Source organism: Paraburkholderia unamae (assembly GCF_003268775.1).
GTDB classification, from domain to species: Bacteria; Pseudomonadota; Gammaproteobacteria; order Burkholderiales; family Burkholderiaceae; genus Paraburkholderia; species Paraburkholderia unamae.
Window position 1 is genome coordinate 172,344 of record NZ_QLSU01000009.1, and the last position, 112,354, is coordinate 284,697.

Consider the following 112,354-nt stretch of genomic DNA (forward strand, 5'->3'; position numbering starts at 1 on the left):
CGCGCGACATCAGCGGTACCGTCGGTCGAGTTGTTGTCGAACGCAATGATTTCAGCGGCAGGCAAATTTGCCCTAAAATCCCGAACCACGGTGGCGATCGTCGCCGCTTCGTTGTAGCACGGCACGACAACGGCAATTCTGACAGGTGCGCAAAGATCGGGCATGGACTCTACAGGTCGCTAGAGGGGTGAGCGAGCGCTTGTCGCTCGATTAGCCGCGTATTGTAATACGGCAAAGCCCGGTTTCAGATGTCGCTTGCCTGCAACACCGCATCAACAAGCACGGGGGGCATGCTCCAGCGCAGGAGCCCTGCGCCGGGGCATGGGGCGGCATGTACAATGCACGCGGCACGCGCCACGCCGCAAAGCAACGTTGGGGGGGCACGAGGCAGGTCCGCCTGGGTGCGATCTTCACTGCCACTTGTAGTCGTCGTGAGCACAAACAACATTAATAAAGGCCTCCACTGGATATGTCGACACTGGGTCGTATAGCACGGTTCTTCGAAGTGAAGCGCTGGTGGTTGCTATATCTTTGCTATGCGTTGCCGATGGGGCTTTATCTTTGCGTGGCCACTCCGCCATTCCAGACCCCGGACGCCGTCAATCATTTTTACCGCGCGCTACAGGTCGCCGATGGTCACGCCATTGGCGATCGCGTGGGTGTCGCATCCGGCGGTGCCATCGACCCTGGCGTGGTAGAACTCGCGCGTATCGTCGATCCGTTGAGGTTCCATGCAGAGGTGAAATACGACGAAGCGATGCGCGCTTCGAGCGAGACGCTTCGCTGGACTGGCCGACAGGAAATGGCAGCATTTCCCAATACGGCTATTTATCCGGCGTACGCCTATTTGCCTCAGGCGCTCGCGATACGGCTGGGTAAAGGCATCGGTGTCAGTCTGGTGAGCACCTATCGTCTCGCATGCGTGCTCGATTTGTTCATCGGCATTGGGTTGATCTGCTGGGCACTCGTTCTTTGCCGTCGACTTGCGCCACTGATCTTCACGGTCGCGCTACTGCCGATGTCGATGGTGCTTCTGTCGTCTGTGAGCCAGGAAGCGTCGATGCTGCCCGCGTGTTTGATCGTAATCGCCTGGCTGGATCGCCGGCGTCACGATGGGCACTCCATTGGCTTACGCGAAGGCGCCGCAATTGCTGCCGCCCTGGTGTTCAGCATCTCGTGCAGGCCGCCCTATGCGGCACTGCTGCTGATTTTCTTTTTCGCCTCGTTGCGCTTTGCTTCGAGCCGGGAGCGTTATGGCGTCGTTTCGCGGATCGTGTGGTGCTTCGTGACGGCGGCAGTAGCGATAGGTGTTGTGGAACTATTCGCTCACACGACGTGGATGCCAGTGACGCCGCCACGCTCTGTGAGCGGGCAACTTGAGTATCTTCTGCGTAGTCCCATTGACGTGGTGCATATCGGCATCAATACGATGCGGCAGAACGGGGCCTTTTATTACTACAGCCTTGTGGGCGTTCTCGGCTGGCTCGACACCTGGCTGGGCCACGGGTACTACGTTGTGGCTGGTGTCGCAATTGGCCTCGCGTTCGTCTGCGTCGCCTCCCAGGACACACAACCGGCACCGCGTCAGGCAACCGATGCCGCACTCGCTTGCCTTATCCTGTTGTTGAGCGGGGCGATGATCTTCGGTTCGCTTTATCTGAGCTGGACGCCGGTGGGACAGGGTGTGGTCGATGGCGTTCAGGGTCGCTACTTCCTTGGATTGCTCCCACTGGCTGGCTTGCTTGTTCCGGCGATCCGACGGCAATCGGGAAGGGGTTCCGAAGTTCGGGCACGGTCGGTGCAGATTGCTCACCTATTTGTTGCGGTCTTTCCGATATACTCAATTCTCGAAATCGTAAGAGTCATCAGTTTCCGCTTTTACGGATGAATTACAAGACGCATCCACAGATGTCAAATTTTCAAAAAGATCGGGGGTGTGGAATATTTCAGGCTGGATTTTGGCATTGTTACCGATCGAACGATGCGTCTTGAGGTAATGTCGCATTTTTTGCCGATGCCGAGTCCTGCTTTGCGAACGATTCGAATCTCTTCGATGCCCTGAGCCGGACGTTCGTTTGGTCTGCGGTCCGCTTTGATGCAAGTTGCGTAACAAAGCGTAAACGCGGTTGTCCGCTGGTCGGTCCTTGAGCAAACTCGTACTCCTGCAAATAGCTCCGAGGGAGGCGGTTTGCCAACGCGTCAAAACTTTGTCAGATGATTGCATCAAACACTCAGCAGCCAGGAGTGGCCCTTTCGGTGTCCGTCGTCGCCTATCGACCGGACGTGCACCAACTCCTCAATACGCTTCAAAGCTTGCGTATTGCCGTCCTGGCGGGAAGGCAATCGCGGCAAGTCGACGCCTCGCTGTATCTCGTCGACAACGGGGCCTTGCCAGATCTGACTTCGATCCTGCATGAGCTGGAGGGTGACGGCGTTACGTGCGTCACGATCTCGGGACATGGAAACGTGGGTTATGGCAGAGGGCACAATCTGGCCATTGGGCGTACGACCGCGGACTACCATCTGGTGCTGAATCCCGACATCGACCTCGCCCCTGATTCGTTGGCGCAAGCGTTGGAGTTTCTTGATAAGCACCCCAATGCGGGATTGCTTTCGCCGCAGATCGGCGACGATCAGCAGGACCTGCAATTCCTGTGTCGCCGGTATCCGACTGTGCTCGACCTCTTTCTTCGCGGGTTTGTGCCTGCCGGTTTCCAACGTCCGTTTTCCGAGCGGCTCGATCGCTACGAGATGCGCGACGTGATCAACAAATCCGAAGTCGTATGGGACCCCCCTTTGGTGAGCGGTTGCTTTATGCTGTTTCGCACAGAAGTCCTCAAGCGCATCGGGGGATTTGACCCGCGTTATTTTCTGTACTTTGAGGACTACGATCTCAGCATTCGTACGCGCGATGTTGCGCGCATTGCCTACATGCCCGCTGTGCGAGTCTTGCATCACGGCGGGGGAGCCGCGCGCAAGGGCTGGCCGCACATTCGGATGTTTGTGACTTCCGCCGTCAAGTTCTTCAACCGTTTCGGCTGGAAATGGCTATGACCCATTTTCTCGTGACGGGCGCAAATGGTTTTGTTGGCAAGGCATTGTGTCGCTTGCTTCTCGAGCATGGGCACCAGGTGACGGGGCTCGTGCGACGGCCGGGCATGTGTGCCGAGGGTGTACATGAATGGGTTCACGATGCACCGGATTTTGATGGGCTGGCTTCAGTCTGGCCGGACACATTGCGGCCTGCCGTGGTGATTCACCTTGCGGCGCGTGTCCACGTCATGCGGGATACGGCTGTGGATCGCGATGCTGCATTTCGTGCGACGAATGTTGACGGCACGATGCGCGTGGCGCAAGCCGCTCGTCAGCGCGGTGTGAGTTCGTTCGTTTATTTGAGCAGCATCAAGGCGGTTGCTGAATCCGATGGGGGAAAGCCCTTGTCTGAAGAAACGCCACCAATGCCTGAAGATCCTTATGGCCGATCGAAACTTGAAGCTGAACGAGCGCTTGCGACTTTGCGCGATGCCGGAGCGTTCGACGTTGTAGTCGTACGGCCGCCGCTCGTGTACGGGCCGGGCGTCGGCGCAAATTTTCTGAGCCTCATCAACGTGGTCTGGCGGGGCGTCCCGCTTCCACTGGGTTCCGTTGCCGGTCGCCGTAGCCTTATCTATGTGGTGAATCTCGCGGATGCGTTGATGCAAGCAGGACTCGACAAGCGCGCGGCCAATCAGTGCTTCCACGTCGCGGACGCGGAGGATTTGACCGTGCCTGAATTGCTGGTGCGTGTTGGAGAGCAGTTGGGGCGTTCGACGCGCCTGTTCAGCTTGCCAGACTGGCTGTTGCGTTTCGCGGCCAGAATTACCGGGCGTTCGGAGCAGATCCGAAGGCTGACAGATGATTTGCGCGTCGATAGCACTTGCTTCCGGACGGTGCTCGGCTGGCGCCCTCCCTACTCGGTCGATGACGGACTGGCTGCCACCGCACGCTGGTATCTCACGACACATTCCTGACGCTGGATTGCTGAATTGAACAACATGCAGGGCCTTACATTGAGTTCGTTGGGTATCGCGCTCGTCGTTGCGTTGGCGGCCGGGGTTGCCTGCGCCGTAATCCTCGGCACGCTGCTCAAAAGCGGGCTCGCCGTGCGCCTTGCAATCGACATCCCCAATCATCGCTCATTGCACGCGCATCCGATCCCACGCGTCGGCGGTTGGGGCATCGTGCCCGTCGCGGTCGTCGCTCTGCTATTGCTGACGCCGCACCTTTGGATGGTTGCTGCTGCGGCCGCGTTCCTCGCGCTGGTGTCACAGATCGATGATCGTCGCGGACTGCCCGCGCGCGTGCGGTTTGTTGCGCATATTGCCGCAGTCTCGTTTGTCCTCGCGCTTGTGCCGGGGGATTCGTCGTGGTGGTTGCTCGCTGGTCTGGGGTTCCTGATGCTCTGGTTCGTCAACCTGTACAACTTCATGGACGGCGCAGATGGCCTGGCGGGTGGCATGGCGGTGTTCGGCTTCGGCGGCTATGCAATTGCTGCGCTTGTTTCACCGGTGCCCGCAGTTGGGCTCGCGTGCACGTCGGCCGCCATCGCCGGTGCGGCGGGCGGCTTCCTGTTTTTCAATTTTCATCCGGCCCGGATATTTCTCGGCGATGCTGGATCGATTTCGCTTGGGTTTCTGGCGGCGGCGATCGGGTATTGGGGGTGGCAAGCGAATATCTGGCCGATCTGGTTTCCTGCTATCGTATTCGCACCGTTTATCGGGGATGCATCCGTCACGTTGATCCGTCGACTGCTGCGAGGGGAGAAGTTCTGGCAGGCTCATCGGGAACACTACTACCAGCGTATGGTGCAATCGGACTTCGGCCACATTGGCACGGCTCTGGTCTGGTACGTCTTAATGGCGGCTGGCGCAGGAATTGCTGTGACAATTCTTGGCCGGTCGGCAGTTGTGCAGTTTTCAGTCATCGGAATGTGGGTGCTTGCTTTGCTGTCGGTCGGGATCTGCATAGATTTGCGCTGGCGTCGTTTTCAGGCCAATAAAACTTTCCAGACCAACCGAGGTTGATGCAAATGCTTAAGAACAGGGCCTCGTTGTTATCCTTTGGCGCGTTTATGTTCGACGCGTGCGCGGTTGTCTCCGCGTGGATCGTCGCGTATCTGATCCGTTTCAACGCTGGCGTCCCGACCGAGTTCTGGAACGGCGCGTTCCGTGCGCTTGTCTGGGTTTTGCCTGTCTATGCGGTCATGTTCCGCATCTTCGGCCTCTACCGCGGGATGTGGGTGTTCGCGAGCCTGCCCGACCTGATGCGTATCTCGAAGGCGGTCGCTTCCGGCGCGCTGGTGATCATGGTGTTCTCCGTGATGCTCCAACCTTCTCCGATCATCCCCCGTTCTGTGCTCGTAGTGTCACCCCTTTTGCTTTTCCTGGCGATGGGGGGCTCGCGAGCGCTCTATCGTGCAAGCAAGGAGTTCTACCTGTACGGCGGTCTGGTTGCTCAAGGCAAGCCCGTGATCGTGCTGGGGGCGGGTTCCGCCGGTGCGAGTCTCGCGCGCGAACTGTCGAAGTCGAGTGAATGGCGCCTCGTCGGCTTGCTCGATGACGATCCGGGCAAAGTCGGACGTGAAATCTATGGCTACAAGGTGTTTGGGCCGATTGCCGACCTGCCGCAGTGGGCCGACAGGCTGAAGACGGAGTACGCAATCATCGCGATTCCGTCGGCTTCCGTGGATGTGCAGCGGCGCGTTGCGACGCAGTGCGTGCGGGCCGGAGTCAAGGCGCTGGTCCTGCCCGCGCTACAGGCCCTGAGTTCCGGTCAGGCGTTCCTTTCGCAGGTCAGGCATATCGATCTCGAGGATCTGCTGGGTCGGGAGCCGGTGAGGATCGACATGCCGCACGTCGAAGCGCTCCTGCACGGGCGCGTGGTCATGGTGACAGGGGCGGGCGGGTCGATTGGATCCGAACTCTGCCGGCAAATCATGCGGTTTTCTCCGGCGCAGGTCGTGACGCTCGACTTGTCCGAGTACGCGATGTATCGGCTGACCGAAGAATTTCGCGAACGCTATCCTGATACACCCGTTATCTCTATTGTCGGGGATGTGAAGGACTCGCTGCTGATCGAGCAAATCATGTCACGTTATACGCCACACGTCGTGTTTCACGCCGCTGCGTACAAACACGTGCCGCTCATGGAAGAGCTGAACTCGTGGCAGGCGGTGCGCAACAACGTGCTCGGCACGTATCGCGTAGCGCGCGCCGCGATGCGTCATGACGTCCGGCGTTTCGTGCTCATTTCGACCGATAAGGCCGTCAACCCGACGAACGTAATGGGCGCAAGCAAGCGCCTTGCGGAAATGGCCTGCCAGGCGTTGCAGCAATCGAGTCCACGCACCAAGTTCGAGACGGTGCGGTTTGGTAACGTGCTCGGCAGTGCAGGGAGTGTGATTCCGAAATTCCAGCAGCAGATTGCCAAGGGTGGTCCGGTTACCGTAACACACCCTGAAATCACCCGCTTCTTCATGACGATTCCCGAAGCCTCTCAGCTCGTATTGCAGGCTTCGAGCATGGGTGAAGGAGGTGAGATCTTCATTCTTGACATGGGTGAGCCCGTCAAGATCGTTGATCTCGCACGCGATCTCATCCGTCTCTACGGTTTTACCGAAGATCAGATTCGCATTGTGTTCACGGGCTTACGCATGGGCGAAAAACTCTACGAAGAGTTGTTGGCCGATGACGAAACGACGACGCGCACGCCACACCCGAAGCTGCGCGTCGCTCGTGCGCGCGAAGTGCCGGAGAATATGCTTGAGGAGTTGTTGCCGTGGCTCATGCAAAATCGGGTGCCCGGCGACGATGAAGTCCGCCGTGATTTGCGCCGCTGGGTTCCAGAGTACGAACCGGTCACGCTGCCGGCGATACAAAGCGTGCCGGTTGCGCGAATCGGCTGATATGAGGATTTGCCTCTCGCGTCCAGGCGAAAGGCGCGCACCACGGCATGCGAAGTTATCAGGTGCGCGGCGGGAGAAGGGCTGTCGCGGCGCGCCGCAACGGCGCCACGATTCGGCGCAGGCGCCCGACGCCTCTGATACGTGGGCGCGTGACCGCTTCCGACGCCGGCTTCTCCAGAAGTGCGGCATGCAATGTGTCCATCGCTCTTCGCGTTTTCGCCAGCAGCGGCGAGTTTTCAGCCTGTTCGTCCATGATGCGCTGTAGCAACGCCGTTCTCATGCTGAAATAGGCTTCTTGTGTGAAATGTGGCTGCCAGTCTTTGCCCATGTAACGCAGGCGCACAAAAAATTCGCAGCCTAGCGGTCCTGCAATCTCGTCGACTTCGAACTGAAGAAGGCGCAGCCAGGCAAGGTCGCGCAAGATGAGTTCAATGACCGCCGGCGTGAGGGTCCAGCAATGAGCATCGATATAGTCTCGATGGCTCGCGACAAGTTGCGCTTGCCAGTTGTCGTAGCCCATCATCAGATGGTGCGTCGGTTGTAGCTCCGATGAGTCGGTGCCGAGGCTGAGCACACCCGAGCCGTTATGCAGGCACCCCAAGCTTGCTGACTCGAACACCTGTCGCAAAGTCGGTTTGCTGCGCCGCTCAAAAAAAGCCTCCAGCCAGTCGCCGAGGGTTGTATAGGGGCGGAAATGGTCGAAGCAGGTACGCTTGTCCGGGACCGCCATGGACACGATGCCGTGTGGCTTGAGGGCCTCCTGGCAGCCCTGCAAGAAACGGATCGGGTCGGGAATGTGCTCCAGATTATGCGAGGAAACAATGTAGTCGACTTTACCGGCATACCCCGCTTCGCAGACAAGACGTCCAAGGTCGACGGACGAGCCGACGAGATCGACGTCCTCAATGTCCGAGATTTTTTCGCGCGGGATATTCGGGTCGGCCTCGGCGCGCGAGCGTAACACCGAGGCATCGAAGACATCGAGCGAAAGGCAGCGATAGCCTTTGCTCTTGGGCGCAATTGGGTTGAACCATGGACCGACTTCGATGCCAAGCTGTGCTTGGGTGCAGTGCTGCAAGATCCTGTCGCGTCTGTCCATGCTGTCTCCGAGGCGCCGGCGTGCTGCCGGCTGCATTCATGTCATGGTCGATCGTTCCCCGCACAATCGTGAGTGTGCGGGGAACGGTGTCACAGCAACTTCAGTAGCAAGCAAGCGACTTTGAGTCGCCGTCAGCCTTCATGTAATGCTTCGCGGCGCACGGCGGAGCCGTGCAGTCCTGTCGAGTCGTAATAAGCGATAGCACCATCGGCGAACGAATGAATGACGATCGAACGTCGCTCCAACGTATGATCCTTACGCACGGACCCAGCGTGCAACAAATTTTCGTGCCAGATCAAAACAGTGCCCTTCTTCGGGCGATAGATGAACGGCTCATAGTGCGTCAGCATGTCGGCCCATTCCGCGCAGACGCTGCGACCAAATTGCGCCCAGTCGCCGTTTGCGACCTTCGGGCAGTCCGTCTCGGCAAGACGTACGCGACGTTCCCGGTGGCTTCCTGGGTACACGACCAGTTCACCGCTATCAGGTGAGACATCCTGTAGCGCGATCCATGTCCCGCACATGTAGCCCGCGGGAAACGGAGTCAGGTGGATCGTGTCCTGGTGCGCGTCCTGTTGGCTCCCGAACACATAGGTGAGAGTTTGGCATGGCCGGGCATCGGCGCCGAAAATGAGGTCTGCGTAACGGCGGTGGCGCTTGTCGAGCCACAGTTTCCGGATAGCAGGGTAGTGCATATGCAGATGCTCGATGCGCTGGCTGGAGCCGAACTGATAGCCTTGATAGCCGTTTGCGATGGCATCGTCGATTTCGCCGCAGACCCCGTCAACTAACGCGTCGTCGATTAAACCTTCAACCATCAGGAAGCCGCTATTCACGAATTCGCGGAGGTGATGCGCTTCTTCTTCGTTGATTTGTCCCTGTTCCAAAAGGCGGTCGATGTGCTGTGACGCGTCAGGGCGATCGAACCAGGCGGTGTGCGCGCTGTAGGGATACATCTGCGAGTCGCACGGTCCGGTAAAGAACACGGGCGTTCCATGCGACTTCAGGAGGTCTGTGGTCATGGCCGCCAGGCCGCCGACATTTGCAACATTCAACTTCGCGTCAGCAACGGAAACCGAACCATCGGACTCCTCCAGCGTGAAGCGAAGCGTTTGTTCACCGTTTGACAGCAAATGGAAATGAACGCCGACAGAAATTATCTGGCCCGGACCGGCTTTACCAAGGTCAGCTGCCGATTCAGGGCACGATGAGGCGACGGCTTTGAGGCTCGCGTTGGGAACTGCATCCTGTGAAATGCTCACATCCACGCGAACGATGCCGCCAAAGTCTGCGGGATCGCCCACCGAAATCACAGCCAAGTGCCCTGCATCCACGAACTTCTCGCGGCGATTGCGTTGCCAAAACATGTTCACTCCTCCAGGGCGTCAACGTTTATTTGTAAGGGTGCCATAGCATGGATTGGCACCTGGTCCAATGTCAACATCCAGATTCAACGTCGGTGTGCTCCGGGCGATTACGGTTTACATGGGTGGGGGGCTCGGGAGCCGAGGGTAGCAATACGTGACAAACCTGAAGTCGCCCCTCAAGGAACCTCGCGCCGCGGTATATCAGAATCGCGAAAGGGGCAGGCTACGGGTTAGAATAGCCCGCGCCGTATTCATGGATCGGCAATCGCTAAGCGCTGCGTCAGCAATCTCCCGGGTGTCGTGGCACACCTGTATTCGAATTGGGTGGCTGCTGCTGCCGAACGCCCCATTCTACAAAGGCCTCCATATCGATGAGTGGACGAAAATTAAAGCTCGGACTTTATTTTCTTTGCGCAATTTGCGCTATTTCTGCATTTGCGCTGCACGCCCCGGGGCAACTGAGTTTCGACACGACGGTGCAACTGTTCGAGGCGTCCACGCACCATTCGGTCAGTTGGCAACCCCCTTTGCTGTCTGCGCTTTTCGCGTGGCTTGGAGGCGGTCTTCTTGCAACCGGTATCTTCGTCGCTGTTAACTGCTTCCTGACCTACGCCGCGTTTGCCGCGTTCGTGCGACAGGGCGGTGATTTCGGTTGGGCGCGCGCGCTCATCTGTGCAGCGCTGATCCTCAACCCCGTGGTTTTCTCGTACGTTGGCATCGTCTGGAAAGATGTCCTCTTTGCGACGTGGATGGTCGGTACACTGGCGCTATGCCTTGCTGCTGAACGTGCTTCTGATCAGCGGGTGAAACGGTTTACCCTGGTATTGATCTGCATCATTCTTGGAGCAGGATCGCTGATTCGCCAACAAGGTGTGCTGCTTGGTCCTCTCCTCATGCTCGCGCCGCTTGGCATAATTGTGCGTTCGTCGAGCGGCACGCTTCGAGTGGCACAATGTGCGCTCGCGATCGTGCTTTACGTCGTCTGCGCGTTCCTCACCAGCCTTGCTGCTAATGCGACGATTGCCGGTAATGGCGGCCGGGATCTCTCAGTCGCTCCAGGGGTGATCGAGAGCTACGACATTGCGGGAATTGTCGCTCGCCTGCCGACCGATGTTGCCCTTCGGACCATTCCAGGGCTTACCCCGCAGGACGACGCGAATATCCGCAGCGAATATACGTCGGCGCGCGCCGACTTTCTGAATCCCGCAGGGTTGCAAGGCCGTCTGCCTCAGCAGTCCGGCATGTCGCTCCAGCAGATCTGGGTGCATGCCGTGTCGCAATATCCGTTGCTCTATCTGAGACACCGCGCCGCGCTGATGGCATACGTGCTCAGCGCGCGTGATGTGACGCAGTGTTTGCCAACGCATGTCGGGATTCAAGGTGGCGCGGAATATCTCAAAGCGGACGGACTCAAGGAAGAAACCAATGCGCGGGCGAGTTTCCTCTACAAGGGCGAACGGTTTTTCATTCAATCACCGCTCTGGCGGCATTGGATTTACTTGATCGTACTCGCCGTATGTACCTTGGTTGCGTTGTTCGCCAGGTCAACGCGGGGCCGTCCGACGCTGCTGGTTTTTGCGTTCACGCTCTGGGTCTTCGTTGCCGGGTTCATTCCTACAGCTATCGCGTGCGATTTCCGTTACTTGTACCCGATTATTCCGCCGATTCTAGGCATGGCGATTGTTTTGCTGACCGGACGTGCCGCGCCGTCAGCACGGCCGTGATGAGCGTAGCGGAAGATGCCGTTGCGTCGATGTTCAAATGTGTGAGCCCGTAGGAGTGGCCCAGAAAGTGGAGTCAGGAAAGATGCGCGAAGGCGAACTTGAACCGGTTTCTCTTGCAGATGCGCTGACGGAGGGGTGGTCCTACCGGACGCGCGAGAACCATGCAAAGCGCATGATCATGACGGCTGTGTCACCGGCCGTGCGTGGCGCAGGCTGGGGCAAGATTCTCAACGATGAACCGCTGTCGCGGAGCGCTTTGCTGGCCGCGTTGGTTGGCGTGGCCCGTAACTCCGCGCAGGGACTTGTGCTGTCGTTCAGTCACGATGACTACTTGAACGTGGGCGGTGGTGTTCAAAACTGTGTTGGCGACGAGCAAGCAGCGCTCGCTCGTCAGGGCTGGAGTTATCTCCACTTGTGTCCGAACGAGCCAAAGCCTTTGCTTGGCAGGTACACGGAGGCATCGGAGGTCACGTGCATCGCGAATCTCGATGGCGCTCGACTAGGCGTGGTAGTGCTCGCTGACCTGATTGAGGCGCTTGGGCAGGTTCGAAGCGAGGGCGTGCTGCTGCGTAGCGTCGTCCACCATATGCTTGGCTTCGCGCCGGAGCATATTCTGGCCGTGATTGAGCAGTGCGACGCTGCGTACCCCCCTCTAGTGTGGATTCACGATCTATTCACGTTGTGCCCGACGGCCACGATGCTCCGTAATCAGGTGACGTTCTGCAATGCGCCACCGGTATCGTCCGCCGTTTGCGGAGTCTGCCATGCAGGCCGGGATCGCTTCGAGCATGTCAAGCGCATGAGGCGGTTTTTTGCGCGTACGCGTCCAGTCGTGTTGGCGCCGTCGGCAACGATACTTAACTTTTGGCTCGAGCACGCGGGCTACGAGCATGCACAAACGCATGTACTGCCGCCTTGCGAAATCTCATTCGAGCGCGATGCGCCCGCATACATGAGGGATGAGCCACTGAAGGTGGGTTTTCTCGGTGCGCCACATTTTCACAAAGGCTGGTTCGCCTTCGAGAGTCTGGCGAGATGGCACGCGCGCGACCCGCGCTACGAGTTCGTTCATCTGGGCTGGGAAACGCTGGACGTGCCGAATGTCAAGTTCATCCGCACGGCCGTAACGTATCAGGACCGATCGGCGATGGTCCGCACGGCGGTCGAGCAGGGTATTCATGTCGCGATCAACTGGTCGATGTGCTTCGAAAGCTTTTCTTTCACAATGTACGAAGCATTGGCAGCAGGCGCATATGTGCTTGCGCGGCGCGGTGCTGGCAATGTGTCCCGGGCGATGATGTCGACCTTTGCGGGCCGGGGATCGACAGTGGGCTCGGAGATCGAACTGAGTGCGCTTTTTGAAGAGGGTGGGATTCGCGAGATGGTCGAACAGTCGCGGCGTCAATACGGAACGTTAAGCTACAGCAATCAGACGGGCGGCGTACTGGTGGATGGAGGCACAGGTGCGTAACGTTCATTGCTACACGAGCATCACCTACAGCTACCTCGATCGGGCGCGCGTGCTGGCGGAATCGATCAAGCGTTTTCATCCAGACTGGACAATCTGGCTGCTGATGTCCGACGAAGCGCCGGCCGACCTGGAGTTCGACCTCGAGAATGAGAACTTCGACCACATGATCACCGTGGCCGAGCTTGGCATTCCCGAGTGGCGGCGCTGGATGTTCAGTCACGACATCGTCGAGTTGTGCACGGCGGTGAAAGGTCCAATGATGGCGCGCCTACTCGAAAATGGCGCCGATTCGGTGGTTTATCTGGACCCGGACACGGCGCTTTTCGCTCCTCTCGATGACGTGCTCGCGATGCTCGAGAAGCACTCGGTCGTGCTCACGCCACACATCGCGACGCCCGAAACATCGATCGAGGGCATCATGGATAACGAGATCGGCTCGCTAAAACACGGGGTTTACAATCTCGGTTTCGTCGCAGTCCAAAACGTCCCCGAGGGCGTGCGATTCGGTCAATGGTGGCGCGATCGGCTGCTGCAATTCTGTCGTGACGATGTGCCTAACGGGCTCTTCACAGATCAGCGCTGGTGCGATCTCGTTCCCGCGCTGTTCGACGGCGTGGGCGTATTGCGCAATTCCGGGTACAACGTCGCAAGCTGGAATCTGAGCAACCGCCCCATTTCTATGCACGCGAACGGGGAAATTCTAGCGGGTGAGAACCCCTTGCGGTTTTTCCACTTCACGAAGGTCAATTCCGTCGGCGAGCATATGCTCGAGAGGTATTCATATGGCCGTACGGAAGTCTTCGAGCTACTGCGTTGGTATCGGGACAGGTTGGTATTTCATCGCGCGGTGGGTCTGCCATCCGGCTGGTGGGCCTACGGTGTTTATGAAAATGGCACGCCGATTCCGCGTTCCCACCGGCTTGCATGGCGAGATCGGGGTGATCTGCGCGCTCATTTTCGTGATCCATATAGAAGCGGCCCGGAGTCGTTTGCAGATTGGTGCAAGGCCAACGGCCTGAACTGAGTGTGCCGTTCGCGGTGTCGCAGGCAGCCTGTTTGACGGCAGCCCGCAACGGAACTGCGCTTTTTGATTTTGGAGAGGAGTTGTCGACGGTGGCTGAAATCTCAACCCGCTATGGTGTATTGCATACGTTTAGTCCGGTCGAGGATCTGATTAGCAAATTCCTTGAACGGTACGGCGAATGGGCTCAACACGAGATTCAGTTCGTTGCCGGCTGCTTGCCCGAGCACGCGCGCGTGGCTGATATCGGCGCCTTTCTCGGTACGTTTAGTCTGGGTGTCGCACAAATCAAACCGGTTGCCTCGGTGTGTCTCGTCGATGCTAATCCGGCTGTCGTGCCGCTGCTCAGCAAAAACGTCAAGAACAACCTCAGGGCCGAGTCTGTGGTAGTCGAAGCGGTCGTTGGCGGGGCGGGTTTGAATCTCCATGCGTCGGTGATACCTGGCAATCGGGGTTCGTTCTCTGTCGATGCGCACGACGAAGCCGAGCGGGCCTCGGCGGCTCTGGCGGCTCGGTCGATCTCACTCGACGAGATCAACCGAGACTACGGACCGTTCGATCTCGTCAAGATCGATGCGGAAGGCACGGAGTTGCATATCCTCTCCGCTGACCTCCCATTTCTTGCCACTACACGCAGTGCGTTCTGGGTCGAATGCAACGCCACCACGCAATCGCTTGAAGTTGCGGATCTGCTGCTCGGGCAGGGCTTCGATCTGTACTACTTCGCCTTTCCGGCAATCAATCAGCGCAACTTCAATAATGAGGCGGAGCGTGAATATGCCTTTGCCTATGAAGCCGGACTCTGGGCAACGCGCGGTAACGCGCCGGGCATGAACGCTGAACTAGAGCAGGCAGGTTGTATCCTCACGAAAATCACGGGCCGCGAAAGCCTGCGCCACGCGCTGTGGCTAACGCCGCGCTGGTCTCCGCCGGACTGGAAGAATCCGGTGGTGTCCGAGATCGTTGCTCTTGCCGGTCATGCATTGCTTGGCGAGGAGTTCGCCCGCTATCTGATCGCTTCCGACGCCGACGGCGAGGCTGAAAGCGACGTTGGATTCGAGCCGCTCCCGATACGAATGCAGCGGCGTCTCGAGCGTGCGGAGCGTCTGATGAAGGAATACACATTGCGTGAGCGTGAGTCGAGGCAAGCGCACGAGCGGGAGGTCGAGCGGCAGGCCGCGGCAAATGCCGCGTTGAGTCAAGAGCTGTCGTTGGCAACACGAAATATTACGGCCGGTCAAGCGGGACGCGAAGAGGAGCGTAAGCGCTTCGAGGAAGAGTTGGGTTTGTTGCGCGAAGAGTTCGAGCGCGCTGTTGACCGGGCATTGAAATCGGAAACGGCGCTGCGCACGGAGCGTGAACAGTCTCGCACGAAGCTTGCCGCATTGCGTGCGAAGCTCGACGCGGAGATGTACTCGGACGAGCCACGCATAAAGGCGTTGCTGCACGAGCGCGAGCATGTGGCGAGTGCACTTGCGGGCAGCGAGGCCGCGCTCGCGGTCAGTGAGGCCGCACTCGCCGATGCCAATTCGCGCCTGCGTGCGTATGAGATCATGCTTGCTAAAGAGCGTGACCGTTTCGCTTCGGGTGCGAAGGTGCTTGAGCAGAATGCGCAGAATGCGCAGAGTGTCTTGAATGCGCAAAACTCGGAGAGAAGCGCCAGAGAGGAATTACTGAATGCGCGTCTGGAAGCAGAACGCCTTGCGGCGGAGAATGCCCGGATCGTCAACCAGATCAATGAAATCTATGCGTCGAGTTCATGGCGCTGGATGATGCCGGGGCGCGTCCTCGGTCGCGTTGCACGCGGCGACTGGAAAGAGCTGGGGCGCTTGTTGAAGGCAAAATTGCACGGATCGAAGCGGTAAGTGATTGATTTTCCGCGCAGATTTACCGTGTGTCTGCTAACGCAGGTCGCGGCTCTGCGCGCGCAAGACTGAGGGGCCCGAATGGCGAACAAGGTTGCACAGGCATTTGGAGAGAACGCTACCATTCACGATGGCGTCATGCGGGAACTAGCGTGGCGCACGCAATTGTATGTAATCTTTATCCTGCCCCGAACGGGGAGTACCTGGCTGATGGAGATGGCAGAAAACTCCGGGGTGCTGGGCACGCCCCAAGAGTGGTTCAACGAGGATTGGATTCACACGGCGGAGTTGGCCATGGGGTGTCGGCCGCCGCAGCTCGTTGCGACGAAATGTGCGGACGAGTATCTGCGAAAAACAGTTGCGGACTATCGATCACCCTACGGCATTATGGGGTTGCAACTTTCGCCATATCAGGCGCGAAGCGTCGGTGACATGCTTGAAACACCGCGGGCATCGATCGATCTCGTCACACGTTTCTACTTGCGTCGCGCAAACATTGTTGGACAGGCTATCTCGTTATTTCGTAGCGTGCGATCGGGCTTCTTCCACAGCTACCAGGACGGAGCAGTTTCACGGTCAAATCTGGATACGGTCGAATACGATGCCGAGGCAATTCGAAGCTGGTGCGAGCACATCGTCGCAGGCGAAGTTTACTTTGACAGGACCTTTCGGCGGTTGGGAATTGCGCCAGCGTGCTTTACATACGAAGACATCGTGGAGAAGCCGCGCGACGTGTTGGCATGGATGGCCAATTGTATCGACAACCGGCTCGACGCGCGTAACATCACTGCGAAGAGCTCAAGACTTTCTAAACTCGGCGGAAAGAGTAGCGAGCAATGGGAGCAACGCTTTCGCGCGGAGCAGGCTGACTACCTTGTCGCACTAGATAGTAGGCGTCCCGCTGTTCGCTCTGACTTTCAATCGGATCAATGACTGACGCCGCGTAGGTTAAGCGCGCTTGCGCGCTGTGGTGTCAATCTGGGCGAGTTTCGAGCCGAAACGGCGTGCCTGCACAAGATAGCGGACGATATCGTCGACGCAATATTCGACACTGTTGCCGTGAGTGCGCACGGTGAGATCCGGGCGGAGCGGTGGGTGATAAGGCGAGCCGACGCCGGTGAATTGCGGGATTTCCCCGCGCCGCGCTCGACGATACAGGCCTTTGGGGTCACGCTGTTCGCAGATGGCCGGCGGCGTATCGACAAAAATTTCGACGAAGTTAGCTTCGCCGACGATTCGCCTGGCATTGGCTCGATGCTCTGGCTCGGGTGAAATGGTTGCGGTCACGGCAGCGAAGCCTTCACCAGAAAAAAGTGCTGCGACATGCGCTACACGCCGCAGATTTTCGGTGCGTTCCTCATCACTGAAACCAAGATCTGAATTGAGCCCGGTTCTCAGCACATCTCCATCGAGCATCGTTGCTTGACACCCAAACGTTTGCAATCGTGCGACTAGCGCGCGCGCAATTGTCGACTTGCCAGCCCCGGACATGCCAGTCAGCCAGATAACGATGCCACCGGATTTTTCTTCGTTCACAGCGTGAGCCTCACGAGACGTGATTTCGATGCCTCTGAAGGAACATTCTAGCTGTGATACCGCTGTTGTAACGTCGACGTAATAAAACGCAACAAATCGGCGATCTTGTAATTGTTTGTCTCGGCACGATGTGCTTACTCAAACCCCCGCGGATTCCCCTCCTGCCACCGCCAGTGGTCCGCGCACATCTGCTCGATCCCAAACCGCGCCGTCCACCCCAGCACGTTTTCCGCCGCCGCCGGATTCGCATAGCACTCGGCAATATCCCCCGGCCGGCGCGCCACGATTTCATACGGCACAGGCCGCCCCGAAGCCTCTTCAAACGCCTTCACCACCTCGAGCACGCTATACCCGCGCCCCGTGCCGAGATTCACAACAAACCCCGCATCGTGCTTCACGAGCGCATCGAGCGCCGCGAGGTGTCCTTGCGCGAGATCGACCACGTGAATGTAATCGCGCACGCCCGTGCCATCCGGCGTCGGATAGTCGCCGCCGAACACGCGCAGCTTCTCCAGCTTGCCCACCGCCACCTGCGCCACGTACGGCATGAGGTTGTTGGGAACGCCCGCCGGATCCTCGCCGATCAGCCCGCTCTCATGCGCGCCCACCGGATTGAAATAGCGCAGCACCGCGATGCGCCACGACGCGTCCGAAATCGCCACGTCACGCAGGATCTGTTCGGCGATGAGCTTCGACTGGCCATACGGGTTGGTCGCCGAAAGCGCAAACGTCTCGTCGATAGGCGAGCGCTCGGGCACGCCATACACCGTGGCCGACGAGCTGAATACGAACTGCTTCACGCCGTGCTGGCGCATCACGTCGAGCACGACGAGCAGGCCGTCGACGTTGTTGCGGTAATACTCGATGGGCTTCGCCACCGACTCGCCCACCGCTTTGAGCGCCGCAAAATGGATCACGCCGGTAATGCGGTGCGCTTCGAAAATGCGCGAGAGGGCCGCGCCATCGCGCACGTCGGCATCGTAAAAGGCAACCGGCTTGCCGGTGATCTTTTCGACGCGCGCGAGCGATTCCCGGCGGCTGTTCACGAGATTGTCGACCACGACCACTTCATAGCCGCCATTGAGCAGTTCGACGCAGGTGTGCGAGCCAATGTAGCCCGCGCCGCCGGTGACGAGGATGGTGCCCTTTGAGTTCGTCGCTGTCATGGCGTGTTCGTTCCCGTGAAATCAAACTCGATCAAAATGTCGACCCGGTAATTTCCCGGATCAGTTCCCGGTAGCGTTGTACCACAACGCGTTCGTCGAATTCTTTCTCGATTTTTTTCCGGCCGCGCCCGGCCATGGCGGCGCGCGCTTCGTTCCCGAGGTCGAGCATGCGGGCCAGGCTCGCCGCGAGCGACGCGGCGTCGCGTGATTCGCACAGCAGGCCGTTCACGCCTTCGGCGACGACTTCGCGGCAGCCGGGCACGTCGGTGGCCACGATCGGGCGGCCCATCGCGCTCGCTTCCATCAGCGTGCGCGGCACGCCCTCGCGGTACGACGGCAGGACGACGCAATCGGCGTCCGCAATATAGGGGCGCACGTCGGCGGTCTCGCCGAGGTATTCGATCACGCCTTCGCGCTCCCACGCGGCCACTTCGTCGCGCGAGATGGCGCTCGGGTTGTCCACGCCCACCGGGCCGAGCAAGCGAAAGCGCGCATGCGGATAGCGTGCGCGCAACGTGCGGGCGGCTTCGACGTACTCGCCCACGCCCTTGTCCCAGAGCAGGCGGCCGATCAGCACGAAGGCGAAGGTCTCGCGCGCGGGCAGCGGCGTGAACGGGAAGTCGTCGAGATCGACGCCTTCGCCATGCAAGAGCCGCGCGCGCTCGGGATGCGCGAGCAGGTCCTGGTCCTTGAAGGCGGCTTCGTCGTCGCGATTGAGGAACCAGACTTCGCGTGGAAAGCGGAACGCGAAGCGATAAAGGCGCTTGGCGACCTGCGCCGCGCGGCTCTTCTGGATGAAGACGTAGCCGAGGCCCGTCGTCACCGCGACCGACGGTGTGCGCGCGAGCCACGCGGCGACCGAGCCGTAGATGTTCGGCTTGATCGTGTAGTGGAACACGACGTCGGGCTTGAGCGCGCGATAGTGGCGATGGAGCGCGAGGAGGGTGCGCAGATCGTGCAGCGGGTTCGTGCCCTTCGAGGCGACCGGCAGATCCACGCAGCGGCAACCCATTTCGGCGAGCGGCTCGAAGGTGCGGTCGCGCGGCGCGATCACGGTGACCTGCGCGCCGGCCTGGGTGAGCGCGCGCAACAGGCCGCGCCGGTACGTGTAGATCGCCCAGGCGGTGTTGCAGACGAGGGCGATATGCAAGTGGCTGGCGGCCGACCGGGGGGCGTTTGCGGCGCGAGCGTTCTGCGAGGTTGGGGCGGGCGAGGTGTTCACGAGAGCGGGGACGTCGTTGTCACGGCGTGTGACGAAAAGGGCGGCAGCGGCCGGGCGGCACATTTTAGCCGACGCCCGATCCGTCCCTCTGATGCCCCTGTTTGTGCCGATCTGTGCCGCTCTGTGCTGCTCAAGCGCGCGCACGCCCCGCCAGGTATGAAGATTCGCTGCGCATCGGCCGCCGTTGGGCTACACTGCGCGCGCCTCGCGTGTTTCCAGTCCAGCCTTCGCCATGCTTCGTTCCCTTGCCGCCCTGCTGATATTCCAGTGTCTCGGCGAGAGCGTGTCCTACGTGTTCTCGCTGCCCGTGCCCGGTCCCGTGATCGGCATGCTGCTCCTGTTCGCCTTCGCATTGATGCGGCCCGCCGCCGCCGAGGCCATCGAGCCCACCGCGCTCGAATTGTTGCGCCATCTTTCGCTGCTCTTCATTCCGGCCGGCGTGGGCATCATGGTGTCCGCCCAGGCGGTGCGCGGCGAAGCGTTCGCCGTGATCGCGAGCCTCGTGGTGAGCACGACGCTCGGCATCGCCGTCACCGCGCTCGTCACGCGCGTGTTGTTGCGGCGTCAACGGCGTGCCGATACGGCCGGGGAGGGCGCGTCGTGAACAACCTGGCGAACAACCATCTGCCGCTGTCCAGGCTCGACGCCATCTGGGTCTATCTCGCCGGCTCGCCGCTGCTCGGCCTCACGGTCACGCTCGTCGCCTATCTCATCGCCATCAACATCTATGCGCGCGCGAAGCACAATCCGCTCGCCAATCCGGTGCTGATCGCCGTGGCGCTCGTGGTCGCGGCCCTCAAGATCACCGATACGCCGTATCGCACGTACTTCGAAGGCGCGCAGTTCGTGCACTTCCTGCTCGGCCCGGCCACCGTCGCGCTCGCGTTGCCGCTGTATCGCCAGTGGGGCAAGTTGAAGCGTGGCGCGCTGCCCTTGCTCGGCGGTCTCGTGGCGGGCTCGCTCACCGCGATCGTTTCGGCGGTCGGCGTGGCGAAGCTGTTCGGCGCCTCGCACCAGACCGTCGCTTCGCTTGCGCCCAAGTCGGCGACCACGCCGATCGCGATGGCCGTCGCCGACAAGATCGGCGGCATTCCGTCGCTTACCGCCGTGCTCGTGATCTCGACGGGCGTGTTCGGCGCCGTGACCGCGCGCTGGATTCTCAACCTCGTGCGCGTGCGCGAAACCGAGGTGCGCGGCTTTGCGATTGGCGTGGCCTCGCACGGCATCGGCACCGCGCGCGCGTTTCAGGTGAGCGAGGAGATGGGCGCGTTCGCGGGCCTCGGCATGGGCCTGAACGGGGTGTTCACCGCGTTCGTCGTGCCGGTGCTCCTGCCCGTCATGCTGCGCTGGATGTAACGCGCACGGTCCCAGGTGATCAGCGCACGAAGAGCGCGCGCTTCATTTTCTGCAAGGTGCGATAGGGCGTCACGAAGTGCAGCAGGCTCTTCGCCACGCCCGCCCAGTCGCGCCAGTTCAGCACGTTCAGATAACGGAGTTGCAGGCGCAATGTCGAAACGATCTGCCGCCGCCGCTTCGTTGCGCTAATGCCGCCTTCATTCAGTTCGTAGTACAGGCCAAGTTCCGGCAGGTTCGCGCATTCGTAGCGCTCCATCAGTCGCAGGAACAGGTCGAGGTCCTCGGCGGCCGGATACTTCAGACGATAATTGCCCACGGCGAGCACGGCGTCCACGCGCAGCATCACCGAAGGATGCACAAGCGGCGAGCGCAGGAGGCGCGTGCGGCGCAGCGCGCGCGCGTCGGCGCTCGGGCGCAGCATGAAGAGCGGCTCGCCTGCGCGGTTGACCACCTGGGTCCACGTGCCGAGCGCCGCGAGCGCGGGCTCGGCTTCCATGCGCGCGCGCTGTTTGGCGAGCCGCTGCGGCGCGGCGAGGTCGCCCGCGTCGATGCGCGCCGCGTAGCGAAAGCCGCGCGCCGCGAGCGCCTCGACGCCGGCCTGCAACGCGCGCTCGATGCCGCCGTTCGTCGCCATGCGCAACACTTCCACCTGCATGCCGGGCACCTCGGGCACGACGATGGGCGGCGTGCTGCCGTCGTCGACCACGAGCGCATAAATGGTTGCGTTCTCATCGAACGAGGCGAGCGTGCGCTCGACATCGTGCTGGCCGTTGTACGCGGGCATGAGCACGGCAACGTCGGCGAGCGCGCCTTCGCGTGCGTGGCGCGCCGGGAGCGCGGCGGAATTCATCATGAAACGAGCTTGAAGCGAATGTAGTAGAAGTTCACGCAGGCCGCCGCGAGATAACCCGCCGCGAGGCCGCACAGCGCGCCATACGAGCCGAGCCGCCCGATCGCCACGAGATTCACGGCGAACGCCACGGCGAGCGCGAGCAGCCACTTGGCGAGCAGCACGAATTTCGCCTGATATTTGAGCACCACGAGGTTGCCGATGGCTTCGATCCCCGCGGGCACGGAAAGCCACACGGCCCAGCGGAAGATGCCGATCGCGCCTTCATAGTCCGGCCCGAACACGCGGCCGATGATAAAGCCCGCGAGCGCGTCGAGCACCAGCGCGCCGGCCACCATCAGCGCGGCCGTCATCGCGAAGAGGCGCACGAGGTTGCGGCGCAGTTGCGCGGCTTGCTGCACGCGGTAGACGAAGGCGGGTGCGATCGTTTGCGAGAGCATGAGCGCGAGCGTGATCCAGTTCTCGTTGAGCTGCTGCGCGGCCGAGTAGCGGCCGAGATCGGCGAACGAGATCGTGCGTTCCAGCATCAGCCGGTCGAGCTTGAGGAACAGGTACATGCAGATGAGGCCGAGCCAGAACACCGTGCCTGCGCTCGCGAAATGCCGGAACAGCGTGCGGTCCACATGCCAGCCGAGCTTGCCGCCGTGGCGGCGCCGGAAATAGAGCACGAGCGCCGCGCCGATCGCCGCCGATTCGAGCGCCCAGAGCCAGCCGAACGTGGCCGGCGCGAACGCCGCGCGCGCCAGCAGAAAGACGAGCAGCGCCTTGATCACGGCGGTCGTCATGCTCGCGAGCAACTGCGGCTTGCTGTACGTCATGCTTTGCAGCCACGCATTGATGACGCCGACGAACGGCTCGCGAAACAGCATCGTCACCGCGAGTCCGGCGAGCATCGCGCCCACCAACGGATCGGTCGCGCCGAGCGCGATGGCGGCCCAGGTCGCGAGGAGCGCCGCCGCCGACACGCCGATGCGCAGCGCAAACGCGCTGCCGAGCACGGTGCCGAGCTGCGCGGGAGGTTTGTTGACGATCGTCGGCACGAGAATCTCCGCGCCGCACACCCAGGTGATGGGGGAGAGCACGAGCAGCAGCGTGTTGGCGTACTGCCACTTGCCGAACACGTCGGGGCCGAAATAGCGCGCGAGCACGCCGCTGATGGCGATGGCGACGGCGATTTGCGTGAGGCGCTCGAGGCCGAGCCACACGATGTTCGCAAACGCGCGGGCGACATCGGGGTTCGCGAAACGCTTGAGACTCAGCATTGCGCCTCGCCGCTGCGCAAAGGGCTGAAAAAAACGGCAAAAAAATCGCGGGCACGCGTCGTGCTCCTCGCCGTGATTCCGAAAGGCGGCTTTTTTGGCGAATTTTTTGGCGATAGAAGGGGACGGCGAAGCATTAAAATGGGTGCATACCACTGCCGAAAAACGGCAATTATAGTTTGTAACGGATCCCACTTTTCGTAACGGCGAAGGCTTTCAAGTGCCTGTCCGTGTTACGAATAGTCAGAATTCCTCGAATCCCCTTCTGCACGGTGAGCCTCAACATGATTTCGAAATCGATTTTCAAGGCATATGACATTCGCGGCGTGATCGACAAGACGCTCGACGTCGACACCGCGCGCGCCATCGGCCGCGCGTTCGGCAGCGAAGTGCGTGCGCAGGGCGGCGAAGCCGTGGTGATCGCGCGCGACGGCCGGCTCTCGGGTCCCGATCTTTCGCGCGCGCTGGCGGACGGCCTGTGCGAGGCGGGCGTGGACGTGGTCGACGTCGGCATGGTGCCCACGCCCGTGGGCTACTTCGCCGCGAGCGTGCCGCTCAAGCTCGTGGGCGGCGAGCGCAACGTGGACTCGTGCATCGTCGTGACGGGCAGCCACAATCCGCCCGACTACAACGGCTTCAAGATGGTCCTGCGCGGCAAGGCGATCTACGGCGAGCAGATCCTCGGCCTCTACGACCGCATCGTCGCGGGCCGCTTCGACGCGGGCGAGGGCAGCTATACGAAGTACGACATCGTCGACGCCTATGTCGATCGCATCGTGAGCGACGTGAAGCTCGCGCGCCCGATGAAGATCGTGGTCGACACCGGCAACGGCGTGGCGGGCGGCCTCGCGCCGCGCCTCTTCAAGGCGCTCGGCTGCGAGCTGGTCGAACTCTTCACCGAGGTGGACGGCACGTTCCCGAACCACCACCCGGACCCGGCACACCCTGAGAACCTCCAGGACGTGATTCGCGCGCTCAAGGAAACGGATGCCGAAATCGGCTTCGCGTTCGACGGCGACGGCGACCGTCTCGGCGTCGTCACCAAGGACGGCCAGATCATTTACCCCGATCGCCAGCTCATGCTGTTCGCCGAGGAAGTGCTCTCGCGCAATCCGGGCAAGCAGATCATCTATGACGTGAAGTGCACGCGCAATCTCGCGAAATGGGTGAAGGAAAAGGGCGGCGAGCCGCTCATGTGGAAGACGGGCCACTCGCTCGTGAAGGCGAAGCTGCGCGAAACCGGTGCGCCGCTCGCGGGCGAAATGAGCGGCCACGTGTTCTTCAAGGACCGCTGGTACGGCTTCGACGACGGTCTCTACACGGGCGCGCGCCTGCTGGAAATCCTCTCGCGCGCGGCCGATCCGAGCAAGCTGCTCAACGACCTGCCGAACTCGCACGCCACGCCCGAACTGCAACTGAAGCTCGAGGAAGGCGAGAACTTCGAGCTGATCGCCAGGCTGCAAAAGAACGCGAAGTTCACGGGCGCCGACGAGGTCAATACGATCGACGGCCTGCGCGTGGAGTACCCGGACGGCTTTGGCCTTGCGCGTTCGTCGAACACCACGCCCGTGGTCGTGATGCGTTTCGAGGCCGACAATGACGCGGCGCTCTCGCGCATCCAGGCCGACTTCAAGCGCGTGATCCTCGCCGAAAAGCCGGACGCGAAGCTGCCGTTCTAAGCCGGCCAACCGCGTTCGGGGCGGCTCGATGCCCCGGACGCCGCCCCGAACGGCACCCCGGCGGCGCCGCGCAACCCTCCCGCGCGGCGCCGTTTGTATTTTTTTACGCGCTTTTTCCCCGCTTTTCTTCGCATTTGCGTTCGGCGCGCTAAAATTGCGGACCTTTTTCATCTGTCCGGCCAAAGAGCCTTGAGCGTGCAAAAGATCCTCATCGTGCGCGTATCGTCGCTTGGCGACGTCGTCCATAACATGCCGGCCATTGCCGATATCCGCCGGCGCTACCCCGACGCGCAGATCGACTGGCTCGTCGAAGAGAGCTTCCAGTCGCTCGTCGAACTCGTGAGCGGCGTGCGCCGCGCGATTCCGTTTTCGCTGCGCCGCTGGCGCAAGGGCCTTTTGTCGAGCGCCAACTGGCGCGAGATCGGGGCGTTCCGGCGCGCGCTCGCGGCCGAGAAATACGACCTCGTGATCGACTGCCAGGGGCTCATCAAGACCGCCTGGGTCGCGAGCTGGGCGCGCGGCCCGCTCGTGGGCCTCGGCAACCGCACCGACGGCGCGGGCTACGAATGGCCCGTGCGGTTTTTCTATGACCGCTCGATCCGTATCGAGCCGCGCACCCACGTGGTCGAGCGCACGCGGCAACTGGTCGCGGGCGCGCTCGATCTCGCGCCGCCGTCGCCTACCGACGAGATCGATTTCGGCCTCGACACCTATCGCGCCGCGCAGGCGCTGGCGGGCGTCGGGCTGAACCTGCCGGTGCCCTATGTGGTGTTCGTGCACGCCACTTCGCGCGCCGACAAGCAGTGGCCCGACCAGAACTGGATCGAGCTTGGCCAGGCGCTCGTGCGGCGCGGCGCCTCGCTCGTGCTGCCGTGGGGCAGCGAGGCCGAGCGGGCGACGAGCGAGCGCCTCGCGCGCGAGTTCGGCGAGGCGGCGATCGTGCCGCCCAGGCTCTCGCTGCCCGCCGTGGTCGGCCTGATCGACGGCGCGGCGGCCACGGTGGGCGTGGACACCGGCCTCGTGCACATCGCGGCGGCGCTGAAGCGCCCGACCGTCGAGTTGTACAATTTCGCGACTGCGTGGCGTACCGGCGGCTACTGGTCGCCGCACGTCGTCAATCTCGGCACGGCCGGGCAGCCGCCCACGCTCGCCCAGGTGAAGGGCACGCTGGCGGGCTTCGGATTGCTGTAGCGGCTGTCGCGGCGCGGCGCCGCACGAAGGGCGCGGGCGTCCCGCTGGCTGCGGCCGGTCAAGGCGCACCTCGGGGGCTGCGGGTATAAGAGTCGGCGCGCATGAGCACACCCAGGCGCCAGGGCCTGGCCGGCAAGGGCCGTGACGGCGCATCGGCAGCGGCGTGCCAGGGGCACAGCCCACGCCGCGAGCGCACCGCACGCGCACCGTACCCGTACCGTACAAACCGGCAGGCAATCAGATCCATCGCTTCCAGGGGCGACCATGAACGAATCCCAGATCATCGAAATCCAATCCGCCGACTGGCACGGCCAGCAACTCTCGCAGCCGCGCGAGACGCTGCTCGACGCCGTCGAGCAGGGCAAGGTGCTGTACTTTCCGAACCTGGCCTTTGCGATCGAGGGCGGCGAGCGCGCGTTGCTCGACCCCGCCATCGCCGACCCCAAGCGCAAGAACATCAGCCTCGACCCGAACGGCGGCGCGCTGCACGGCGTGCTCGGCGACACCGTCACGCAGTCGGCCGTGCGCGCGCTGATCGCGCGTTACCAGACCTGTGCGCGCACGCTCGTCGACGGCCTCTTTCCCGAGTACATCGGCAAACTGCGCGTGGCGCCCACGAGCCTGCGCCTGCACCAGGTGGAAACGCGCGAGACCTCGTGGCGCAAGGACGATTCGCGCCTGCACGTCGATGCGTTTCCGTCGCGCCCGAACTATGGCGAGCGCATCCTGCGCGTTTTCACCAACGTCAACCCCAACGGCGTGCCGCGCGTGTGGCGCGTGGGCGAGCCGTTCGAGGACATGGCGAAGCGCTTCCTGCCCAACATCAAGCCGCAGTTTCCCGGCTCGGCCTGGTTGCAGAATCTGCTGCACATCACGAAGTCGCCGCGCAGCGAATACGACCATCTGATGCTCAACCTGCACGACGGCATGAAGGCCGACCTCGGCTATCAGAAGTCGAGCCCGCAGGAGACCATCGGCTTTCCGCCGGGCTGCGTGTGGGTGTGCTTCTCCGATCACACGTCCCATGCCGTGATGTCGGGGCAGTTCATGATGGAGCAGACCTTCTTCCTGCCGGTGAAGGACATGGTGCATCCCGAATGGGCGCCGCTCGGCATTCTCGAACGCCTCAAAGGCAAGGAACTGGTTTGACTCCCCACCCGAGCGTGAGCCTGTCCGTGTACGCCCGCCGCCGCGCGGCTGTGGCCTTTCGCGCTGCCTCGGCCGCCGCGGAGGCCCGATGCTAAGAGCGATTTATCGCGCGGCCTGGTGGCTGATCGCACCGCTCGCGGTGCTGCGGCTTTTCATCCGCTCGCGCCGCGAGCGCGGCTATCGCGAGCATATCGGCGAGCGCTTCGGGTATTCGGCGGGGCGATTGCCCGAGGACGACAGCCCGCTCATCTGGGTGCACGCCGTTTCCGTGGGCGAAACGCGCGCGGCGCAGCCGCTCGTGGACGCGCTGCTGGCGGCGCGCCCGGACGCGCGCATCCTGCTCACGCACATGACGCCGGGCGGCCGCGCCGCCGGCGAGCAACTGTTCGGCGATCGTGTGCTGCGCTGCTACGTGCCGTATGACATGCCGCATGCGGTGCGGCGCTTTCTGCGCGCGTGGCGTCCCTCGCTCGGCCTCGTCATGGAGACCGAGGTGTGGCCCACGCTGATCGACGAATGCAAGCGCGCCGACGTGCCGCTCGTGCTCACGAACGCGCGCATGTCGGCGCGCTCGTTCAAGCGCGCGGCGAAGTTTGGCGCGGGCGCGCGCGAGGTGTTCGGCGGCTTCACGCGCGTGCTCGCGCAGAGCCCCGCCGACGCCGAACGCCTCAGCACGCTCGGCGCGCGCAACGTGGCCGTGCTCGGCAATCTCAAGTTCGACATGGCGAGCCCGCCCGCGCTGATCGCGCGCGGCCGCGACTGGCGCCGCGCGATCGGCACGCGGCCCGTATGGGTCGCGGCGAGCACGCGCGAGGGCGAGGAGGAACTGGTCCTGCAAGCCTTCGCCGCGCTCGTCGAGTCCAATTCGGCAACCGGCGCGGCACCCGGCGCGGCACCCGGCGCGGCACCCGGCGCGCTGCTGATCCTCGTGCCGCGCCACCCGCAGCGCTTTGACGAAGTGGCCGCGCTCGTCGAACGCAAGCAATTCAAGCTCGAACGGCGCTCGCGCTGGGCGCCGGCCGCCGCCGCGGCGGCTTCGGCGCACGAGGGCATCCGGGCGCTGCCGCAGGACGTGAGCGTGCTGCTCGGCGATTCGATGGGCGAGATGGGCGCGTATTACGCGGCCGCCGATCTCGCGTTCATTGGCGGCAGCCTGTTGCCGCTTGGCGGCCAGAACCTGATCGAAGCGTGCGCCGTGGGCGTGCCGGTGCTGATCGGGCCGCACGTATTCAACTTTACGCAAGCCACCGCCGACGCCACGGCGGCCGGCGCGGCGCTTCAGGTGCAAGACCCCGCCGACCTCGCCCGCGCCCTGCGCGAGCTCTTCAACGACAAGTCGCGCCGCGTGGCCATGGGCGCGGCGGCGGCGGCCTTCGCCTCGCGCCACCGGGGCGCGACCGCGCGCACGGTCGACGTGCTCACCACGCTGCTTTAAGCCGCGCCCGGCCGCTCCGGCGGCATCCAGCCAGTCCCACCATTTCCGCCGCGCGAACCCTCGTTCGCGCGGCTATTTCTCTTGTCGTCTCTTTGCCAGATCGTCTCGCCTGCAAGCGATCCGGTCGGTTGCGCGCATGCCAAACGTTTGCGAGCGGCCGCTTTCATTACCGCGTATTACGCCGCGCGTGGCCGTCTGTCGTAACGTGGTCCGTCGAACATACTTCCATTTCCATGCGTTTTAGCTTTCATGAGGCGTAACGATGTCTATCAAAAATTACGTTCCTCACGACGAGCCAACATGTACATCATTTTTGTCCTGCTAAGTGGTACGTTCAGCGCGGTCGCCAGCATCCTGCTGCGCATCGCCGCGCGCTCGCCAGAGAACTTCAGCCGCCTCACCGTTGCCTTGCTCGATCGTCCGATGCAGTTGCGCCTTGGCGCGATCTGCGCCTATGGCTTCGGTTTCGTCTGCTATGCCATATCGCTCAAGAAGATCGAACTCAGCATCGCCTACCCGTTGATGGTCGGCATCACGATTCTCGAAATCTTCGTGTACGGCCTTCTGAACAATGAAGTCGCTACTGCCCGCTCGATGACGGGCGCGGCTTTCCTGATCGTCGCCATGTTCCTGCTGTACTCACGCGACATGACCCGTGGCTGAGCTACACGTTCGCTCGACATGAACCGCCGCACCGGAGGCTGATTCCACCGATGAATACCATTCTCAATCCGACATTTCGCGCGAGCCGTGCGGCCAGCACAGCCGCACGCGCGAGGCTGATTCTTCTGGTCGTGACGACGCTCTTTGGCGGCGTGTTGTTCTGGATCGCTCCGCGTCCGCCGATGGGCGATATCGCGCAGCACGTGGCGCAGATCGCGCTGCTGCACGACCTCGTGACGGGCACCTCGCCCTGGTCCGATATCGTGTGGATCAACTGGTTCACGCCCTATCTGCTGCCCTATGCGCTGGCGCTGGCGTTGTCGTTCCTGATGCCGGTGGCGGTGGCGATCAAGCTCGTCATGACGCTTGCCTACTTCGGTTTCGTGGCGGCGGGGGTGGCGCTACGCAAGACCTTTGAAGCGGACGAGCGACTCGACTGGCTGCTCATGCCCGGCTTTTTCGGCTTTGCCTGGCAATACGGCTTCTACACGTATATCGTCGCCGTGCCGCTGGGCTTGCTGTTCTTGATCGTCGCGCGCCGCTTTGCCGCTGCGCCCTCGGTGGCGGGCGCATTCGGCATATTCGCCGCCGGCGTCGGGGTGTTCTTCGCACACGGGCTCGTGTTCCTGTTCGCATGCGCAGTGGGCGCTTCGTTCATTCCGTGCTTCACGCGCCGGGCCGGCGCGATAGCGAAATCTCTCGTGCCATACGTGCTGCTCGGCTTGCTGATCGTCGGCTACCTGTGGTTCGTCAAGCGCAATGCGCTCGTGATTCCGAACGATCCGGGCGGCGCGCAGGCAGCGGTGCTCTGGGACTGGACGGGGCCTTACGGATGGCATCGCGTGTATAACTTCGTGCTCTACACGCTCGCCACCGAGATGCGCGACTGGTATTTCCTGCTCGGCGCGGTGTTCTTGCTGGCCGCACCGATGCTCATGGGGGCGAAGCTGAACCTTCACGACCGCAGCGCGTGGGTGCCCGCGCTGGCGATTCTCGTCGTCTGGTTCCTCGCGCCGACCGCCGCGCTCGGCATCGACCTGCTCTACCAGCGCTTCGCGATTTTCCTGCTGCCGGTGTACGTGCTGCTGTTCCGCTCTCCCAACGCAGGCGAGCGCCGATCCATGCGGGCGGCGCGCATCGGCGTGATCGAAGTGCTGCTCGTGCTGTTCTGCTGGGGCTACTTCGGCACGATCGCCGTGCGCGAGCATCGGTTCGCCGCCGAGAACGAGCCCTTCGAGACGCTGCTCGCGGCAGCGCAGCCGGGTCAGCGTGCGCTCGGTCTCATCTATTCGCCGCAGAGCGAGATCATCCACAATCCGTGGACGTATCACACCTATGCGCTGTGGTATCAGGCGGAAAACCAGGGCTTCGTCGATTTCAACTTCGCGTTTTTCCTGCCGGACGTCGTGCGCTTCAAGCCAGACCAGATTCCGCCGCTGCGGCCCGGTCCCTTGAATTCCGATCCCGGTGCGTTCGACTGGCACAAGGTGAACGGACGCCTCTATCGCTACTTCTTCGTGCGCCACACGCAGCCGTTGCCCGCGCATCTGTTCGACAACGACGAGTGCGACGTGGTGCTCGTAAAGGCGGTGCAGGACTGGTCGCTGTACGAGCGCCGCGCCTGCCGGTAGGCGCCCGGCGCGTTACGCGCTCGTCAGCAATCCTTGCTTTTCGATGAAGGCGATCACCTGGTCGAGCCCGTCGAGCGCCTTCAGATTGCACATCACGAAGGGCCGCTCGCCGCGCATCTTCTTCGCGTCGCTCGCCATCACGTCGAGGTTCGCCCCCACGAGCGGCGCGAGGTCGGTCTTGTTGATGACGAGCAGGTCCGACTTCGTGATGCCGGGGCCGCCCTTGCGCGGGATCTTCTCGCCGCCCGCCACGTCGATCACGTAAATGGTCAGGTCCGACAGCTCGGGGCTGAAGGTGGCGGCGAGATTGTCGCCGCCCGATTCGATGAAGACGATATCGGCATCGGGAAAGCGCGTGAGCATCTGGTCGACGGCTTCGAGATTGATCGAGGCGTCTTCGCGGATCGCGGTGTGCGGGCAGCCGCCCGTTTCCACGCCCATGATGCGTTCGGCGGGCAGGGCGCCCGCGACGGTCAGGAGGCGCTGGTCTTCCTTCGTATAGATGTCGTTGGTGATGGCGACGAGGTCGTAGCGCTCGCGCATGGCCTTGCAGAGCATTTCGAGCAGGGTGGTCTTGCCGGAGCCGACCGGGCCGCCCACGCCGACGCGCAGCGGCGGCAGTTTCTTCGTACGTTTGCTGGATGCGAGCGAATTCATGGTTGTTCGATGACGTGCGGGTTCAGGAGCGGAAAAGCCGCGAGTATTGCGATTCGTGCCGCCCGGAGAGAATGCCGAGTTGCGGCGCGAAGGTGTTGAGCGATTCGGGCGGGGTGGCGAGCGCGCGCGCCACGGCTTTTTCGATTTCGGGCCGCAGCGCGACGATGATGCGCTGCCCCGCGAGCTGGCCGAGCGGCACCGCCTTGAGGGCGGCGGCCGTCTGGTTTTCGATCCAGCTGAACGCGTAGGCCGCGAGCGTGGCGTCGGGCGCGGCTGCGTGCGCCCAGGCGGCGAACGCGAAGGCCGTGGGCTGCGCTACCGGCGTCATGCGTTCCAGGGTCGCGCGCCGCCCGGCGTCGCCCCATTCGAGCTGCGCGCAAAGCTGGCGCAAGGACCAGCCCATTTGCGCGGTCTCGCGGCGCAGTTCGGCCGACTCGCGGCTCGCGACGAATTGCGCGTTGGCCTCGATCAGCGCGTGGGCGTCATGCGTGCGCCAGCGTTCGAGTTGATGCGCGACGAACGGGAGTTCGCCGGTCGCGAGCACGCTGGAGAGACCGCCCGCGATCCAGCGCGTGGCGTCGTCGGCATTCGTGACGAGCTGGACGTCGATCGCCGCTTCGAGCCCTTGCGAGTAGCTGAACGCGCCAATGGGCAGAGCCGGCGAGGCGAGATGCAGCAGTGCGGTGAGCTCAGCGATGTTCATGGCTGTGGTCGTGCGCGTGGCCGTCGCAATGACCGTGGTCGTGCCCGCAATCGTGGCCGTGCACGTGATCTTCGCCGTGGGCGTGATCGTGCGAATGCGCATGCCCGTGGTGGTCCTCGTACACGCGTTGCGCGAGTGCATAGTCCTCGGCGAAGGTCTCGTCGTGGCCGTGTCGATGGCCGCCGCCTTGACCACCGCCTTGACCGCTGTACGCGCCCGCTTCGGGCTGGAACGGCAACTGCGCGCGCTCGACCTGGGCGCCCAGGCGCGTGAGCATGTCTTCGAGCACGGGGTCCGCTTCGAGCTTGAGTTCGTCGGCGCCCACTTCCACCGGCGTGTGCCGGTTGCCGAGGTGATACGCGGCGCGCGTGAGCGTGAGGCGATCGGGGGCGCGCACGCGCAGCACGCTTTCGGCCGCCGCGATCACGCGCACGAGGCCGCCGTCGTCGGCCACGAGCATGTCGCCGTCGCGCAGCACTGTGCCGCGCGGCAGCACCACGCCCACTTCCTCGCCCGTGTCGAGCGTGGCCGCGAAGCGGCTCTTGCAGCGCGCATCGTATGGGAGCGTGAGCGTGGGCGCGCGTTGCATGAGCACCGGCGCGAGCTTCGCGTTGAGTCGTTTGTCGATCGTGCGCATGTCAAAACTTTAGAACAGAAAGTAACGCTGTGCCATTGGCAGCACCGTGGCCGGCTCGCAGGTGAGAAGCTGACCGTCGGCGACGACCTGGTAGGTCTCGGGATCGACGCTGATCGACGGCTGCCAGGCGTTATGAATCATGTCGCGCTTCGTCACGCTGCGGCAGTTGCGCACCGCGACCACGCGTTTTTGCAGGCCGTAGCGCTCGGGTATGCGCTTGTCGAGCGAGAGCTGCGAAACGAAGGTGAGCGAGGTTTGCGCGAGCGCGCGCCCGCGCGTCGCGAACATCTCCCGGTAGTGCACGGGCTGCGGCGTGGGGATCGAGGCGTTCGGGTCGCCCATCTGCGCGAGCGCGATCATGCCGCCCTTGAGAATGAGCGAAGGCTTGATGCCGAAGAACGCCGGCTCCCAGAACACGAGGTCGGCCCACTTGCCCGGCTCGAGCGAGCCCACCTCGTGCGCGATGCCGTGCGTGAGCGCGGGATTGATCGTGTACTTCGCCACATAGCGCTTCACACGGAAGTTGTCGTTGCGCGCATTGTCCTCGGCCAGCGCGCCGCGCTGCACCTTCATCTTGTGCGCGGTCTGCCACGTGCGGATGATGACTTCGCCCACGCGGCCCATTGCCTGGGAATCCGAAGAAAGCATCGACAGCGCGCCGAGATCGTGAAGGATGTCCTCGGCGGCGATGGTCTCGCGGCGAATGCGCGACTCGGCGAACGCGATGTCCTCGGCAATCGACGGATCGAGGTGATGGCACACCATCAGCATGTCGAGGTGCTCGTCGAGCGTGTTGATCGTGTATGGGCGCGTGGGGTTGGTCGAGGAGGGCAGCACGTTCGCTTCGCCGCACACCTTGATGATGTCGGGCGCGTGGCCGCCGCCCGCGCCTTCGGTGTGGTACGTGTGGATCGTGCGGCCCTTGAACGCGTTGACCGTCGCTTCCACGAAGCCCGATTCGTTGAGCGTGTCGGTGTGGATGGCGACCTGCGTATCCGTTGCGTCCGCAACGGTGAGGCAGTTGTCGATGGCCGCGGGCGTGGAGCCCCAGTCCTCGTGCAGCTTGAGGCCGATGGCGCCGGCGGCGATCTGCTCTTCGGCGGGCTTGGGCAGGCTCACATTGCCCTTGCCGAGAAAGCCGAGGTTGATCGGCCAGCCGTCGGCCGCTTGCAACATGCGCTCCATATGCCACGGCCCCGGCGTGCAGGTGGTGGCGTTGGTGCCCGTGGCCGGGCCGGTGCCGCCGCCAAGCATCGTCGTCACGCCTGAGGCGAGCGCCTCGTCGATCTGCTGCGGGCTGATGAAGTGGATGTGCGTGTCGATGCCGCCCGCCGTGACGATCTGGCCTTCGCCCGCGATCACTTCGGTCGAGGCGCCGATGGGTATCGTCACGCCCGGCTGCACGTCGGGGTTGCCCGCCTTGCCGATGCGCCAGACACGGCCGTCCTTGATGCCGATGTCGGCCTTCACGATGCCCCAGTGATCGACGATCACCGCGTTCGTGACGACGGTGTCCGCGACTTCGGCGTGCAGGCGCTGCGACTGGCCCATGCCGTCGCGTATCACCTTGCCGCCGCCGAACTTCACTTCGTCGCCGTAGACGGTGTAGTCGCGCTCGACTTCGATGATGAGTTCGGTGTCGGCGAGGCGCACGCGGTCGCCGGTCGTGGGGCCGAACATCTCCGCATAGGCGCGGCGGCCGATCTTCAATGTCATATCGGATTCCTGATGAATGCGGGGCGCGCTCAGAGCGGGCCCATCACCTTGCCGTTGAAGCCATACACGGCGCGCTCGCCCGCGAGCGCCACGAGCTCGACGGTGCGCTCCTGGCCTGGCTCGAAGCGCACGGCGGTGCCCGCCGCGATGTTCAGGCGAAAGCCGCGCGCGGCCTCGCGCTCGAACGAGAGCGCCTCGTTGACTTCGTAGAAGTGGAAATGCGAGCCGATCTGCACGGGGCGGTCACCCGTGTTGGAGACCGTCACGGTGACGGTTTCGCGGCCTGCGTTGAGCTCGATCTCGCCGTCGTCGATCAACATCTCGCCTGGGATCATGAGCGCGCCTTCACGGAATCGGATGGTGGACGGTGACGAGCTTGGTGCCGTCGGGGAAGGTGGCTTCGACCTGGATGTCGGGAATCATCTCGGGCACGCCGTCCATCACGTCGTCGCGCGTGAGCAGCGTGGTGCCGTAGTGCATGACCTCGGCAACGGTCTTGCCGTCGCGGGCCGCTTCCATCAGCGCGGCGCTGATGAAGGCGACCGCCTCCGGGTAGTTGAGCTTGAGGCCGCGCGCGCGGCGCCTTTCGGCGAGCAGCGCGGCGGTGAAGATCAGGAGCTTGTCTTTCTCGCGTGGCGTGAGCTTCATCGTTCTGGGTCGGTTGGGGCAAGTCTGCCGGCCCAGCTTACGGGAACCAGGTTACGCGCAGCTTGCGGCGTCGCGCGCGGAGCGCGCGCATCGGTGCAAGCTCACAGCAAGGTGTGTGCCAGTGATGGGGACAGCGTGAATGCACCATTCATGGCGTATCCGCGCACCGAATTGAGGTGCGCGCGTCGCGACATCGTGCATGGGTGAGCGGGGTAGCACCTTTGTGGTGCGTATGAGACGCGCTCAGGTCGTCCACAGGCGCAGCGGCGTGGCCTTCACGCCATGCACGAACGGACGCAGCGACGTCCAGCATTGCGCGAGCGTGTTCTGTAGCGGTTCCATCGAACGCGCGACCACACGCACGAGCATGACGCCGGGCGCGACACAGCTCACGCCCGAGCGCATTGCGTCGTCGAAGGGCAGGGTGGCGGCGAGGTCCTGCGCCAGCGCGTCGGTGCAGGCGGGGCTGATCGCCCACAGCACGCCGAACGCCGGGTAGCCCGCGAGCCCTTGCGGTGCGTCGCGCAGCGGGTCGGCGGCGTCGATGAGCGCGCGTTCGAACCAGAGCAGTTCTTCTTCGCCGTTATCCGCCGAGGCGCGCGCCACGCGCGTGAGCGCGCGCAGCATGCCCGCCGACCAGCGCTCGCCCGCGGCTTGGCGGCCCAGTTGCGTGGTGTCCCAGCCGATGGCGGTCGCGCCCGCGTCGAGCGTGAGCGAGAAGTCGAGCTCCGCGTGCGCGTGGTCGAACACGAGGTTGTTCTGCGGCAGCCAGTCGAGCTTCGCGCCCGCGCCCACGCGCACCTTGATGCGCTGGCGCGCCACGCGCCCGTTGGACTTGTACCACTTGGTCGCGCCCGGCGTGGTGAGCACGGCGTGCGCGCCGTCGCCCACGTTCACGTCGATGTCGAGCCGGTCGCCGCCCGCGATGCCGGCGGGCGGATGCACGATCACCGCGTGACAGATCGCGTCGCCTTCGGGGTAGAGCGGCCGTTGCACGCGCAACGGCCCGCTGTGCAGCCGGTGCGTGAGCGCCGTGCGTTCCTGCTGGCGCGCGAAGCCGAGTTCGAGCTTCGCGGCCCATTCCTGATGCGCGGTGCTGCGTAGCGTGGTGTTGGCGAGTGCGGCGTGATCGACGTGGAGCGACATGCGGGGCGACGGGGAGGAAGCGGGGGATGGCGTGGAGGATAGCACGCCCGGTCTGTGCTCAAACCGCGCACAATCCGCGCACGATCCGCGCTCAAACCGCGATCAACTCCCGCACGCCGTCCGCATCCATGCTCGCGCCCGCGCCGCCCGCCACGATCTCGCCGCGGCTCATCACCCAGTAGCGGTCGGCAATGGCCTTGGCGAAGTCGTAATACTGTTCGACGAGCAGCACCGTCATCTGCATCTCTTCCACGAGCCGGCGCAGCGTGCGGCCAATGTCCTGGATGATCGAAGGCTGAATGCCTTCGGTGGGCTCGTCGAGTATCAGCAAGCGGGGATCGCTCATGAGCGCGCGGCCAATGGCGAGCTGCTGTTGCTGGCCGCCCGAGAGGTCGCCGCCGCGCCGCGTCTTCATCTCCTTGAGCACGGGAAAGAGCTCGTAGATATGCGCGGGCACGCCGGAGGGCATGCGCTTCTTGCTCGCCGCGCCCACCAGCAGGTTCTCTTCCACGCTCAGGCGCGGAAAGATGTCGCGCCCTTGCGGCACATAAGCGAGACCGTGCGCCACGCGCGCGTGGGTCGGCAGCTTCGTGAGCGGCTCGCCGCGCCAGGCGATCGAGCCGTTCTTCGTCGCCACGACGCCCATGAGGCAGCGCAGCAGGGTTGTCTTGCCCACGCCGTTGCGGCCGAGCAGCACGGTCAGTTCGCCCTCGGGCACCGTCATCGAGACGTTGCGCAGGATGTGGCTGCCGCCGTAGTACTGGTTCAGCGATTCGATGGTTAGCATGGCTGATGTCGTGCCAAAGTCATTCGGGGGAGGCCTAGCGGCCCAGATACGATTCGATCACCGCTTCGTCGCGCTTCACGTCGTCGAGCGTGCCGTGCGCGAGCACGCTGCCCTCGGCCATCACCGTCACGCGGCCGGTTTCGCCCGCGAGCGCCGCGACAAACTCCATGTCGTGCTCCACCACCATCATCGAGCAACTGCCGCGCAAGCGGTTGAGCAGCGTGGCGAGTTCCATCGTCTCGTCGTCGGTCATGCCCGCGGCGGGTTCGTCGAGCAGCAGCAGTTGCGGCTTCTGCATGAGCAGCATGCCGATTTCGAGGCGCTGTTTCTGGCCGTGCGACAGCTCGCCGGCGAGGCGCCGCGCGTCGCTCTCCAGCCGGATCACTTCGAGCGTTTCCTCGATCTTCGCCTGCGCGTCGCGATCGAGGCGCGCGCGCAGCGTCGCGAACCAGCCCTTGTCGGCTTTCATCGCAAGTTCGAGGTTCTCCCACACGGGGTGTTGCTCGAACACGGTGGGCTTCTGGAACTTGCGGCCGATGCCCACGCGCGCGATCGCCGGTTCGTTCATGCGCGTGAGATCGAGCGTCTGGCCGAGGAACACCTTGCCCGAGTCGGTCGCGGTCTTGCCCGTGATGACGTCCATCATCGTGGTCTTGCCCGCGCCGTTCGGGCCGATCACGCAGCGCAACTCGCCCGCGTCGATGGTGAGCGAGAGCTTGTTGAGCGCGCGAAAGCCGTCGAAGCTCACGGTCACGTCTTCCAGATAGAGGATCGTGCCGTGCGAGGTGTCGATCGTGCCGGGCTCGACCACATGTCCCATGTCGGCGACACCGGAGAGCGCGAGTTCGTCGCCCTTGAGCGCTTCGTCGAAGGGGTTGGGGTTGAGCGGGTCGTTGAGCACGCTGAGTCCGATCATGGGCGCTGGCTCCGTACGGTGAGGCGATGCTTCAGGAGGTCGATGAGACCCATGATGCCGTTGGGCAAAAGGAGCGGCACCAGCACGAACATGAGGCCAAGGAAGAACAGCCAGTATTCGGCGAAATGGGCGGTGAAGAAACTCTTCGCGCCGTTCACGGCGAACGCGCCGATGATCGGGCCGATGAGCGTGCCGCGGCCGCCCACGGCCACCCAGATCGCCATTTCGATCGAGTTGCCCGGCGACATCTCGCTCGGGTTGATGATGCCGACCTGCGGCACGTAGAGCGCGCCCGCAATGCCGCACAGCACGGCCGAGAGGGTCCACACGAACAGCTTGTAGCCAAGCGGGCTGTAGCCGAGGAACATGAGGCGCGTTTCGCCGTCGCGCACGGCGGTCACGACGCGGCCGAGCTTCGAGGTGACGATGGCGCGCGCGGCGAGGAACGCGAGCACGAGCACGGCGAACGTGAGCAGGAACAGCACGGTGCGCGTGCCCGGATGCGTGATCGGCATGCCCGCGATGCGCTTGAAGTCCGTGAAGCCGTTGTTGCCGCCGAAGCCGGTTTCGTTGCGATAGAAGAGCAGCATCGCCGCGAACGTCATGGCCTGGGTGATGATGGAGAGGTACACGCCCTTCACGCGCGAGCGGAACGTGAAGAAGCCGAACACCCACGCAACCACGGCGGGCGCCAGCACGACGAGCAGGAGCGCGAACCAGAGGTGCTCGGTGCCTTGCCAGTACCACGGCAGCGCATGCCAGTCGAGAAACACCATGAAGTCGGGCAGGTCGCTGCCGTACTTGCCGTCGTGGCCGATCTCGCGCATGAGGTACATGCCGATGGCGTAGCCGCCGAGCGCGAAGAAGAGGCCGTGGCCGAGGCTCAGGATGCCGCAGTAGCCCCACACGAGATCGAGCGCGAGCGCGGCGATGGCGTAGCACATGAGCTTGCCTCCGAGCGTCATCGCATAGGCGGAAAGATGCATCGCGCTCGTCTGCGGCAGCACCAGCGCGCACAGCGGCACGCCCACGCCGATCGTGAGAATGAGCGCGATGAGGGCGAGCCACGCGCGCGGCGTGAGCAGGGCGGGGCGCGCGGGCAGCCCGAGGGCGAACGTCTCGGCGCCGTCGCCGGACGCGTGCGGTGCGCCCAGCGTGGGGGGCGTGGAAGTCGAAGTGACGCTTGTCATGTCATGCCTCCGCGCTGCGGCCCTTGAGGGCGAAGAGGCCCTGCGGACGCTTCTGGATGAAGAGCACGATCAGCACGAGCACGGCGATCTTCGCGAGCACCGCGCCCCAGAACGGCTCGATGGCCTTGGAAACGAGCCCGAGGCCGAAGCCGCCGATCACGGTGCCCGCGATTTGCCCGACGCCGCCCAGCACCACGGCCATGAACGAGTCGATGATGTAGCTCTGGCCCAGGTCGGGGCCGACGTTGCCGATCTGCGAGAGCGCGCAGCCGCCGAGTCCCGCCACGCCCGCGCCGAACGCGAAGGCCCAGGCATCCACGCGCGCGGTGCGCACGCCCACGCACGCGGCCATGCGGCGGTTCTGCGTGACCGCGCGCACGAAGAGGCCAAGACGCGTTTTTGTGAGCACGGTCCACGCGATGCCCACTACGATCAGCGAGAACGCGAGGATCGCGAGGCGGTTGTACGGCAGGATCAGGTTCTGCATGACCGTGACGCCGCCGCTCATCCACGAGGGGTTTTCGACCTGCACGTTCTGCGCGCCGAAGATCATGCGCGTGGCCTGAATGAGGATGAGGCTGATGCCGAACGTGGTGAGCAGCGTCTCCAGCGGGCGGCCGTAGAGATGGCGGATCACGAGCCGTTCGATCACGGCGCCCACCAGCGCGGCGGTGACGAACGACGCGGGAATCGCGAAGAGGGGATACCAGTCGAACGCACCGGGCGCGTAGCGCTGCACGAGCGATTGCACCACATAGGTTGCGTACGCACCGATCATGAGGAATTCGCCGTGCGCCATGTTGATCACGCCGATCAGGCCATACGTGATGGCGAGGCCGAGCGCCGCGAGCAGCAGCACGCTGCCGAGCGAGAGGCCCGCGAACAGCGTGCCCGCGATCTCGCTGCGGCGCTGGATCGAGTCGAGCGCGGCGATGCCCTGTTGTGCGACGGCGCGCACGTCGGCGTCGGGCTCGCTCCATGCGCCGCTCGCGTTCTTTGCCACGAGCGGGCGCAGCAGTTCGTACATGTCGAGGTCGTGGCGCGCGGCGACGAGCTTCGCCGCTTCGAGGCGCGTCGCGGCGTCCGGATCGTGCAGCGCGGTCATGGCCCAGAGCGTGTCGAGGCGGCGCTTGAGCGCGGCGTCGGTTTCCTTCGCGCGCGCGGCGTCGATCATCGGCTTCATCGACGGGTCGGGGTTCTTCAGCAATGCGGCGATGGCGGCGCGGCGTGTCTCCAGGTCGGGCGAGGCGAGTTGCAGGCCCGACACGGCGCCCGCCACTTTCGAGCGCAACAGATTGTTCAGCGTGATGGGCTGCGCACTCGCTGCGACGTTCGCGGCGACGGGCTTGCCCGTTGCGGCGTCGCGCGCGTTGTCGCCGTCCTGAACGAGCACCTGGCCCGAATCGGTCGCGGTGACGGTGTCGTCGGCGAGCGCCTTGAGCAGCGCGAGCGAGGCGGCGTCGTGTGTCGCGATGAGCTTGTCGACGGCCGCGGATTTCGCGTCGAAGTCGTCGCCGGCGAGCGGCGTGACATCGGCGTTATCGAGCGCGTGGGCGGTCGTGGTGAGCGCCGCGAACAGCGCCGCGGCGCCGAGCGCCCGGCGCAGGCCCGCGCGGGCGTACCTCGTGAGTGAGAGAGCCATGATGATGTTCTTTTTAATGCGGGCCGCCGCGCGGCGCGATCACGCTTCGCGGCGCGCGGGCGGCCCGTGAGCCGGTCACGCGCGCAACACGCGTGGCGGGCGGAAGGCGTGCAGCACGCCTGTGACGGGCAACATCAGGCGACGCGCGAGCGGCGCAGGAAGGCGGGCAGCGTGCTTTGCGTGACCACGTCCGGCTTGCCTTCGTTGCCGGCAATGAACGGGCTCCACGGTTGCGCGCGGATTGCCGTCTTCGTCTTCCACACCACGTTGAACTGACCGTCGCCGCGAATCTCGCCGATCATCACCGGCTTGTGCAGGTGGTGATTGCCGTCCATCGTGAGCGTGAAGCCCGACGGCGCCGCCACGGTCTGCCCGATCATGGCGGTGCGCACCTTGTCGACGTCGGTGCTCTTCGCTTTTTCCACGGCCTGCTTCCACATATGGATGCCGACGAAGGTCGCTTCCATCGGGTCATTGGTCACGCGCCTGGCACCACCGGGCAGGTTGTTCGCCTTCACCCACGCTTCGAACTGGTCCTTGAACTTTGTGTTGTTCGGGCCTTTCACCGACATGAAGTAGTTCCACGCGGCGAGGTGCCCCACGAGCGGCTTCGTGTCGATGCCGCGCAGTTCTTCCTCGCCCACGGAGAACGCGACCACGGGCACGTCGGTGGCCTTGATGCCCTGGTTGCCGAGTTCCTTGTAGAACGGCACGTTCGAGTCGCCGTTGATGGTCGAGACGACCGTGGTCTTGCCGCCTTGCGAAAACGTCTTGATGTTCGCGACGATGGTCTGATAGTCGCTATGACCGAACGGCGTGTAGACCTCCTGAATATCGCTGTCCTTCACGCCCTTGGAGTGCAGGAAGGCGCGCAGGATCTTGTTGGTCGTGCGCGGGTACACATAGTCGGTGCCGAGCAGGAAGAAGCGCTTGGCGCCCCCGCCTTCGGCGCCCATCAGGTATTCCACGGCCGGAATGGCCTGCTGGTTGGGCGCGGCGCCCGTATAGAACACGTTGCGCGACATCTCTTCCCCTTCGTACTGCACGGGGTAGTAGAGCAGGCCGTTGAGTTCCTCGAACACGGGCAGCACCGACTTGCGCGACACCGAGGTCCAGCAGCCGAATACGCAGGCCACCTTGTCCTGGGTGAGAAGCTGGCGGGCCTTTTCGGCGAACAGCGGCCAGTTCGAGGCCGGGTCGACCACCACGGGCTGGATCTGCCGGCCCATCACGCCGCCGTTCTTGTTGATGTCGGCGATCGTCATCAACGCGGTGTCTTTCAGCGAGGTCTCCGAAATCGCCATCGTGCCCGAGAGCGAGTGCAGGATGCCGACCTTGATCGGGCCGGTGCCGGTGTCCGCATGCGCGAACGGTACGCGTCCCGCAACCGCGAGTGCGCCCGACATCGTCCCGAGTTTCAACAGACTGCGACGTTTCATTTATTTGCCCCTTGTCGATGAAATAGGTCGTGGGCCGTGGCGCGTGGTCGTTTGTCGTCTTGCGCGCCGCCCGGTGTGTGTGTGGCCAGTCTTGCCCGTACCCTTCTGCAAACGTTGTGCCAGCGCGAGGGGAAAGTGCGAGGCTTGCCCCACAAGGGGTGCGCCGATGCGGGGCGCATGCGTGCGCGCACGGCAAGCGGGCGATTGTGGTGCAGCGAGATGCATGTTCGGGCGCGCTGCATCGTCTCAGTGCGCGCATGCATGATGCGAAGCGGCCGGTGCGGCGGCGCACGCTGCATCGTTGTGCATGCACGGTGCGCGCGTCAGGCGGGGCGAAGCGGAGTGGAGTGACGTGAAGCGACGTGAAGCGAAAAGAAGACGCGCTTGAAAAGCGCCGGCCTCAAAACGACAAAGGGCGTGGCCGAAGCCACGCCCTTTCAATCTGTCTCGCCAGTGCAGGCACTGGCGCTCAAGCGAGGAGGCTCAGTACGTCGGCACCTTGGGGTCGACCTGACGCGACCACGCGTCGATGCCGCCTTGCAGGTTGAACACCTTCGTGTAGCCGCGCGACTCCAGGAACATCGCCACCTGGGCGCTGCGCGCGCCGTGGTGGCAAATGCAGACGATCTGCGCTTCGTCGTCGAGTTCCTCGCTGCGCGCGGGGATCTCGCGCATCGGGATCGACAGGCTGCCGGCGATCTTCGCCGTTTCGATTTCCCAGGGCTCGCGCACGTCGAGCAGCACAGGGGTGGCGCGCGAGGTGTCGGCGAGCCATTCGGCAAGAGCGGGGGCGGTCAGATTCTGCATGGAACACTCGATCAGGTAAAAGGCCGGGCCGCCGCGAAAGGCGCCCGGCAATGCAACGGATGCAACAGTGAGCCGGCGCGCGTCAGAACTTGAAGCGCGGCGGGTGCACGGCGTTTTGCAGCGGTTCGACGTAGGTTTCGAACACGCCGGCGATGCGGTACTGCTTCTCGTCGATGCGCGTGATGATCTGCGCTTCCATGACGGGCGCTGAGCCCACGAATGCGGCGAGGCGGCCGCCCACCTTGAGCTGCTCAAGCAGTTCCTGCGGCACGACCGGCAGGCCGCCCGAGACGCAGATCACGTCGTAGGGCGCGTTGGCGGCCCAGCCGCGCGCGCCGTCGCCGAGCGCGACTTCGGCGTTCAGCACGCCGTTCTTGACGAAGTTCGCGCGGGCGAACTCGGCGAGCTCCGTGTCGATCTCCACGGTCAGCACCTTCTGCGCGCGGTGCGCGAGCAGCGCCGCCATGTAGCCGGAGCCCGCGCCGATTTCCAGCACGCTTTCGTGCTTCTTCACCGCGAGTTCCTGGAGCACGCGCGCCTCGACGCGCGGCGCCAGCATGTGCTGCCCGTTCGGCAGCGGCAGTTCGAGGTCGGCAAACGCGATGTCGACATAGGCCGCGGGGACGAAATGCTCACGCTTGACGATCGAGAGCAGGTTCAGCACGTCCTGGTCGAGCACTTCCCAGGGGCGAATCTGCTGTTCGATCATGTTGAAACGCGCTTGTTCGATGTTCATGGTGACTCGGCGTTGTGGTCGGGATCAGTTCGGGACCGCTTTCGGATTCTGCTTCGCTCCGGACGGCGGTTCCGGGGTCATGGGGCTGGCCCGCGCGCTGGAAGCCTTCCCCGTTGCTCGCGACACCCCACCAGGCCCGGCAAAAAAGGCGTCGGGCAACCGCAGAATTGTAGCAAACCGGCTTCTGGCTTTGCCTCGCCGTCGGCAGCCGGGGCGCATCCGGGCGCCAATATCGGATCGGTGTTTGTCCTGGCTTCATGCGCCTTGCGGTTTTGCGATTTACCTACCAAAAATGTAATCGATTACATCCGGGGCCCCGAACGCCGCCATGTCCGCTCACCCGTCTGGATCGCCGCAGCCCGAAAACGCTGACGCGCAAGGCGCGGGCGAGGGCGTGCGCGGTGGCTCCATTGCCGCGGTCGCGCAGCGCGTGGGCGTGTCGGTCGCGACGGTTTCGCGCGTGCTCAACGGCCACGCGAACGTGCGCGCCGCGACGCGCGAGCGCGTGCTGGCCGAGGTCGAGGCGAGCGGCTATCGCGTAAACGAACTCGCGCGCAACCTGCGCACCGCCGAAAGCCGCCTGCTCCTCACGATGGTGCCCGACTTCGGCAACCCGTTTTACGCCGAGATCGTGCGCGGCATCGACAGCGTGGCGCGCCAGCACGGTTATTTCATGCTGCTGTGCGACACGGGCGCCGACGCGGGCCGCGAGCGCGGCTACTTCGACCTGCTGCGCCGCCATCGCGCGGACGGCGCGATCTGCCTCGATCCGGCCACGGTGCAGCAAGCCAACCGGCTGATGGCGGCCGAATCGGCGGCGCTGCCGTGGGTGGCCTGCTGCGAGTTCGACCCGGACGTGGGCGTGCCATTTGTAGGCATCGACAACTACCGGGCCGCGCACGACGCGGTGCGGCATTTGATCGCGCGGGGGCGGCGACGCGTCGCGCTCATCAACTCCGACGAGCACTACCTCTACGCGCGGCAGCGCCGCGACGGCTGGCGCGACGCGCTTGCCGAGGCCGGCGTCGAGGCGCGCGACGCCTGGCGCGTGAATGTGAACTGCCTCGACTACGACGCGGGCGCGCAGGCCGCCGCCGCGCTGATGCACTTGCCGGCGGAGCACGCGCCCGAGGCGATTTTCGCGGTGTCGGACACGCTGGCGGTGGGCGTCGTCAACGGCTTGCGCAGCGTGGGGCGGCGCGTGCCCGACGACGTCGCCGTGGTGGGCTTCGACGACATCGCGCTTGCCGCGCGCATCGACCCGCCGCTCACGACGATCGCCCAGCCCATGCGCGAACTGGGCGAGACGGCCGCGCGGCTGTTGCTGCGGCGCCTCGCCGACCCGCGCGCGAGCGTGCCGGGCGTGCTGCTGCCGCATCGGCTCGTGATACGCGAGAGCGCCTGAACGCAGGAGACACGCCGCCACGGGCGGCGCCATCGAGGAGGAGCGCACGCTCATGAGCGTCGCCGTGAAGTTCAACGACATCCGCAAGGACTTCGGTCCCGTGCGCGTGCTGCACGGCGTGAGCTTCGAACTCGCGCCGGGGCGCATTCACGGGCTGCTCGGCGAGAACGGCGCGGGCAAGTCCACGCTCATGAAGATCCTCGCGGGTTATGAAGCGGCAAGCGCGGGCGAGATGCTCGTGGACGGCGTGGCGCGCCGCTTCGAAGGCTCGCGCGAGGCCGAGGCGGCCGGCATCGTGCTGATTCACCAGGAGTTCAACCTCGCCGAGCATCTCACGATCGCGCAGAACATCTTCCTTGGCCACGAGAAGCGCCGGGGCTGGCTCGTCGACGACGCCGCCATGCGCCGCGAAGCGCGCGATCTGCTCGCGCAGGTGGGGCTCGCACGCGACCCGGACGTCAAAGTGCGCGACCTGATCGTGGCCGAAAAGCAACTGGTGGAGATCGCCAAGGCGCTGTCGCGGCACGCGCGCCTGCTCATCATGGACGAACCCACGGCCACGCTCACGCCCGCCGAAACGGCGCGCCTCTTCGCGTTGATGACGAAGCTGCGCGCGGCGGGCACGACGCTCGTCTACATCTCGCACAAGCTCGACGAAGTGGAGCGGATCACCGACGACGTGGTCGTGATGCGCGACGGCCGTTTCGTGGCCGCGAGCGCGACGGCAGGCCTCGCGCGCCAGCAGATGGCGAACCTGATGGTGGGCCGCGACGTCTCCGACATGTTTCCGGAGAAACAGGCCGCGCCCGAGGACGCGAGCGTGGCGCTGCGCGTGACGAATCTCGCGGTGCCGGGCTGGGTCGAGGACCTCTCGTTCGAGGTGCGCGCGGGCGAGATACTCGGCTTCGCCGGGCTCGTGGGCGCGGGGCGCAGCGAAGCGTTCGAGGCCATTGTGGGCCTGCGCGCGCGGCGCGCGGGCGTCATCGAAATCGACGGCCGCGCCGTGACGCTGCATCAGCCGCGCGACGCGATGCGCCACGGCCTCACCTACCTGAGCGAAGACAGAAAAGGCCGTGGCCTGCACATGAACCTCACGCTTCAGGACAACCTCACGCTCATGACGCTCGAACGTTACGGCCACCCGCTGCTGGACCTCAAGGCGGCCCGCCGCGCGCTGGAAACGGCGGTGCGCGAATTCGGCATCCGCACGGGCGACCTCAACAGCCGCGCGCGCATGCTGTCGGGCGGCAACCAGCAGAAGCTCGCGCTCGCCAAGTTCCTTCAGCCCGACCCGCGCGTGATCGTGCTCGACGAGCCCACGCGTGGCGTGGACGTGGGCGCGAAACGCGACATCTATTTCCTGATCCAGCGGCTCGCGGCCTCGGGGCGCGCGGTCGTGGTGATTTCGTCGGAGCTGGTCGAACTGATCGGGCTAGCGCATCGCGTGGCGGTGATGCGCGCGGGCCGGCTCGTCGCCACGCTCGGGCGCGAGCACCTGAACGAAGAGGAGTTGATCGCCCATGCAACCGGCACCCACTGAAGCGGCGCCCGAGGGGCGTCGCGCTCGCGCTGCCGCGCTGCGGCTCGTGCATCGGCTCGCGGGCGTCGGGCCGCTCATCGGCCTGATCGCGCTATGCGTGCTCGGCACGCTGCTCAACCGCGACTTCGCCACCGCCGGCAACCTGCTCAATGTGCTCACGCGCACGTCGTTCATCGGCATCATCTCCGTGGGCATGACGTTCGTGATCATCTCGGGCGGCATCGATCTGTCGGTCGGGTCGATGGCGGCGCTCATCGCGGGCGTGATGATCTGGACGATGAACACGCTGGCCGGCACGCACGGGCTCGCGCCGCTCGCGATCGTGGCAATCGGCATGGCGATCGCACTCGTGCTGGGCGCGGTGTTCGGGCTCGCGCATGGCTTGCTCATCACGCGCGGGCGTATCGAACCGTTCATCGTGACGCTCGGCACGCTCGGCCTCTTCCGCTCGGTGCTCACGTGGCTCGCCGACGGCGGCGCGCTCACGCTCCAGAACAATCTCGTCGATCTCTACGGGCCGGTGTATTACGCGAGCCTCTTCGGCATACCGGTGCCCGTGTGGGTGTTCGCGCTCACGGCGGCGGGCGGCGCGCTCATTCTCAATCGCACCGCGTTCGGGCGGCATGTGCAGGCCATCGGCTCGAACGAGCAGGTCGCGCGCTATGCGGCGATTCGCGTGGATCGCGTGAAGTGCGCGACCTACGTGCTGCTCGGCGTGTGCGTGGGCGTGGCGACCGTGCTTTATGTGCCGCGCCTCGGCTCCGCCACGCCGACCACGGGCCTGCTGTGGGAACTGGAGGCGATCGCCGCCGTGGTGGTGGGCGGCACCGCGCTCAAGGGTGGCGAAGGACGCGTGGCGGGCACCGTGGTGGGCGCGGTGCTGCTTTCGGTCATCGCCAACATTCTCAATCTCACGAGCATCATCAGCGTGTATCTGAATGCGGCGGTGCAGGGTGTGGCGATCATCGCCGTGGCGTTCTTGCAGCGCGGCAGACGGTAAGGATGTCGAAGCAGATCCGGCAGGGCGGAAGAGAGGGCGAGGGGTCGAAGGGTCGAAGGAGGCAGCGAACACTCAACGCATAAAACGGGCGCGGGCCCGCATAGGAGACGGCATCATGAAGAAGATGATTCGAACGATGTGCGCGGGCGCGCTGGCGCTCGGCGTGGCGGCGACCTTCGGTGCGGGTGCGGCGCGCGCCGACGACAAGGTCACGCTGGGCGTGGCCATTCCAACGGCCGACCACGGCTTCACGGGCGGCATCGTCTGGTGGGCGAACGAGGCGAAAAAGGAACTCGAAAAGGCGCATCCCGACCTGAAGGTCATCGTCAAGACGGCGGCGAACGCGCCCGATCAGGCGAACCAGTTGCAGGACCTCGTGACGGTGAACAAGATCAACGCGCTCGTGATCTTCCCGTATGAATCGGCTTCGCTCACGCAGCCCGTCGCGCAGGTGAAGAAGAAGGGCGTGTACGTGACGGTGGTCGATCGCGGCCTGACCGACACGAGCGCACAGGACGCCTATGTGGCGGGCGACAACACGGCGTTCGGCAAGATCCCCGCTGAATATCTCGCGAAGCAGTTGAACGGCAAGGGCGACATCGTCGCGCTGCGCGGCATTCCCACCACGCTCGACAACGAGCGCTGGACCGCGTTCACGACCGTGCTGAAGGGCTATCCCGACATCAAGATCCTCGACGCAAAGTACGCGAACTGGAACCGCGACGACGCGTTCCGCACGATGCAGGATTACCTCACGCGCTTCAAGCACATCGACGCCGTGTGGGCCGCCGACGACGACATGGCCGTGGGCGTGCTCAAGGCGATCGACCAGGCCAAGCGCAACGACATCAAGATCGTGTTCGGCGGCGCGGGATCGAAGGAGATGGTCAAGCGCGTGATGGACGGCGATCCGCTCGTGAAGGCCGACGTGTCGTATTCGCCGAAGTTCATCTACGACGCGATCAAGCTCACGGCCGAGGCGCGTCTCGCGGGCAAGCCGCTGCCGGCCACGACGATCATTCCCTCGGTGCTGATCACGAAGGAGAACGCCAAACAGTTCTACTTCCCCGACTCGCCGTTCTGAGCGGCGCCAGCGCGCACGATCGACAGGAGACGCAAGCCGATGAAGACGATCAAGGGCCCGGCAATCTTTCTCGCGCAGTTTCTCGGCGAAGACACGCCGTTCGACAGCTTCGCGCACATGGCCGGCTGGGCGGGCCAGCTCGGCTACAAGGGCATCCAGGTGCCCACCGACGCGCGTCTCATCGATCTCGCGCAGGCGGCGTCGAGCGTGGCCTACTGCGACGACCTGCGCCAGCAGGCCGACGACGCGGGCGTGGCGATCACCGAGCTTTCCACGCATCTGCAAGGGCAGCTCGTGGCCGTGCATCCCGCCTACGACACGCTGTTCGACGGCTTCGCGCCGCAAGCGGTGCGCGGCGATCGCGAGGCGCGCACGGCCTGGGCCATCGAGCAGTTGATGCTGGCCGCGCGCGCCTCGAAAAATCTCGGGCTCGCCACGCATGTGACGTTTTCGGGTGCGTTGGCGTGGCCGTATGTCTACCCGTGGCCGCAGCGCCCGGCGGGTCTCGTCGAAGCGGCGTTCGACGAACTCGCGCGCCGCTGGCGGCCGATTCTCGATGCCTTCGACGCGGCGGGCGTGGATGTCTGCTACGAATTGCACCCCGGCGAGGACCTGCACGATGGCGTGACGTTCGAGCGCTTTCTCGCGGCCGTGGGCGATCACCCGCGCGCGAACATCCTCTACGACCCGAGCCACTTCGTTTTGCAGCAGCTCGACTACCTCGCGTTCATCGACCTCTATCACGCGCGCATCAAGGCCTTTCACGTGAAGGATGCCGAATTCCGCCCGAGCGGCCGCCAGGGCGTGTATGGCGGCTACAGCAGCTGGGTCGAGCGTGCGGGGCGCTTTCGGTCGCTGGGCGACGGGCAGATCGACTTCGGCGCGATCTTCTCGAAGCTCACGCAGTACGACTTTCCGGGCTGGGCTGTGCTGGAGTGGGAATGCGCGCTCAAGCATCCCCATGACGGCGCGCGCGAGGGCGCGGAGTTCATCAAGCGGCACCTCATCCGCGTGGCGGAGCATGCGTTCGACGACTTCGCGGGCAGTGGCGTCGATGCGGCGCAAGTGAAGGGCGTGCTGGGTCTCTGAAACCGGTTTTCGCAGGAGCGATGCAATGACTCGAAGACTCAGGCTCGGCATGGTCGGCGGCGGCGAAGGGGCATTCATCGGCGCGGTGCATCGCATCGCGGCGCGGCTCGACGACACGTTCGAACTGGTGGCGGGCGCGCTTTCGTCCGACGCGGCGCGCGCCCGGTCGAGCGCCCAAGCGCTGGGTCTTGCGCGCAGCTACGCGGACTGGCGCGAAATGGCGAGTGTGGAGGGCGCGCGCGAAGACGGGATCGAGGCGGTGGCGATCGTCACGCCGAACCATCTGCATGCGCCGGTCGCGCATGCGTTCATGGACGCGGGCATCCACGTGATTTGCGACAAGCCGCTTGCGGTTTCGCTCGCCGAGGGCGAAGCGCTGGCGAGGCATGCCCGCGACGCGAATCTCGTGTTCGCGCTCACCCATACGTACTCGGGCTACCCGCTCGTGCGGCATGCGCGCGAACTGGTCGAGGCAGGGGAGATCGGCGAGGTGCGCATCGTGCAGGTCGAGTATGCGCAGGACTGGCTCGCCCAACCTGTCGAACGCGCGGCCGGGAGCGGCGGCGCGAACCGCCAGGCGGTGTGGCGCACCGATCCGGCGCTCGCGGGCCCGGCGGGGTGCCTGGGCGATATCGGCACGCACGCTTATCAACTGGCGGCGTTCGTGAGCGCGCTCGTGCCGGCGTCGCTCGCCGCCGAGGTGCACACATTCGTGCCGGGCCGCCGAGTGGACGATCACGTGCAGGCCATGCTGCGCTACGCCAATGGCGCGCGCGGCATGCTGTGGGCGAGCCAGGTGGCGAGCGGCGCGGAGAACGCGTTGCGCCTGCGCGTATACGGCACGAAGGCCGGGCTGGCGTTCGATCAGGAGGAGCCGAACCTGCTGTGGTTCACGCCGCAGGGCGGTGAAGCACAGCGGCTCACGCGGGGCCGCGTGACGGGGACGGCGGCCCGGCACGCCACGCGCGTGCCGCCGGGGCACCCGGAAGGATATCTGGAGGCGTTCGCGCAGCTCTACCGCGACGCCGCCGCGCAGATCCATGCGCGCGAGGCGGGCGTGGCGGCGCCACCCGAGAGCCGGTTGCTGACGACGGTCGACGACGGCGTCGAGGGGTTGCGCTTCGTCGAAGCCGTGCTGGCAAGCAGCGCGGCGGGCGGCGCGTGGCGGCGCATCGAACGGCAATAGCCATTCGGATGAATTGAGCGCGAAGGGGAGGGACGAGAAACTTGCAACATCTTTAACCCGCTTCAAAGGTGGAGCATGTCTAACGTCATTCAATTGAATTACACTGCGTCTTCGACACGGTCAATGACCCATCCAGGGAGTGAGTCGATGAACGCAAGCGCATTGGTACAGGTACGCATCGATCCCGCGCTCAAGCAGCGCGCGGCCGAAGTGCTCGACAACATGGGACTCACGGTGTCCGACGCCGTGCGCATCCTGCTCACGCGTATCGCGAACGAGGGCGCGTTGCCGTTCGATTTCGCCGTCGATCCGGTGGCGCACGACGCGTGGTTCCGGGCGAAGGTGCGCGAAGCGCTGGAGGACCCGCGCCCGGCCGTGCCGGATGAAGAGGTGGAGGCGCACTTCGCGAAGCGGCGCGCGGCGGCGGCCAGCCAGGCCGAGCCCACGGGCAACCGCAAGGCGAAAAATTGAAGGTCCGGTGGTCGCCGCTCGCGCTGGCCGACCGCGAAGCGATATTCAACTTTGCCGTGACAGATAGCCCGCGCAGGGCGATCGTGTGGGACGAACGGATTTCGGCATCCGTTCGGCGTCTGCGGCTTTTCCCCAACCTTGGCCGCGTTGGCCGCACGAGCGGCACGCGCGAGTTGGTGATCGAGTCAACACCGTTCGTGCTTGCCTACCGCTATGAGGGCGACGCGCTCACGATACTGCGTGTTCTGCATAGTGCGCGGCGATGGCCGGGCAATATCGACTAAGCGGCGGCGGGGCTGCAATGAACGCCGCCGCTCGTCGAACCCGCTCGTCGAACCTATTGCCCGAGATACACGAACTTGCCGCCGCGTACCGTGCCCATCACGCTGGCGCGCTGGTCGAGGCCCACGTGGTCCGTGGGGCTCGTGTTCACCATGCCGTTGGGCACGACCACTTCGTGCGCGTGCTCCAGCTCGTTGCGCAGCGCCACGCGGAACGCCTCCGTGCCCGGCTGCGCGGTCTTGAGCGCGCGCGTGACGGCATCTTGCAGGCGCGGGTACACACCGGCCGCGTCGCCCGCGAACTGCGTGACGGTGCCGGGGCCGTACTTGGCCTCGTAGGCGTCGACGAAGGCGAGCGCCGCCTTCTGCGCGGGCTGGTCGGCGGGCAGCGTGCGCGCCACGACCACGGGCTGGGTCGGGAACAGCGTGCCTTCCACGTCCTTGCCGCCGAGCTTGATGAACTCGGGCGTGGCGATGCCGTGCGTCTGGTAAACCGGCCCCTTGTAGCCGCGCTCGATCAGCGTGCGTTGCGGCAGCACGGTTGGCGTGCCCGCGCCCGCAATCAGCATGGCGTCGGGTTTGGCGGCCATCAGCTTGAGAATCTGGCCCGTTACGCTCGCGTCGGTGCGGTTGTAGCGCTCGGTCGCGACGATCTGGATATTGCGTTCCTTCGCGAACTTCGTGAACTCGTTGAGCCAGCTGTCGCCGTAGCTGTCGGCAAAGCCGATGAAGCCCACCGTCTTCACGCCGTGCGCGGCCATGTAGCGCGTCATGACGTCGGCCATGGCGGCGTCGGTCTGCGCCATCTTGAAGGCCCACACGCGCGGGCCCTGCTGCGGCTCGACCACCGAGCCGGAGCCGACCAGCGTGATCATCGGCGTCTTGTTTTCGGCCACCGGGTCGAGCGCCGCGAGCGCCGCCGGCGTGATGTTCGGCCCGACGATCACGTCCACGTGGTCTTCGTTGATGAGCTTGCGGATGTTGCGCACGGCGGCGCCCGGGTCGGAGCCGTCGTCGAGCACGATGTAGTCGGCCTTCTGGCCCGCGATCGTCTCGGGCCACATCAGCATGGCGTTCTTGCTGGTGATGCCGATGGCGGCGGCAGGCCCCGTGCTCGACAGGTCGATGCCGACCTTGATGTCGGCGTGGGCGGTGCTCGCGAAAGTGGCGGCGGCAAGCGCGGCCGCCGCGACGAGCGGGCGCAAAAACGTGTGCAACTTCATCCGTTGAGTCTCCAGGCGAAAAGTGAAGCGGGAAGTGATGTTCTTGTGATGCCGATTTTGTCTGATTTTTCTTCCGCAGCGGCCCCGGCCGCGGACCGCTACAGCTCGTAACTCTCGTGCTCGCCCTTGAGCGCCTGCTCGATCAGCTTGCGGTTCAGGCTCGGTGAAAGCAGTTCGACGAGCGTATACACATAGCTGCGCAGGTAAGCCCCCTGCTTGAGCGCCACACGCGTGACGTTGCTGCCGAACAGGTGCCCCACGGGCACGGCACGCAGGTGGCGGTCGCGCTCGGCGTTGAAGGCGATGTCGGCCATGATGCCCACGCCCAGTCCCAGTTCCACGTAGGTCTTGATCACGTCCGCATCGATGGCTTCCAGCACGATGTCGGGCGAGAGGCCGCGCAGGCGGAACGCGTCGTTGATCTTGGTGCGGCCGGCGAAGGCGTTGTCGTAGGTGATCAGCGGATATTGGGCCAGATCGTCGAGCGAGAGCGGCTTGCGCTCCAGCAACGGGTGGTCGGGCAGCATCACCGCCACATGGTGCCAGGTGAAGCAGGGCAGCGACACCAGCTCCTTGTAGCCGGAGATCGCTTCCGTGGCGATGCAGAGGTCGGCCTGGTCATGGAGCACCATTTCCGCGACCTGCGTGGGGCTGCCTTGCAGGATCGAGAGATGCACCTTCGGAAAGCGCCGCTTGAATTCGGCGATGGCGGCGGGCAGCGAGTAGCGCGCCTGCGTGTGCGTGGCGGCGATGGTCAGGTTGCCCTGGTCCTGTGCGGCATAATCCTTGCCCACGCGCTTGAGGCTCTCCACCTCCTGCAAAATGCGCTCCACCGAGGCGAGGATGATCCGGCCCGGCTCCGTGAGCGAGCGCACGCGCTTGCCGTGGCGTGTAAAGATTTCGACCCCAAGCTCATCCTCCAGCTCGATGATCGCCTTCGAGACGCCCGGCTGGCTTGTATACAGTGCCTTGGCCGCTTCGGTGAGGTTGAAGTTCTGGCGCACGGCCTCGCGGACGAAGCGGAACTGGTGCAGGTTCATAGATAACCCTTATAACCTGTGTGCATATCGACCTGATTTTTGAGTCGTTTGAAATATAAGGCGAGTTTATTACCATTCCTCCAACTTTTCCAATATGGATATCTGTTTTGGTCATTAGCAAATGACTGGCGCGATTGAAGGGTGCCGGGCATGAGCCAGAACAGAGAGTGCGAAGTCGGAGCGCGGCGTAACCGGAACGCCGCGAATGAACCAACCCTGGGGTCCCCGAATGTACCAATACGATCAGTACGACCAGACCATCGTCGACGAACGCGTCGCGCAATACAGCGACCAGGTTCGCCGCCGCCTGTCGGGCGAATTGAGCGAAGAAGAGTTCCGCCCGCTGCGCCTGCAAAACGGCCTGTACTACCAGCGCCACGCGTACATGCACCGCATCGCGATTCCGTACGGCAATCTGCGCAGCGACCAGCTCCGCATGCTCGCCACCATCGCGCGCGAGCACGACCGCGGCTACGGCCACTTCTCGACGCGCTCGAACATCCAGTACAACTGGATCAAGCTCGAAGAAACGCCGGAAATCCTGCGCAAGCTCGCTTCGGTCCAGATGCACGGCATCCAGACGTCGGGCAACTGCATCCGTAACATCACCGCCGACCAGTTCGCGGGCGTCGCGCCCGACGAAGTCATCGACCCGCGTCCGTGGGCCGAGATCCTGCGTCAGTGGTCGACGTTCCACCCCGAATTCGCGTGGCTGCCGCGCAAGTTCAAGATCGCCGTTTCCGGCTCGAAGGAAGACCGCGCGGCCGTGCAGATCCACGACCTCGGCGTGTACCTCGAGCACAACGAGAAGGGCGAAGTCGTCGCGAGCATTCTCGCGGGCGGCGGCCTTGGCCGCACGCCGATCGTCGGCGCCATCATCAAGCGCGACCTGCCGTGGCAGCATCTGCTGACCTACTGCGAAGCCGTGCTGCGCGTGTACAACCGCTATGGCCGCCGCGACAACATGTACAAGGCGCGTATCAAGATTCTCGTGAAGGCGCTCTCGCCCGCGAAGTTCGCCGAGCAGGTCGAAGAAGAGTGGCAGCACCTGAAGGACGGCCCCTCGACGCTCACGCAGGAAGAACTCGATCGCGTCTCGCAGTACTTCGTGCCGCCGGCGTATGAAAAGCTCGCCGACACGGACACGTCGTACGAAAAGCATCTGCTGGAAAACCGCGCGTTCGCGCGCTGGGTCGAGCGCAACGTGCGCCCGCATCGCGTGCCGGGTTACGCGTCGGTCACGATCTCGCTGAAGCCGCGCGACATCGCGCCGGGCGACGCCACCGACGTGCAGATGGACGCCGTGGCCGGCTGGGCCGACGAGTACTCGTTCGGTCAGATCCGCGTGTCGCACGAGCAGAACCTGATTCTCGCCGACGTGAAGAAGCGCGACCTGTTCGCGCTGTGGGAAAAGGCGAAGACGCAAGGTTTTGCAACCGCGAACATTGGTCTGTTGACCGACATCATCGCGTGCCCGGGCGGCGACTTCTGCTCGCTCGCGAACGCGAAGTCGATCCCCATCGCGCTCGCGATCCAGGAGCGTTTCGACAACCTCGATTTCGTTTACGACCTGGGCGACCTGACGTTCAACATCTCGGGCTGTATCAATGCGTGCGGTCATCACCACGTCGGCAATATCGGCGTGCTGGGCGTGGACAAGGACGGTTCGGAGTGGTACCAGGTCACGCTCGGCGGTGAGCAGGGCACAGGCGCCAACGGCGCGCGCCTTGGCCGCGTGATCGGCCCGTCGTTCTCGGCGGAAGAGATGCCCGACGTGGTGCAGAAGGTGGTCGACACGTTCGTCGAGCACCGCATCGACGGCGAGCGTTTCATCGACACGTACGACCGCATCGGCATTACGCCCTTCAAGGAGCGCGTCTACGCTTCGCGCCAGCCGGCCCACGCTTAAAAGCAGCACGCAACGAGATACGAGAGTCAAACACGATGGCATTGATTATCAAACAACGCGAGATCGTCGAAGACAACTGGCAAGTCGTGCGCGCGGCTGAAGACGGCGCGCTGCCGGAAGTCGGCGCACTGCCCGTGGGCAAGGTGCTGGTGCCGCTCGCCTACTGGCAAGCGCAGCGCGAAGCGCTGGTTGCCTCGCGCGGCAAGGACGAACTCGGCGTGTGGCTCGCGCCGGACAGCGAACCGGCCGATATCGCCGCCGACTTCGACAAGCTCGCGCTGATCGGCGTGGACTTCCCGGTGTTCCGTGACGGCCGCGGCTTTTCGATTGGCCGCCTGTTGCGCGAGCGCTATGGCTACCAGGGCGAACTGCGCGCGATCGGCGACGTGCTGCGCGATCAACTGCGTTTTCACGAGCGTTGCGGCTTCGATTCGTTCGCCGTGCGCGCCGACAAGGACATCAACGACGCGCTCAAGGCGTTCACCGAGTTCACGGTGCAATACCAGGGCGCGTTTGACGAGCCGTCGCCGCTGTTCCGCCGCCGCCTCGCGCAACAAGGCGCCGCAGCATGAGCACCGTTTCTTCCACGCCAGCCAGCGAAATCACGGCTGACCTGCAAGCGAAGATCGAGCGCCTCGACGCGCTGCTCGATTCGATCGCGGCACGTCACGCCAACGTGAAGCTAGCCAGCAGCCTCGCGGCCGAAGACATGCTGCTCACCCACGCGATCCTCTCGCGCGGTGTGAAGATCGGCATCTTCTCGCTGAACACGGGCCGCCTGCACGCCGAAACGCTCGGCATGCTCGACGCCGTGCGCGAGCGCTACGGCTACGAAATCGAGCAGTTTCATCCGCAGCAGGACGCGGTGGACGAGTATGTCGCCCAGCACGGCCTGAACGCGTTCTACGAGAGCGTGGACCTGCGCAAGCGCTGCTGCGAGATCCGCAAGGTCGAGCCGCTGAACCGCGCGCTTTCGGATGTTTCCGCGTGGGTCACGGGCCAGCGCCGCGAGCAGTCGGTCACGCGCGCGGAACTGCACGAGGAAGAACGCGACGAAGCGCGCAACATCGACAAGTTCAATCCGCTCGCGGACTGGACCGAAGCCGATGTGTGGGCCTACCTGCGCGGCTTCGAGGTGCCGGTGAATCCGCTGCATGCGCGCGGCTATCCGAGCATCGGCTGCGAGCCGTGTACGCGTGCGATCCGTCCCGGCGAGGACAGCCGCGCGGGCCGCTGGTGGTGGGAATCGCGCGACACCAAGGAATGCGGCTTGCATATCACCTCGGTGTCAGCCATTCCGGTCGTCGAAGTGTCGCCTCTGGTGTCGCCCATCGGCCAGCCGAACTAAGATTGAAGTTTGTCGCGCCGTCGTCAAGACCGGCGCGCTACCGAATACCGAGTACTGCGTGCCCCGTAAAAAGGGCGCGAATCAACGAAGGATCCGAACATGAGCACCACGCTCGACTCAGCAGTGAACGCACCGCTCCAGGTCACGGCGAACCGCATGGACCACCTCGACTGGCTCGAAGCCGAGTCGATCCACATCCTGCGTGAACTCGTCGCCGAATGCAGCAAGCCTGCGCTGCTGTTCTCGGGCGGCAAGGATTCGGTCGTCGTGCTGGCGCTCGCACTGAAGGCGTTCGGCCTCGGCGCGAACCGCAAGACCTCGCTGCCGTTCCCGCTCGTGCACATCGACACGGGTCACAACTACGAGGAAGTGATCGACTTCCGCGATCGTCGCGCTGCCGAAATCGGCGCCGAACTCGTGGTCGGTCACGTGGAAGATTCGATCAAGAAGGGCACGGTGCGCCTGCGCCGCGAAACCGATTCGCGCAACGCCGCGCAAGCGGTCACGCTGCTCGAAACCATCGAGGAATACGGCTACACCGCGATGATCGGCGGTGCGCGCCGCGACGAAGAGAAGGCCCGCGCGAAGGAGCGTATCTTCTCGTTCCGCGACGAATTCGGCCAGTGGGACCCGAAGGCGCAGCGCCCGGAACTCTGGAGCGTGTACAACGCGCGCCTGCACAAGGGCGAGCACCTGCGCGTGTTCCCGATCTCGAACTGGACGGAACTGGACGTGTGGCAATACATCGAGCGCGAGAAGCTCGAACTGCCGTCGATCTACTACGCGCACCAGCGCGAGATCGTGCGCCGCAACGGCCTGCTCGTGCCGGTCACGCCGCTCACGCCGATGAAGGAAGGCGAGGTCAGCGAAATGGCGCAGGTGCGCTTCCGCACCGTGGGCGACATCAGCTGCACCTGCCCGGTGGCGAGCGATGCCGACAACGTCGAGAAGATCATCGCTGAGACGGCCGTGACCGAAATCACGGAACGCGGTGCGACGCGCATGGACGACCAGGCGTCGGAAGCCGCGATGGAACAGCGCAAGAAGCAAGGTTATTTCTAAAGAGCACGCAGAGGAAGAAACGAACATGGTTACGACGCATCAACCTGAAGACCTCGGCGTGCTGCGCTTCATCACGGCGGGCAGCGTGGACGACGGCAAGAGCACGCTGATCGGCCGCCTGCTGTACGACAGCAAGGCAGTTTTGAGCGACCAGCTTTCGGCGCTTTCGCGTGCGAAGAACAAGCGCACCGTCGGCGACGAGATCGATCTCTCGCTGCTTACCGACGGCCTCGAAGCCGAGCGCGAGCAGGGCATCACGATCGACGTGGCGTATCGCTACTTCGCCACGGCCAAGCGCAAGTTCATCATCGCGGATACCCCCGGCCACGAGCAGTACACGCGCAACATGGTGACGGGCGCTTCGACGGCGCACGCCGCGATCATCCTGATCGACCCCACGCGCGTGACGGTCGAAGACGGCGTGACGCAACTGCTGCCGCAGACCAAGCGTCACAGCGCCATCGTCAAGCTGCTGGGCCTCCAGCACGTGATCGTCGCGATCAACAAGATGGACCTCGTCGACTACAGCGAAGCGACGTTCAATCTGATCCGCGAAGCCTATGTCGCGCTCGCGCGTCAGCTTGGCCTCGCCGACGTGCGCTTCGTGCCGGTCTCGGCGCTCAAGGGCGACAACATCGTGGCCGCGAGCGAGCGTATGCCGTGGTACGCGGGCGAGCCGCTCCTCGACGTGCTCGAACAACTGCCGGTCGCGCAGGCTACGGCCGAAGCGCTGCGCTTCCCGGTGCAGTGGGTCGCGCGCCAGGACGGTTCCAGCGCCGACGACTTCCGCGGCTACATGGGTCGTGTCGAAGCGGGCGAAGTGAAGCTCGGCGACGCCATCTCGGTGCTGCCGGCCGGCCGTAGCGCCACGGTTGCCGAAATCATCGCGCCGGTGCCGGGCGGCACGGCGCAAGTGGATCGCGCATTCGCGGGCCAGACCGTCACGATCCGCCTTGCGGAAGACGTCGATGTTTCGCGCGGCGACACCTTCGTGCCGGCGGCCGATGCCGTCGAGCCCGCGAAGAAGATCGAAGCGGACCTGTGCTGGTTCGACGACGAGCCGCTCTCGCCGCAGCGCAAGTACCTGCTCAAGCAGACCACGAGCACGGTGTTCGCGAAGATCGGCGCGGTGAAGCAGGTGCTGGACGTGCACACGCTTTCGCACGCCACCGACCGCCACGAACTCGCGATGAACGATATCGGCCGCGTGGCGCTCTCGCTGCAAAAGCCTTTGGTCTGCGACCTGTATGATGCGAATCCTGGCACCGGCGCATTCGTGCTGATTGACGAGGCGACGCATCACACGGTGGCCGCGGGCATGATCCGCGCGTTCTCGGCATAAGGCCTGGCCGCGACGTTGCGGCCGCGCGCGGTCGCAACAATGGATTCGAAGCAAATGGGCAAGGTATATTTGATCGGCGCGGGACCGGGCGCAGCGGACCTCATCACGGTGCGCGGCGCGCGGCTGCTCGCGGGCGCCGACGTCGTGCTGCATGATGCGCTCGTCGAGCCGGCCATGCTGGACTACGCACCGCAAACCGCGAAGTTCATCGCGGTCGGCAAGCGCTGCGGGCAGCGTTCCACGGCGCAACACTTCATCAACAAGCAACTCGTCGATGCGGCGCGCGAGCACGCCGTGGTCGTGCGCCTGAAGGGCGGCGACCCGATGCTGTTCGGCCGCGCCGACGAGGAAATGCGCGCGCTCGAAGCGGCCGGCATCGAATTCGAAGTCGTGCCGGGCATCACGGCGGCGCTGGCGAGCGCGGCGACGCTGCAACGCTCGCTCACGCTGCGCGGCGTGGCCCGCAGCGTGGCGCTCGCCACGTATTCGCGCGCGGCGGGCAGCGAAGAGATTCGCGAGCAGGTCAACGCCGATTCGCTGGTGTTCTACATGGGCCGCGACAGCGCGCCCGAGATTGCGCGCCAGTTGATCGAGGCGGGTCGCGCAGGCGCGACGCCCGTGGCGATCGTCGAAGCATGCAGCACCGCGCGCGAGCGCACGCTCACGCTCACGCTGGCGGCCCTCGAAGCGGGTGAGGCGCAGGAATGGCTCGACCCGGCGCAGCCGAGCCTGCTCATGATCGGCGACGCCTTTGCGCAACGAGCCGGGCAGGCGCAACGCGACGACGACGCGCAGGACGATAGCCGCCGCGCCGCTGCATAAACGCCGCACGCAAAAGGCAAGGAAAGCAAAACGGGCTCGCTGAAAATAGCGAGCCCGTTTTTTTATGCGTGAGCGTTTTTTAGTCGCGTTCGTTGCCGATGCAATACCGCACGATGGCATCGAGCACGGCGTCGTCCTCTCCAACGGCCCCCGCGCAACGCAGATGCACATTCGGATGCGCGCTCTGGCACTGTGCGATCAGCGCGGGCAGATCGCGCCGCACGTGGCCGCCCTGGCCGAAGAACACGGGCACGACCGTGATCGTGTCGCAGCCCGCCGCGGCCTGTCCGGCGATGGCGTCGGGCAGGCTCGGCGTCATGAGTTCGAGAAAGGCGAGGCCGACCGGTCCCGCATCGCCGCGCGCGGCGGTGAGCTTCGCGGCGAGGCGCTGAAACGGCTCTTGCCAGCGCGCGTCGCGCGCGCCGTGGCCGAAGAGGATCATGCCGTGCGTGCCCATGCTGGCGAGCCTGTGCGAGTGAACGAAGTAGCGAACTGGCTGGCGAACTGGCGGGCAAGGGCGCCCGCCGTCAATGCCGGTCGACCCATTTGAGCCCGATCAGCCCCACCGCGAGGTAAATGAGCCCCGGTGTCGCCGCCGTGAGCGGCGCGGGCCAGGTGTTCAGTGTACCCACGTGCGAGAACAGCGTGTTCACGAGCTGGAAGCTCATGCCGAGCATGATGCCGCCGAACACCTTCATGCCCACCACGCCCGCGCGCGTATGCAGATACGCGAACGGCAGCGAGAGCACGAGCATCACGAACACGGCGAACGGGTAGAGCAGCTTGCGCCAGAACGCGATCTCGTAGCGCTGCGAGTCCTGATGGTTCTCGGTCAGATGCTGGATATAGCGGAACAGGTTGAACATCGACATGCGGTCGGGCGACACGAGCAGCACCGAAAGGATTTGCGGCGTGAGCTCCGAGCGCAGCGAGTATTCGGGAGCCGACGTCTGCTGGGCGCGATAGACCGGGTTGAGCGCGTCGGCCGGCTGGTTCTGCGGCGGCGGCACGCCGATCAGTTCGGTGTCGGTCACGTCCTTGAGCAGCCAGTGGCCCGGCGGCTGGAACGTGCCGCTCTTCGCGAGACGCACGTTGGAGAGCCGGAACTGCGAATCGAATTCGTAGATGCGCACGTTCGTGATGGTCGCGTCGGGCAGCAGTTCGCCCACGTTCACGAAGCGCGTGACCTGCTCGCCGTCGGCGCGCGCGCTGAGCGTGTCCTTCACCCACACGCCCGACTGGAAGTTGCTCGACACGGCCGAGCCGAGCGCCTCGAGACGCACGCGTTCCGAAAGCTGGTCGGTGTACGGCCCGACCACTTCGCCGATCAGATAGGTGAGCAGCACGAGCGGCACGCCGATCTTGAGCAGCGAGCGCAGCGCCTGGTTCGTGGCGAGGCCGGACACGCGAAAGATCGTGTACTCCGAGTTCGCGGCCATTTGCGCGAACACGTAGATCGCCGCGATGAGCGCCGCGACCGGGATGATCTCGTAGAGCCGCGAGGGCGCCTGGAGCGCCACGCGCAGCACCGCGTACTGGAACTTGTAGTTGCCGTGCCCGACCGAGTTCAGCTCGTTGATGAGGTCGAAGAAGAAGAACAGGCCCGAGAAGGCGAACAGGATGAAGATGAACGTCAGATAAACCTGGCGTGCAAAGTATTTCTCGTAAATGCGCATCGGTCAGTTCCCCTCTCAGTTTCCAGGGGAGGTGCGCTGGAACATCGCACGTGTAATGAGCGGCCGGTTGCGCACACGTATCCAGAAGATGAACACCACGAGCGCGAACACCACGAGGTGCAGCGAGACGAGTCCCACGGCGAACGGCATCTTGCCTTGCTCGATCTGCGACTGCACGACGTTGAGCAGGTTCGAATAGGTGAGGTAGATCAGCACCGCCATCACGAGGTTGATCGTGCGGCTGCGGCGCGGGTTCTGGTACGCGAGCGGAATGCCGAGCAGCATCAGGTTGATCGCGATGAGCGGCAGCCCGGCGCGCCAGGCCAGCTCGCCCAGGTTGTCGTTGCTCGGCTGGCGCAGGAGGCCCGGCGTCGACGTGGTGCTCGCCGACGGCGTGTTCACCACGGGCTGGCTCGTGATCTTCACGCCATAGCGCTGGAACTCGCTGATGCGAAAGTCCGGGTGGCCCGGCTCGCCGTCGTAGCGGCGGCCGTTCTCCAGCACGACGAAGCGGTCGCCGCCCTTCATGGTTTCGGTGTGGCCGGTCTTCGAGACGATCACGCTGACCTTGCCGTTTTCCGTGCTCGTGACGAACACGTTCTCCACGCGGCCCTGGTCGGGGCTCATGCTCTCGATGAAGAACACGCGGTGCGTGGTGGGCGATTCGCGGAACTGGCCGGGTGCGAGCAGCGACACTTCATCGCGCTGCTGGAAGCGCGCGCGAATGAGCTTGCTCTGCGCGTTCGACCACGGCCAGCCGACGAAGGCGAAGAACACGATGAGCAGGATGATCGGCGCGGAAAACGTGGCGACCGGCTTGATCAGGCGCGTGAGGCTCACCCCGGAGGAGAGCCAGACGACCATTTCGGAGTCTTTGTACCAGCGCGTGAGCACGAACAGGATCGACACGAAAAGCGTGACGATGAGCATCACGGCCATGTAGCCGATCACGGTGAGGCCGATCAGCACCAGCACATCGCGCGGGTCGATTTGACCGGACGCGGCGAAGCCGACGATGCGGATCATCATCGTCGTCAGCATGATCGTGAGCAGAACCATGAACACGGCGCCGGCCGTGTACGCGAGTTCGCGCTGCAGGGAACGTTCGAAGATCATTCTAGATGGGCAGGGCGGACGGCCCGTGCCGGGAGGCGCGCAGCTCGCGCAACCGCCCAGGAGCCGCCGCGGGAAAAATAGCGGATAATTGCGGCTTTCATCCTAAGCCCTGATTTTATCCGAGGACAAGCGCGATGGACTTTAGCATAAAAGCCTGTGACTGGAGCAAAGGCGGGGAAGGCCCCTTCCTGACCGGCAAGTCGGATTGCGTCGTGGTCGGCGTGTTCGAGGCGCAAACCCTCTCGGGCCCGGCGTTCGCGATCGACAGCGCCATTGGCGGCGCAATCGCGCGCGTCGTCAAGGCCGGCGACATCGACGGCAAGGCAGGCTCCACGCTGTTCCTGCCGGAAGTGAGCGGCATCGGCGCCTCGCGCGTGCTGCTCGTGGGCCTCGGCAAGCAGGACGCCTTCGGCCAGAAGGCCTATGGCGACGCCGTGCGGGCCGCCTGGCGCGCCATCCTCGGCACGAAAATCGCGCAGGCCACGTTCACGCTCGCGCAGCTGCCGGTGAAGGAGCGTACGGGCGACTGGGGCGTGCGCGCCGCCATTCTCGCGCTGCGCAACGAGACCTACCGCTTCACGCAGATGAAGAGCAAGCCCGACGTTTCGCAGCGGGCCCTGAAGCGCGTGGTCTTCAGCATCGACGCCGCCGAGGAAAAGGCCGCGAAGCTCGCCGCCAAGCAGGCCGCCGCGCTCGCCAACGGCATGGACCTCACGCGCGACCTCGGCAACCTGCCGGGCAACGTCTGCACGCCGACCTATCTCGCGGCCACGGCCAAGAAGCTCGCGCGCGACTGGAAGCTCAAGGTCGAGGTGCTCGGCCAGCGCCAGATCGAAGCGCTCAAGATGGGCTCGTTTCTTTCTGTAACAAAGGGCTCGGTCGAACCGCCGCAATTCATCGTCCTGCACTATCAGGGCGGCAGCGCGAAGGCGGCGCCCATCGTGCTGGTCGGCAAGGGCATCACGTTCGACACGGGCGGCATCTCGCTCAAGCCCGGCGAGGGCATGGACGAAATGAAGTACGACATGTGCGGCGCGGGCTCGGTGCTCGGCACGATGCGTGCGGTCGCCGAAATGGGGCTCAAGCTCAACGTGATCGGCATCATCCCGACCTGCGAGAACATGCCCGCGGGCAACGCCACGAAGCCGGGCGACATCGTCACGACGATGGCGGGGCTCACGGTCGAGGTGCTCAACACCGACGCCGAAGGCCGCCTCATCCTGTGCGACGCGCTCACCTACGCCGAGCGCTTCAAGCCGGCCGCCGTGATCGATATCGCCACGCTCACGGGCGCGTGCATCATCGCGCTCGGCCATCACAACAGCGGGCTCTTCTCGAAGGACGACGCGCTCGCGGGCGAGTTGCTCGACGCTTCGCGCGAAGCGAACGATCCGGCCTGGCGCCTGCCGCTCGACGACGAGTATCAGGACCAGCTCAAGTCGAACTTCGCCGACCTCGCCAACATCGGCGGCCGGCCGGCCGGCAGCGTGACGGCGGCGTGCTTCCTCTCGCGCTTCACCGAAAGCTACCCGTGGGCCCACCTCGACATCGCGGGCACCGCGTGGAAGAGCGGCGCGGCCAAGGGCGCAACGGGCCGCCCGGTCCCGCTGCTCGCGCAGTTCCTCATCGATCGCGCGGCGCAATGACGGCAGGCATGGCGATTGCTGCATGCGTAACGGTGCGCGCGGTGGAGCAGGCATGACGCGCATCGATTTCCACACGAACGTCGGCGACTCGCTGCTGTATGCGTGCCGCCTCGTGCGCAAGGCGTATCAGGCGGGCCAGCAGGCGGTGGTGCTGGCCGAGCCCGCGCGTCTGCGCGCGTTCGACGAGATGCTGTGGACGTTCTCGCCGCTCGACTTCGTGCCGCATTGCATGGCGGGCAGCCCGCAGGTGGAGGCGTCGCCCATCGTGCTGGCGGCCGATCTCGAACGTGCGCCGCATCATCGCGTGCTGCTCAATCTCGGCGCGGCGGTGCCGCCGCAGTTCGCACGCTTCGAGCGCCTGCTCGAAGTGGTAGGCGATGCGCCCGACGAACTTGCGTCGGGGCGCGAGCGCTATCGTTTTTACCGCGACCGCGGTTACGCGCTCAACAACTACAAGCAGGGCGGCTAAGTCCGGGCGCGAGTGGCGTACCGGCCCCTGGCCGACTGCTCGGATCGATGGAGGTAAACATGTCCGGCATGCACGACACGGAAGAAGCTGCGATTCCGCTCTTGAGCGAGGTGATGGTGGCCGGCAATCCGCTGCGCGCCCATAACGTCGAAGAGGCGAAAAGCGCGACGGCCGCCGCCGTGAAGGCCGCCGTGGCCGAGCGCGAGGGCCTGTTCGCGCACGACGCCGACGCGCTCGTCGAGCGTCTGCGCGGGCGGTGTCTGACCTGGCTCACGGGCGAAGGCCGCGCCGTGATCGAGGCGCGTTGCAGCGCCGCGATGCAGGAGCATTCGACCTGGCTCGTGGGGCAGGTGTCGCGCGAGATCGGTCTCGCGCTCGAAACCGAGCTCAAGGTGTGGGTGAAGGCCGCCGTGCGCGAAGAACTCGCGGCGCGCGCGGGTCCGACGACCGCGGCCTGAAGCGGCCAAGCCGCGTGGCGCGGCGTCGCCGGGCCACGCGGCGCTTTGCGCCTCACTTGAGCGTGAGGATCCAGTTCGCGAGCGTGGCCGCCTGGCCAGGATTCAACTGCGTATTGGCCGGCATGGGCACCGTGCCCCATACGCCGGTGCTGCCTTCCAGAATCTTGTGGGTGAGGTAGGTTGGGGCGTCCGGCTTGCCGGCGTACTTCGCGGCGACGTCCCGCAACGCCGGACCCATGAACGTGCGGGTGACCGAATGGCAGCTCATGCAGTTTTGCTGCTGGGCAAGCGCCAGGCCCGTGGGACCGTGCTGTGCGTAGGCCGCGCCTGAGGCGAGTGCGCCGAAGGCTCCGAGAGAGCCAAGCGCGAGGGCGGCGGCGAGCGTCGCTGTCTTGTTCTTCGCTTGCGACTTCCGTTTCATACTGGTCTCCGCCAACGTGGTCGCCGGCTGTGTCGTCGCATTATAAGAGCAAAGGGCGCACGTCCCCGACGTGCGCCCTTTGCGTTGCGACAGATCACGATTGCCGCGAATAACGCGGCCCCGGACCCTGACGACTCGCCACTAGCCCGTCACCGCGCCCAGATTCGCGGGGCGCGCGAGCGCCGCATACTTCGCGAGCACGCCGCGCGTGTAGCGCGGCGCGGGCTGCTTCCAGGCCGCGCGGCGGCGCGCGAGTTCGGCGTCGTCCACGTTCAGTTGCAGCAGCAGTGTGTGCGCGTCGATGGTGATCGAATCGCCTTCCTGCACGAGGGCGATGGTGCCACCTTCGAACGCCTCCGGCGCCACGTGCCCCACCACCATGCCCCAGGTGCCGCCCGAGAAACGGCCGTCGGTGATGAGGCCCACTGATTCGCCGAGCCCCTTGCCGATGATCGCGGAGGTGGGCGCGAGCATTTCCGGCATGCCGGGGCCGCCCTTCGGGCCGAGATAGCGCAGCACGACCACGTCGCCGGCCTTGATCTTGTCGGCGAGGATCGCTTCCATCGCGCTCTGCTCGTCTTCGAACACGCGCGCGGGGCCGGTGATGACCGGGTTCTTCAGGCCCGTGATCTTCGCGACCGCGCCTTCGGTCGCAAGGTTGCCCTTGAGGATGGCGAGGTGGCCTTCCTTGTACAGCGCCTGGCTAATGGGGAAGATCACCTTCTGGTCGGCGCGCGGCGTGGACGGCACGTCCTTCAACTCTTCGGCAATGGTCTTGCCCGTGATCGTGATGCAGTCGCCGTGCAGCAGACCGGCGTCGAGCAGGATCTTGAGCACCTGCGGAATGCCGCCCGCCGCGTGCAGGTCGGTCGCGACATATTGCCCCGAGGGCTTCAGGTCGCAGATCACCGGCACTTTCTTGCGCATGCGCTCGAAGTCGTCGATGGTCCAGTCGATTTCCGCGGCGTGCGCGATGGCGAGGTAATGCAGCACGGCGTTGGTCGAGCCGCCCGTCGCCATGATGAGCGCCACGGCGTTTTCGATCGACTGCTTCGTGATGATGTCGCGCGGCTTGAGATCCTTCTTCACGGCCTCGACGAGCACGCGTGCCGACTCCGCCGCGGAATCGACTTTCTCTTCGTCGGGGTTGGCCATCGTCGACGAATACATGAGCGACATGCCGAGCGCCTCGAACGACGAGCTCATGGTGTTCGCGGTGTACATGCCGCCGCACGAGCCCGTGGACGGGCAGGCGTTTTTCTCGACGCCTTCGAAATCCTCTTCGGTCATGCGCCCGGCCGTGAATTCGCCCACCGCCTCGAAGGCCGAGACGATGGTGAGCGCCTTACCCTTCCAGTTGCCCGGACGGATGGTGCCGCCGTACACGTAGATGCCGGGCACGTTGATGCGCGCGAGCGCGATCATGCCGCCGGGCATGTTCTTGTCGCAGCCGCCGATCACGACCACGCCGTCCATCCACTGGCCCTGCACGCAGGTCTCGATGCAGTCGGCGATGACTTCGCGCGAGACGAGCGAATACTTCATGCCTTCGGTGCCCATCGACATGCCGTCCGAGATCGTGGGCGTGCCGAAGGTCTGCGGGTTCGCATCGGCGCCCTTGATGGCCGCGACGGCCGCGTCGGTGAGCCGTTGCAGCCCCGCGTTGCAGGGCGTGATGGTCGAATGCCCGTTGGCCACGCCGATCATGGGCTTGTCGAAGTCGGTCTTCTCGTAGCCGAGCGCGTAATACATCGAGCGGTTCGGCGAGCGGGCGACGCCCTGCGTGATGTGCTTCGAACGACGGTTATAGGGCATGGGGATCTCCGGTGGGCGTTGTCTCGGATGCCGGGCCTGGGTTTTCTTGTGGGGCAGGGGCGCCGGCGTGTGCATAGAAGGATGCGGTTTCCCGAGAGCGATGTCTAATATATTATTCGTGGCCTATTGAGTCGGAAAACATATCAATACGGAAGGCCGCCCGATGAGTGCCACCATCCCCGATCTGCGCCAGCTGCGTTATTTCGTGGCCGTTGCCGAGGAGCAGCATTTCGGCCGCGCGGCGGCGCGTCTTTCGATGACGCAGCCGCCGCTGTCGCAAGCTATCCGCGCGCTGGAAGAGACGCTGGGCGTGGCGTTGTTCGCGCGCACGCGGCGCTCGGTGGAATTGACGGCGGTGGGGGCCGATCTGCTGCCCGAGGTGCGGCGGCTGCTCGCCTCGGCCGAAGCGCTGCGACCGCTCGCGCAGAGCCTCGCGCGCGGCGAGGCGGGCGTGCTGGCGCTGGCCTTCGTTTCGACCGCCGATTACGGCCTGCTGCCGCTGTTGCTGCGCGACTTCGGCGCGCGCTATCCGCGCGTGCGTCTGCAACTCGCGGAGGCCACGAGCGACGTCCAGGTCGAGGAACTGGTGGCGGGGCGCATCGACGCGGGCCTCGTGATCGCGCCCTTGCCGCCGCGCCATGCGGCGCAGCTTTCCTATGTGCCGATCGCGCGCGAGCCGCTCGTGGTCGCCATGCCGTCGGCGCTGTCGGCGCGTCTGGGCGTGGCGGCCACCGACGACTGGCACGACGAGCCCGTGAGCCTGCGCGATCTCGCCGATGCGCCGCTCGTTGTTTTCCCGCGCCATCTCGCGCCCGGCTTCTACGACACGATCATGGACTGCTACGGCGCGGCGGGCGTCGCGCCGGTCGTCGGCCAGGAGGCGATCCAGATGCAGACCATCGTGAGCCTCGTCTCGGCCGGCATGGGCGTGGCGCTCGTGCCGCAGTCGCTGCGGCATCTGCGGCGCACCGGCGTCGTGTACCGGCCGCTCGCCGCGGCCGCGCCGGTGATCGAAACGGGACTCGTGTGGCGCTCGGCCGAGGTGAGCCCTGTGCTTGCGGCTTTTATCGAGATCGTGCGCGCGCACGCGGCGACGGGCGGGCGCTGACTGCGCCAGGCCGCATCAGGCCGCAGCAGGTCGCATTCGGTCACGGTAGATCGCATGCAGCCGCGCGCCACGCGGCGCTTTCATCTGTCACCGTTACACTCGCTGCGCGCCGCAAACGGTGCGTTTTGGTTCGGGCGCCCTCGCGTCGGCGATAATGTCACGCCATGACGTTCCGGCGGCGAACCTCCCCGCTTTGCAAACGTCCAACGCGCTTTGCCCGCTCGTGCTTTGCCAACTGCGGCGCTGCTTACAACCCGATTTCAACCGATCTCGCCGACAAGACCTCACTCCACGATGCTCATCCACCCGAACTTCGACCCCATCGCCATTCATCTGGGGCCGCTCGCCGTGCGCTGGTACGGTCTCATGTATCTCGTCGGCTTCATCCTCGCGATCGTGATCGGCCGTCTGCGTCTGCGCCTGCCATTCGTGGCCGCGCAGGGCTGGACCGCGAAAGACATCGACGACATGCTGTTCTATGGCGTGCTCGGCACGATCCTCGGCGGGCGCTTAGGCTATGTGCTGTTCTACAAGGCGAGCTGGTACTTCGCACATCCGCTCGACATCTTCAAGGTGTGGGAAGGGGGCATGTCGTTTCACGGCGGCTTTCTCGGCGTGACCTTTGCGATGGTCCTGTTCGCGTGGCAGCGTGGACGCACGTGGCTGCAAGTGACGGACTTCGTCGCGCCGATGGTGCCCACGGGTCTCGCCGCGGGGCGTCTGGGCAACTTCATCAACGGTGAACTCTGGGGCCGCGTGACCTCGCCCGACTCGCCGTGGGCCATGCTGTTCCCCGGCGCCGCGAACGACGACGCCGCATGGCTCGCCGCGCATCCGCAACTGGCCGCGCAGTGGCACCTGAACGAAGTGTTCGCGCAGTACCATCTGCTGCCGCGCCATCCTTCGGAGCTCTATGAAATCGCGCTCGAAGGCATTGCGCTCTTCATCGTGCTGATTCTTTTCTCGCGCAAGCCGCGCCCCGTTGGCGCGATCTCGGCGATGTTCCTGATCGGCTACGGTCTCGCGCGTTTCACCGTGGAATTCGCGCGCGAGCCCGACGACTTCCTCGGCTTGCTCGCACTCGGCCTTTCGATGGGTCAATGGCTCTCGCTGCCGATGATCATCGCGGGCATTGGCTTGATGGCGTGGTCGTATCGCCGCGCGAAGCGCAGCAAGAACGGCAACGACGGCGCGCCTGTGGCGAGCGCGAAGCGCTGATGCCCACGCGAGCGCGTTTTGCGTTTTAGCCCATGAAAAAGGCCACGGTTTGCACCGTGGCCTTTTTTTCTGCGAGCGCGATGGGCTGCGCGTTACTTCATCTGCACCGAGCCGGAGACGTTGACTGTCACGGTGGAGGTGCCGCCTTCGAGGGGCACGGGCGCGGACATCTTCGCGTCAGCCGAAGCGGCGCGCGCGCTCATCATCATCACGGGGCGCGGCATCACGCCGGAATGCCCCACGTTCACGTCGCGAATCGTGTAGCTGCTGTAGCCGAACGCGCGCGTGGCCGACAAGGCCTGGTCGCGAAACGAGGCGATCGCCTGGCCCGAGAGTTTTTGTTCCGCTGCGCGCTGCGCTTCGGGCGAAAGCGAGAACTGCACGTTGCCCACCTGCATGACCGAAGCGAGATCGCCGGCAAGCTTCGACGCCGCCGCGAAATCATGCGATTCGAGCACGACTTCCGTGCGGCCGCGCCAGGCCGAGATGCGCCCGTCGCGATCGGTGGAGGGGAAGATCGAGAACTGACCCGAGCGCGCGGTCACGCCCGCGACGCCCTTGGCCCGTTGCAACGCGGAGTCGGCGCGCTGGTTGAGCGTGGCGGTGAGCGAAGAGGGATCGCTCGCCTCCTGTTCGTAGAACAGCGTAATGGTGACGACATCTTGCGGCACTTCGGCGCTGGCCTGCGCGGAAAGCGAAAGCACGCCCGCGGGCTGATAGCGCGCGTCGCTCTGTGCGAATGCGGCGCGCGGCGCGAGCGTCATGGCGAGGGGCACGGCGGCCGCGAATGCGGCGGCGAGCGTGACGGCGGTTTTTCTGTTCATTGAGGCTCCTTGCAGAACTTGGGTCGCGGGCGCAGCACAGCCAACACAGGCCACGCCGTACGACTGTGCGCGATTGTGCTTGAACTCGCGCGCGCATGTCGTCTGCGTGCCGGGTCTCGCGATGCGTACGGCCCATGCCACGGCAAAGTCGCGTGGCAGCCTCACATCGCGATCACATCAACTGTTTCGTGATGAAGTTCCACTCAGCCGTGGTGACCGGCGTGATCGAAAGACGATTGCCCTTCGCGAGCACGCGCATGTCCGCGAGTGCTTCGTGCTCGCGCAAGGCGGCAAGCGCAATCAGCGGACACTTCTTCTTGAACACGACATCGACGAGCATCCAGCGCGGATTCTCGTGTGTCGATTTCGCGTCGTAGTAAGGACTCTTCGCATCGAATTGCGTGGGGTCGGGGTACGCCGTGGACGACACCTGCGCAATGCCCGCGATGCCGGGCTCGGGACAGCTCGAGTGATAGAACAGCACGCCGTCGCCGGGCTGCATCGTGTCGCGCATGAAATTGCGTGCCTGATAGTTGCGCACACCCGTCCACGGCAACGTGCGTTGTGGTGCGTTCGCGAGATCGTCGATGCTTGCTTCGTCGGGTTCGGACTTCATCAGCCAGTAGCGCATGAGTCGAAGGTCACGTCGAAAGGGGAGGGGACGGGCGCGCGTGCAAGCGCACGCGTAAGCACGCGAAGAAACGTGCCGCACAATGGAAAACGGCATCGGACACAGGTCCGATGCCGTTTGAATAGGTCCCCGCCATAGCCGCTAGGCCGGCATCCTGAACCGAGGGTTCAGAATTGGTCGCAGTTAGCAGCACTTTGGGTACATCAGACAGTGTGACGCGCACGCCCGTGCTACAAATTTCCGCAACCGTGCACATGGCATTGGTTCAAGGAATATATGACCTTGGCGAACCAGGCAGGGAAGCTGACTAAACTCGTTGGTAGCGCGTGGTGTTTAGAAACAATCCAACGCTACCCATGAACAACATCATACCGCAGTGCTACGACTTGCTACAGCGCTTATTGCACCCCGTGCTGCTGGATGACGGCGCCGAGTTGTTCATTCATTTGACGCATTGTACGACGGATTTCTTCGGCTGGGAATGCTTCGCCGTGTCGCACGCTCGTTTGCAGGCGCAGCAGTTCCGAGGCGATCGAAAGCGCCGCCATGACCGCGATGCGATCGGTGCCGCGCACGTTGCTGTGATTGCGGATCTTCGACATTTCGGCGTCGACGCGCGCCACCGCTTCGAGCAGGGCTTGTTCCGTTTCTGCCGAACAGGCGAGGCGATAGGTTTGCCCGAGTATCGTCGCTTCGATCTGCTTGGTGCTCATGCATTTTCTCCGTGGCGGGCCGCGTTGCTGTCGTCGTCGTTGCTCGGTGACGGTTCGAGCAGATCGAGCTGGTTCTCGCGTTCGTTGCTCGCGCGTGCGCGCGGCAGCTTTTCGAGAATCGCGTTCAGGCGTACCTGCGCGTCGTCGATCTTGGCCGAGAGCGCATCGCGCTCCGCTTGCAACGCATTGCGCTCTTCGCGGACCTGTTCGAGCTCGGCGCGCGTGGCGTCGCATTGCGCACGCAGCTGTGCGAGTTGCTCTTCGAGTGCGAGGCGAGCTTCATGATGGCGCTGATTAATCTGGATCAGCCGCCCGATGTTCTGTGAGAGTGTTTCGAGTTCGTTGAGCATGTGCTGCGTCCTCTAAAGACAGGCATTCTAGCGCGGATTAACGCGCATTCCGATAATTGTGTCGTTTCCAGACGTAACAACCCGGCTTCTTACCTGAATGAGGCCTGAATCCCGCACTACGTGCTGCACAAAGGCGCAGCAGGAACGCAAATTGCCCATGCCGCGCCCGCGCGACGTCGCCGCGATCGCGGCCCGTGCGTTATAACATCACGAGTTCGCGGCTTCATACGTGGCTAAAGCTTGCCTGACAAAAGAGATTGATTCGCTGCATTGATCCGTATGTTTGTCCGCGGGTGAATGCCACTTTGTCAGCATCGCTTTGCATGCGTTGCCCGGCCGTTTTGAATGCCCCTTTGTTTTCTCGTGTGAAGTTTTTTAAACCTGTCGCCGCCGAATTTTCCGATGCGCTCCGTAAGCCGCGATAAAGCCCCTGACGTCCCCGCGTTGCCGACGCTGCCGCGCCGCTCGATGAGCGCGCGCCGCGCATGGGCAATCTGGGGCGCGCTCGCCGCGGCGGCGCTCGTGGTGTTCGCGGCGTCGCTCGCGAGCGGCAGCGTGAGCGTTACGCTCGCACAGGCGCTGGCGGCGCTCTCGCCCGCGCACGGCACGCCCGATATGGCCACCGAAATCGTGCGCACGCTGCGCCTGCCGCGCGCGCTGGCCGGTTTCGCGTGCGGCGCATTGCTCGCGCTGGCGGGCGCGTTGTTGCAGGTGTTGCTGCACAATCCGCTGGCGGAGCCCTACGTGCTCGGCGTGTCGGGCGGCGCGGCCGCGTTCGCGCTCGTGGCGATGATCGCGGGCGTGGCATGGTGGGGCGTGCAGGCGAGCGCCTGCGCGGGCGCGTTCGTTTCGATCCTGCTCGTGCTCGGCCTGGCGCGCCGGGAACTCTGGCGCGGCGAGCCGCAGGACAGTTCGCCAAAACTGCTGTTGACGGGCGCGGTGACGGCGGCCGGTTGGGGCGCGCTGATCACGTTGCTGCTCACGCTCGCCCCCGATACGCACCTGCGCGGCATGCTGTTCTGGCTCACGGGCGACCTGAACGGCGCGGGCATGCCGTGGCCCGCGCTTGCGGCGCTCGCGATCGTGCTGGCGGGCGTGGTGCCGGCCGCGCCGATGCTCAACGTGCTGCTGCGCGGCGACGCCGCCGCGCAGGCGCTCGGCGTGCCCGTGCTGCGCCTGCGCGTTGGCATCTATCTTGCCGCGTCGCTCGGGGCGGCGGCGGCCGTGACTACGGGCGGCACCATTGGTTTCGTCGGGCTCGTCGTGCCCCACATGTTGCGCCTCGCGTTCGGTAACGATCAGCGCATGCTCGTGCCCGCCGCCGCGCTCGCGGGCGGCCTGGCCGTGATGGGCGCGGACCTCGTCGCGCGCACCGTGGCCGCGCCCGCGCAATTGCCGGTGGGCGTCGTGACGGCGCTCGCGGGCGTGCCCGTGTTCCTCTGGATGCTGCTCGCGAGGCGCACACGATGAGCGACGCACGCGCACCGCTGCTCGCCGCCCACGCGCTCACCTTGCGCGCGGGCGCGCGCACGCTCGTTCAAGCGCTCACGCAGCGCTTCGAAGCCGGCGAGATCTGGTGCGTGGCGGGCGCGAACGGCGCGGGCAAGACGACGCTCATCGGCGCGCTCGCAGGCCTGCGCGAACCGGCGGCGGGGCGCGTGGAAGTGGAGGGCATCGCGCTTGCGCAGTGGCCCGCCGTGCGCCTCGCGCAGCGCCGCGCGCTCATGCCCCAGGATCAGCGCGACGCCTTCAGCGCGAGCGTGCTCGACACCGTGCTGCTCAATCGCTATCCGCATCTGGCCGGCTGGGGCTGGGAGGGCGATGCCGATCGACAAGCCGCGCAAGCCGCGCTCGGCACGCTCGGTCTCGAAGCGCTCGCCGCGCGCGACGTGCTCTCGCTTTCGGGGGGCGAACGCCAGCGCGTCGCGCTGGCCGCCGCGCTGTGCCAGGGCGCGCCGCTCCTGCTGCTCGACGAGCCGCTCGCGCATCTGGACCTCCATCATCAGATCGCCTGCCTCGAAGCGCTCTCGCACTGGGTGCGCAGCGAAGCGCGGGCGATCGTGTTTTCCTGCCACGATCTCAATCTTGCGCGGCGCTTCGCGACGCATGCGCTCCTGCTCGACGGCCACGGCGGCTTCCACGCGGGCCGCGTGCGCGAAGTGCTCACGCCGGAGCGCGCGAGCGCCGCATTCGGCCATCCGCTCGTGCTCATCCGCGAAGGCGCGCACGAGGCGCTCGTGCCCGCGCTCGCTTCGGCATCGTCGTTACCGCATTCGCCTGGATCGAATGCCGCGCGCTAACGCGTGGCTTGGGTCCGCACCATTACGAAACGAACTCATCATGACGTCATCGCTTACCGAACTGCTCGCTGTCGAACCGCTCGATCTCTCGCTGCGCGACGAGCTGCAACGCCTCATCGACACCAAGACCAAACCGCCCGGCAGCCTCGGCCGCATGGAAACACTCGCACGCCAGCTCGGCATGATCCAGCGCAGCGTGCGCCCGAGCGTCGAGCGGCCCGTGATGATCGTCTTCGCGGGCGATCACGGCATCGCCGCCGAAGGCGTGAGCCCGTACCCGCAGGCCGTGACCGCGCAGATGGTGACGAACTTCCTGGCGGGCGGCGCTGCCATCAACGCGTTCAGCGGCGTGGCGGGCCTCACGCTCGAGATCGTCAACGCGGGCGTGGCGACGCCGCTGCCTTGCGCGCCCGAACCCGCGCCCTCGCTCATCGATGCACCCATCGCGCGCGGCACGCGCAACTTCGCACACGAGCGCGCCATGACGCGCGACGAAGCGCTCGCCGCGCTTGCGGCGGGCGCGGCGCGCGTGCGCCATCACGCGGCGCTCGGCACGAACGTGATCGGCTTCGGCGAAATGGGCATTGCGAACACGTCGTCGGCCGCGTGCCTGATGAGCCGGCTGTGCAGCGTGCCGATCGACGAATGCGTGGGGCGCGGCACGGGCCTCGACAACGCGGGCCTCGCGAGAAAGCGCAATGTGCTCGCGGCGGCGCTCGCGCATCACGCCGACGCGCGCGAGCCGCTCGACGTGCTCGCGGCCTTCGGCGGCTTCGAGATCGCGATGATGGCGGGTGCGTTCATCGAAGCGGCGCGCTCGCGCATGGCGATTCTCGTGGACGGCTTCATCGCGACTTCGGCGCTGCTCGTGGCCGACTCGCTCGCGCCGAACGTGCGCGACTACTGCGTGTTTGCGCACGCATCGAACGAAGCGGGGCACCGGCGCATGCTCGATCATTTCGGCGCGCGCGAACTGCTCGCGCTCGACCTGCGGCTGGGCGAAGGCACGGGCGCGGCGCTCGCGGTGCCGCTGTTGCGCGCGGCCGTGGCGTTTCTCAACGAGATGGCGAGCTTCGAGTCGGCGGGCGTGGACAATCGCAGTGACCGCAACGCCTGAGCGCCACGCGATGAATCCGCTGGCGGAACTGCGCTACTTCTTCACGGCGCTCGGTTATTTCACGCGTGTGCCGGTGCCGCGCTGGGTGGGCTTCGAGCCCGCGTGGCTCAATGCGGCGGCGCGCTACTTTCCGCTGGTCGGCGCATTGATCGGCGTGCTCGCGGCGCTCGTCTATCTCGCCGCGCTGCGCGTGTTTCCGGCGAGCGTTGCCGTGCTGCTCTCGATGGCCGTCACGTTGCTCGCGACGGGCGCGTTTCACGAGGACGGTCTCGCGGATTGCTTCGACGCCTTCGGCGGCGCGTACACGCGCGAGGACGTGCTGCGCATCATGCACGACTCGCGCATCGGCGCGTTCGGTGCGATCGGTCTCGTGGTGGCGCTTGCTCTCAAGTGGCAGACGCTCGCGGCGCTGCCGCCCGCGCGCGCCGCGATGCTCATGATCGCGGGTCACGCCGCGAGCCGCGCGTGCGCGATCAGCTATCTCGTCTCGCTCGACTACGTGCGCCCCGAAGGCAAGGCCAAGCCCGTCGCGCAGCGCATGAGCCTGCTCGCGTGGTTGTGCGCATGCGTGTTCGGCTTGCCCTGGCTTTTCTGGTCCGACTGGCGCGCGGGCGTGCTCATGCTCGTCGTGCTCGCGGCGCTGCGCTTCGCGCTGGGGCGTTACTTCGTGCGGCGCATCGGCGGTTATACGGGCGACTGTCTCGGCTTCGCGCAGCAGGTGTTCGAGATCGCCATCTATCTCGTGGGGCTTGCATGGATCTCGTTCTGATTCGCCATCCCGCCGTGGCCGTGGCCGTGGAGGCGGGCGTGTGCTACGGCGCGAGCGACGTGCCGCTCGCGGGCGAGGCGAACGAGCAGGCCGCGTTGCTCGCCACGCGCCTCGCGGCGCTCGGCGTGCGCGCGCCGCAACGCATCGCGACGAGTCCGCTCACGCGTTGCGCGAGCGTGGCGGCGGCGCTCTCGGCCGCGCACGGCCACACGCCGGCGGCGGACGCGCGCCTCGCGGAGATGGATTTCGGCGCGTGGGAGCGGCAGCGCTGGGACGAGATCGACCGTGCGCAGATCGACGCCTGGGCCGCCGATTTCGAGCACGCGCGCATGCACGGCGGCGAGAGCGTTGCGCAATTCGACGCGCGCGTGAGCGCGTGGTTCGCCACGCTCGACGCGCACGAAAAGACGACCGTGTGGGCCGTCACGCACGCGGGCGTGATCCGCACCGTCACGGCGCGTGCGCTCGGCATGCCGCTCGCGCGCTGCGTGCGCTGGCCGCTGGAAATGGCGGCCGTGGTGTGGCTGCGCTACGACGCGTCGAGCGCGCAGTGGTTGCTGTCGCGCTGGAACGCCTGATCAGCCTCAGTCTGTCGAATCGATTCGGATGCCGAATCAATGCGCGGCGGCATCGCGCGTGCGGGCGAGATCGAGGTCTTCGCAGAGCTGCGCCGCGCCCTGGGCGATGCGTGGCGCGGGGCGGGTGAGCAGGTCGCCGTCGATGGCGAAGAGATTGCCGCGCTTGACGGCCGTGAGCGTGGGCCACGACTGCCAGAGCGCGAGGCCGGGCAGCGACCGGTCCGGCGACGTCTCGCCCTGCGCCGCAGTGACGATCGCATCGGGGTTCGCGGCCAATACGGCTTCGGTCGAAACCGCCGGCACGAGCGGTTCGAGCGCCGCGAACACATTGCGCCCGCCGCACAGTGCGATCACGTCGCTGATCATGTGCTGGCCGTTGAGGGTCATCAGCGGCCGATCCCAGACTTCGTAGAACACACTCACGGGCGCGCGCCGGGCGTAGCGCGCGCGGAGTTGCGCGATGTCGAGCCGGTAGGCGTCGGCGGCGGCCTGCGCCGTGGGCCGCGTGCCGAGCAGCACGCCAAGCCGCGTGAGCGAGGTCGCGACATCGTCGAGCCGATGCGGCTCGCTGAAAAAGAGTGGAATATGCAGCGCGCGCAGGCGGTCGAGTTGCTGCTGCGCATTGCCGTGACGCCAGACCACGATCAGGTCGGGCTTGAGCGCGGCGATGCGTTCGAGGTCGAGCGCGCGGTTGTCGCCCACGCGCGGCACCTTTTGCGCTTCGGGCGGGTAATCGCTGTAGGCGACCGCGCCGACGACCTTCGCGCCGCCGCCCGCCGCATAGAGCAACTCGGTCACGTGCGGCGCGAGGCTGACGACGCGCTGGGCGGGAGCGGGGAGGGTAACGGTGTTGCCCGCGTCGTCCACGGCGCTGACCGCTGCGTTGGCCGCGCGCGATTCGAGCGAGCCAAGCAGGCCGGCACACGCGAGCGCAAGCGCGAGGACGGCGCCGCGCATCAACCGATCGCCCGCATCGCTTGTGCGAGTGCGCCTTCGAAGCGCCGCCATTCGTCGTCGCAGGCGGGCAGGCCGAAGCGCAGGCTGGCGGGCGCGTCGAAGCGGCGCGTCCACACCGCGTGCCGCGCGAGTGCGTCCTGCAATGCCGCCGCGCGCGGGTCCGCGATCCACGCGAAGAGCGGCGTGGCGTGCGGCGCGAAGCCGTGCGCGCGCAGCAGCGCGACGAGGCGAGCGCTTTCGGCAGCGAGACGCTCGCGCATTGCGCGCTGCCATGCGCCGTCTTCGAATGCGTGAGCGACTGCGTGCCGCGCGGGCCCGCTCACGGTCCACGCGCCCAGGCGCGCGCGCAGCGCGTGCAGCAGCGCGGGCCGCGCCAGCGCAAATCCGCAGCGTGCGCCCGCGAGCCCGAAGAACTTGCCCGGCGAGCGCAGCACGACGAGGCCCTCGCGATCGGTTGCGCGCGCAAGCGTTTCGCCGTGCTGCGGGCCGAACGCATCGGCGAAGGCTTCGTCGACGATCAGCGTGCCGCCGCGCGCCGCGAGCTGCGCGTGCCAGTGCAGCAGGCGGGCCGCGTCGAGATGGGCGGCCGTCGGGTTGTTCGGATTCACGACCACGGCGTGCGTGAGCGCATCGGGCAGCGTGTCGCGCGTGATGTCCAGCGGGGCGATCTCGTGCCCGGCCTGGGCGAATGCCGGTGCGTACTCGCCATAGGTGAGCGGCGCGATGGCGACGTGCGCGCGGGGCAGCAGCGCGGGCAGCGCCCGAATCGCGGCCTGGCTGCCCGCCACCGGCAGCACATGCCGGGCGTCGGGCGCGCCGTAGTAGCGCGCGGCGCAGTCGGCGAAGCCGTCGCCTTCGTCGGGCAGGCGACGCCACGCCGAAGACGGCACGGGCGGCACGGGGTAGCCGTGCGGATTGATGCCGGTCGACAGATCGATCCACGCTTCCCAGGCGATGCCGTAGCGCTCGGCCGCTTCGTGCAGATTGCCGCCGTGCGCGACAAGGAGGGGTTGTGGTTCAGACATGGGTGGCCACGCTCACGAAAGCCAGCGCGAGCAGCGCCGCGAGCCACAGGACGGTGGTGCGCTCGACGAGGCGCAGCGCCGCATGCACATCCTGCGCGCGCGGCGGCGAGCCCGCGCCGAGCGCCGGGCGCTGCTCGAGCGTGCCGTGATAGACGGCCGCGCCGCCCAGCAGCACGTTCAGGCTGCCCGCGCCCGCCGCCATCACCGGGCCCGCGTTCGGGCTGTCCCAGCGATGCGCCTGTTCGCGCCAGCAGCGCAGCGCCGTGCGCGTGTCGCCGAGGAGCGCATAGCTCGTGGCCGTGAGGCGCGCGGGAATCCAGTTGAGCACGTCGTCGATGCGCGCCGCCGCCCAGCCAAAGCGCAGGAAGCGCGGCGTGCGGTAGCCCCACATCGCGTCGAGCGTGTTGGCGAGGCGAAATGCCAGCGCGCCGGGGCCGCCCGCGATCGCGAACCAGAACAGCGCGCCGAAGATCGCGTCGTTGCCGTTCTCCAGCGCCGATTCGACGGCCGCGCGCGAGAGCGCGGTGGCGTCGGCCCCGGCCGTGTCGCGCGAGACGATGCGCCCGGTCAGTTCGCGCGCGGCGGCGAGGTCGCGCCGCGCGAGCGCCGCGCCGATCGGCGCGATGTGCTCCGTGAGGCTGCGCGCGCCGAGCGCGAACCACAGCAGCGCGACGTGCAGCGTCCACGCGAGCGGCAAGGGGAGCAGCGCGCACAGCAGCGCCGCGAGCGCGACGGGCGGCGCGACGGCGGCAAGCCACGCGAGCAGGCCGAGCGGGCGGCCGCGACGCCCGGTGTTCAGGCGCGCTTCGATATGGTTCGCGAGCCGCCCGAAGGCGACGAGGGGATGGGCGCGGCGCGGCTCGCCGAACCAGCGGTCCACGGCGACGCCGGCCACGGCGAGCGCGGCGGTGACGGGCAGCGTGAGCATCATGAGGTCGGCGCCTTGAGCACGAGGGGCAGCCCGGCGGCGACGAGCGTGGCGCGGTCCGCGAGCGCGGCGATGCGCTGGTTCAGGCGGCCGAGCTCGTCCACGTAAAGGCGTGTGGCCGCGCCGAGCGGCACGACGCCCATGCCGATTTCGTTGCTCACCACGAGCACCGTGCCTTGCGCGCGCTCGCAGGCGGCGGCGAAGGCGTCGAGGCGCGCGCGCCAGTCGGGCAGCGGCGCTTGCGCGTCGGGCGGGCACAACAGGCTGGCGAGCCAGAGCGTGAGGCAGTCGATCAGCACGCAGCGGTCCGGCGCGGCCGTGGCGTCGAGCGCGCCCGCGAGGTCGAGCGGCGCTTCGACGAGCCCCCAGTGCGCGGGACGGCGTGCGCGATGGTGCGCGATGCGATCGGCGAATTCGGCGTCGCCGGTCACGCGCGCGGTCGCGATATAGGTGACCGCCAGGCCGCTATCGGCGGCGAGGCGTTCGGCGTGCGCGCTCTTGCCCGAGCGCGCGCCGCCGACGATGAAGGTGAGATCGCGCGAATTCATCGCGCAATTGTAACGGCTGTCCCCCTTTCGGCTAACGCTCGCCCGCGCCTGCTGCTGCGCTGCGGCGGGCGATGGGATAATGCGCGTTCGCCACAGCCGCCCACGCGCCACCCGCGCCAACCGCTTCATGACCGCAACGCTACCCGCCGTGCCCCAGGGCACGCTGATGATCCAGGGCACCACGTCCGACGCCGGCAAGAGCACGCTCGTGGCCGGCCTGTGCCGCCTCGCGCGCCGCGCGGGCGCGCGCGTCGCCCCATTCAAGCCGCAGAACATGGCGCTCAACAGCGCCGTGACCGTGGATGGCGGCGAGATCGGCCGCGCCCAGGCGCTCCAGGCGATCGCGGCCGGCATCGAGGCGCACACCGACCTCAACCCGGTGCTGCTCAAGCCCAACAGCGACCTCGGCTCGCAGGTCATCATTCACGGCAAGGCGCGCATGAACCTCAACGCGCGCGCATACCAGGACTACAAGCCGCTCGCGCGCGAGGCCGTGCTCCAGTCGTACGCGCGCCTGCGCGAGCGCTACGACACGGTGTTCGTGGAAGGCGCGGGCAGCCCCGCCGAAGTCAATCTGCGCGCCAACGACATCGCCAACATGGGCTTCGCCGAGGCCGTGGACTGCCCGGTCGTGCTCGTGGCCGACATCGACCGTGGCGGCGTGTTCGCGCACCTGATCGGCACGCTGGCCTGCCTGTCGGAGAGCGAGCGCGCACGCGTGAAGGGCTTCGTCATCAACCGTTTTCGCGGCGACCGCACGCTGCTCGAACCCGGCCTCGAATGGCTGGAGAAGCAAACCGGCAAGCCCGTGCTCGGCGTGGTGCCGTATCTGCACGGCCTCACGCTCGACGCCGAGGACATGCTGCCCGGCGCGGCCCACAGCGGCGCGCAGGCGGGCGGCGAGGTCTTGCGCGTGGTCGTGCCCGCGCTGCCGCACATCAGCAACCACACGGATTTCGACGCGCTGCGCGCCCATCCGCAAGTCGATTTCACCTACGTGCGCACGGGCGAAACGCCGGGCGCGGCCGATCTCGTGATCCTGCCGGGCTCGAAGAACGTCCGCGACGACCTCGCGTGGCTGCGCGCGCAGGGCTGGGAGACGGCGCTCGCGCGGCATCTGCGCTATGGCGGGCGCGTGATCGGCATTTGCGGGGGCATGCAGATGCTCGGGCGCGCGATTGCCGATCCGCACGGCGTGGAGGGCGAGCCGGGCGCGGTGGCGGGCTTTGGCTGGCTCGACTACGAAACCGAACTCACGCGCGAAAAGACGCTCAAGAACGTGACGGGCGCGCTTGCGCTGGAAGGCGCGGAACCGGCGCGGGTGACCGGGTACGAGATTCACATGGGCGAAACGCGCGGGCGCGCGCTGGAAACGCCCGCGCTGCGGCTTGCGCAGGAGGGCGCAGGGGCGTCGCGCCCCGACGGCGCGTGCTCGGTCGACGGCCAGATCCTCGCGACCTACGTGCACGGCCTCTTCGACACGCCCGAGGCGTGCACCGCGCTGCTGCGCTGGGCGGGGCTCGCGGCGGCGCGCGCGGTGGACTACCCGGCGTTGCGCGAGGCGTCGCTGGAGCGGCTGGCGGATACGCTCGCGGCGAGCCTCGATCTGGAGAGGGTGTTTGGGGTGATCAGGTGAATACGCGCCAGAACACGCGATAAAGCGCGCAGCTCAGTAAAGCACCATCTGCGTGCAGCGGAACAGCGCGATGGTCTTGCCGTCCGGGCCGCTCACCGTGGCGTCCCAGACCTGCGTGCTGCGCCCGAGGTGCACGCCCGTCGCCACGGCCGAGATCGTGCCTTCGCGCGCCGTGCCGAGATGGTTGCTCTTGATCTCGATGGTCGTGAAGTTCTTCGCGTTGGGCGGTAGGTGGGCGAGGCAGGCGTAACCGCAGGCGGTGTCGGCGAGGCCGATCACCGTGGCCGCGTGCAGGAAGCCGTTGGGCGCGAGCAGATTGCTGCGCACGTCGAGTTCGGCGCGCAGCAGGCCTTGTTCGAGCGCGAGCGGGCGAAAGCCCAGCAGTTCGGGCAGGCGGCCGCGCTGGCGCTCGAGCAGGGTTTCGATCGTGACATCCTGGCGTAGGGTGCTCATGGTCGGTCAGTCTCCGGAATTTGACAGGAACAAATGCGGTGCGCACACGCGGGGGCTTCGGCGGCGCGCAATTTGCCGATAATATCGGACGGTTGATTCGGGGCGGCGGCTCGTCCGCAAGGCGCCTCGAAGGGCATCAGGCAAGAATCACGGCAATCCGGCTGGTCCAGTGCCAGCCATCCTGACGGGAGCATTCATGACGGTAATCGTGGTGGCGAATCCCAAGGGCGGCGTGGGAAAGAGCACGCTGTCCACCAATCTGGCGGGCTATTTCGCCGCGCAAGGCGAGTGGGTGGCGCTCGCGGATCTCGACCGGCAGCAGTCTTCGCACGCATGGCTCGATTTGCGGCCGGCCACGCTGCCGCCCATCGAAAGCTGGCAGGTCGACCTGGACAACCCGGCGAAGCCGCCCAAGGGACTCGAGCACGCCGTCATCGACACGCCTGCCGGCCTGCACGGCAACCGGCTCGGGGCGATCATCGAACTGGCCGACAAGGTGATCGTGCCGCTGCAACCCTCGATGTTCGACATCCTCGCCACCCAGGACTTCCTGAACCGCCTCGCCAAGGAAAAGGCCGTGCGCAAGGGCTCGATCCAGGTGGGCGTGGTGGGCATGCGGGTGGATTCGCGCACGCGCTCGGCCGAGCAGCTCCAGCGCTTCGTGGAAGGGCTGGAACTGCCGGTGCTGGGCTATTTGCGCGACACGCAGAACTACGTGCAGCTGGCCGCGCACGGCCTCACGCTGTGGGACGTGGCGAAGAGCCGGGTCGAAAAGGATCTCGACCAGTGGCAGTCGATTCTCGGCTGGGTGGACGGCGCGGGCAAGTAAGCTCGCAACCAGGCTGGCAAGCGAGCCCGCAGCGGCCGGCCGCGCGCCTTAGCTCCAGCTTTGCGTGGGTACGTGGTCGCGGCTGCCCTTGATGCGGTTGTTCTCGTCGACGAACACGAGGTCCGGCTTCCAGCCGGCCTTGAGCTCTTCCTCTTCCACGTTCGCGAAGGCCGCGATGATCACGAGGTCGCCCAGTTGCGCGCGGCGCGCGGCCGAGCCGTTCAGCGAGATCATGCCGCTGCCGCGTTCGCCCTTGATCGCGTAGGTCGTGAAGCGCTCGCCATTGTTGATGTTCCAGATGTCGATGCGCTCGTTCTCGACGATGTTCGCCGCTTCGAGCAGGTTCTCGTCGATGGCGCACGAGCCTTCGTAGTGCAGCTCGCAGTGCGTGACGGCGACGCGGTGGATCTTCGACTTGAGCATATGGCGTTGCATGGCGTGTCTCCTCAGGCGTGCGGGCGCGCGGCCCGCCGCGGGTCAGGTGCTTGAGCTTGAGCCCGCGTCAAGGCGCGGATAACCGGAATCAAGCGGGATCAAGCGGAATCAAGCGGGAATCTTGTGAACAGGGACGGCGCGGCCGCCCCGCGGACCTCAGATTTCGAGGTTGTCGATCAGGCGCGTGGCGCCGAGCTTGGCCGCGGCCAGCACGACGAGCGGCTCGTCGGCTTGAGCGGCGACGCCCGGCGTGGGCGGCAGCAGGTTCGCGCGCTTGCGGATCGCGATGTAGTCGGGCTTCCAGCCGCGCGCGGCGAGCGTGGCCATGGCGTCGAGTTCGAGCTGCTGGAAGTCGCGGCGGCCCGAGAGCACCGATTCGCGAATCGCGCGCAGCACGCCCGCCAGTTGCGGGGCTTCGGCGCGCTCGGCTTCGCCCAGGTAGCGGTTGCGCGAGCTGAGCGCGAGGCCGTCGGCGTCGCGCACCGTTTCGGCAGCGATCACCTCGGTCGGCAGCGCGAACTGGTTGCACATCGCGCGCACGATCATCAACTGCTGGTAGTCCTTCTTGCCGAACACGGCCACACGCGGCTGCACGCACGACATCAGCTTCATGACGACCGTGCACACGCCCTCGAAGAAGCCGGGGCGGAACTCGCCCTCCAGAATGTCGCCCAGGTCATGGGGCGGGCGCACGCGGTATTCCTGCGGCTGCGGATACAGGTCGCGCTCGGTCGGCGCGAACAGCACGTAGACGTTCTCCTTCTGCAACTTCTCGATGTCGTCCTGGAGCGTGCGGGGATACTTGTCGAAGTCCTCGTTCGGGCCGAACTGGAGGCGGTTCACGAAGATGCTCGCCACGACCGGGTCGCCGTGCTGGCGCGCGAGGCGCATCAGCGAAAGATGGCCTTCGTGCAGGTTGCCCATGGTCGGCACGAACGCGGTGCGGTTTTGGCCGCGCAACTGGTCGCGCAATTCCTGAATCGAACTGATGACTTTCATGATCGGATGCTTTATGCCTCGCGCGGGGCAAGACTTGGGTTGCACGCCGCAGGGCCCGGCCCACGGACCGCGAAGCGGACGTCGCGCGCCCGGGCCGCGCAGCTTGGCGCGTGCGGTTCTTCGTGTGTCCCGTATGTGGGACGAGACCGGGCAGGCGCGGGCGATTGTAGTGGATTTGTGAGCGCGGCGCACCCGCCCCGGGTGAGGGATTTTCCTGGCGTCGCGCCGCGCGGGCCGGCCGGCGGCCCTTCATTTGATGTGGTGCTATTTATTTGCGGCGGGGGCGCGGCAAGCCCGAACGGGCCTTGCGCCTTGCCCTGGGCGCTCAGGGAGACACTCAGGCAGGCAGATACGCGAGCCGCACGTAGATCGGCGCGAACGGCTCGGGCTGGGTGATCTCGATGAGCGATTCGCGCGACAGCTCCAGCATGGCGATGAAGTTCACGATCACCACGGGCACGCCGCGCGTGGTGTCGAACAGCTCGGAGAACTCCATGAAGCGCTCGCCCTGGAGCCGGCGCAGGATGATGCTCATGTGCTCGCGCACGGAGAGCTCCTCGCGCGAGATCTTGTGGTGCTGAACGAGCTTCGCGCGCTTGATGACGTCGGCCCACGCGGCGCGCAGGTCGTTGCTGTCCACGTCGGGAAAGCGCGGCGTGATGCTCTGCTCGATATAGACCTCGGCGCGCATGAAGTCGCGCCCGAGCTGCGGCAGGCGGTCGATGCGCTGGGCGGCGAGCTTCATCTGCTCGTATTCGAGCAGGCGCCGCACGAGTTCGGCGCGCGGGTCTTCGGCTTCCTCGCCGGTATCGGCCTTCTTGACCGGCAGCAGCATGCGCGACTTGATCTCGATGAGCATGGCCGCCATCAGCAGATATTCCGCGGCGAGTTCGAGGTTGGTCTTGCGCAGTTGCTCGACGTAGCCGAGGTACTGGTTCGTGACCTCCGCCATCGGGATGTCGAGAACGTTGAAGTTCTGCTTGCGGATAAGGTACAGCAGCAGGTCGAGCGGGCCTTCGAAGGTCTCGAGAAAGACTTCGAGCGCCTCCGGCGGGATGTAGAGGTCCTGTGGAAGCTTGAAGAGCGGCTCGCCGTACAGGCGTGCGTACGCGACGCCGTCGATCGTGTCGGGCGTCGAGTCGGTGGAGGGTGCGGTCAGCGCTTCGCCGGGCGGCTGCCCGGCGGGCTGGCCCGCGTGACTGGCCGCGTGCTCGCCCGCTGGCGGCGTGCCGGCCCCGTCAGCCTCGGCCATCAGAAGTTCTGATAGTAGACGTAAGGCGTTTGCCGCACGCGCGAGGCTTGCTGGCGCTCGCGCTCGTCGAGGTCGATCGGCTGCTTGTCCCACAGGAGCGCGCGGCCCTTGCGCTGCTGCTCCTCGAGTTGCGGCTTTTGCTGCTTGAGCTGGGTGATGAACTGCGTGATGTCCGACTGATACATGGCTGACGTCCGTCCAGTAAGGCGGGGCGCATGATTGCACCGCGCCGCTAATTCTGTCGGCGGTAATTTTACCGCAAGCCATCGCCGCGGAACATCGGGGCGGGCGTCGCACGGGGTGTCAAACGAGGCGTTCAGCGGGTGTCCGGCGGGGTGACCAACATCAGGACGGCGCTTGCGCCCCGATTGTCGTACGTGTTCCCGCCCGACTTGCGCCGCCTCCTGGGGTATTTACGCGCCGATGTGGTGAAATAACGCGTTTGCGCCCGATGCCGCGCTCCGCGCCCCGCGCGCGAGCCGCGCAACCGGTGGCGACCAGTTCTACGACAGCCGGAGGTCTTGTTTGGCGGGATGGGTGATCGAAGCGTTGCGCGCATGGCGACGTCCCACGCGGACGGCGCGGGCGCAGCATGCCGTCGTGGCGCGCAGGGCCGAAGGGCGCGCGTCGTTGCGCTTTGCCGCTTCGCTGGCCGTGTGTTTCATCGCGTGCCTGGCCGCCGCCACGCCCGCCCGGGCCGATCTCGCCAGCCTGCTGCCGTGGATGCGCGCGCGCACCTACTACGACGTCGAGATCGACGCGTCCCCGCGCGAACTGCGCAACCTGCTTCAGGCGCACCTCGACATCGCGCGCTTCGCCACCCGCCCCGACGTGGGCGAGGACCAGTTCGAATTCCTCGTGACGGCCACGCCGCAGCAGGTGCGCGATCTCGCGTCGACCGACGGCTATTTCTCGCCCGTCGTGCGCACCGACGTGCGCACCATCGAGGGCAGGCGGCACGTGACGGTGAGCGTCGACGCGGGGCCGCGCACGACGATATCGTCGGTGAATCTCACCTTCCGCGGCCCGGTGCTCACCGAAGACCCGGCGCAGGAAAACACCGCGCGCTTCGCCTTTTCGCTGCACGACGGCGACGCCTTCACGCAGTCGGGCTGGGACGACGCCAAGAACGCCGCGCTCAAGGCGCTGCAAGCGCGCCGCTATCTCGGCGCGAAGATCGTGCAGTCGCAGGCACGCATCGATCCGCTCCAGAACGACGCGCAACTTTCCGTAACCTTCGACAGCGGCCCCACCTTCACGTTGGGCAAGCTCGACGTTTCGGGCACGCGGCGCTACCCGGGCTACATCATCGACAACGTGAATCCGCTCTCGCCGGGCGAGATCTACGACCTGAACCGCGTGACCGAGCTGCAACGCCAGGTGCAGAACACGCCGTACTACGCGAGCGTGGCGATCGACGTGGACGCCAACACACAAAAGCCGCTCGACACGCCCGTGCACGTGAAGGTGAGCGAGTTCCCGTACAACAGCTTTCGCGGCGGCGTGGGTTACTCGACCGACACCGGCGCGCACGTCCAGGGCTCGTACACGTATCTGAATACGTTCGGCGCGGCGTGGCCGTTCCAGGTGCAGGGCCGGCTCGACCAGATCCAGAAGTTCGGCCAGGTCCAGCTCTCGATGCCGCCCGGCCCGCGCGCGTGGACCAACAGCCTCGTCGCCTCCTACACGAGCACCGACGTGTCCGATACGAACATCTACAGCGCGCGCGTCGGCGTGCAGCGCACGCGCACTTCGCAGAACATCGATTACGCCTACGCGCTGATGTTCTACGACGACCGCATCACGCAGAACGTGGGCGCGCCCACGCGCGCCTATGCGCTCGTGCCGACCTGGTCCTGGACGCGCCGCAACGTGGACGACCCGCTGTTTCCGCGCACCGGCAACATCATCCGCGTGGAAGCGGGCTTCGCGCTCAAGAACGTGGGAGCCGAGCAAAGCTTTCTGCGCGCCTACATGCGCGGCCAGCAATACCTGCCGATCGGCCAGAGCGACCTCATGGTGTTTCGCGCGGAGATGGGCGGCGTGTTCACGAGCGGGCCGTCGAGCGGCGTGCCCGCCTCGCTGCTGTTTCGCGCGGGCGGCTCGAACTCGGTGCGCGGCTACGCGTTCCAGAGCATCGGCAACGACGTGGGCGGCTCGATTTTGCCGACCAAGTATCTCGTGACCGGCTCGGCCGAGTACCAGCACTGGTGGAGCCGCGACTGGGGCGGCGCGGCGTTCTTCGACGTGGGCACGGCCACCGACACCTGGGGCGAGAAGGAATTCGATCCCGGCGCCGGCATCGGCGCGCGCTGGCGCAGCCCCGTCGGGCCGGTCAACCTCGATCTCGCCTATGGCTTTCGCACCCATAGCGTGCGGCCTTATCTGACTCTCGGGATCGCCTTCTGATGACGACGCGCGCGCCGCTCCGTTTTGCTTCGACGCTCGCGCTGCCCGGCGGGGTGGCCGCATGATCGCACGCCGCCTTGCCGCGCTGTTCCGGCCCGCTCCCGCGTTCGCCGTGCCGCCGGGGGAGGCGGCTGCTTCCGGTCATGCCGAGGGCGAGGATGGAGGGGGCGGCAACGGTGGCGAGAACGGCGACGGCGGCGACGCACGCACGCCGCCGCCGCGCCGGCCACGGCGGCTCTGGAAGGCGCTGGCCTGGGCGATCGTCGTGCCGGTGCTGATCGTGGGGATCGTCGGCGGTCTGCTCCATGGCGTGCTGACCACCGAGCGCGGCGCGTCCTACGTCTGGCGCGTCGCCGTGAAGGTGCTCGACGGCAAGCTCGCGGGGCGCTTCGAAGGCGGCACGCTCGCCACCGGCGTGCGTTTTTCCAACCTGAGATGGCACGGCCCGGACGGCACCACGCTCGAAGTGGATCGCGTGGGCGGGCAGTGGGCGGTGGAGGGCTTTCGCAAGACGCCGTGGCGCTTCGTGATCGACTATCTGCATATCGGCGACGTCGACCTGCGCATCGTGCCGTCGCACGAGCCTTCCTCGCCGATGCAGTTGCCGGAAAACCTGCAACTGCCGCTCGGGCTGGAGATCCGCGATCTTCAGGTCAACAAGCTCACGCTGCACGAAGGCGCTTCGACGAGCGAGTACTCGCGGCTCCAGTTCCACGCCCGCAGCGATGGCCGTCATCATGAAGCCGCCATCGAGCGCCTCGACACGCCCTTTGGCGCGGTGAGCGCCGAGGCGAAGCTCGACGGCGTGCGCCCGTTCGCGCTCTCGGGCGACCTTGGGTACTCGGGCAAGGTCAACGGCGAGGCCGTACAGGTCAGCGCGACGCTCGCGGGCTCGCTCGAAGCGCTCACGGCCGACATCGAGGCGAGCGGCATGAAGCTCACCGGCCGCGCTCACGTGGAGGCGGCACCGTTTGCCGCCGTGCCGCTGGAGCGCGCGACGCTCGCGTTCGATCACGTCAATCCGCAGGCGTTCGCGCCCGGCGCGCCGTTTGCCGATCTGGCCGTGCGCGCGCAGTTGCAGCCGGTGCCGGGCGGCGCGGCGGGTGTCGCGGCGGCGCTGGCGGCGGCTGCATCGGGGGCGTCGGGGGTGCCGGCGGCTTCCGCGGTGACGCCTGCGTCGGTACCGCCCGCGGCTTCGGCGCCGCACCGCGGGGCAAGGGCGGGCGCACGCGGCAACGCGGCCGATTTCACGGTCGCGGGCACGGTGTCGATCGTCAACGCGAAGCCCGGCTCCATCGACGAGAAACTGCTCCCGCTCATCGACGCGCACGCGGACGTCGTGCTCGACGCGAAAACGCAGCGCATCCCCAGGCTCGCCGTGCGTCTCGTGAAGAACGCGACGCTCACGGGCGGCGGCACGATCAGCGGGCGCGACGGGCGCTTCGACCTGAGGGTGGCCGGGCTCGACCTCAACGCGATCGAGTCGAGCGTGCGCGCGACGCAGTTCGCGGGGCCGATCGGCGTGCGCCTGAACGGCGACGTGCAGAGCGTCACGCTCGATCTCGCCGATCCGAGGGCGGCGCTGCGCGTGCAGGGCAAGATCACGCAAGACCCCGCGCGCCTGTCGTTCAGCGACGTGCGCCTGACCTCGGGCGCCGGGCGCATCGACCTGTCGGGCGCGCTCAAGCACGACGCCGGCTCCACGTATCAGCTCAAGGCGGTGCTGACCAATTTCGATCCGCTTTCGCTGACTGCGCAAACCCCGGTGCGCACGCCGCCGAACGCGGCGAAGGCCGCGAGTGCCTCGAAGGCGGCCCCGGCAACTGCGCGTACGCGGGCCGCCGCCACACCCGCGACGAGCGGCGACGCCCTCAACCCGCAGCGCAATCTCGCGCTCAATCCCGCCCTGAACCCGGCGCTCAATCCCGCGCAATCGAGCGATCAGGCCGCCGAGCAAAAGCGCGTGGAGAACGCGAAGGCGACGGAGCCGGGCGGCGCCGCGCCCCCGGCCCGGCCCGCGCCGCGCCCGGCCGGCCGCCGCATCGAGGCGCGCGTGAACGGCACGCTCAACGCGAGCGGCGTGCTCGCGCCCACCTTCACGACGAAGGCGGAGTTCAAGCTCGGGCCGAGCGTGTACGACGATCTGCCGCTCACGGGCCAGGGTCTCATTCAACTGGCGGGATCGCGCATCCTGCCGAGCCGCGCGAACCTCTCGGTCGCGGGCAATACCGTCGATCTGCAAGGCAGCTTCGGCGCACCGGGCGACCGCCTGCGCTTTCGCGTGGATGCGCCTCAGCTCGACCGCCTCGGCTTTGGCGTGGCGGGCCAGCTCGCGGCGAACGGCGACCTCACCGGCAGCTTCGCGCATCCCGACGTCTCGCTCGACTACAAGGCCGACCACGTGGTGTTCGGCGAGAACCGCGTCGGCCACGCCGAGGGCCACGCGCTCGCGCGCGACGGCGCGAACGGCGCGCTCGCTTTCAGCACGGACGCGAGCGGCATTGCCGTGGCGGGCGTCGATATCACGACGCTCACCGCGCGCCTCACCGGCACGCGCGCGAGGCACACGCTCACCGCGAACGCGAAGGGCAAGGTGCAGGGCCAGCCGATCGACTTCGCGGTGGCGGCAAACGGCGGTCTCGCGGACACGCGCGAGGGCACGCGCTGGAACGGCACGCTCACGCAGCTCGAAAACCGTGGTGTGCCGGGCGTCAAGCTTCAGTCGCCGCTCACCGTGAGCGCGGGCCCTGGCAAGGTCACGCTCGGCGCGACGCGCCTCGTGGCCGAAGGCGCGTCGCTGGAGCTCAAGTCATTCGATATGGACAACGGCCACATCCGCTCGGCGGGCACGCTCACGAACGTATCGCTCGCGCGCATCATGCAACTGCGCCAGCAGTTCACGGGCGTGCCGTCCACGCTCAGGACGGACATGATCTTCGACGGCGACTGGGACTTTTCCATCGGCCAGAGCGCGAGCGGCTACGTGCAGATCAAGCGCCGCTCGGGCGACATCACGACCGCGATCGGACGCGGCTTCGCCTCGCTCGGCGTGGGCGACCTCAACGCGCGCGCGGCCTTCAGCGGCGGCAACCGCCTCACGCTCACGGCGCACGCGCAGGCAAGCCGCGTGGGCGTGCTCGACATCGACGCCAATACGACGCTCGCGCCGCGCGACGGCATGCTCACCGTCGTGGACGAGGCGCCGATCGGCGGCACGATCAAGGCCAACGTCCCCTCGCTCAGGACCACCGGCGGCCTGTTCGGCCCGAGCTATCTGCTCGACGGCCACCTCGCGCTGCAACTCGCGCTGGGCGGCACGATCGCGAAGCCCAATGTCACGGGCTCGCTCACCGGCGACGGCCTCTCGGCCACCATGGTCGATCAGGGCGTGGAGTTGAAGGACGGCGTGATCCGCATCGCGCTCTCGCAGAATCTCGTCGACTTCCAGCAGGTGGAGTTCCACGGCGCGACGAGCGGCACGCTGCGCGCGACGGGCCGCGTGCGGCTCGACAACGCCGAACCCGATCTCACCGCGAGCATCGTCGCGGACAAGCTCGAACTCTTCGCCTCGCCCGACCGCAAGCTCTCGCTCTCGGGCAGCGCGAGCATCGCCAATGGCGGTCACCTGGGCGGCATGCAGATCGACGGCAAGTTCACGGTCGATCACGCGCTGTTTGACATGCCCGAGTCGCCCGCGCCCTCGCTCGGCGACGACGTGGTGATCGTGCGTCCCGACGGCTCGACGATCGGCGGCAAGCCGCCGATCGAGGAAACGGCCTCGACCAGGCCCGCGCCGCGATTCGCGCCGCGCGCGAACGTCGACATCGACCTCGGCCACGATTTCCGCTTCCGCGGGCAGGGCGCCGATCTCGGCCTTGCGGGCAAGATCTCGGTGAACAGCGCGCCGGACGTGCCGCTGCGCGCCGAAGGCAACGTTCGCGTGACCGAAGGCTCCACCTACACGGCGTTCGGCACCAAGCTGAACATCGAGAACGGCTTCTTCACGTTCAACGGGCCGGTCGGCAATCCCGGCATCAACATTCTCGCCATGCGCCGCAACCAGCAGGTCGAGGCGGGCGTGCAGGTCACCGGCACGGTGCAGGCGCCGGTGGCGCGGCTCGTTTCCGAGCCCAACGTGCCCGACAACGAAAAACTGTCCTGGCTGCTGTTCGGCCACGGCACCGACCAGGGCAATAACATCGGTCAGCAGAGCGCGATGACGACGGCGCTCGCCTTGCTCGGCAGCGCGCAGGGCAAGCGCATCGCGCAGAGCATCGGGCTTGATGAATTCTCGATCGGGCGCAGCGAAGTGGGCCTGACCGACCCCGAGGTCGTGATGATCGCGAAGGCCATCAACCAGCGCTTCGTGATCGGCTACGAGCAGGGTTTGCAGTCGGCCTCGAACGCGGTGAAGGCCACGATCAATCTTTCGCGTTACTGGTCGGTGGTGGTGTACGGCGGCACGTTCTATGGCGCCGATATTCTGTACACGCGACGGTTTGATCGGCTGCGCAGGTGAGCGCGCGGAAATAAAAAAGGACGCAGGCGCTGCGCGCTTGCGTCCTTCCTGTCGAGGCAGTGGTCCGACTGCCTTGATTGCCTTAGCGCTTTAACGCACCCGCATGCCCGGCTTCGCGCCGCTATGCGGCTCGAGAATGTAGAGGCCCGGTTCGGCCTTCTCGTCCTTGGCCGATGCCGCGAGCACCATGCCCTCCGACATGCCGAACTTCATCTTGCGCGGCGCGAGGTTCGCGACCATCACCGTGAGCTTGCCCTTGAGGTCTTCCGGCTTGTAGGCCGAACGAATGCCCGAGAACACGTTGCGGGTCTTTTCCTCGCCCACGTCGAGCGTGAGTTGCAGCAGCTTGTCAGAGCCTTCGACGATATTGCAGTCGACGATCAGCGCCACGCGCAGATCGATCTTCGCGAAATCGTCGATCGAGATGACTTCCGGCGTCTCAGGCTCGGCCTTCTTCGCTTCCTTCGAAGCCTTCGACTTCTTGTTCGCGTCGGCGGCGGCAGCGGCGGGCGCTTCCGTGGCCTGGAGCGAATCGCGGTTCGCGGCGAGCAGCGCTTCGATCTGCTTCGGATCGACGCGCGTCATCAGATGCTTGTACGCGTTGATCGGGCGTTGCGACGACAGCGCCTTGCCTGCGTCGGCCCACGTGAGCGGGTCGATCGCGAGGAACTGCTCGACGCCTTCGGCGAGTTGCGGCAGCACCGGCTTCAAAGCGAGCGAGAGCAGACGGAACGCTTCGAGGCTCACGCTGCAAGTCTCGTGCAGCGCGACGGAGTTGGCCGGGTCCTTGGCCTGTTCCCACGGCTTGGCCGTATCGACATAGCCGTTCACGGCGTCGGCGAGTTCCATCGTCTGGCGCAGCGCGCGGCTGTACTCGCGTGCTTCGTAGTGCGCGGCGATTTGCGGAATGGCGGCACGCATCTGCTCGATGAGCGGATGGTTCATTGCGCTGTCCTGCACGCGGCCTTCGAAGCGCTTGATGAGGAAGCCCGCGGCGCGGCTCGCGATGTTGATGTACTTGCCGACGAGGTCGCTGTTCACGCGCGCCTGGAAGTCCTCGAGGTTCAGGTCGAGGTCTTCCATCGTGCTGTTGAGCTTCGCGGCGAAGTAGTAGCGCAGCCACTCGGGGTTCAGGCCCGTCGTCACATAGCTTTCGGCCGTGATGAACGTGCCGCGCGACTTCGACATCTTCGCGCCGTCCACGGTCAGGAAGCCGTGCGCGAAGACGTTGGTCGGCGTGCGGTGGCCCGAGAACTGGAGCATGGCCGGCCAGAACAGCGTGTGGAAGTACAGGATGTCCTTGCCGATGAAGTGATACTGCTCCGTCTTCGAACCGGCCTTCACCCAGGCGTCGAAGTCGAGGCCGCGCTTCTCGCACAGGTTCTTGAAGCTCGCGTAGTAGCCCACCGGCGCGTCGAGCCACACATAGAAGTACTTGCCGGGCGCGCCCGGAATCTCAAAGCCGAAGTACGGCGCGTCGCGCGAGATGTCCCAGTCGGCGAGCTTCGATTCGCCCGAGTCGCCCAGCCACTCGCGCATCTTGTTGGTCGCTTCCGGTTGCGCCAGACCGCTCACCCAGCCGCGCAGGAAGTCTTCGCAGCGCGGGTCGGAGAGGCGGAAGAAGTAGTGCGTCGAAGTCTTGCGGATGGGCGTGGCGCCCGAGACCACCGAGTACGGATTCTTCAGGTCGGTGGGCAGGTAGGTCGAGCCGCATACTTCGCAGCTATCGCCGTATTGATCTTTCGCGCCGCACTTCGGGCACTCGCCCTTGATGAAGCGGTCCGGCAGGAACATGTTCTTGACCGGGTCGTAGGCCTGCTCGATGTCGCGCGTTTCGATGAAACCCGCTTCCTTGAGCGCCAGATACACCGACTCGGAGAGCACGCGGTTCTCGTCGGAGTCCGTCGAGTAGTAGTTGTCGAACGACACGCCGAAGCTGTCGAAGTCGCGCTTGTGCTCCTGCCACACGCGCGCGATCAGTTGCTGCGGCGTGAGGCCTTCTTTCTCCGCGCGCAGCATGACGGGCGTGCCGTGCGTGTCGTCGGCACCGACGTAGTAGACCTCGTGGCCATGCATTCGCAGCGCGCGAACCCAGATGTCCGTCTGGATGTACTCGACCAGGTGGCCGATGTGGATCTGCCCGTTGGCATAGGGCAGAGCAGACGTGACGAGAATCTGGCGGCGGCCGCTTTGATTGGCATGCGCGCCGGCTGCTGCGAGGTCGGTGGCGGGTGCTGACATAAGTGAGGAGAAGTCCGATGTTGCGGGGGGAAAGGGCGATTTTAGCAGGGCGGGCGGGCCCTCGTTGCACGGCCGGATGGCGGCTTGCGGGAGAAGCGGCCTGAAAAGCGTTCCGAACACGCGCGCTCGCACGGCCGAACGCTATGCTGCGTCGCACAAATTACGGGCAAAAAAAACCGGGGCAGGATGGCCCCGGAGCAACAACGACAAGAGGAGAATGGTGACGCGGCGGCACTGCCGCACACGTACCGTAAAGAGAGACAGCGCGATTTCCGGAGAGTTCGAATTATTTTTCGATTCTCTGCGCGCGTCTTTTGCGAGGCCTGCAAAGCCCGTTCGGCTTGGGGTCGCACGGCGGTTTGGCTCGCTGCGCCGGCCGCCGGAAACGCAAACGGGACGGCGTTGTCGCCGTCCCGTTCTTATGTCGCTGTTGGATTGCGCCAGGACACCTGGCGCCGGGCGCGCTTAGCCGCCCTGGTGTTGCGACGTCGCGCGCAGGTAGATTTCCACGCGACGGTTCGCGGCGCGGCCGGTTTCCGTGCTGTTGTCGGCGATCGGCTGGGTGTCGCCGCGGCCTTCGGCCGACATGCGCTGCATCGGGATGCCGCGCGAGGCGAGGTAGTTCACCACGCTCTGCGCGCGGTTGACCGACAGCGTCTGGTTGTACGCCGGCTGGCCGGTGTTATCCGTATGGCCAACCACTTGTGCGACGACTTCCGGGTTCTGCTGGAGCGTTTGCGCGACCTGGTCGAGCACCGGCGCGAACGACGGCTTGATCGCATAGCTGCTCGTGTCGAACGTCACGTTGCTCGGGATGTTGAGCTTGAGCGAGCCGTCCGGCTGCTCGGTGATCTGCGTGCCGGTGCCCTTGGTGGCGCCCGTCAGCTTGTTGTGGATCGCGGTCCAGTTGTAGCCCGTGATACCGCCGACCAGCGCGCCGGCGCCCGCGCCGATCGCCGCACCCTTGCCGCCGCCGAAGATGGCGCCGATCGCGGCGCCCGTGCCCGCGCCGACACCCGTGCCGACGGCCGTGTTGGTGCCTTGCTGGGTTGCGCAGCCGGCGACGAGTGCGCCGGCAACTGCGAAGACGGACAGGCGGGTCAGGATTCTTGTGTTCATTTGCTTTCCTTTCTTGAGTGGAACGGACGCTGCCGGTGACGCTCGCCGGCCCCGCCTGTGAGCAGGGTCTTCGAACGGCGCGTGGCGGCAGCTACTACAATGACGGCTTGAAGCTTTGCGCCATGCGGCGTGACGCTGCCGGATGGCGTTTCGAAGGTTGCTTCGAAGGGCGCTTCACCGGCACCATAAATGCTGTTGCCGCGAAGCGTGCCCTGTCGCCTGATTTTGCGCAATGCAGCTTAACAATTTCTTTCGATTTCCGGCGCGTGCGCGACCATTCGGCCCGCTCACGCAGGCCGGCATTCTCCCCACGGAGTTTCAATGAGCATAGATCGGTCTTTGGTCGATGCCGCGCTCGCGGCCTTGACGGATCCGAACACGGGTCACCCGTATGCGGTGGCGAAGGGCGTGCGTAACGTCACGATCGAAGGCGATACGGTCGGTGTCGAGATCGTGCTCGGCTATCCCGCGAAGAGCCAGTTCGATGCCGTGCGCGCGCAGGTCGAGGCGGCGCTCGCCGCCGTGCCGGGCGTGAAGGCGAGCCGTGTGGCGCTCAGGAGCGAGATTACCGCCCATACCGTGCAGCGCGGCGTCAAGCTGCTGCCGAACGTGAAAAACATTGTCGCCGTGGCGTCGGGCAAGGGCGGGGTGGGCAAGAGCACGACCGCCGTGAACCTCGCGCTCGCGCTCGCGGCCGAGGGCGCCTCGGTCGGCGTGCTCGACGCGGACATCTACGGCCCCTCGCTGCCGATGATGCTCGGTATCGAGGGCCGCCCCGAATCGCCCGACGGCCAGTCGATGAATCCGCTCGAAGGCCACGGCGTGCAGGCCAACTCGATCGGCTTTCTGATCGAGCAGGACAACCCGATGGTCTGGCGCGGCCCGATGGCCACGTCCGCGCTCGAACAACTGTTGCGCCAGACGAACTGGCGCGAACTCGACTATCTCGTGGTCGACATGCCGCCGGGCACCGGCGACATCCAGCTCACGCTATCGCAGAAAGTGCCCGTCACGGGCGCCGTGATCGTCACGACGCCGCAGGACATCGCGCTGCTCGACGCGAAGAAGGGCCTCAAGATGTTCGAAAAGGTGGGCATTCCGATTCTCGGCATCGTCGAGAACATGGCCGTGCACATCTGCTCGCACTGCGGGCACGCCGAGCATATCTTCGGTGCGGGCGGCGGCGAACGCATGGCGAAGGAGTACGGCGTGGAGGTGCTCGGCAGCCTGCCGCTCGACATCACGATCCGCGAGCAGGCCGACTCGGGCAACCCCACCGTGGCGGCCGCGCCGCAGGGACCGGTCGCGCAGATCTATCGCGCGATCGCGCGGCGCGTGGCGATCCAGATCGCCGAACGCGCGCGCGACATGAGCTCGAAGTTCCCGACCATCGTCGTGCAAAACACCTGAGGCGGCCGGCGCGCTCGCACGCATGGGGACAGATAGGCGCGCGGCGCGCCGCGCGCGCGGTATCATGTGGGCTTCATCGGGTCCGGCCTGGCGACTGCAAGGGGCGGCGCCGGCCGGCAAGAGGATCGCATGGATAAAGGACACGACAGGCAAGCGGAGACTGCGCACGTCGTACGGGTGATGGCTCTCGTGGCGCTTTGCGGCTGCGTGCTCCTCGCCGCGGGCTGCACGAGTTTCATGGGGCAGCAGGAAAAACGCGCGAGCGCACAATTGTTGCCGACCGTCGGCAACCAGGTGCGCGGCACCGTCTCGTTCGTCGAGCACTCGGACGGCGTGCAGGTGAGCTACAACCTCGCGGGCCTGCCGCCCGACAGCGATCACGCCTTGCAGGTGCACGAGCGCGGCGACTGCAACGCCACGGACGCTTCGAGCGCCGGTGCCGTATTCGCGCCCGCGGCCGAGCGCCTGAAGCCCGGCGCGCGCGTGGAGGGCGACCTCGGCAACATTCATGCGGATTCGAATGGCGTCGCAACCGGTTTCATCGTCGCGCCGGACGTTTCGCTCGATGGCGTGCGCTCCGTGTTGCAGCGCGCCGTGATCGTGCATCGCGACCCGATCGACCCCTACGCCTACCCGCAGCGCGGCACGGGCCCGGCGCTCGCGTGCGGCCTGATCCGCGCCCAGTGAGCGCGGCATGGCGCCGCGGCGCTGCGAAGGCGCGCGGCCGTGCAGCGGCGTTGGCGGCGGCTTCGCAGACCATTCACACACGCCATTCCAGGCAAGCTGATCCACATCGCGTAAAATAGGCGCCTTTCGCACGCGGCGCGCGCCCGGTGGGCCCTGCGCATGCTTTCCCGACCCGTTTTTCTCGTTAAGTAGCGAACATGGCAATCAAGTCCGACAAGTGGATCCGGCGCATGGCCGAAGAGCAGAAAATGATCGAGCCGTTCGTGCGCGATCAGGTCCGTATGTCGGAAGACGGCCGCAAGATCGTGAGCTACGGCACCTCGAGCTACGGCTACGACATCCGCTGCGCCGACGAATTCAAGATCTTCACGAACATCAACTCGACCATCGTCGATCCGAAGAACTTCGACGAAAAGTCGTTCGTGGACTTCAAGGGCGATGTCTGCATCATCCCGCCCAATTCGTTCGCACTGGCGCGCACGGTCGAGTATTTCCGCATTCCGCGCAACGTCCTGACGGTGTGTCTGGGCAAATCCACCTATGCGCGCTGCGGGATCATCGTGAACGTCACGCCGTTCGAGCCCGAGTGGGAAGGGTACGTCACGCTCGAATTCTCAAATACGACACCTTTGCCTGCGAAAATCTACGCGAACGAGGGTGTGGCCCAGGTGCTGTTCTTCGAGAGCGACGAGATCTGCGAGGTGTCCTACGCGGATCGCGGCGGCAAATATCAAGGCCAGCACGGTGTCACCCTGCCGAAGACCTGACGCAATCATCCACCGGACACAACGACATACGGGGACCGCTGCGCGTCATATGCAGCGGTCGTTTCTTTTGGAGAATCGCCCATGAAGTTTCGTTTTCCCGTCGTCATCATCGACGAAGACTTTCGCTCCGAGAACATCTCGGGTTCCGGCATCCGGGCACTCGCCGAAGCCATCGAGAAAGAGGGCGCGGAAGTCCTCGGGCTGACGAGCTATGGCGACCTCACGTCGTTCGCGCAGCAGTCGAGCCGCGCGGCGTGCTTCATCCTGTCGATCGACGACGACGAACTGCTGCCTTACGTGGAAGGCGCGGACGGCGAAGCGCCGGAGCACGCGCCCGCCATCGTCGCGCTGCGCGCGTTCATGGAAGCGGTGCGCAAGCGCAACGCCGACATCCCCATTTTCCTGTACGGCGAAACGCGCACTTCGCGCCATCTGCCCAACGACATCCTGCGCGAGCTGCACGGCTTCATCCACATGTTCGAGGACACGCCGGAATTCGTCGCGCGTCACGTGATTCGTGAGGCGAAGGTGTATCTCGATGCGCTCTCGCCGCCGTTCTTCAAGGAGCTGGTGAAGTATGCCGACGAAGGCTCGTACTCGTGGCACTGCCCCGGTCACTCGGGCGGCGTGGCGTTCCTGAAGAACCCGCTCGGCCAGATGTTCCACCAGTTCTTCGGCGAGAACATGCTGCGCGCCGACGTCTGCAACGCCGTGGAAGAACTCGGCCAGCTGCTCGATCACACCGGCCCGGTCGCGGCTTCGGAGCGCAACGCGGCGCGCATTTTCAGCGCGGACCACGTGTTCTTCGTGACCAACGGCACGTCCACGTCGAACAAGATCGTGTGGCACGCGACCGTGGCGCCCGGCGACATCGTGCTGGTGGACCGCAACTGCCACAAGTCGATCCTGCACGCGATCACGATGACGGGCGCGATTCCCGTGTTCCTCACGCCCACGCGCAACAACTTCGGCATCATCGGTCCGATTCCGCGCGACGAATTCAAGCCGGAAAACATCCGCAAGAAGATCGAGGCGAATCCGTTCGCCCGTGAAGCGCTCGCGAAGAACCCGAACGTGAAGCCGCGCATTCTCACGATCACGCAGAGCACCTACGACGGCGTGATCTACAACGTCGAGATGATCAAGGATCTGCTCGGCGACATGCTCGACACGCTGCACTTCGACGAAGCCTGGCTGCCGCACGCCGAATTCCACGAGTTCTACCAGGACATGCACGCGATCGGCGCGGGCCGTCCGCGCACCAAGGCGCTCGTGTTCGCGACGCACTCCACGCACAAGCTGCTCGCCGGCATTTCGCAGGCTTCGCAGATCGTGGTGCAGGACTCGGAAGACAGCGCGTTCGACCGCCATCGCTTCAATGAGGCGTATCTCATGCACACGTCCACGAGCCCGCAGTACGCGATTATCGCGTCGTGCGACGTGGCCGCGGCGATGATGGAAGCGCCGGGCGGCCCGGCGCTCGTGGAAGAGTCGATCGCCGAAGCGCTCGACTTCCGCCGCGCCATGCGCAAGGTCGACGCCGAATACGGCGACGACTGGTTCTTCCAGGTCTGGGGTCCGGACGATCTCGCCGAGGAAGGTATCGGCTCGCGCGAGGACTGGATCCTGCGCCCGAACGACCACTGGCACGGCTTCGGCGCGCTGGCCGAAGGCTTCAACATGCTGGACCCGATCAAGGCGACCATCGTCACGCCGGGTCTGGATGTGGACGGCGAGTTCAGCGACGCCGGCATTCCGGCCGCCATCGTCACGAAATACCTGGCCGAGCACGGCATCATCGTGGAGAAGACCGGCCTGTACTCGTTCTTCATCATGTTCACGATCGGCATCACCAAGGGCCGCTGGAACTCGATGGTCACCGAACTCCAGCAGTTCAAGGACGACTACGACACCAACCAGCCGCTCTGGCGCGTGCTGCCCGAGTTCGTCGCGCAGCATCCGATGTACGAGCGCGTGGGCCTGCGCGATCTGTGCCAGCAGATCCACAGCGTCTACCGCGCCAACGACATCGCGCGCCTCACGACCGAGATGTACCTCTCGAGCATGGAGCCCGCGATGAAGCCGTCGGATGCGTTCGCCAAGCTCGCGCACCGCGAGATCGACCGCGTGGCCATCGACGAACTCGAAGGCCGCGTCACGTCGATCCTGCTCACGCCGTATCCGCCGGGCATTCCCCTGCTGATTCCGGGCGAGCGTTTCAACAAGACGATCGTGAATTACCTGAAGTTCGCGCGCGAGTTCAACGAGCGCTTCCCGGGCTTCCACACCGACATCCACGGACTCGTGGGCGAGACCATCAACGGCCGCATCGAGTATTTCGTGGATTGCGTGCGCGACTGAGCGCCAACCGAGGCGCACGAGAGAGGGCAATGAAGGGCGGTTCACCGGCGCGGTTTGCGCGTTTCTTCACCGCGACGTTGTGTGCGGTATCGGCTGCCGTGGCGCTGTTGGCCACGGCGCCGTCCGCGCGCGCCGAAGTCGCTGCGGCCGATCCGATCGATACGGCCATGCGCACGTGCGCGGCGCGCGCCGACCGGTCGTCTTCGGCGGGGCAGATCCAGTGCATGGACGACGCGCGCACCGCGTGGCGCGCCGCGGGCGAGACGGCGCTCGCGCAGATGCTCGCGAAAATGCCGCCCGCGCTGCAAAGGCGCTGGCGGCTGAGCCAGCAGAAGTGGGTGGCCTGGCGCGACGCGGAAGACACCATGCTGGGCGCGGCGTTCGCCACGTCGAGCGGCAGCACCTATCAGCTCTATGAGGCGGACATGCGCTTGCAGCCCGTGCGCGACCGCGCGATTGCGCTGCGCAACCAGGCGGCGGCGTACGACGGCAAGACGCCGCGTGCGCGCGTCTGTAGCGCCGACGCGCACTGCGAGCACGTGAGCTACGATCTGAACCGGTACTATCGCCAGTTCTACGCGCGCATGCCGGCACACGCCCGGCCGGCGGTCTCGCGCGCCCAAAGCGCGTGGCGCGCGTACCGCGACGCGACCACGCCGCTCGTCGACGAGCATGCGCGGCTCGACCTGCTCGGCGCGCGTCTTGCCACGCTCAAGCGTTTGTCGGAAACGGTCAATAACCGGTGAGCCGCGTGGTGGCGGCCGGTGCGGCCGCCGCTTGTCCATCTTGTCGTTCAGCCTGGCCTGCGTTGGGGCAGCGTACCCGTATGTTCGCCAGCTTGCGTTCGACGCCGGCGACCTGACAGGCGTTGCCCCGCTGCCTGGCGTAATCGATCTTCGTCTGGATGATGTTGATGCGCGTCGCGCAGTTCTGCGTTCCTGCAAACGTAGCACTACTGATAAAAACGCGAGGCGCGACTGCGGCAAGGACGATCTTCTTCATGGGGATTCGATGCACGCCGTGGAGCGTGGCCGGGGACGTGACGTAAGCCGGTACTGTGCCGGAGCGCGCCGCAGGCGGGCATCGAATAGATACGAGAGTCAGTCGATGATGAACTGCTCCGGCGCGCGCCTGGGCAGGGTAGTGGGCTCGCCCATGAGGTCGTGCAATGCGACCTCGATGCCCGTCGACATCATGTTGAGCGCGAGGTCGTTGTCCTCGGTGCCGAACGGATCTTCGAGCTGCGCGGCGATGGCTTCGTGGGCCATGAACGCGTAGGCCACGAACACGGCGAAGATGGGCGTGAGCGCGCCGATGCTGTCCACGAGGCCGAACGGCAGCATCGCGCAGAAGAAGTACACGGTGCGGTGAATCATCACCGTATAGGCGAACGGCAGCGGCGTGGAGACGATGCGCTCGCAACCGCCAATGACATCAGAAAGTCCGTTGAGATTGTGCTCGAACGCGAGCACCGCGTAGCCGTCGAGGCGGCCTTCGCGCGCCTCGCGCCGAACCCATTCCGAGGCGCACAGCATGAGCGTGGCGGGGCGGTAGCGCGTGGCCATCACGCGCTCGAACACGGCGGGTGGCAGGCGTGATTCGAGGTCGGCGCGCGGGTCGGTGTTGCGCAACTGATGGCGCAGCGCGTGCGGCAGCGCGGCAAGGAGGGCGACGAGTTCGCGGGCGCGCCCGTGGGTGGCGGCGTCGTCGGCGCTCAAGGGGAGCGTGAGCGCCTCGCGCACGAGCGAGCGCGTTTCGTTGAGCATTTGCCCCCAGAGCTTGCGGCCTTCCCAGTAGCGGTCGTAGCTCGCGCTGTTGCGAAAGCCGAGAAATACCGCGAGCGCAATGCCGATCAGCGAAAACGGCACGGTGCTCAGGTTTACCGTGAGCTTGAGGATGTGATCGTGCGCGGCCAGCGCGACGATCGAGAGGGCCAGCACGAGAAAGAGGCGCGGCAGGAGCTGCGGCAGCACGGAGCCGCGCCACGCGAGCAGCATGCGGAACCAGTGGAGATGAGGGCGGACGATCATCGGGGCAGGGAGTCGGAGCGAAGTCTGGGACCGCTGCGGCAAGCCGCCGGTCCCGGTCGGGATCTTAGGCCACGGCGCACGAGCGCCGGGCGCACACTTCCGCCATTTTGCTGCGGGTACAGCGCGCTGTCATCTCAGGCGTGCCCCATAAACGAACCGGGCGCGCGACGTTGACCGTCGCGCGCCCGGTTGTCTTGCGCTTATTTCGCGCTTATTTCGACGCGGTGAGCGCGGCGCGTGCCGCCGCGATGGCCGCACGCACCTGCTCGGGCGCGGTGCCGCCCGGATGGTTGCGCGCCGAGACCGAGCCTTCGAGCGTCAGCACTTCGAACACGTCTTCGGCCAGCAGATTCGACACCGCCGGCAGTTCGCGGCGCATTTCGTCGAGCGTGAGGTCGGCCAGATCGCAGTTGCGGTCCACGCAGATGCGCACGGCGTGCGCCACGGCTTCGTGCGCGTCGCGGAAGGGCAGGCCCTTCTTCACGAGGTAGTCGGCGAGATCCGTGGCCGTGGAGAAGCCTTGCAGCGCGGCGGCGCGCATGGCCTGCTCCTTGACCGTGATGCCCGCGACCATTTCGGCGAAGATGCGCAGCGTGTCGGCAACCGTGTCGACCGTGTCGAACAGCGGCTCCTTGTCTTCCTGGTTGTCCTTGTTGTACGCGAGCGGCTGGCCCTTCATGAGCGTGAGCAGGCCCATCAGATGGCCGTTCACGCGGCCGGTCTTGCCGCGCGCGAGTTCCGGCACGTCCGGATTCTTCTTCTGCGGCATGATCGACGAGCCCGTGCAGAAACGGTCGGCCAGATCGATGAAGCCCACGCGCGGGCTCATCCACAGCACCAGTTCTTCCGAGAAACGCGAGACGTGCGTCATCACGAGTGCGGCCGCCGCCGTGAATTCGATCGCGAAGTCGCGGTCGGACACGGCGTCGAGCGAGTTCGCGCAGATGCCGTCGAAGCCCAGCGTCTTCGCAACCGCATGACGGTCGATCGGGTAGCTCGTGCCCGCGAGCGCGGCCGCGCCGAGCGGCAGGCGGTTCACGCGCTTGCGGCAGTCCACCATGCGCTCGGCGTCGCGCGTGAACATTTCCACGTAGGCGAGCAGGTGATGGCCGAAGGTGACCGGCTGCGCCACTTGCAGGTGGGTGAAGCCGGGCATGATCGTGCCCGAGTGCTGTTCGGCCAGGTCGAGCAGCGCGCCGCGCAGGTTGCCGAGCAGGCCGCCGATGCGGTCGATCTCGCCGCGCAGCCACAGGCGGATATCGGTCGCGACCTGGTCGTTGCGCGAGCGGCCCGTGTGCAGGCGCTTGCCGGCGTCGCCGATCAGGGCCGTGAGGCGCGCTTCGATGTTCAGGTGCACGTCTTCGAGGTCGAGCAGCCACTCGAACTCGCCGCGCTCGATCTCACCCTTGATCTTCGCCATGCCGCCCTGGATGGCGGCGAGGTCGTCGGCGGAGATGATCTTCTGCGCGGCCAGCATCGAAGCGTGCGCGAGCGAGCCCTCGATATCGACGAGCGCGAGACGCTTGTCGAAGAAGACCGACGACGTGTAGCGCTTGACCAGCTCCGACATGGGTTCGGAGAAGCGAGCCGACCAGGCTTCGCCTTTTTTGTGCAGTTGGGAGGTCATGGTGATGAGCGGTGAGCGATGGGAAAGCGGGCCGCGCGGCCATTCGCAAAGCACAAAGCGCGGCGCACGGCGGGAAAGGAGAGAATTTTACCATCGGCGGGCGCTGCGGCCGGATGCGCCGCGCCGGCCGGGGCGCGCGCCCGGTTCAGAGCCGCACCAGCACCACGAGCTTGAGATCCTCGCGGTGCGCGGGCTTGAGCGTGATCTGGTCGTAGGCGATGCGGCCGTGGCGCGGATGGTTGAACTCGCGCCGGCCGCCCTCGCGCTCGAAAACGTCCTGCGAGGCCCAGAAGCGCGCGAAATCGTCGCTTGCGGCGATCAGCGAATCGATCAGCGCGCGCGTGGGCGCGTCGTTCAGGTGCCGGATCGAGTCGGCGCGGAATTCGGCGGCCAGACGCCGGGCGCGCGTCTCCCAGTCGACGATCAGCTCGCGCCCGAGCGGCTCGGTGAAAGTGAAGCGCAGCAGGTTGCGGTCGTGCTCGCCGTCGAGCCAGCCCGTGAAAAGGTCCGCCGCGTGTGCGTTCCAGGCGAGCGCCGTCCACTGGCGGTCGAGCACGTAGGCGGGGGCGTCCACGAGTTGAACCGTTTGCAGCAGCGTGGCGGGCGCGTCGGCGGCGCTGGCCGGGTCAGGTTCGGCCGGATCGCGCTGCGCGGCCAGTTCGAACAGGTAGGCGCGCTCGGCACGCGAAAGCCGCAGCGCCACGGCGATGCGCGCGAGCGCGTCCGCCGAGGCCGAAACGGGGCGGCCCTGCTCGATCCACGTGTACCAGGTCGGGCTCACGCCGCACAGTTGCGCGACCTCCTCGCGGCGCAGGCCGGGCGTGCGGCGGCGCGGGCCTGGCGGCAGGCCGACCTCGGCGGGCGAAAGACGCTCGCGATGCGCACGGATGAATTCGCCGAGCGCGCGGGCGGGCGTCGCGTCGAGGGTTTTGGAGGCGCCGGATTCGGCGGCCGGGGTGTCGAGACTCATGGGGCGTGGGGCAGGTGGCGGCGATACCAGAATAATCGCTTAACTTGTACTGGTACAAAACGGCCTCTATTGTAGCGGCTGACGCGGCGACGGGCCGCCGCGCCAGACCGCCCGGAGATGCCAGAACCCGCGACGCGCAGCGCCTGACGCTTCGCGCCCCACATAAAACGCCGCAACGCAAGCCATCACAGGAACATGCGATGAAACATCACGATCAGGTCGCCGACGCTTTCGGCTCGACCGCCGCCGCCTACCTCACGAGCCAGGTCCACGCGAGCGGCGCGGATCTGGAGAACCTCGCCGCGACATTCGCGGCCACCTGCGGCAATGCGACGGTGCTGGACATGGGCTGCGGCGCGGGCCACGCGAGCTTCGCCGTGGCGCCGCACGTGCGCGAAGTCGTGGCCTATGACATCGCCCCGCAGATGCTCGTCACGGTGGATGCCGCCGCGAAGGAGCGCGGCTTGACCACCGTGCGCACGCAGCAGGGCGCGGCCGAAACGCTGCCGTTCGCCGATGCGAGCTTCAACTGGGCCGTGAGCCGCATGAGCGCGCACCACTGGCGCGACGTGCCGCGCGCGCTGGCCGAGGTCCACCGCGTGCTCAAGCCGGGCGGGCGCCTGAAGTTCATCGACATCGCGGGCATCGACGATCCGCTTTACGACACGCATATCCAGGCCGTCGAATTGCTGCGCGACGCCTCGCACATTCGCGATTACCGCGCCGACGAGTGGATCGCCATGCTCGACGCGGCCGGGTTCGATGCGAAGGTGAGCGAGCGTTGGCGCATTGCGCTCGACTTCGACTCGTGGGTGGCGCGCATGCGCACGCCGCCCGAGCGCGTGACGGCGATTCGCTCGATGTGGGAGCGCGCGCCCGACGAAGTGCGGCAGTATTTCGATGTGCAGAGCGATTTCTCGTTCAAGCTCGACGCGCTGATGATCGAGGCGACGCGGCGCGATTGAGGCGCGATCGAGGCGCGCATCGATGCGTCGGTTCATCGACGCTCAATGAAAAACGGCGTCGTGCCCGCGAAGGCACGACGCCGTTTCTACCTGAGCGCGAACGCCCGATCCGACATCAACCCGTGTTGCGCAGCCCCGCCGCAATTCCGTTGATCGTCAGGTGAATACCGCGCCGCACGCGCGGGCTCGGGTCGCCTGCGCGATAACGCTTGATCAGCTCCACCTGCAAGTGATTGAGCGGATCGAGGTACGGGAAGCGGTTCTTGATCGAACGCGCGAGCAGCGGGTTGTCCGCCAGGCGCTCGCCCGCGCCCGTGATCTCGGCGAGCACCTTCGTCGTGCGCTCCCACTCGGCCACGATGCGCTCGAACACCAGCTTGCGCAGCTTCTTGTCGCTCACGAGCTGCGCATAGCGCGACGCCACCGCGAGGTCGGTCTTGGCGAGCGTCATGTCCATGTTCGACAGCAGGTTCGCGAAGAACGGCCAGGTCTTGTACATCTTCTTGAACATCGCCACCCGGCGCGCGCGCTCGGCGTCGCTGCCCGCTGCGTCGAGATGCGCGGTGACCGCGCTGCCAAAGCCGTACCAGCCCGTGAGCAGCAAGCGGCACTGGCCCCACGAAAAGCCCCACGGAATCGCGCGCAGGTCGTCGATCTTGCGGTTCTTCGGGTCTTGCAGCTTGCGCGAGGCCGGGCGGCTGCCGATGTTCAGCTCCGCGATTTCCGTGATCGGCGTCGAGGCGAAGAAGTAGTCGGTGAAGCCCGGCGTCTCGTACACGAGCGAGCGGTATGCCGCCATCGCCGCGTCGGAGAGTTGTTGCATCGTCTCTTCGTACGCGGGCAGTTGATCCGGCGAATTGCCGTGCGGCAGCAGCGTGGCTTCCAGCGTGGCCGCGATCACCGTTTCCAGATTGCGGCGGCCGATTTCCGGGTTGCCGAACTTGCTCGCGATGACTTCGCCCTGTTCGGTCAGGCGGATCTGGCCTTCCACCGTGCCCGGCGGCTGCGAGAGGATCGCGTTGTAGGTCGGGCCGCCGCCGCGGCCCACCGTGCCGCCGCGCCCGTGGAACAGACGCAGCGTGATGCCGCGTTCCTTGTGGAGCGCGACGAGCGCGAGTTCCGCGCGGTACAGCTCCCAGTTCGAGGTGAGGAAGCCGCCGTCCTTGTTGCTGTCCGAGTAGCCGAGCATGATTTCCTGCTCGTTGCCCTGGTGCTCGACAATGCCGTCGATGCCCGGCAGCGCGAGCAGGTCGCGCATGATGCCCGAGGCGTGGCGCAAGTCGGGAATCGTCTCGAACAGCGGAATCACCATGAGCGCGGCCTTCGCGGGATCTTCCGCGTGGCCGAGGCGGCCGCTCATGAGACCGGTTTCCTTTTGCAGCAGCATCACTTCGAGCAGGTCGGAAACCGTTTCGGTGTGCGAGATGATGTAGTTGCGCACCGCGCGCGCGCCGAACTTCTCGCGCGTCACGCGCGCCATTTCCAGCACGCCCAGCTCGCTCTTCACGAGGTCCGAATAGTCGAGATACGGCGAGCGCAGCGTGCGCGGCTCGGCGAGTTGCGCGAGCAGCACGATCTGCTTGTCTTCTTCGGAGAGCGCGGCATAGTCGGCTTCGACGCCGGCGCGCGAGAGCAGTTCGCTGATCACGGCCTCGTGGATGTCCGAGCTTTGGCGCAGGTCGATCGAGGCGAGGTGGAAGCCGAACACTTCCACGGCGCGCAAGAGCGGGGCGAGGCGCGGCGTGGCAAGCGAGGCGCCGTGATGCTCGGCGAGCGAATCCATCAGGATGCGCAGGTCGCGCGAGAACTCGCCTGCGTCGGCGTAGGGTTGCGCACGCACGGGGGCGGCATTGCGCCCGGCGCTGCGCACCGCGACCACGCCTTCGCCCAGACGCACGCGCGCGCTGGCGGCAAGGCGCGTGTACACACCGATCAGTGCACGGCGATACGGCTCGTCCACGCGGTGCGGCGACTGGTCGGGCGAGGCCTCGGCCAGCGCCTTCAGTTCATCGCTTGCGCCCGCGAGCAGGTTCGACACCGACAGCTCGGCGCCCAGGCGGTGCACTTCGTCGAGGTAATGCTGGAGGATCACCTGCGCCTGGCGCTCGCTCGCTTCCTCGAGCGTCGCGGAGGTGACGTTCGGATTGCCGTCGCGGTCGCCGCCGATCCAGCTGCCCATCTGGAAGAACGCGGGCAGGCGCGCCGAGAGACCGTGCTCCTTCAACTGCGTTTCGATTTCGCCGTAGAGCGCCGGGATCTCGGTGAGGAAGGTCGTGTGGTAGTACGACAGCGCGTTCTCGATCTCGTCGCCCACGGTCAGGCGCGCGTCGCGCAGCATGCGCGTTTGCCAGAGCGAGGTCACGCGCGCGCGCAAGAGCGACTCGTTGTGCTCCAGTTCGCGATGCGTGAGCGGCTGGTCGCGCTCGGTGAGCAGGCGCGCGATGTCGTGCTGCGAATCGAGCGTGCTCTTGCGCTGCACTTCGGTGGGGTGCGCGGTGAGCACGGGCACGATCAGCGCGTCATTGAAGAACTGCTGGAGCACGGGCGTTGCCGCCGCGCCGGCTTCGGCGAGGCGCTCGAGTGAATGCGCGATGGTGCCCGCCTGAGCGGCCGACCCCGCGAGGTCGTGAATGCGGCGGCGGCGGTTGCGATGGCGATCTTCAGCGATGTTCGCGAGGTGCGAGAAGTAGCTGAATGCGCGCACGACCGTCACGGTCTCCTCGGGCGAGAGCGCGCGCAACTGCTTTTCCAGCGCGAGCGCGTCGGCGTTGTCGTCCTCGCGGCGAAAGCGCACGGCGGTCTGACGAATGGTCTCCACCACGTCGAACACGGCGTCGCCTTCCTGCTCGCGCAGCACTTCGCCCAGCAGGCGGCCGAGATAGCGGATATCTTCGAAGAGCGGCTGGTCCTTGTCGTCGCGCGCGCGGCCGTTGCGCGCGGCGCCGGCCGGCTTCGCCGCGACGAGGGGCGCTTTCGTGGCTTTCGTGGCCTTAGCGGTCTTGGCGGCCTGCGGCGCTTTCGCGGCCTTCAAGGGCTTGGCGGTTTTCACGGCCTGGGCGGCCCGGGTCGCCGGTTTGGTCTTCGTGGCGGTCGTGGTCTTCGTGGTCTTCGTTGTTTTCGCCGGTTTCGCGGACGGCGCGGATGCGGCCTTCGAAGTAGCGTTCTGCGATGCGTTGTTGCGGCGCTCTGCGCGCGCCGAGCCTGAAGACTTCACGATGTTTTCCTTGAGGCTTGCCAGGGTATGGGCAGGTTGATCGGGGGACTGCCAACTGCATGGCCGCGACGCATGCCGGGCCGTGTACTGCGGGTGCAACCTGGAGAGGGTGGGAGGTGCCACCCGGCGTGAGCCGTGCGGATGTCGCAGAAACGGCGCGGGCCGTGTAAGGCGGTGCGCCGGGTGCAGGCCTTGCTGGAGAGAGCGGCCGCCGGGGCGGGCGGTGCGCATGGCGTGTCGCCATTGGCTACGCTAGCGGCGCGTTACCTACCATATTGGGTACAGTAAGCACCAATGCCTTGCCGGGTCTCTTCCTTGCCGCCGCTCGCGCCTCGCGGCCGGACCCATTAGGGGAATCCCATGGGGCGGGCCGTAAAAAGGGCGCGTGCTAACATTGCCTGTTATCCGATCCTGCTTTTCATCCCGTCATTCGATGTACTTGCCATGAACTCCGAGACGTTATCCGCGCCCATGCCCCGCACACTTGTGATCGCTTCGCGGGAGAGCCGCCTCGCGATGTGGCAGGCAGAGCATGTGCAAGCTGCGCTGCACAAATTATATCCATCCTGTGACGTGAAAATTGTCGGAATGACGACACGCGGCGATCAAATTCTCGATCGCACGCTCTCGAAAGTGGGCGGCAAGGGCCTTTTCGTGAAGGAACTGGAGCAGGCGCTGGCCGAAGGGCGCGCCGACGTGGCCGTGCACTCGCTCAAGGACGTGCCCATGGAGTTGCCCGAGGGCTTCGCGCTCACGGCCATCATGGAGCGCGAGGACCCGCGCGACGCGTTCGTCTCGAACGACTACGACTCGCTGGCGGCCCTGCCGCCGGGCAGCGTGGTGGGCACTTCCAGCCTGCGGCGCGAGTCGATGATCCGTGCGCGCTTTCCGCATCTCGACGTGAAGCCGCTGCGCGGCAATCTCGACACGCGGCTTACCAAGCTCGACCGCGGCGACTACGCGGCCATTATTCTCGCGGCGGCAGGCCTGAAGCGCCTGGGTCTCGGCGCGCGTATCCGCGCGCTCATCGAGCCCGACGACAGCCTGCCGGCGGCGGGCCAGGGGGCGCTCGGCATCGAGATCCGCGCCGATCGCGCCGATGTGGCGGCATGGCTCGCGCCGCTGCACGACGACGCCACGGCCAAGGCCGTCGAGGCCGAGCGCATGGTGTCGCGCGCGCTGGGCGGCAGTTGTTCGGTGCCGCTCGCGGCTTACGCGCAGTGGCGCGACGGCAAGCTCGCGCTGCGCGGCACGATCTCCACGCCCGATGCGAGCCGCGTGCTCGCCGCGCAGGAAGCCACGGCGGCGGCC

102 protein-coding genes and 1 other RNA gene (2 of these 103 only partly in view) are annotated in these 112,354 nt (G+C 65.8%); 53 read left to right on the top strand and 50 right to left on the bottom strand.

What is annotated here, in order from left to right; all coding sequences use genetic code 11:
- Positions 1-164 carry the beginning of a glycosyltransferase family 2 protein gene (locus tag C7401_RS16885; protein ID WP_112172546.1) on the bottom strand. 790 nt of this gene lie to the left of the window's left edge, so only the first 164 of its 954 coding nucleotides appear in the window; it begins with the start codon at positions 162-164; its stop codon lies off the left edge, out of view.
- A gap of 305 nt (positions 165-469) precedes the next feature.
- Here C7401_RS16885 and C7401_RS16890 point away from each other — a divergent pair, with 305 nt between their 5' ends.
- From C7401_RS16890 to C7401_RS16910, 5 genes are all read left to right on the top strand, one after another.
- Positions 470-1,888, top strand: a complete 1,419-nt coding sequence (locus C7401_RS16890) for a DUF2142 domain-containing protein (protein ID WP_112172547.1) — start codon at positions 470-472, stop codon at positions 1,886-1,888.
- 326 nt (positions 1,889-2,214) lie between these two features.
- Complete coding sequence (locus tag C7401_RS16895; RefSeq protein ID WP_112172548.1) at positions 2,215-3,054, top strand: glycosyltransferase family 2 protein; 840 nt, start codon at positions 2,215-2,217, stop codon at positions 3,052-3,054.
- The gene (locus tag C7401_RS16900; RefSeq protein WP_112172549.1) at positions 3,051-4,010 is read left to right on the top strand and encodes a UDP-glucose 4-epimerase family protein; all 960 of its coding nucleotides are present in this window, start codon (positions 3,051-3,053) and stop codon (positions 4,008-4,010) included. Before C7401_RS16895 ends, C7401_RS16900 begins: the two co-directional genes overlap by 4 nt.
- 24 nt (positions 4,011-4,034) lie before the next feature.
- Positions 4,035-5,063 (top strand): MraY family glycosyltransferase, encoded by a 1,029-nt coding sequence (locus C7401_RS16905; protein WP_112172550.1) that lies wholly within the window; start codon positions 4,035-4,037, stop codon positions 5,061-5,063.
- 5 nt (positions 5,064-5,068) lie between these two features.
- Entirely contained in the window at positions 5,069-6,943 is a 1,875-nt protein-coding gene (locus tag C7401_RS16910; protein ID WP_112172672.1) for a polysaccharide biosynthesis protein, read from the top strand.
- A gap of 58 nt (positions 6,944-7,001) precedes the next feature.
- On the opposite strand, the gene C7401_RS16915 is transcribed toward C7401_RS16910, so the two are convergent.
- The gene (locus tag C7401_RS16915; protein ID WP_181565597.1) at positions 7,002-8,042 is read right to left on the bottom strand and encodes a class I SAM-dependent methyltransferase; all 1,041 of its coding nucleotides are present in this window, start codon (positions 8,040-8,042) and stop codon (positions 7,002-7,004) included.
- A 131-nt stretch (positions 8,043-8,173) separates the two neighbouring features.
- A complete protein-coding gene (locus C7401_RS16920) occupies positions 8,174-9,409 on the bottom strand; it encodes a phytanoyl-CoA dioxygenase family protein (RefSeq protein WP_112172552.1) in 1,236 nt (411 codons plus the stop codon).
- A gap of 371 nt (positions 9,410-9,780) precedes the next feature.
- On the opposite strand from C7401_RS16920, the gene C7401_RS16925 reads away from it, so the two are divergent.
- From C7401_RS16925 to C7401_RS16945, 5 genes are all read left to right on the top strand, one after another.
- Positions 9,781-11,133, top strand: a complete 1,353-nt coding sequence (locus C7401_RS16925) for a hypothetical protein (protein WP_146757937.1) — start codon at positions 9,781-9,783, stop codon at positions 11,131-11,133.
- An 82-nt stretch (positions 11,134-11,215) separates the two neighbouring features.
- Positions 11,216-12,604: a glycosyltransferase family protein gene (locus C7401_RS16930; protein ID WP_112172554.1), complete on the top strand. Its 1,389-nt coding sequence runs from the start codon at positions 11,216-11,218 to the stop codon at positions 12,602-12,604.
- The gene (locus C7401_RS16935; RefSeq protein ID WP_258397112.1) at positions 12,585-13,628 is read left to right on the top strand and encodes a hypothetical protein; all 1,044 of its coding nucleotides are present in this window, start codon (positions 12,585-12,587) and stop codon (positions 13,626-13,628) included. The genes C7401_RS16930 and C7401_RS16935 overlap by 20 nt, the downstream gene beginning before the upstream one ends.
- Positions 13,604-15,490, top strand: coding sequence for an FkbM family methyltransferase (locus tag C7401_RS16940; protein WP_258397122.1), 1,887 nt, complete (start codon positions 13,604-13,606; stop codon positions 15,488-15,490). Before C7401_RS16935 ends, C7401_RS16940 begins: the two co-directional genes overlap by 25 nt.
- A gap of 81 nt (positions 15,491-15,571) precedes the next feature.
- Positions 15,572-16,423: a Stf0 family sulfotransferase gene (locus C7401_RS16945; RefSeq protein ID WP_112172556.1), complete on the top strand. Its 852-nt coding sequence runs from the start codon at positions 15,572-15,574 to the stop codon at positions 16,421-16,423.
- A 15-nt stretch (positions 16,424-16,438) separates the two neighbouring features.
- On the opposite strand, the gene cysC is transcribed toward C7401_RS16945, so the two are convergent.
- The 3 genes from cysC to C7401_RS16960 form a co-directional block, all read right to left on the bottom strand.
- Positions 16,439-17,056 (bottom strand): adenylyl-sulfate kinase, encoded by a 618-nt coding sequence (gene cysC / locus C7401_RS16950; protein WP_112172557.1) that lies wholly within the window; start codon positions 17,054-17,056, stop codon positions 16,439-16,441.
- 104 nt (positions 17,057-17,160) lie between these two features.
- Entirely contained in the window at positions 17,161-18,192 is a 1,032-nt protein-coding gene (gene galE / locus C7401_RS16955) for a UDP-glucose 4-epimerase GalE (RefSeq protein WP_112172558.1), read from the bottom strand.
- Positions 18,193-18,223: 31 nt separating this feature from the next.
- On the bottom strand, positions 18,224-19,342 hold the full coding sequence (locus C7401_RS16960; RefSeq protein WP_258397113.1) for a glycosyltransferase family 4 protein: 1,119 nt from the start codon (positions 19,340-19,342) through the stop codon (positions 18,224-18,226).
- A 304-nt stretch (positions 19,343-19,646) separates the two neighbouring features.
- On the opposite strand from C7401_RS16960, the gene C7401_RS16965 reads away from it, so the two are divergent.
- Complete coding sequence (locus C7401_RS16965; protein WP_112172560.1) at positions 19,647-20,018, top strand: CidA/LrgA family protein; 372 nt, start codon at positions 19,647-19,649, stop codon at positions 20,016-20,018.
- Between the two features lie 5 nt (positions 20,019-20,023).
- Positions 20,024-20,770, top strand: a complete 747-nt coding sequence (locus C7401_RS16970) for an LrgB family protein (RefSeq protein ID WP_224040662.1) — start codon at positions 20,024-20,026, stop codon at positions 20,768-20,770.
- A 19-nt stretch (positions 20,771-20,789) separates the two neighbouring features.
- On the opposite strand, the gene C7401_RS16975 is transcribed toward C7401_RS16970, so the two are convergent.
- Together C7401_RS16975 and C7401_RS16980 are read right to left on the bottom strand one after the other, a co-directional pair.
- Positions 20,790-21,620, bottom strand: a complete 831-nt coding sequence (locus tag C7401_RS16975; protein ID WP_112172561.1) for a glycosyltransferase — start codon at positions 21,618-21,620, stop codon at positions 20,790-20,792.
- Positions 21,620-22,882, bottom strand: coding sequence for an oligosaccharide flippase family protein (locus C7401_RS16980; RefSeq protein WP_112172562.1), 1,263 nt, complete (start codon positions 22,880-22,882; stop codon positions 21,620-21,622). Before C7401_RS16980 ends, C7401_RS16975 begins: the two co-directional genes overlap by 1 nt.
- Before the next feature lie 281 nt (positions 22,883-23,163).
- Between C7401_RS16980 and C7401_RS16985 the strand changes: the two genes are divergently transcribed.
- From C7401_RS16985 to C7401_RS17010, 6 genes are all read left to right on the top strand, one after another.
- Complete coding sequence (locus tag C7401_RS16985; RefSeq protein WP_112172563.1) at positions 23,164-24,558, top strand: phosphomannomutase/phosphoglucomutase; 1,395 nt, start codon at positions 23,164-23,166, stop codon at positions 24,556-24,558.
- Between the two features lie 189 nt (positions 24,559-24,747).
- Positions 24,748-25,749 carry a lipopolysaccharide heptosyltransferase I gene (gene waaC, locus C7401_RS16990; protein WP_181565598.1) on the top strand — a complete coding sequence of 334 codons (1,002 nt, stop codon included), beginning with the start codon at positions 24,748-24,750 and terminating at the stop codon, positions 25,747-25,749.
- Positions 25,750-26,013: 264 nt separating this feature from the next.
- Entirely contained in the window at positions 26,014-26,898 is an 885-nt protein-coding gene (gene kdoO / locus C7401_RS16995) for a Kdo hydroxylase KdoO (protein ID WP_112172564.1), read from the top strand.
- A gap of 88 nt (positions 26,899-26,986) precedes the next feature.
- On the top strand, positions 26,987-28,333 hold the full coding sequence (gene waaA / locus C7401_RS17000; RefSeq protein ID WP_112172565.1) for a lipid IV(A) 3-deoxy-D-manno-octulosonic acid transferase: 1,347 nt from the start codon (positions 26,987-26,989) through the stop codon (positions 28,331-28,333).
- A 300-nt stretch (positions 28,334-28,633) separates the two neighbouring features.
- Positions 28,634-28,996 (top strand): DMT family transporter, encoded by a 363-nt coding sequence (locus tag C7401_RS17005; RefSeq protein WP_112172566.1) that lies wholly within the window; start codon positions 28,634-28,636, stop codon positions 28,994-28,996.
- 50 nt (positions 28,997-29,046) lie between these two features.
- Positions 29,047-30,627 carry a hypothetical protein gene (locus C7401_RS17010; RefSeq protein ID WP_112172567.1) on the top strand — a complete coding sequence of 527 codons (1,581 nt, stop codon included), beginning with the start codon at positions 29,047-29,049 and terminating at the stop codon, positions 30,625-30,627.
- Between the two features lie 12 nt (positions 30,628-30,639).
- On the opposite strand, the gene ureG is transcribed toward C7401_RS17010, so the two are convergent.
- From ureG to C7401_RS17080, 14 genes are all read right to left on the bottom strand, one after another.
- Positions 30,640-31,284, bottom strand: a complete 645-nt coding sequence (gene ureG, locus C7401_RS17015) for an urease accessory protein UreG (protein ID WP_112172568.1) — start codon at positions 31,282-31,284, stop codon at positions 30,640-30,642.
- A 22-nt stretch (positions 31,285-31,306) separates the two neighbouring features.
- A complete protein-coding gene (locus C7401_RS17020; protein ID WP_112172569.1) occupies positions 31,307-31,987 on the bottom strand; it encodes an urease accessory protein UreF in 681 nt (226 codons plus the stop codon).
- Positions 31,974-32,624: an urease accessory protein UreE gene (gene ureE, locus C7401_RS17025; RefSeq protein ID WP_112172570.1), complete on the bottom strand. Its 651-nt coding sequence runs from the start codon at positions 32,622-32,624 to the stop codon at positions 31,974-31,976. Before ureE ends, C7401_RS17020 begins: the two co-directional genes overlap by 14 nt.
- 9 nt (positions 32,625-32,633) lie before the next feature.
- Positions 32,634-34,340, bottom strand: coding sequence for an urease subunit alpha (gene ureC, locus C7401_RS17030; protein ID WP_112172571.1), 1,707 nt, complete (start codon positions 34,338-34,340; stop codon positions 32,634-32,636).
- 29 nt (positions 34,341-34,369) lie between these two features.
- On the bottom strand, positions 34,370-34,675 hold the full coding sequence (locus C7401_RS17035) for an urease subunit beta (protein WP_112172572.1): 306 nt from the start codon (positions 34,673-34,675) through the stop codon (positions 34,370-34,372).
- A gap of 10 nt (positions 34,676-34,685) precedes the next feature.
- Complete coding sequence (ureA, locus tag C7401_RS17040) at positions 34,686-34,988, bottom strand: urease subunit gamma (RefSeq protein WP_065057295.1); 303 nt, start codon at positions 34,986-34,988, stop codon at positions 34,686-34,688.
- A gap of 243 nt (positions 34,989-35,231) precedes the next feature.
- Entirely contained in the window at positions 35,232-36,134 is a 903-nt protein-coding gene (locus tag C7401_RS17045; protein ID WP_112172573.1) for an urease accessory protein UreD, read from the bottom strand.
- A gap of 91 nt (positions 36,135-36,225) precedes the next feature.
- Positions 36,226-36,921 (bottom strand): urea ABC transporter ATP-binding subunit UrtE, encoded by a 696-nt coding sequence (gene urtE, locus C7401_RS17050; protein ID WP_112172574.1) that lies wholly within the window; start codon positions 36,919-36,921, stop codon positions 36,226-36,228.
- 34 nt (positions 36,922-36,955) lie between these two features.
- Positions 36,956-37,741 carry an urea ABC transporter ATP-binding protein UrtD gene (urtD, locus tag C7401_RS17055; RefSeq protein ID WP_258397124.1) on the bottom strand — a complete coding sequence of 262 codons (786 nt, stop codon included), beginning with the start codon at positions 37,739-37,741 and terminating at the stop codon, positions 36,956-36,958.
- Between the two features lie 92 nt (positions 37,742-37,833).
- Complete coding sequence (gene urtC / locus C7401_RS17060) at positions 37,834-39,027, bottom strand: urea ABC transporter permease subunit UrtC (protein WP_112172576.1); 1,194 nt, start codon at positions 39,025-39,027, stop codon at positions 37,834-37,836.
- 1 nt (position 39,028) lies between these two features.
- A complete protein-coding gene (urtB, locus tag C7401_RS17065; RefSeq protein WP_112172577.1) occupies positions 39,029-40,669 on the bottom strand; it encodes an urea ABC transporter permease subunit UrtB in 1,641 nt (546 codons plus the stop codon).
- A 134-nt stretch (positions 40,670-40,803) separates the two neighbouring features.
- Complete coding sequence (gene urtA, locus C7401_RS17070; RefSeq protein WP_112172578.1) at positions 40,804-42,108, bottom strand: urea ABC transporter substrate-binding protein; 1,305 nt, start codon at positions 42,106-42,108, stop codon at positions 40,804-40,806.
- Positions 42,109-42,591: 483 nt separating this feature from the next.
- Entirely contained in the window at positions 42,592-42,915 is a 324-nt protein-coding gene (locus C7401_RS17075) for a rhodanese-like domain-containing protein (RefSeq protein ID WP_112172579.1), read from the bottom strand.
- Positions 42,916-42,997: 82 nt separating this feature from the next.
- Positions 42,998-43,651: a protein-L-isoaspartate O-methyltransferase family protein gene (locus C7401_RS17080; protein ID WP_112172580.1), complete on the bottom strand. Its 654-nt coding sequence runs from the start codon at positions 43,649-43,651 to the stop codon at positions 42,998-43,000.
- Between the two features lie 328 nt (positions 43,652-43,979).
- On the opposite strand from C7401_RS17080, the gene C7401_RS17085 reads away from it, so the two are divergent.
- From C7401_RS17085 to C7401_RS17120, 8 genes are all read left to right on the top strand, one after another.
- The gene (locus C7401_RS17085) at positions 43,980-45,056 is read left to right on the top strand and encodes a LacI family DNA-binding transcriptional regulator (RefSeq protein WP_112172581.1); all 1,077 of its coding nucleotides are present in this window, start codon (positions 43,980-43,982) and stop codon (positions 45,054-45,056) included.
- Between the two features lie 52 nt (positions 45,057-45,108).
- On the top strand, positions 45,109-46,596 hold the full coding sequence (locus tag C7401_RS17090; RefSeq protein WP_112172582.1) for a sugar ABC transporter ATP-binding protein: 1,488 nt from the start codon (positions 45,109-45,111) through the stop codon (positions 46,594-46,596).
- A complete protein-coding gene (locus C7401_RS17095) occupies positions 46,577-47,596 on the top strand; it encodes an ABC transporter permease (RefSeq protein ID WP_112172583.1) in 1,020 nt (339 codons plus the stop codon). The genes C7401_RS17090 and C7401_RS17095 overlap by 20 nt, the downstream gene beginning before the upstream one ends.
- A 115-nt stretch (positions 47,597-47,711) precedes the next feature.
- Entirely contained in the window at positions 47,712-48,680 is a 969-nt protein-coding gene (locus C7401_RS17100; RefSeq protein ID WP_112172584.1) for a substrate-binding domain-containing protein, read from the top strand.
- 39 nt (positions 48,681-48,719) lie between these two features.
- Positions 48,720-49,769 carry a sugar phosphate isomerase/epimerase family protein gene (locus tag C7401_RS17105; protein ID WP_112172585.1) on the top strand — a complete coding sequence of 350 codons (1,050 nt, stop codon included), beginning with the start codon at positions 48,720-48,722 and terminating at the stop codon, positions 49,767-49,769.
- 25 nt (positions 49,770-49,794) lie between these two features.
- Positions 49,795-50,955: a Gfo/Idh/MocA family protein gene (locus C7401_RS17110; protein ID WP_258397115.1), complete on the top strand. Its 1,161-nt coding sequence runs from the start codon at positions 49,795-49,797 to the stop codon at positions 50,953-50,955.
- 147 nt (positions 50,956-51,102) lie between these two features.
- The gene (locus C7401_RS17115) at positions 51,103-51,426 is read left to right on the top strand and encodes a type II toxin-antitoxin system RelB/DinJ family antitoxin (RefSeq protein ID WP_112172587.1); all 324 of its coding nucleotides are present in this window, start codon (positions 51,103-51,105) and stop codon (positions 51,424-51,426) included.
- The gene (locus C7401_RS17120) at positions 51,423-51,710 is read left to right on the top strand and encodes a type II toxin-antitoxin system RelE/ParE family toxin (RefSeq protein WP_112172588.1); all 288 of its coding nucleotides are present in this window, start codon (positions 51,423-51,425) and stop codon (positions 51,708-51,710) included. Before C7401_RS17115 ends, C7401_RS17120 begins: the two co-directional genes overlap by 4 nt.
- Positions 51,711-51,763: 53 nt before the next feature.
- On the opposite strand, the gene C7401_RS17125 is transcribed toward C7401_RS17120, so the two are convergent.
- The gene (locus tag C7401_RS17125; RefSeq protein ID WP_112172589.1) at positions 51,764-52,930 is read right to left on the bottom strand and encodes an ABC transporter substrate-binding protein; all 1,167 of its coding nucleotides are present in this window, start codon (positions 52,928-52,930) and stop codon (positions 51,764-51,766) included.
- Between the two features lie 98 nt (positions 52,931-53,028).
- Positions 53,029-53,970, bottom strand: coding sequence for a CysB family HTH-type transcriptional regulator (locus C7401_RS17130; protein ID WP_112172590.1), 942 nt, complete (start codon positions 53,968-53,970; stop codon positions 53,029-53,031).
- A gap of 229 nt (positions 53,971-54,199) precedes the next feature.
- On the opposite strand from C7401_RS17130, the gene C7401_RS17135 reads away from it, so the two are divergent.
- The 6 genes from C7401_RS17135 (at position 54,200) to cobA (ending at position 60,453) form a co-directional block, all read left to right on the top strand.
- The gene (locus tag C7401_RS17135) at positions 54,200-55,879 is read left to right on the top strand and encodes a nitrite/sulfite reductase (protein ID WP_112172591.1); all 1,680 of its coding nucleotides are present in this window, start codon (positions 54,200-54,202) and stop codon (positions 55,877-55,879) included.
- 35 nt (positions 55,880-55,914) lie between these two features.
- Complete coding sequence (locus tag C7401_RS17140; protein ID WP_112172592.1) at positions 55,915-56,451, top strand: DUF934 domain-containing protein; 537 nt, start codon at positions 55,915-55,917, stop codon at positions 56,449-56,451.
- Entirely contained in the window at positions 56,448-57,227 is a 780-nt protein-coding gene (locus C7401_RS17145; protein WP_112172593.1) for a phosphoadenylyl-sulfate reductase, read from the top strand. The genes C7401_RS17140 and C7401_RS17145 overlap by 4 nt, the downstream gene beginning before the upstream one ends.
- A gap of 99 nt (positions 57,228-57,326) precedes the next feature.
- Positions 57,327-58,289 carry a sulfate adenylyltransferase subunit CysD gene (cysD, locus tag C7401_RS17150; protein WP_112172594.1) on the top strand — a complete coding sequence of 321 codons (963 nt, stop codon included), beginning with the start codon at positions 57,327-57,329 and terminating at the stop codon, positions 58,287-58,289.
- A 25-nt stretch (positions 58,290-58,314) separates the two neighbouring features.
- Positions 58,315-59,631: a sulfate adenylyltransferase subunit 1 gene (locus C7401_RS17155; protein WP_112172595.1), complete on the top strand. Its 1,317-nt coding sequence runs from the start codon at positions 58,315-58,317 to the stop codon at positions 59,629-59,631.
- Positions 59,632-59,685: 54 nt separating this feature from the next.
- Complete coding sequence (cobA, locus tag C7401_RS17160) at positions 59,686-60,453, top strand: uroporphyrinogen-III C-methyltransferase (RefSeq protein ID WP_112172596.1); 768 nt, start codon at positions 59,686-59,688, stop codon at positions 60,451-60,453.
- Between the two features lie 79 nt (positions 60,454-60,532).
- On the opposite strand, the gene C7401_RS17165 is transcribed toward cobA, so the two are convergent.
- From C7401_RS17165 to lptF, 3 genes are all read right to left on the bottom strand, one after another.
- Entirely contained in the window at positions 60,533-60,910 is a 378-nt protein-coding gene (locus C7401_RS17165; protein WP_112172597.1) for a sirohydrochlorin chelatase, read from the bottom strand.
- A gap of 70 nt (positions 60,911-60,980) precedes the next feature.
- Positions 60,981-62,129, bottom strand: a complete 1,149-nt coding sequence (lptG, locus tag C7401_RS17170; protein WP_112172598.1) for an LPS export ABC transporter permease LptG — start codon at positions 62,127-62,129, stop codon at positions 60,981-60,983.
- A 15-nt stretch (positions 62,130-62,144) separates the two neighbouring features.
- Complete coding sequence (gene lptF / locus C7401_RS17175; protein WP_112172599.1) at positions 62,145-63,245, bottom strand: LPS export ABC transporter permease LptF; 1,101 nt, start codon at positions 63,243-63,245, stop codon at positions 62,145-62,147.
- A 134-nt stretch (positions 63,246-63,379) separates the two neighbouring features.
- On the opposite strand from lptF, the gene C7401_RS17180 reads away from it, so the two are divergent.
- From C7401_RS17180 to C7401_RS17190, 3 genes are read left to right on the top strand one after another with little or no spacing between them, the layout of a single operon-like run.
- Positions 63,380-64,891, top strand: coding sequence for a leucyl aminopeptidase (locus tag C7401_RS17180; RefSeq protein ID WP_112172600.1), 1,512 nt, complete (start codon positions 63,380-63,382; stop codon positions 64,889-64,891).
- 52 nt (positions 64,892-64,943) lie between these two features.
- On the top strand, positions 64,944-65,360 hold the full coding sequence (locus tag C7401_RS17185; RefSeq protein WP_112172601.1) for a DNA polymerase III subunit chi: 417 nt from the start codon (positions 64,944-64,946) through the stop codon (positions 65,358-65,360).
- A gap of 59 nt (positions 65,361-65,419) precedes the next feature.
- On the top strand, positions 65,420-65,818 hold the full coding sequence (locus C7401_RS17190) for a DUF2486 family protein (protein WP_224040656.1): 399 nt from the start codon (positions 65,420-65,422) through the stop codon (positions 65,816-65,818).
- A gap of 52 nt (positions 65,819-65,870) precedes the next feature.
- On the opposite strand, the gene C7401_RS17195 is transcribed toward C7401_RS17190, so the two are convergent.
- On the bottom strand, positions 65,871-66,239 hold the full coding sequence (locus tag C7401_RS17195; protein WP_112172603.1) for a c-type cytochrome: 369 nt from the start codon (positions 66,237-66,239) through the stop codon (positions 65,871-65,873).
- A 141-nt stretch (positions 66,240-66,380) separates the two neighbouring features.
- The gene (ilvD, locus tag C7401_RS17200) at positions 66,381-68,054 is read right to left on the bottom strand and encodes a dihydroxy-acid dehydratase (protein WP_112172604.1); all 1,674 of its coding nucleotides are present in this window, start codon (positions 68,052-68,054) and stop codon (positions 66,381-66,383) included.
- A 163-nt stretch (positions 68,055-68,217) separates the two neighbouring features.
- On the opposite strand from ilvD, the gene C7401_RS17205 reads away from it, so the two are divergent.
- Both C7401_RS17205 and lgt read left to right on the top strand, forming a co-directional pair.
- Positions 68,218-69,162 carry a LysR family transcriptional regulator gene (locus C7401_RS17205; RefSeq protein WP_112172605.1) on the top strand — a complete coding sequence of 315 codons (945 nt, stop codon included), beginning with the start codon at positions 68,218-68,220 and terminating at the stop codon, positions 69,160-69,162.
- 294 nt (positions 69,163-69,456) lie between these two features.
- Positions 69,457-70,380: a prolipoprotein diacylglyceryl transferase gene (gene lgt / locus C7401_RS17210; protein ID WP_112172606.1), complete on the top strand. Its 924-nt coding sequence runs from the start codon at positions 69,457-69,459 to the stop codon at positions 70,378-70,380.
- A 92-nt stretch (positions 70,381-70,472) separates the two neighbouring features.
- Here the strand turns inward: lgt and C7401_RS17215 are convergent, their stop codons facing one another.
- The 5 genes from C7401_RS17215 to C7401_RS17235 form a co-directional block, all read right to left on the bottom strand.
- Positions 70,473-71,204: an SIMPL domain-containing protein gene (locus tag C7401_RS17215; RefSeq protein WP_112172607.1), complete on the bottom strand. Its 732-nt coding sequence runs from the start codon at positions 71,202-71,204 to the stop codon at positions 70,473-70,475.
- 172 nt (positions 71,205-71,376) lie between these two features.
- Positions 71,377-71,835, bottom strand: a complete 459-nt coding sequence (locus C7401_RS17220; protein WP_112172608.1) for an EVE domain-containing protein — start codon at positions 71,833-71,835, stop codon at positions 71,377-71,379.
- A gap of 122 nt (positions 71,836-71,957) precedes the next feature.
- Positions 71,958-72,139: non-coding RNA, 6S RNA (gene ssrS, locus C7401_RS17225), on the bottom strand.
- Between the two features lie 94 nt (positions 72,140-72,233).
- Positions 72,234-72,548, bottom strand: coding sequence for a cell division protein ZapA (locus C7401_RS17230; RefSeq protein WP_112172609.1), 315 nt, complete (start codon positions 72,546-72,548; stop codon positions 72,234-72,236).
- Positions 72,545-72,898 carry an ATPase gene (locus C7401_RS17235; protein ID WP_112172610.1) on the bottom strand — a complete coding sequence of 118 codons (354 nt, stop codon included), beginning with the start codon at positions 72,896-72,898 and terminating at the stop codon, positions 72,545-72,547. The genes C7401_RS17230 and C7401_RS17235 overlap by 4 nt, the downstream gene beginning before the upstream one ends.
- A gap of 402 nt (positions 72,899-73,300) precedes the next feature.
- Here C7401_RS17235 and C7401_RS17240 point away from each other — a divergent pair, with 402 nt between their 5' ends.
- From C7401_RS17240 to cobC, 5 genes are read left to right on the top strand one after another with little or no spacing between them, the layout of a single operon-like run.
- Positions 73,301-74,368: a FecCD family ABC transporter permease gene (locus tag C7401_RS17240; RefSeq protein ID WP_112172611.1), complete on the top strand. Its 1,068-nt coding sequence runs from the start codon at positions 73,301-73,303 to the stop codon at positions 74,366-74,368.
- Positions 74,365-75,198: an ABC transporter ATP-binding protein gene (locus C7401_RS17245; RefSeq protein WP_112172612.1), complete on the top strand. Its 834-nt coding sequence runs from the start codon at positions 74,365-74,367 to the stop codon at positions 75,196-75,198. The genes C7401_RS17240 and C7401_RS17245 overlap by 4 nt, the downstream gene beginning before the upstream one ends.
- A 40-nt stretch (positions 75,199-75,238) precedes the next feature.
- Positions 75,239-76,315, top strand: a complete 1,077-nt coding sequence (cobT, locus tag C7401_RS17250; protein ID WP_112172613.1) for a nicotinate-nucleotide--dimethylbenzimidazole phosphoribosyltransferase — start codon at positions 75,239-75,241, stop codon at positions 76,313-76,315.
- A 10-nt stretch (positions 76,316-76,325) separates the two neighbouring features.
- Positions 76,326-77,084: an adenosylcobinamide-GDP ribazoletransferase gene (locus tag C7401_RS17255; RefSeq protein WP_112172614.1), complete on the top strand. Its 759-nt coding sequence runs from the start codon at positions 76,326-76,328 to the stop codon at positions 77,082-77,084.
- The gene (gene cobC, locus C7401_RS17260; RefSeq protein WP_112172615.1) at positions 77,069-77,662 is read left to right on the top strand and encodes an alpha-ribazole phosphatase; all 594 of its coding nucleotides are present in this window, start codon (positions 77,069-77,071) and stop codon (positions 77,660-77,662) included. The genes C7401_RS17255 and cobC overlap by 16 nt, the downstream gene beginning before the upstream one ends.
- A gap of 36 nt (positions 77,663-77,698) precedes the next feature.
- Here cobC and C7401_RS17265 read toward each other — a convergent pair whose 3' ends face one another.
- From C7401_RS17265 to cobU, 4 genes are read right to left on the bottom strand one after another with little or no spacing between them, the layout of a single operon-like run.
- Positions 77,699-78,619 (bottom strand): cobalamin-binding protein, encoded by a 921-nt coding sequence (locus C7401_RS17265; RefSeq protein WP_258397116.1) that lies wholly within the window; start codon positions 78,617-78,619, stop codon positions 77,699-77,701.
- Complete coding sequence (gene cobD, locus C7401_RS17270; RefSeq protein ID WP_112172617.1) at positions 78,619-79,644, bottom strand: threonine-phosphate decarboxylase CobD; 1,026 nt, start codon at positions 79,642-79,644, stop codon at positions 78,619-78,621. The genes C7401_RS17265 and cobD overlap by 1 nt, the downstream gene beginning before the upstream one ends.
- Complete coding sequence (gene cbiB, locus C7401_RS17275; protein WP_112172676.1) at positions 79,637-80,572, bottom strand: adenosylcobinamide-phosphate synthase CbiB; 936 nt, start codon at positions 80,570-80,572, stop codon at positions 79,637-79,639. The genes cobD and cbiB overlap by 8 nt, the downstream gene beginning before the upstream one ends.
- The gene (gene cobU / locus C7401_RS17280; RefSeq protein ID WP_112172618.1) at positions 80,572-81,120 is read right to left on the bottom strand and encodes a bifunctional adenosylcobinamide kinase/adenosylcobinamide-phosphate guanylyltransferase; all 549 of its coding nucleotides are present in this window, start codon (positions 81,118-81,120) and stop codon (positions 80,572-80,574) included. Before cobU ends, cbiB begins: the two co-directional genes overlap by 1 nt.
- 127 nt (positions 81,121-81,247) lie before the next feature.
- Here cobU and C7401_RS17285 point away from each other — a divergent pair, with 127 nt between their 5' ends.
- Positions 81,248-82,756, top strand: a complete 1,509-nt coding sequence (locus tag C7401_RS17285) for a cobyric acid synthase (RefSeq protein WP_258397117.1) — start codon at positions 81,248-81,250, stop codon at positions 82,754-82,756.
- Between the two features lie 33 nt (positions 82,757-82,789).
- Here C7401_RS17285 and C7401_RS17290 read toward each other — a convergent pair whose 3' ends face one another.
- Positions 82,790-83,209, bottom strand: a complete 420-nt coding sequence (locus C7401_RS17290) for a PaaI family thioesterase (RefSeq protein ID WP_112172619.1) — start codon at positions 83,207-83,209, stop codon at positions 82,790-82,792.
- Positions 83,210-83,405: 196 nt separating this feature from the next.
- Here C7401_RS17290 and C7401_RS17295 point away from each other — a divergent pair, with 196 nt between their 5' ends.
- Positions 83,406-84,038 carry a ParA family protein gene (locus tag C7401_RS17295; protein ID WP_112172620.1) on the top strand — a complete coding sequence of 211 codons (633 nt, stop codon included), beginning with the start codon at positions 83,406-83,408 and terminating at the stop codon, positions 84,036-84,038.
- 48 nt (positions 84,039-84,086) lie between these two features.
- Here C7401_RS17295 and panD read toward each other — a convergent pair whose 3' ends face one another.
- The 4 genes from panD to C7401_RS17315 all read right to left on the bottom strand — a co-directional run bounded on the left by panD (position 84,087) and on the right by C7401_RS17315 (position 86,909).
- The gene (panD, locus tag C7401_RS17300) at positions 84,087-84,473 is read right to left on the bottom strand and encodes an aspartate 1-decarboxylase (RefSeq protein ID WP_028207747.1); all 387 of its coding nucleotides are present in this window, start codon (positions 84,471-84,473) and stop codon (positions 84,087-84,089) included.
- A 156-nt stretch (positions 84,474-84,629) separates the two neighbouring features.
- A complete protein-coding gene (gene panC / locus C7401_RS17305) occupies positions 84,630-85,472 on the bottom strand; it encodes a pantoate--beta-alanine ligase (RefSeq protein ID WP_112172621.1) in 843 nt (280 codons plus the stop codon).
- Positions 85,473-85,809: 337 nt separating this feature from the next.
- Complete coding sequence (locus tag C7401_RS17310; protein WP_258397118.1) at positions 85,810-86,724, bottom strand: segregation and condensation protein A; 915 nt, start codon at positions 86,722-86,724, stop codon at positions 85,810-85,812.
- Entirely contained in the window at positions 86,724-86,909 is a 186-nt protein-coding gene (locus tag C7401_RS17315) for a DUF3460 family protein (protein ID WP_112172622.1), read from the bottom strand. Before C7401_RS17315 ends, C7401_RS17310 begins: the two co-directional genes overlap by 1 nt.
- A gap of 538 nt (positions 86,910-87,447) precedes the next feature.
- Here C7401_RS17315 and C7401_RS17320 point away from each other — a divergent pair.
- Together C7401_RS17320 and C7401_RS17325 are read left to right on the top strand one after the other, a co-directional pair.
- A complete protein-coding gene (locus C7401_RS17320) occupies positions 87,448-89,133 on the top strand; it encodes an autotransporter assembly complex protein TamA (protein ID WP_112172679.1) in 1,686 nt (561 codons plus the stop codon).
- Positions 89,134-89,194: 61 nt separating this feature from the next.
- Complete coding sequence (locus C7401_RS17325) at positions 89,195-93,652, top strand: translocation/assembly module TamB domain-containing protein (protein WP_112172623.1); 4,458 nt, start codon at positions 89,195-89,197, stop codon at positions 93,650-93,652.
- 90 nt (positions 93,653-93,742) lie between these two features.
- Here C7401_RS17325 and metG read toward each other — a convergent pair whose 3' ends face one another.
- On the bottom strand, positions 93,743-95,893 hold the full coding sequence (metG, locus tag C7401_RS17330; protein WP_112172624.1) for a methionine--tRNA ligase: 2,151 nt from the start codon (positions 95,891-95,893) through the stop codon (positions 93,743-93,745).
- Between the two features lie 465 nt (positions 95,894-96,358).
- Complete coding sequence (locus C7401_RS17335; RefSeq protein ID WP_112172625.1) at positions 96,359-97,012, bottom strand: YiaD family glycine zipper/OmpA-like lipoprotein; 654 nt, start codon at positions 97,010-97,012, stop codon at positions 96,359-96,361.
- A gap of 321 nt (positions 97,013-97,333) precedes the next feature.
- Between C7401_RS17335 and apbC the strand changes: the two genes are divergently transcribed.
- The 5 genes from apbC to C7401_RS17360 all read left to right on the top strand — a co-directional run bounded on the left by apbC (position 97,334) and on the right by C7401_RS17360 (position 102,983).
- Positions 97,334-98,422: an iron-sulfur cluster carrier protein ApbC gene (gene apbC, locus C7401_RS17340; RefSeq protein ID WP_112172626.1), complete on the top strand. Its 1,089-nt coding sequence runs from the start codon at positions 97,334-97,336 to the stop codon at positions 98,420-98,422.
- Between the two features lie 129 nt (positions 98,423-98,551).
- The gene (locus C7401_RS17345; RefSeq protein ID WP_372460544.1) at positions 98,552-99,109 is read left to right on the top strand and encodes a superoxide dismutase family protein; all 558 of its coding nucleotides are present in this window, start codon (positions 98,552-98,554) and stop codon (positions 99,107-99,109) included.
- A 197-nt stretch (positions 99,110-99,306) separates the two neighbouring features.
- Entirely contained in the window at positions 99,307-99,876 is a 570-nt protein-coding gene (gene dcd / locus C7401_RS17350; protein WP_028207739.1) for a dCTP deaminase, read from the top strand.
- 81 nt (positions 99,877-99,957) lie between these two features.
- Positions 99,958-102,237: an arginine/lysine/ornithine decarboxylase gene (locus C7401_RS17355; RefSeq protein WP_112172628.1), complete on the top strand. Its 2,280-nt coding sequence runs from the start codon at positions 99,958-99,960 to the stop codon at positions 102,235-102,237.
- Between the two features lie 29 nt (positions 102,238-102,266).
- Positions 102,267-102,983: a lysozyme inhibitor LprI family protein gene (locus C7401_RS17360; protein WP_112172629.1), complete on the top strand. Its 717-nt coding sequence runs from the start codon at positions 102,267-102,269 to the stop codon at positions 102,981-102,983.
- On the opposite strand, the gene C7401_RS17365 is transcribed toward C7401_RS17360, so the two are convergent.
- The 4 genes from C7401_RS17365 to C7401_RS17380 form a co-directional block, all read right to left on the bottom strand.
- Positions 102,970-103,239: a DUF1090 family protein gene (locus tag C7401_RS17365; RefSeq protein ID WP_112172630.1), complete on the bottom strand. Its 270-nt coding sequence runs from the start codon at positions 103,237-103,239 to the stop codon at positions 102,970-102,972. The genes C7401_RS17360 and C7401_RS17365 overlap by 14 nt on opposite strands.
- A 98-nt stretch (positions 103,240-103,337) precedes the next feature.
- Complete coding sequence (locus tag C7401_RS17370; protein ID WP_112172631.1) at positions 103,338-104,267, bottom strand: bestrophin family protein; 930 nt, start codon at positions 104,265-104,267, stop codon at positions 103,338-103,340.
- 211 nt (positions 104,268-104,478) lie between these two features.
- The gene (gene argH, locus C7401_RS17375; RefSeq protein ID WP_112172632.1) at positions 104,479-105,894 is read right to left on the bottom strand and encodes an argininosuccinate lyase; all 1,416 of its coding nucleotides are present in this window, start codon (positions 105,892-105,894) and stop codon (positions 104,479-104,481) included.
- A 145-nt stretch (positions 105,895-106,039) separates the two neighbouring features.
- Positions 106,040-106,864, bottom strand: coding sequence for a helix-turn-helix transcriptional regulator (locus C7401_RS17380; RefSeq protein WP_112172633.1), 825 nt, complete (start codon positions 106,862-106,864; stop codon positions 106,040-106,042).
- 200 nt (positions 106,865-107,064) lie between these two features.
- Here C7401_RS17380 and C7401_RS17385 point away from each other — a divergent pair, with 200 nt between their 5' ends.
- On the top strand, positions 107,065-107,829 hold the full coding sequence (locus tag C7401_RS17385) for a class I SAM-dependent methyltransferase (protein WP_112172634.1): 765 nt from the start codon (positions 107,065-107,067) through the stop codon (positions 107,827-107,829).
- A 115-nt stretch (positions 107,830-107,944) separates the two neighbouring features.
- Here C7401_RS17385 and ppc read toward each other — a convergent pair whose 3' ends face one another.
- On the bottom strand, positions 107,945-111,043 hold the full coding sequence (ppc, locus tag C7401_RS17390) for a phosphoenolpyruvate carboxylase (RefSeq protein ID WP_112172635.1): 3,099 nt from the start codon (positions 111,041-111,043) through the stop codon (positions 107,945-107,947).
- Positions 111,044-111,487: 444 nt separating this feature from the next.
- On the opposite strand from ppc, the gene hemC reads away from it, so the two are divergent.
- Positions 111,488-112,354, top strand: partial view of a hydroxymethylbilane synthase gene (gene hemC / locus C7401_RS17395; protein WP_112172636.1) — the 5' portion only. The gene runs 168 nt beyond the window's last position; the window shows 867 of its 1,035 coding nt (coding positions 1-867); the start codon lies at positions 111,488-111,490; its stop codon lies beyond the right edge, outside the window.

What these genes read in the sequence shown, in the direction of transcription:
- C7401_RS17125 (WP_112172589.1), bottom strand. Translation starts at nt 52,930, where the DNA reads ATGAAGTTGCACACGTTTTTGCGCCCGCTCGTCGCGGCGGCCGCGCTT.
- C7401_RS17145 (WP_112172593.1), top strand. Translation starts at nt 56,448, where the DNA reads ATGAGCACCGTTTCTTCCACGCCAGCCAGCGAAATCACGGCTGACCTG.
- C7401_RS17295 (WP_112172620.1), top strand. Translation starts at nt 83,406, where the DNA reads ATGACGGTAATCGTGGTGGCGAATCCCAAGGGCGGCGTGGGAAAGAGC.
- cobA (WP_112172596.1), top strand. Translation starts at nt 59,686, where the DNA reads ATGGGCAAGGTATATTTGATCGGCGCGGGACCGGGCGCAGCGGACCTC.
- C7401_RS17105 (WP_112172585.1), top strand. Translation starts at nt 48,720, where the DNA reads ATGAAGACGATCAAGGGCCCGGCAATCTTTCTCGCGCAGTTTCTCGGC.
- C7401_RS17290 (WP_112172619.1), bottom strand. Translation starts at nt 83,209, where the DNA reads ATGAGCACCCTACGCCAGGATGTCACGATCGAAACCCTGCTCGAGCGC.
- C7401_RS17285 (WP_258397117.1), top strand. Translation starts at nt 81,248, where the DNA reads ATGACCGCAACGCTACCCGCCGTGCCCCAGGGCACGCTGATGATCCAG.
- urtD (WP_258397124.1), bottom strand. Translation starts at nt 37,741, where the DNA reads ATGGGACATGTGGTCGAGCCCGGCACGATCGACACCTCGCACGGCACG.
- C7401_RS17190 (WP_224040656.1), top strand. Translation starts at nt 65,420, where the DNA reads ATGTCCGGCATGCACGACACGGAAGAAGCTGCGATTCCGCTCTTGAGC.
- C7401_RS17245 (WP_112172612.1), top strand. Translation starts at nt 74,365, where the DNA reads ATGAGCGACGCACGCGCACCGCTGCTCGCCGCCCACGCGCTCACCTTG.
- C7401_RS17135 (WP_112172591.1), top strand. Translation starts at nt 54,200, where the DNA reads ATGTACCAATACGATCAGTACGACCAGACCATCGTCGACGAACGCGTC.
- C7401_RS17185 (WP_112172601.1), top strand. Translation starts at nt 64,944, where the DNA reads ATGACGCGCATCGATTTCCACACGAACGTCGGCGACTCGCTGCTGTAT.
- C7401_RS16925 (WP_146757937.1), top strand. Translation starts at nt 9,781, where the DNA reads ATGAGTGGACGAAAATTAAAGCTCGGACTTTATTTTCTTTGCGCAATT.
- lptF (WP_112172599.1), bottom strand. Translation starts at nt 63,245, where the DNA reads ATGATCTTCGAACGTTCCCTGCAGCGCGAACTCGCGTACACGGCCGGC.
- argH (WP_112172632.1), bottom strand. Translation starts at nt 105,894, where the DNA reads ATGACCTCCCAACTGCACAAAAAAGGCGAAGCCTGGTCGGCTCGCTTC.
- C7401_RS17335 (WP_112172625.1), bottom strand. Translation starts at nt 97,012, where the DNA reads ATGAACACAAGAATCCTGACCCGCCTGTCCGTCTTCGCAGTTGCCGGC.
- C7401_RS17140 (WP_112172592.1), top strand. Translation starts at nt 55,915, where the DNA reads ATGGCATTGATTATCAAACAACGCGAGATCGTCGAAGACAACTGGCAA.
- panC (WP_112172621.1), bottom strand. Translation starts at nt 85,472, where the DNA reads ATGAAAGTCATCAGTTCGATTCAGGAATTGCGCGACCAGTTGCGCGGC.
- C7401_RS17095 (WP_112172583.1), top strand. Translation starts at nt 46,577, where the DNA reads ATGCAACCGGCACCCACTGAAGCGGCGCCCGAGGGGCGTCGCGCTCGC.
- C7401_RS17230 (WP_112172609.1), bottom strand. Translation starts at nt 72,548, where the DNA reads ATGAGCACCAAGCAGATCGAAGCGACGATACTCGGGCAAACCTATCGC.
- C7401_RS17075 (WP_112172579.1), bottom strand. Translation starts at nt 42,915, where the DNA reads ATGCAGAATCTGACCGCCCCCGCTCTTGCCGAATGGCTCGCCGACACC.
- C7401_RS16895 (WP_112172548.1), top strand. Translation starts at nt 2,215, where the DNA reads ATGATTGCATCAAACACTCAGCAGCCAGGAGTGGCCCTTTCGGTGTCC.
- lgt (WP_112172606.1), top strand. Translation starts at nt 69,457, where the DNA reads ATGCTCATCCACCCGAACTTCGACCCCATCGCCATTCATCTGGGGCCG.
- C7401_RS17085 (WP_112172581.1), top strand. Translation starts at nt 43,980, where the DNA reads ATGTCCGCTCACCCGTCTGGATCGCCGCAGCCCGAAAACGCTGACGCG.
- C7401_RS17035 (WP_112172572.1), bottom strand. Translation starts at nt 34,675, where the DNA reads ATGATCCCAGGCGAGATGTTGATCGACGACGGCGAGATCGAGCTCAAC.
- C7401_RS16980 (WP_112172562.1), bottom strand. Translation starts at nt 22,882, where the DNA reads ATGCTGAGTCTCAAGCGTTTCGCGAACCCCGATGTCGCCCGCGCGTTT.
- galE (WP_112172558.1), bottom strand. Translation starts at nt 18,192, where the DNA reads ATGACAGCGACGAACTCAAAGGGCACCATCCTCGTCACCGGCGGCGCG.
- C7401_RS17195 (WP_112172603.1), bottom strand. Translation starts at nt 66,239, where the DNA reads ATGAAACGGAAGTCGCAAGCGAAGAACAAGACAGCGACGCTCGCCGCC.
- C7401_RS16910 (WP_112172672.1), top strand. Translation starts at nt 5,069, where the DNA reads ATGCTTAAGAACAGGGCCTCGTTGTTATCCTTTGGCGCGTTTATGTTC.
- C7401_RS16890 (WP_112172547.1), top strand. Translation starts at nt 470, where the DNA reads ATGTCGACACTGGGTCGTATAGCACGGTTCTTCGAAGTGAAGCGCTGG.
- C7401_RS17220 (WP_112172608.1), bottom strand. Translation starts at nt 71,835, where the DNA reads ATGCGCTACTGGCTGATGAAGTCCGAACCCGACGAAGCAAGCATCGAC.
- urtE (WP_112172574.1), bottom strand. Translation starts at nt 36,921, where the DNA reads ATGCTAACCATCGAATCGCTGAACCAGTACTACGGCGGCAGCCACATC.
- C7401_RS17215 (WP_112172607.1), bottom strand. Translation starts at nt 71,204, where the DNA reads ATGAACAGAAAAACCGCCGTCACGCTCGCCGCCGCATTCGCGGCCGCC.
- C7401_RS16900 (WP_112172549.1), top strand. Translation starts at nt 3,051, where the DNA reads ATGACCCATTTTCTCGTGACGGGCGCAAATGGTTTTGTTGGCAAGGCA.
- cobC (WP_112172615.1), top strand. Translation starts at nt 77,069, where the DNA reads ATGGATCTCGTTCTGATTCGCCATCCCGCCGTGGCCGTGGCCGTGGAG.
- C7401_RS17115 (WP_112172587.1), top strand. Translation starts at nt 51,103, where the DNA reads ATGAACGCAAGCGCATTGGTACAGGTACGCATCGATCCCGCGCTCAAG.
- dcd (WP_028207739.1), top strand. Translation starts at nt 99,307, where the DNA reads ATGGCAATCAAGTCCGACAAGTGGATCCGGCGCATGGCCGAAGAGCAG.
- C7401_RS17080 (WP_112172580.1), bottom strand. Translation starts at nt 43,651, where the DNA reads ATGAACATCGAACAAGCGCGTTTCAACATGATCGAACAGCAGATTCGC.
- C7401_RS16905 (WP_112172550.1), top strand. Translation starts at nt 4,035, where the DNA reads ATGCAGGGCCTTACATTGAGTTCGTTGGGTATCGCGCTCGTCGTTGCG.
- apbC (WP_112172626.1), top strand. Translation starts at nt 97,334, where the DNA reads ATGAGCATAGATCGGTCTTTGGTCGATGCCGCGCTCGCGGCCTTGACG.
- cobU (WP_112172618.1), bottom strand. Translation starts at nt 81,120, where the DNA reads ATGAATTCGCGCGATCTCACCTTCATCGTCGGCGGCGCGCGCTCGGGC.
- urtB (WP_112172577.1), bottom strand. Translation starts at nt 40,669, where the DNA reads ATGGCTCTCTCACTCACGAGGTACGCCCGCGCGGGCCTGCGCCGGGCG.
- C7401_RS17345 (WP_372460544.1), top strand. Translation starts at nt 98,552, where the DNA reads ATGGATAAAGGACACGACAGGCAAGCGGAGACTGCGCACGTCGTACGG.
- C7401_RS17180 (WP_112172600.1), top strand. Translation starts at nt 63,380, where the DNA reads ATGGACTTTAGCATAAAAGCCTGTGACTGGAGCAAAGGCGGGGAAGGC.
- C7401_RS17110 (WP_258397115.1), top strand. Translation starts at nt 49,795, where the DNA reads ATGACTCGAAGACTCAGGCTCGGCATGGTCGGCGGCGGCGAAGGGGCA.
- C7401_RS17310 (WP_258397118.1), bottom strand. Translation starts at nt 86,724, where the DNA reads ATGGCCGAGGCTGACGGGGCCGGCACGCCGCCAGCGGGCGAGCACGCG.
- C7401_RS17380 (WP_112172633.1), bottom strand. Translation starts at nt 106,864, where the DNA reads ATGAGTCTCGACACCCCGGCCGCCGAATCCGGCGCCTCCAAAACCCTC.
- C7401_RS17005 (WP_112172566.1), top strand. Translation starts at nt 28,634, where the DNA reads ATGTACATCATTTTTGTCCTGCTAAGTGGTACGTTCAGCGCGGTCGCC.
- C7401_RS16945 (WP_112172556.1), top strand. Translation starts at nt 15,572, where the DNA reads ATGGCGAACAAGGTTGCACAGGCATTTGGAGAGAACGCTACCATTCAC.
- C7401_RS16975 (WP_112172561.1), bottom strand. Translation starts at nt 21,620, where the DNA reads ATGAATTCCGCCGCGCTCCCGGCGCGCCACGCACGCGAAGGCGCGCTC.
- C7401_RS17155 (WP_112172595.1), top strand. Translation starts at nt 58,315, where the DNA reads ATGGTTACGACGCATCAACCTGAAGACCTCGGCGTGCTGCGCTTCATC.
- C7401_RS16915 (WP_181565597.1), bottom strand. Translation starts at nt 8,042, where the DNA reads ATGGACAGACGCGACAGGATCTTGCAGCACTGCACCCAAGCACAGCTT.
- C7401_RS17100 (WP_112172584.1), top strand. Translation starts at nt 47,712, where the DNA reads ATGAAGAAGATGATTCGAACGATGTGCGCGGGCGCGCTGGCGCTCGGC.
- C7401_RS17090 (WP_112172582.1), top strand. Translation starts at nt 45,109, where the DNA reads ATGAGCGTCGCCGTGAAGTTCAACGACATCCGCAAGGACTTCGGTCCC.
- cobD (WP_112172617.1), bottom strand. Translation starts at nt 79,644, where the DNA reads ATGTCTGAACCACAACCCCTCCTTGTCGCGCACGGCGGCAATCTGCAC.
- lptG (WP_112172598.1), bottom strand. Translation starts at nt 62,129, where the DNA reads ATGCGCATTTACGAGAAATACTTTGCACGCCAGGTTTATCTGACGTTC.
- cbiB (WP_112172676.1), bottom strand. Translation starts at nt 80,572, where the DNA reads ATGCTCACGCTGCCCGTCACCGCCGCGCTCGCCGTGGCCGGCGTCGCC.
- C7401_RS16920 (WP_112172552.1), bottom strand. Translation starts at nt 9,409, where the DNA reads ATGTTTTGGCAACGCAATCGCCGCGAGAAGTTCGTGGATGCAGGGCAC.
- C7401_RS17385 (WP_112172634.1), top strand. Translation starts at nt 107,065, where the DNA reads ATGAAACATCACGATCAGGTCGCCGACGCTTTCGGCTCGACCGCCGCC.
- ilvD (WP_112172604.1), bottom strand. Translation starts at nt 68,054, where the DNA reads ATGCCCTATAACCGTCGTTCGAAGCACATCACGCAGGGCGTCGCCCGC.
- C7401_RS17240 (WP_112172611.1), top strand. Translation starts at nt 73,301, where the DNA reads ATGCGCTCCGTAAGCCGCGATAAAGCCCCTGACGTCCCCGCGTTGCCG.
- panD (WP_028207747.1), bottom strand. Translation starts at nt 84,473, where the DNA reads ATGCAACGCCATATGCTCAAGTCGAAGATCCACCGCGTCGCCGTCACG.
- C7401_RS17365 (WP_112172630.1), bottom strand. Translation starts at nt 103,239, where the DNA reads ATGAAGAAGATCGTCCTTGCCGCAGTCGCGCCTCGCGTTTTTATCAGT.
- ureG (WP_112172568.1), bottom strand. Translation starts at nt 31,284, where the DNA reads ATGAATTCGCTCGCATCCAGCAAACGTACGAAGAAACTGCCGCCGCTG.
- ureC (WP_112172571.1), bottom strand. Translation starts at nt 34,340, where the DNA reads ATGACATTGAAGATCGGCCGCCGCGCCTATGCGGAGATGTTCGGCCCC.
- C7401_RS17205 (WP_112172605.1), top strand. Translation starts at nt 68,218, where the DNA reads ATGAGTGCCACCATCCCCGATCTGCGCCAGCTGCGTTATTTCGTGGCC.
- C7401_RS17010 (WP_112172567.1), top strand. Translation starts at nt 29,047, where the DNA reads ATGAATACCATTCTCAATCCGACATTTCGCGCGAGCCGTGCGGCCAGC.
- C7401_RS16930 (WP_112172554.1), top strand. Translation starts at nt 11,216, where the DNA reads ATGCGCGAAGGCGAACTTGAACCGGTTTCTCTTGCAGATGCGCTGACG.
- C7401_RS17360 (WP_112172629.1), top strand. Translation starts at nt 102,267, where the DNA reads ATGAAGGGCGGTTCACCGGCGCGGTTTGCGCGTTTCTTCACCGCGACG.
- C7401_RS17315 (WP_112172622.1), bottom strand. Translation starts at nt 86,909, where the DNA reads ATGTATCAGTCGGACATCACGCAGTTCATCACCCAGCTCAAGCAGCAA.
- metG (WP_112172624.1), bottom strand. Translation starts at nt 95,893, where the DNA reads ATGTCAGCACCCGCCACCGACCTCGCAGCAGCCGGCGCGCATGCCAAT.
- kdoO (WP_112172564.1), top strand. Translation starts at nt 26,014, where the DNA reads ATGAACGAATCCCAGATCATCGAAATCCAATCCGCCGACTGGCACGGC.
- urtC (WP_112172576.1), bottom strand. Translation starts at nt 39,027, where the DNA reads ATGACAAGCGTCACTTCGACTTCCACGCCCCCCACGCTGGGCGCACCG.
- ureE (WP_112172570.1), bottom strand. Translation starts at nt 32,624, where the DNA reads ATGCGCACGATCGACAAACGACTCAACGCGAAGCTCGCGCCGGTGCTC.
- C7401_RS17255 (WP_112172614.1), top strand. Translation starts at nt 76,326, where the DNA reads ATGAATCCGCTGGCGGAACTGCGCTACTTCTTCACGGCGCTCGGTTAT.
- C7401_RS17325 (WP_112172623.1), top strand. Translation starts at nt 89,195, where the DNA reads ATGATCGCACGCCGCCTTGCCGCGCTGTTCCGGCCCGCTCCCGCGTTC.
- C7401_RS17320 (WP_112172679.1), top strand. Translation starts at nt 87,448, where the DNA reads ATGCGCGCGCGCACCTACTACGACGTCGAGATCGACGCGTCCCCGCGC.
- urtA (WP_112172578.1), bottom strand. Translation starts at nt 42,108, where the DNA reads ATGAAACGTCGCAGTCTGTTGAAACTCGGGACGATGTCGGGCGCACTC.
- C7401_RS17020 (WP_112172569.1), bottom strand. Translation starts at nt 31,987, where the DNA reads ATGAACATCGCTGAGCTCACCGCACTGCTGCATCTCGCCTCGCCGGCT.
- C7401_RS16985 (WP_112172563.1), top strand. Translation starts at nt 23,164, where the DNA reads ATGATTTCGAAATCGATTTTCAAGGCATATGACATTCGCGGCGTGATC.
- C7401_RS17265 (WP_258397116.1), bottom strand. Translation starts at nt 78,619, where the DNA reads ATGCGCGGCGCCGTCCTCGCGCTTGCGCTCGCGTGTGCCGGCCTGCTT.
- waaA (WP_112172565.1), top strand. Translation starts at nt 26,987, where the DNA reads ATGCTAAGAGCGATTTATCGCGCGGCCTGGTGGCTGATCGCACCGCTC.
- ureA (WP_065057295.1), bottom strand. Translation starts at nt 34,988, where the DNA reads ATGAAGCTCACGCCACGCGAGAAAGACAAGCTCCTGATCTTCACCGCC.
- cysD (WP_112172594.1), top strand. Translation starts at nt 57,327, where the DNA reads ATGAGCACCACGCTCGACTCAGCAGTGAACGCACCGCTCCAGGTCACG.
- C7401_RS17130 (WP_112172590.1), bottom strand. Translation starts at nt 53,970, where the DNA reads ATGAACCTGCACCAGTTCCGCTTCGTCCGCGAGGCCGTGCGCCAGAAC.
- C7401_RS16965 (WP_112172560.1), top strand. Translation starts at nt 19,647, where the DNA reads ATGCTTCGTTCCCTTGCCGCCCTGCTGATATTCCAGTGTCTCGGCGAG.
- C7401_RS17045 (WP_112172573.1), bottom strand. Translation starts at nt 36,134, where the DNA reads ATGTCGCTCCACGTCGATCACGCCGCACTCGCCAACACCACGCTACGC.
- C7401_RS17370 (WP_112172631.1), bottom strand. Translation starts at nt 104,267, where the DNA reads ATGATCGTCCGCCCTCATCTCCACTGGTTCCGCATGCTGCTCGCGTGG.
- C7401_RS17355 (WP_112172628.1), top strand. Translation starts at nt 99,958, where the DNA reads ATGAAGTTTCGTTTTCCCGTCGTCATCATCGACGAAGACTTTCGCTCC.
- cobT (WP_112172613.1), top strand. Translation starts at nt 75,239, where the DNA reads ATGACGTCATCGCTTACCGAACTGCTCGCTGTCGAACCGCTCGATCTC.
- C7401_RS16935 (WP_258397112.1), top strand. Translation starts at nt 12,585, where the DNA reads ATGGAGGCACAGGTGCGTAACGTTCATTGCTACACGAGCATCACCTAC.
- C7401_RS17235 (WP_112172610.1), bottom strand. Translation starts at nt 72,898, where the DNA reads ATGCTCAACGAACTCGAAACACTCTCACAGAACATCGGGCGGCTGATC.
- C7401_RS17165 (WP_112172597.1), bottom strand. Translation starts at nt 60,910, where the DNA reads ATGGGCACGCACGGCATGATCCTCTTCGGCCACGGCGCGCGCGACGCG.